This window comes from Advenella mandrilli, from assembly GCF_016595155.1.
In the GTDB taxonomy this organism is placed as follows: domain Bacteria; phylum Pseudomonadota; class Gammaproteobacteria; order Burkholderiales; family Burkholderiaceae_B; genus Advenella; species Advenella mandrilli.
This window is the reverse complement of the sequence record NZ_JAENGP010000001.1, coordinates 230,687-345,770: the sequence shown is the minus strand read 5'-3', so window position 1 is coordinate 345,770 and position 115,084 is coordinate 230,687. Positions and strand designations below refer to the sequence as shown.

The window sequence follows — 115,084 nt, the reverse complement described above, 5'->3', positions numbered from 1 at the left end:
ACCAGCTTTCGCTGGTGCGGCCTCTTACATTCCAAGCGCCCACACTTATCGGCTGTTATATTGTTAAAGAGCATACAACATGACCCAACGGTCATGAGGCTGACATAAATCTGCTTTACAGTAGATCCTGTCGCATTCAGCTCAACCCGGCTTAAAACCCGAAGGCTTACCACACCAGACTGACTTGACTGCGTTGCTGTGTCAGCAGCAGAGAAACGAGATTATGAAGCATTGGGCTTTGTTTGTCAAGAACTTTTTTAAAAGATTTTAAAACCGTTCTTTTTAAACCACCTGACCAATTTTATAAAACCAACTGAACCAGACTACCTGCCTCACGTTGCCCGCATCTAAACCTAAATCATTTAAACCCGGACTTCGTTTCTTTTCGCTGCTTGGCGTTTTGGGGTAAACCCGTGATGCCGTTGCTGCGAAAGAATGAACTATAGCATGATGATTTCATTTTCTGCAAGCTTTTAGCTATTTTTAAACCAAGCAAAAACTAAAAAAACCTTAGCCTATTGATTTAATTGAAGATATTGAAAATAATTATTTGTTGTGTTTTTACACCACATCCATTGAGCTGCTGTTTTTCCATGCATGATCAACTTATTCATTAGACCTGCTGCCAGGTGATGGGCGACTGCCTGGCACTTGGACCGATCGCACCGCAACATCACAAAAACAACGGTGTGCCAATTTACAACAGACCTGTCTTCATTTATGCCCCCTCTTGCATGCCTTTCAATTTCACTCACTGGCCCGTAACCACTACATTAGTATTGGCAGCGCATACCCAACAAGCAATAATTCAACAAACACTAAATCCATAAGCAATAAGTAACGAGCAATAAGCAAAAAGGACAAGCAATTAAAATAACTGTTGTCCTTTTTACTTGCCCCAAACCACCAGGTGATGCTTCTAACTTCTACGATTACCGTTCATCAAGGATAAAAACTCTTTCCTTAGATCTGAGTCTTTTAAAAATGAACCGCGCATGACACTATTAATCATTTTTGAACCCATGTCTTTGACTCCGCGCCACTGCATGCAGAAGTGATCGGCCTCCATAACAACTGCCAAACCATCGGGATTCATTTTTTTAACCAGTAAATCGGCAATTTGCGTAATGGCCTCTTCCTGGATTTGTGGTCGCTCCATGACCCAGGCTATAAGTCGGGCATATTTGGACAAACCAATTAAGTTTGATTGCTCATTGGGCATGATACCCACCCACACTTTCCCCATGATGGGACACAAATGGTGTGAACAAGCGCTGCGGACCTGGATAGGGCCAACAATAATCAATTCACTTAATTTTTCAACATTGGGAAATTCGGTCGTGGCAGGCATAGGCCGATAACGGCCAGAGAACACTTCCTTGATAAACATTTTGGCAACCCGCTTTGCCGTTTCATTCGTGTTGTGATCTTTTTCTGTATCTATAACCAGGCTTTTCAGCACATCTTTAATTTTTTCCTGCACTTCCTGCTGTAACAGATCCAGCTCTCCGGGATTAATAAATTCGGCAATATTGTCATTGGCATGATAGCGGGCACCTGCAAGCTCAATACGTTTGCGAATATGATTGGAAATATAACTTGAATCTTGTGAGTCACTCACCGCAAAATCCTTTCTTTATGGGTTACACCGTATTCTGAATGTTAGTTTTTAACATACTTCAACTTGGGCATGTTCTCATGATAAGCTCATATAGAATATATGACCTCCAATAATACGCCAGACCACGAGAATACAAGCATGAGCGAACAAATATTAATCAACGTCACGCCTTTTGAAACCCGCGTCGCATTAATAGAACTGGGTGCCGCCCAGGAAATACATATAGAACGCACCAGCCAAAGAGGCAAAGTTGGTAATATTTATCTGGGCAAAGTCGTGCGTGTTTTGCCAGGAATGCAAAGTGCCTTTATTGATATTGGGCTGGATAAAGCCGCCTTTATTCATATTGCCGATCTTCGCGAAAACCGCTCATTGCGCAACACAGGTATTGCCTACACACAAATTGAAAAGCTGCTGTTTGAAGGACAAAGTTTAATGGTCCAGGTCATCAAAGATCCGTTGGGCACCAAGGGAGCACGCCTGTCAAACCAGATCAGTATTGCAGGACGCATGCTGGTATACCTGCCTCATGAACAGCATATTGGCATCTCACAAAAAATAGAATCGGAAGATGAGCGAAACACGCTTAAAGAGCGGGTCGTTTCCCTGATGAATCCCAATGAAAAGGGTGGGTTTATTGTCCGCACACAAGCTGAAGGCGCCACCGATGAGGAAATAAAGAAAGATCAGGAGTATCTTAACCTGCGTTGGTCCATGATCAAAGATGCCGTACAAAAGCAATCAGCGCCAGCCCTGCTTTATGAAGACCTGACGCTAGCCCAGCGGGTACTTCGTGATATGGTTGGCCCTGACACAAGATCCATTGAGATAGATTCGCGCAGCACCACACAGGCCCTGCTGGAATGGGCATCTATTTACACACCCGCAATAACAGGAAAAATAAAGCATTATGCGGGTGAACGCCCGCTCTTTGAAACCGCGTACGTTGATGATGAAATAAACAATGCCCTGTCACGCCGCGTTAATCTTAAGTCTGGCGGGTACCTGATCATAGATCAGACCGAAGCCCTGACCAGCATAGATGTAAACACGGGTGGATTTATTGGTGGACGTAATTTCAACGACACCATTTTCAAGACCAACCTTGAAGCCGCCGTTGCCATTGCCCGTCAATTACGCCTACGTAACTTGGGCGGCATTATTATTATCGATTTCATCGATATGGATAATAAAGAGCATCAGGACGCTATTTTGGCCGAGCTGCAAAAGGCGCTTGATAAAGACCGCACCAAAACAACCCTGAATGGCTTCTCCCAGTTAGGACTGGTTGAAATGACCCGCAAGCGTACACGGGACTCTTTGGCACACCAGTTATGCGAACCCTGCCCCACCTGCGAAGCCAAGGGTTCGGTACAAACGTCCCGCACGGTTTGCTACAACATTCTCAGGGAAATCCTGCGTGAGGCAAAACAGTTCAACCCCAAGGAGTTCCGCTTAATTGCCGCACAAAGCATTATTGACCTGTTTCTTGAAGAAGAAAGCCATTATTTGGCCACACTGGGTGATTTTATTGGCAAGCCCATTACCCTTGAGGTTGACAATACATACACGCAGGAAATGTATGACATTGTCCTGATGTAAACCGCTTAGCCGTGCCCGGGCTTGACCCGGGACTGCATCTTGATAATCCTGTCTTCAAGATGTGCAGAGGTCTGCAACGCAATCAAGGGGGTTTTCGAATTTTCATTTTCCTCCAGACGCAAAATAATGCTCTGGCCGTCAAATGTTTCCGGATCTGCCTCGATATCAATATATTTTTGCAACAGTTCATCGATGGACTGTTGCGCTTGCGCCAGGTAATAGTCTAGCGTATCTTCAGTTGCATTTTTGAAAGCATTTTCGATGGTTTTAGACAAGTCCCAGGTAAAAAACATTAAGGCGTTAGGGCCCTTTACCGAGGGGTGCTCATAACCCCATGAAGAAATCTCATGCTGTGCTTTTTCTGTCATTTATCTACCGTAAATAAAATATAAAATAATTGCCTGTAACGTATGAAAGTATAAAACAATGCATTTCAATTAATCTTCACGAAACTGCATTTGATATAAAGAGGCATACAAACCACCTTTTTTCAAAAGTTCGTCATGATTACCTGACTCAATAATCCGCCCTTGATCAAGCACAATAATACAATCGGCATTTTGTACTGTTGACAAACGGTGGGCGATCACAAAAGTGGTTCGCCCTTCCATGAGCAAATCAAGCGAAGCCTGTACCTGTCGTTCAGACTCGTTATCCAACGCCGAAGTGGCTTCATCAAGAATAAGAATGGGCGCATTTTTAATTAATGCCCTGGCAATAGCCAGGCGTTGCCGTTGCCCACCAGAAAGCCAAGCTCCATTTTCACCGATATTTGTTTGCAAACCGTTAGGTAGCGACTCGACAAACTCCGTCAGGTTGGCCGCCTTGATTGCCTCATTTATTTGCGATTCAGTGGCATCGCGATGTGAGCCGTAAGCCACGTTCTGTGCAATGGAACCATCAAAAAGCACCACATTCTGGCTGACCAGCGATAAATTGGCCCGCAAGCTTTTGAGGGTAACCTCATTGATATCGTAACCATTGATCGTGATGCGGCCAGAGCCGGGCTCGACAAAACGGGGAATCATGTTTGCCAGGGTGGTTTTCCCGCTTCCAGAACGACCTACAAAAGCAATGGTTTCACCCGATTTAACCTTTAAGGAAATATTAGACAAGGTATCGCGAGCTGCGTCAGGAAAACGAAAACACACATCGTTGAATTCAACCACGGCATCATTATTGATTTTCAGTTCTTGCTTGCCCAGATCATTTTCTTTTTCACCATCAATCAGCGAAAAAACACTTTCGGCAGCAATAAGCATTTTTTGCGCCTTGGAAGCCACATTGGTTAGTCGTTTGATGGGATCCAAAATTTGTGCCAAAGCCGTCACAAATGCAACAAAAGCACCGACTGTCAAGGTGCCGGCATTGCCCTGATATAAAGCGGTTGCTATCACCGCAGAAACCGCAAAAGAAATGCAGAGTTGCGTTAATGGTGTCATGGCAGCGTCGGCTGACGCCTTTCGCATGGCAAACTTCCTTAAAGCTGCATTGACCACTGAGAAACGGGACTGCTCGTATTCATAGCCATCAAACAATTTGACGACCCGCTGACCTTCAATACCCTCTTTCACCACATGCGTCAACTGGGCATTCATATTGATTGTTTGGCGGTTAATCCGGCGCAGGCGCTTGGTGAAATAGCGGGCAACCATAATGGAAAAAGGGAGAATCAGGAAAATAATCAGACTGAGTTGCCAGGACAAATACAACAGCATGCCTAACAGGGCAAGCACCACAAAAGTTTCACGCACAATAATCGTGAACACTTCTGTTGCATAATCCGTCACATCACCGGCATCAATTGTAAAACGGTTCATCAATCGCCCTGAGTCACCCTTCTGAAACTCGGTATCCGGCAAAGTGAGCAATCGTTCATACATATCGGATCGCATCCCAAGCAATACATTGTTGGCGATCCAGGCCAGAAGGTAGCTGCTAAGGAAGTTACAAATTCCACGCACCAGAAAAAGACTGATAATGGCAAGCGGCATCATCCAGATAAAATACGATTTTGCACCTGTAAACCCCTCATCCAGCAAAGGCTTCATAATATACGCCATGGCCGGTTGTGTTGCCGCCCCGAAGGCCACGAAAACCATAGCAACAGCGAGTGCTTTCCAATACACGCCCACCCGCTTGTAAATTTTCTTCCAGAGCTCTGGATTTACGGCATGGGCACCTTCCCGATGCTTTTGTTCGAATAAACTCAAGGAATACTCTCTTGTTAATCTGTCAAGCTTGGGATTTTAACGGTTTCAACATAAACATGCAGAAAAGTTTATGTTTTTGGCCAATCAGGATAAAATCCGTCAAATGAAAAATATATCTAGAATTTACCTGCGGCTGCCAAACTGGATAGGCGATGTCTGCATGAGCCTGCCAAGCCTGTATGCCGCCATGAACACAGGTTGTGAAGTGATTGTATGCGCCAAACCCTGGGCTGAAGGCCTGCTCAAGGGCATTGTGGGTATCCAGTTCCTGAGCCTGAGCGGCCAATGGCACGAAGACAGGAAAATCATCAAGTCGCACAAAAAAAACAATCCGGTAAAAGGTAAATCGGTGGGGCTTTTATTGCCCGACTCACTCACCAGTGCTTTAACGTTCAAACTGGCCGGCCTGTCTTCGGCCGGTTATAAAGACGATGGCCGCTCACTTTTACTAAAGTGGCCCTTTAACAAACCGTCCAACAACCTGCACGCGGTTGAATCATGGTATTACCTGACCCATAATGCTTTGCATAAATGGCATTTCAAGTCTGCCCCCGCCCCTGAAACTACACTTGCTTTGCCACTGAATGCCAGTGATACGCAAAAAGCCGATATCCTGCTACAGGAACATCGACTGAATGCGGGAAAATTTATCCTGATTGCCCCCACCGCAACGGGTAAACACAAAGGCAAAGACAAGGTCTGGCCCAAGTTTAAAGAATATACCCGCCATATGCAGACACAGGGATATACGATTGTGATGTGTCCGCCCCCCAATGAACGGGAAGCTGCCTTCAGAAATGCCCCTGATGCCCTATGCCTTCCTGCCGTTGGCCTGGGCGTATTTGTTGCCCTAATCAGCAAGGCAGGTCTGGTTGTCTGCAATGACTCGGGCGTTTCCCATCTTGCCTCATTAACCAGAGCGCCCCAGATCACCCTGATTGGTGTTACCGACCCAAAACGTACGGGCCCATGGTCCCAAACAGCCCATATATGTGGCAGCCTGGACAACTGGCCTAACCTGGAAGCAATCACCAAGCTGAGCACTTCCATACTCACCCCATCTTGAAGCAAGTATGAAAAGCTATCTCATTTCATTAATTATCCCACTGAATTTATGCGTTTTTCTCGTCATTTCCGGTACGCTACTGGTTTTTTTGAAACGAAGAAAAACAGGCGTACTACTGTGCTTTAGTGGATTATTTTGGCTTTTACTCTGGTCCCTGCCCATTACCTCACTGATTTTGGGGGGAATGCTTGAAAATCGTTACCCGCATCGAAACCTGGACTCGATTCCCGCTGCGCAGGCAATTGTTGTCCTGGGTGGAAACACGGCCAATAACCGGGAAAACTGGTTTGAGGAACTTAGCAATAATCCCTCCACCCATTCCCGAGTTGATACGGCCAGCGACCTGTATCATGCCCAAAAGGCACCTAAGATTATTGTATCGGGCGGAGCGCTTGCCGGAGAAATTAGCGAGGCCAAAGGCATGGCGGCAAAACTGGCTGCTAAAGGGGTGCCCAAATCTGCCATTATGCTTGAAAACGACAGCAAAACCACTTACGAAAATGCAGAGTTTACGGCTAATGAATTAATTCGCAATGAGATAAAATCAATTATTCTGGTCACTTCTGCTCTTCATACCCCCAGATCCATGGCGGTCTTTGACAGACTGGACCTGGAAGTAACCCCTGCTCCCAATCCCCCCCAAATTACCATTCCCGATGACCCCGGTTTCATTGTATTTTTACCTAATGCCAGGGCACTTCATGCCAGCCGGTCAATTATCAAGGAATACCTGGGGCTGGTGGTTTACTGGCTGCGCGGCTGGATATAACGGCTCGCCTTGCCCTCCCGCTCTGCCAACCAGATACGGTAAGCCGATTCCGTATCAAGGGCCAGTTTTTCAGTTGAAAACCCACCTTCATCATAAAGCCACAGGTGACCTGCCTGACTCATTTCTTGTCTTAATCCAGCATCAGAAATCAGGCGCTCCAGGGCATTTTCAAGAGCTGTCCTGTCTTTACTGGGCACTAAAATTCCGGTTTCTCCGTCCTTGAACATTTCAGATACTCCCCCCACATCAGTCCCAATAACGGGCAACCCACTCATTTGCGCTTCAACGTAAACCGTACCTGAAGCCTCCTGTTCTGTGGCTAAAGCAAAAATATCACTACCGGCCAATAAGTTGGGCACATCTTTACGATATCCCATTAAATGAACCCGGTCTTCAACATTTTTTTCTTTGATAAAGGCTGTCACCTGTTCATACGTAGGTGAACCCGCCCCGACCAGCACCAAATGTAAATCGGAATATTTTTCAAATAATGGCAACATGGTATTAATGAGAAAAACATGACCTTTTTTCTGGCGCATAACAGCAACACAAATCACGACAACCGCTGTTGCAGGCAAATTCAGCTCCTGACGCAAAGTGGATTGTTTGACAGGCGCCGGCGTAGCAACTGGTGAATAAATTGTTTTTACCTTATATTCGGGCACTCCTTTTTCCAAAACCATGCTTTTAACATGATTGCTAACCGTGGAAACACGATGTGGAAGCCAGGTATAAGACAATAAGGAACCAATGGGTGCCGCCAAATGGCGGGTTCGCACAATAAGCGGTGTTCTGGCCAGTCGCGCGCCCAATGCCGCAATCAGGGTATCTTTCCGGCTATGAGTATTCAACACATCAAATTTGCCCTGTTTCAGGATTTTCCTGAATGCCATGACACCCCTGATAAAATTACCCAGCCCTCCCATTGGCACCGTATGCACGGTAAAACCCAGGTCTCTCATGCGCTCAACCAGCTGGGCTTCCGGACGACAGGCCAATTCAATATGGTGCCCCCGTTCACGCATAGCCAGCATTTCCTTGAGAATGCGGTGTTCTTGCCCGCCAAATGAAACAGCTGCTTCAGCGTGCAGGATTCTTAATGGTTGATCTGTTACCGGTTTTGTATTACTCATTCGTAAATGACCTCGAATTCACCATATTGTTTTGTAGTTTCAATTTTTTCAAACAGCGTATCAGCCATGCGCACCCGCCATTCTTCGCCCAGAACAACTTCACAACGAAAGCCCTTGGGAGATTGCAAATTTAACTGAACCCGTACGCCAGGCACGCCATTTTCAGGCTCGGCCCGATAAGGATTAAGCAAGGCCTTGAGCGACGTCACACTAACTTCTTTGTTAAGGCTGATTTGCAGGCTTCGGGCTTTTTCCTCACGGGCCAGTTGCAGGTCATAAAGGTTTTCCACCGATATACGCAATACACCCGTGAATTTATTGGTCTTAACCTTGATCTGTGCAATCAATAACTGGTCGGTTTTAAGTCGATGCCGGTGCGTTTCATAGACAGAAGACGGACAGAGCACTTCAATTTGCGCCGTTCCGTCATCAACCAGAAGGAAATAAAGACGGTTTTCTCCGGATTTGGTTTCCTGTTTAAGGGTAAAGCTTCGAATGCCAATAAGCACCCCCGCTATCCACTGCAAATCACGCGACTCTTGCAATTTGGCCAAAGTACCCGGAATAAATCGGCGCACTTCATCACGCCATACCTCAAACAGGTGATGGCTAAAGAAAAAACCCAGGGCATTTTTTTCTTCAATCAGCTGGGCATGCAGGGACCATGGCTTGACCTTGCCCATTTCATGCTGAACAATTGTGCTGGAATCATCGCCAAACAATGACACTTGGTTAGCGCTTTTTTCGGCTTGGTCTGCCGCATCAATCGCATGAGCCAACGCACCCAGCAACGCCGAACGGTTGGCATCAATGGTATCGAATGCCCCGGCACGAATCAGCGCTTCCATGGTGCGCCGGTTGACGCTATGCCGGTCTACCCGCTTACAAAAATCATATAAATCCACGAAGGGTCCGCCTTCTTCACGGGTACGCAAAATTTCTTCAACTGCCCCCTGACCTGTACCCTTGACGGCACCCAGACCATAACGAATGGTTCTGGGCGGCTCTCCCCTTGCCGCGTATTCGTCAATCACAGGCTCAAAGCGGAAAACAGACTGGTTGACATCGGGCGGCAAAACAGTCAGTCCATTATCAACCGCATCACGCCAGAAAATCTGCACCTTGTCGGTATCATCCATATCCGATGAAATGGTGGCTGAAATAAACTCAGCCGGATGATAGGCCTTTAGCCAGGCAGTCTGGTAGGCAATCAGTGCATAAGCCGCCGAGTGACTCTTGTTGAATCCATAGCCGGCAAATTTTTCCATCAGGTCAAACAGCGTAACCGCCAGTTCACCGTCATAGCCCTTTTCAATGGCCCCTTTTTCAAACAACTCCCGGTGTTTGGCCATTTCTTCGGGCTTTTTCTTACCCATCGCCCGACGCAGCAAATCGGCGCCCCCCAGACTGTAACCACCAATAATCTGGGAGATCAGCATCACCTGTTCCTGATAGACGATCACGCCATAGGTGCTGTTTAAGGTGGACTCAAGATCGGGGTGGAAATAATCCACCGTTGCCCGTCCGTGCTTACGATTCACGAAGTCATCCACCATGCCCGACTCTAGTGGTCCAGGCCGATACAGGGCCAGCATCGCAATAATGTCTTCAAACGTACTGGGCAGCAGTTTCTTCAACAGTTCTTTCATGCCCCGGGATTCCAGCTGAAACACCGCGGTGGTGTTTCCTTCACAAAGAATCCGGTAAGCTTCGGGATCATCCAGCGGCAATGCCATCACGTCAAAGTCGCGCTGACTCTCGTTGAAGCGGCGCACATACCGTACCGCCCAGTCCAGAATCGTCAGGTTGCGCAGGCCCAGAAAGTCAAATTTGACCAGGCCAACATCTTCAACGTCTCCCTTGTCATACTGCGACACCACACTGGCGTCATGACCAGGCTGGCAATAAAGCGGGCAAAAATCCGTTAATTTACCCGGTGCAATCAGTACGCCACCGGCGTGCATACCAATGTTTCGCGTCAAACCCTCAAGCGGTCTGGCCAGGTCAACCAGCGCTTTTACTTCTTCATCGGTCTCATAACGACGCCTGAATTCCGGCTCTTCGGCCAGTGTTTTCTCAAGGGACCACGGGTTGGCCGGGTTGAACGGAATGAGTTTGGACAAACCGTCACACAGGGAATAGGGTAATTCAAGTACCCGCCCCACATCACGCACGACCGCCTTGGCGCCCAGCGTACCAAACGTGGCAATCTGGCTGACGGCCTCGCGACCATATTTATCTTTTACGTACTCAATGACTTTTTCGCGATTATCCTGGCAGAAGTCAATATCGAAGTCGGGCATGGAAACCCGTTCGGGGTTAAGGAACCGTTCGAACAGCAAGTCATAGCGAATAGGATCAAGGTCGGTAATCCCCAACGAATACGCGACCAGGGAACCCGCACCCGAACCACGGCCAGGACCTACCGGAACGCCATTGCTTTTACCCCAGTTGATAAAGTCCTGAACAATCAGAAAATAACCCGGGAATCCCATCTGGATAATCGTTTTACATTCCCATTGAAGTCGTTCAAGATAGGTGGGATACTGCTTTTCCCTTTCTGTTTTATCAGGATATAACAACGCCATCCGCTGGGCCAGCCCTTCTTCAGCCAGCTGAACCAGATAATCATCAAGGGTAATGCCGTCAGGCGTAGGAAATATGGGCAATTGCGGCTGACCCAGCACCAGGGTCAGGTTACAACGCTTGGCAATTTCAACTGCATTTTCAAGTGCGGTTGGAATATCCTGGAACTTACGTGCCATTTCTGCTGAACTGGGCATGTACTGCTCTTCGGTAAAACGCCTGACCCGTTTCTGATTGCCCAACAACTCTCCGTCAGAAATACAAACCCGGGCCTCATGAACCCGGTAATCTTCTTTCTTCAGAAACTGGATGGGATGCGTGGCCACTACCGGTAAATTGCACTCTGCGGCCAGCTTGACAGCATCTTGCACATAAGCTTCATCGGCCTCGAAGCCGGCCCGCTGCAACTCAATATAAAAGGCGTCAGGAAACAGCCCAGACCATTCTTTGGCCAAAGAACTGGCCAATTCCTGGTTGCCAACCTCAAGCGCCTGGCCAATATCACCCTGGCGACCGCCAGAAAGCATGATCAGGCCCGCCCCCATTTCACGAAGCCATTCTTTCCTGATTTCTGCCCTGCCCTTGTATTGGTTGTTAATCCAGGCCTGGGATAGCAATTCGCACAGATTATTGTAGCCCTGGTGGTTTTTAACCAGCAGCAAACAGCGGTACGGTTTTTCACGATCCTGATCATTGCTTAACCACACATCACTGCCGGCAATCGGCTTGATACCTTTGCCACGTGCACTTTTATAAAGTTTGACGAAACCAAAAAGATTGCCTAAATCGGTCACCGCCAGTGCCGGCTGGCCGAACTTGGCCGCCTGGCCAATCAGGTCATCAAGGCGGGCAATGCCATCGACCACCGAGAACTCGGAGTGGGCACGCAAATGGACAAATAATGGGGGAGTATTTTCTGAAGTCATGGACAGAATTGTATCAACGAATAATGGTTTCCCACGCCTTTTGCAAGCGCTTGACCGATACAGGCATGGGGGTTCTGAGTTCCTGGGCAAAAAGGGCGACACGCAGCTCTTGCAACAGCCACTGAAAGTCGTCAAGGCGTTCATCAGGGGCGCCTTTGAGCGAATTTCGCATTCGCTGGTAATTAACCAGCAAAGGCGCCATATCCGCCATCATCCGGGTATCACGCGCAGGATCATTGCGCAATTTATCTATTCTTGCCGAACTGGCTTTAAGATAGCGGGGGAAATGCACCAATTGTGCATAGGGATTTTTTTTCAGGAAACCCTTGCTCATCAGCAGTCCCAGGTTAGCCACCATATCTTCATAAGCCTGCTTGTGCGATTTAATTGGTGGAAGCTTTTTTTGCACCACAGCCCACTCTGCCAGAATCGTGCCGGCAAGACGGGCAATTTCCTGGATTAACAGGCCCAGACGCCCTTTGGCATCCTGTTTCCTTTGCTCAAATGCCCCCGCATCTTCAGGTAAAGGACTAAGCAGACAAGCTTGCATCAGGGCGCAGTCAACAATCTGGTCACGCAAATCTTCCTGTGAGCCCAGGGGCATATAAATCATGCTCATGCGCGTCAAGTCGGTAATATTCTTGCTGAGGAATTTAAGCTGGTCTTTCAGAGCAATACGAAAAAGCCGCAACAACCCGGCCTGATGCTTCTGACGGGCCGTTTCAAGGTCGTCAAACACATCCAGGTCACAGGACTGCCCATTATCCACCAACGCCGGATAACCAATGAATGACTGGTTTTTCTTTTTGATTTCCAGCAATTCGGGCAATTGGCCAAAATTCCATTCGGTAATGTTTTCACTGGCCAGCACCTGGGCAACATCGCGGTCTTTGCTGGCCAGCCGCTGGAAAGTTTCCTGCGCCTGCATGCCATGTTCGGCCTTAAGCTGATTAAGGTTACGGCCAGCCGACAGCATTCGCCCGTGTTCATCAATTACCTTGAAGTTCATGAACAAATGCACGGGCAATGTTTCAATCTTGAAATCTTCTTCTTTTACCCGAACCTTGCACTCGGCCCAGATATCTTCCGCAATGGCGCTTGTGAGGGCCATGCCCGGGTTGGCCAGCCGTTCAAACCAGCGCTGGTGAAAACCGGTGGCATAATCGGGCAGCGGAACGCAGTGACGGCGCAGTTTTTGTGGCAATGACTTAAGTAACAAATGCACCTTTTCTTTAAGCATGCCCGGCACCAGCCACTGGCAACGTGTGCTGTCGATCTGGTTAAGGGCATACACGGGAATCGTCATGGTCACCCCGTCACGCGGTGAACCCGGTTCAAAATGATAATCAAGGGACAGGTCAATGCCATCCCATACGCATTTTTTGGGAAATACATCGGTGGTCACGCCGGTTGCTTCATGGCGCATCAAATCATCCCGGTTCAAAACCAACGCCTGTTGGTTAGCCACCGGCAAGTCTTTATACCAGCTTTCAAGTGTGGCGGTCTGGTATATATCTTCGGGAATAAGCTTGTTATAAAAAGCAAAAATCAGCCCGTCATCAACCAGAATATCGGGCCTGCGCGACTTATGCTCCAGTTTTTCAATTTCCCGTATCAAACGGTTGTTACGCACAATAAACGGTAATTTTGACTCAATCCCGCCAGCCACCAGGGCATCACGAATAAAGATTTCCCGTGACTCGGCCGGCGCTATCCGACCATAATGCACCTTGCGTCCATGATAAATTTGTAAGCCGTACAAACTGGCCCTTTCATTGGCCTGTACTTGTCCCAGCTTTGCGTTCCATGCAGGATCAGACCATTGTTTTTTCAATAAATGACTGCCAATGGATTCTATCCAGCGCGGATCAATTTGAGCAATGCATCGCGCAAACAGCCGCGACGTTTCAACCAATTCTGCCGCCACGATCCACTTGCCCGCTTTTTTAACCAGCGCCGAACCCGGATGGATAAAAAAACGAATTTCGCGCGCGCCCTGGTAATGCGGGGATTCATCGCTTTTGCAACCCAGATTGCCCAGCAAGCCGGTTAGCAATCCCTTGTGAATCTGCTCAAACGTGGCATCGGTCTGGTTAAGCCGCCACCCCTGCTCCCGAACCAGGCTGTGCAACTGGGTATGCACATCATGCCATTCACGCAAGCGCAAAGGTGACAGAAAAGAAGTCCTGAGTTTTTCAACCAGTTTTCTTTGGGAAACTTTGTGCGCAACCGCCTCGTTATACCAGTTCCAAAGCTTCAGGTAAGACATGAACTCGGATTTCTCATCCTTGAATTTGGCATGCGCCTGGTCACTGGCTTCTTTGGCGTTAAAAGGACGCTCTCTAGGGTCTTGAATGGATAGCGCCGAAGCAATCACCAGTATTTCACCTAGACACTGGTGCTCCCGGGCGGCCAGAATCATGCGGGCAAGCCGCGGATCAACCGGCAACTTGGCCAGGCTATGGCCGACAGGTGTCAGTTTGTTGGCGTCATCAATCGCCCCCAGCTCTTGCAAAAGGTGATAACCATCGGCAATGGCTTTGCCACTTGGCTTGTCGACAAAGGGGAACTGCTCAATCTCTTTAAGGCGCAATGCTTTCATGCGCAAAATGACCGAAGCCAGGGAAGAACGCAGGATTTCCGGATCGGTAAACGGCGTTCGCAGCTTAAAATCATCTTCATCATAAAGACGGATACAAACACCCGGTCCAAGACGTCCACACCGTCCTGCCCGCTGGTTGGCCGAGGCCTGACTGACCGGCTCGATTTGTAACTGTTCAACCTTGTTACGCCATGAATAGCGCTTGACCCTGGCCAGGCCACTATCAATCACAAAACGGATGCCCGGCACCGTTAGCGAGGTTTCAGCCACATTGGTGGCCAGAATTACCCGGCGCTGGTTAGTGGAAGGATGAAAAATACGTTCCTGGTCTGCCTGCGACATGCGGGCAAACAAAGGCAGCACCATCGTGCCAGCCGGATGCTGCTTGCGCAGGGACTCGGCAGCTTCGCGGATTTCCCTTTCTCCGGGCAAGAAAACCAATATATCACCTGGCCCATGCTGCGCACACTCATCAACGGCATCAACAATGCCATCAATCAGGTCTTTTTCTTCATCCTGGGCCAAGCGACTGGATTCAGGCTGCGCCCCAGGACTTTGCTCATCCTCAAAAAACCGGATGGGGCGGTAACGCACTTCGACCGGATACAAACGGCCCGAGACTTCGATGACCGGTGCCTTTTGCCCGTTTTTACCGGCAAAATGCGTGGCAAAACGATCAGCATCAATAGTGGCCGAGGTAATGATTAATTTCAGGTCTTTGCGCCGGGACAGCAACTGCTTTAAAAACCCAAGCAAAAAGTCAATATTCAGGCTGCGCTCATGGGCTTCGTCGATAATGATCGTATCGTATCGCCTGAGCAAGGGATCGCGCTGTGATTCAGCCAGCAAAATACCATCGGTCATTAGCTTGATGGCAGCACCAGGACCGGTTTTGTCGCTAAAACGAATCTGGTACCCCACCCATTCACCGATGGGTGTATTCAGTTCCTGGGCGATACGCTTGGCCACTGACGTGGCGGCCAGCCTGCGCGGCTGGGTATGGCCAATCATGCCTTTCAGGCCACGCCCCAGTTCAAGACAGATTTTTGGTAACTGGGTTGTTTTGCCCGAACCGGTCTCACCACATACAATAATTACCTGATGGGCTTGAAGCGCCTTGGCAATTTCCGACCTTTTCGCACTGACAGGAAGCTCTTCAGGGTAAGTAATGAAAGGTGGCAATCGCACAGGCGCCTGTTCATCTGGCGTTTGTTTTGTGCCACTATGATTCGAAACAACATTTTTATGCATAAATAATTTATCTTTAAGTCTAGCCCACATTATAATTTTGCCTTGACTTTTTATTATCAAAACTGGGCCATATTTCATTTTTAGTCACACAGGATTGTAACTTAACACCATGAGCACAAACGAACCCGCAACCTATTCTGCCCTAGACGCCCCTGAATTTGCCCCGGCACAGTTCGTCCGATGGTTTCGGGAAGTCGCGCCATATGTCCATACCTTACGCGGAAAAACATTTGTTGTCGGCTTTGGTGGAGACTTGGTACAGGCGGGTGCCCTGAATGCCTTAATTCAGGATTTATCACTACTAACAGCCTTGGGTGTTCACCTGGTGCTGGTACACGGCTCGCTTCCCCAGGTTAACGAACAGCTAAAACTGAAAGGTTTTGAGTACCAGTTTGGCCGAGGCATTGAACCCACCAGCCCCGAAGCACTGGAATGTGCCAAGGAAGCGGCTGGTGAAATCCGCCTGGATATCGAAGCCGCTTTCAGCCAGGGCCTGCCCAATACCCCCATGTCCAACGCGCACATCCATATTATTTCAGGAAACTTCGTGACTGCCCAGCCAGTTGGTGTTATTGATGGGGTCGATTACAAACATTCGGGCAAAGTACGTAAATTCAACCTTAATGCCATGAAAAAAATCATTTCTCATGGCGCGGTTTTATTAATGTCACCCATTGGATTCTCGCCCACTGGCGAGGCTTTCAACTTGCCCATGGAAGACCTGGCCACCAATACGGCCGTTGCCCTTCAAGCCGACAAACTGATTTTCATGACCAGGAACAGCATTTTGAAAGACCCCCAGGGCAATGTAATTACAGAAATTGCCCGTGAAGATGCTGACAACCTGATCAGGCAAGGACATCTTGATGAGGACACGGTCACTTTCCTGCAGCATGCTTCAACAGCCGTCAAACGTGGCGTCAAGCGGGCTCACCTGATTCCTTACGAACTTGATGGCAGCGTTTTGCTTGAGTACTTCACCCACGATGGTGTGGGCACCATGGTGGTGGAAGACACGCTGGATGACCTTCGCCCTGCCACCGTTGATGATATTGGTGCAATTGTCAGCCTGATTGAACCCCTGGAAGCCGACGGAACGCTGGTTCCGCGCGGTCTCAACGTAATTGAGCGCGATGTGGAGAAATTCACGATTCTTGAGCATGATGGCATTATTTATGGCTGTGTTTCACTAATTCCTTACCCTGAATCCAAAATGGCCGAAATGGCCTGCCTAATTGTCAATCCTGATTGGCAAGGCAGTGGTGAAGGGGAAATCCTGTTGCGCCATGCAGAAAACAAGGCTCGTGCTTTGGGTGTAAAACGCCTGTTCGTGCTCACCACCCGAACCTCTCACTGGTTTGTCAAACGCGGCTTTGTTCAGGGAACCATCAATGATTTGCCTGCTGAAAAGCAAATGAACTACAATCGATCCAGAAACAGTCTAATTTTTATCAAGAAACTTTAATAAGGTAGCAAAATGGCACGTCTTGTTCAATGTGTAAAACTTAAAAAAGAAGCTGAAGGCCTGGACTATCCTCCGTATCCTGGTGACTTGGGTGTTAAAATCTGGCAATCCATTTCCAAGGAAGCCTGGATCGCCTGGACCGAAATCCAAACCCGTATTGTGAATGAAAACCGCCTTAACCTGGCCGATGCCCGCGCGCGCAAATATCTGCAGCAGCAAATGGAAAGCTATCTGTTTGAAGATGCCAACATTGAAGCCCAGGGCTACGTACCACCGTCAAACTAAGTTTGACAATTGCTTAAGCATAAAAAACAGCCTCTGATGAGGCTGTTTTTTATTTGTCTAATGCGACGCTTAATCTTCGCTTGTATTTGGGGCTTCGCTTGCCTCAGCCTGTGCTACCTTGACAACTTTGGCTTCTTTGGCGGCTTCTTTAGCGGCTTCTACCGCTTCTCTGCCTCCGCGAGCCTGTAACTCGGCATTTTTAACGCCCGTGTGACGAACGTCTTCACCCTGAACCATATAAATCACCCGTTCGGCCATGTTTTTGGCATGATCACCAATACGCTCAAGGGCACGGGCAATAAACAGTAAATCAATACTACCAGAAATGGTACGGGGATCTTCAATCATATAGCTGATCAATTCACGTAAAACACCTTTCCACTCTTTATCGACCAATTTGTCGCTACGCACCACTTCAGCGGCCAGAATGGGATCGCGGCGGGCAAAGGAATCAAGAGAACGATTCAACATGGAAATAACGCTTGCCGCCATATGACGCAATTCAATTACAGGCTCATAACGCTGATTAGTTTCATGAAGGCGACGCGCCATTTTAGCAATTTTCTCGGCTTCATCACCCGAGCGTTCCATATCTGTCAACATTTTGGAGACCGACAATAGCAAACGCAGGTCAACAGCGGTTGGCTGGTTAAGTGCCATCACCTGCGTAATCGACTGGTCAATCTCGACTTCAAGCTGGTTAACTTCCCTTTCACGCTCGAAAATACGTTCCATGACCACAGTATTGCCGGTAGCCAGAACATCGATGCCATCGGCAATCATGGACTCTACCAACCCGCCCATCCGGAGAAAGCGTGAACGAATATCTTCGAGATCTGCCTCAAAACGTTTATTTGTATGTTCAACCATACCTGCACCTGTTTAAAAAGAAGAATGAAATGATTTTAAGAAGGTTTAATGACACAAATATGACACTAAGCCTTCATTGTCCTGATTCCCTGCTGAGTGGCAATCAATGCAACGCTTGCAGGAGAAATGGCAAATAAACCACATGTTACAACACCGGGTACATTATTCATAATGGCCTCCATGTCAGCGGCATCATCAAGACTAAAACCAGCCACATCCAGAATCGGATTTCCATTATCGGTCACAAACCCCGCCCGTAAAACCGGATTGCCACCCAGCGCCTGTATTTTCCGGGCAACCGCATTAACCGCCATGGGAATGACTTCAAGAGGAATGGAAAATTTGCCTAGTCTGTCCACCACTTTAGACTCATCGGCAATACAAACAAACTGTTCGGCCACCGAAGCCACTATTTTTTCCCGGGTCAGGGCCCCGCCCCCGCCCTTGATCATTTGCAGGCGCGCATTGATTTCATCGGCACCATCGACATAAACCGGCATGCCTTGAACTTCATTAAGATCCAGCACGGGAATGCCCAAACCGGCCAGGCGTTGCGCACTTCGCTCAGAGCTTGCCGCCGCCGCCTTGAATTGCGCCTTAAAACCGGCCAGGTGATCAATAAACAAATCGGCCGTTGAACCGGTGCCCACCCCCACGACGACGCCAGAGCCCAGGAATGGGCGGATATACTCAACAGCCGCCTTGGCCACCTGCTGTTTCAACTCATTTTGACTTAACATTTTTTTACCCTTTACTTAAACTGCAGCGCATAATTTTTTTCGGAAAACCCCAGGAAGACCTGGCCATCATGCGTCACCGCAATCGGTCGTTTTATGGCTGAAGGGAATTCGGCCGCGATGGCCAGCCATTGCTCATCAGTGGCTGGGGTTTTTCTGTCGGCAGGCAAATTGCGCCAGGTCATGGAAGCACGGTTAATCAGTTTTTCCCAGCCCCCCACCAAGGGTGCCCATTGCTGCAACCTGGCCGCATCAATCGGGTTGGTACGGTAATCGATGAATTCAACCGCATAATCATTAGCCTGCAACCATTTAATGGCTTTCGTGCAGGTGCTGCAATTTTTAAGACCGTAAATCGATATTGTTTTCATTTCTTGTGGTTCCTGTTTGAAGGCGGTTGGCAATAATAACAAACACGCCTACCAATACAATAAATAGAGTAGCCAGGGCATTGACCTCTGGTTTGATACCCAGCCTGACCCGCGAAAACACTTCGATGGGCAAGGTTGTGTACCCAGGGCCATTTAAAAACGACGCAATAACTACATCATCCAGTGACAGTGTAAACGCCAGCAGCCATGCAGCCACCAAGGCTGGGGCAATCAGTGGCAGGGTGATAGAAAAAAACACTTTCAAGGGCGTGGCCCCCAAGTCCAGGGCCGCTTCTTCAAGTGAACGGTCAAGTTCCCGTACCCGGGAAGCAATAACCACCGACACATAGGCCACGCAAAGCGTAACATGCCCCAGCCAAATGGTAAAAATCCCGTTACTGGCCGGAAACCCGGTGATATTCCTGATCTCAACAATCATGAGCAGAAGGGAAATACCCAGAATCACATCGGGAATCACCAAGGGCGCATTCAGCATACCGATATACAGCCCGATGCCTTTGAAGTGCCCCTTACGTACCAGGACATAACCAGCCCAGGTGCCAATGATCACGGCGGCGGAGGCCGTGAGAACCGCAATTTTAAGGGACAGCCAGGCAGCACTTAGCAATGCCTGGTCCTGGAACAGGCTTTTATACCAGCGTAAAGAAAAGCCCGACCAAGAAGAGGCCAGCGCCGAATCATTGAAAGAAAAAACAATCAGGCTAAGAATCGGAATATACAAAAACAGGAATCCGATGCCCAGAAAAAACCATTTGAAGAAAATACCTTGTTTAAACATTATTTCCTCATTGGACACTGGTTTCTTTAGACTGGCTGTACTGAAATATCGCCAATGGCACCAACAACAGCAAAATCATGGCAATGGCCACTGCCGCTGCAACCGGCCAGTTTGCATCGGTAAAATACTGATCCCACATGACACGTCCAATCATGTAAGTATTGGTGCCTCCCAGCAACTCTGGAATCACATATTCCCCCACCGAAGGGATAAAAACCAGCATCGCACCGGCAATCACCCCGGGTTTGGAAAGCGGAAGGGTAATTTTCAAAAAGGCCTGCCATGGCCTGGCGCCCAAATCGTAGGCAGCATCCAGCAAACGCTGGTCGAGCTTGATCAGGTTGGTATACAGTGGCAGGATAAAAAAAGGCAGGTAAGAATAAACCAGGCCAATATAAACAGCGATATCGGTACGGTAAATTTCAAGTGGTGTACTGATGACTCCTGTCCATAACAAAAAATTGTTCAATAAGCCCTCATTACGCAAAATGCCCACCCAGGCATAAACCCGCAACAATAAAGATGTCCAGAATGGCAAGATAACCGCCAGCATTAACAGGTTGCGCGCTTTAGGTGACGAACGCGCAATATGATACGCCATTGGATAGCCAATCAATAGGCAGCATATCGTTGTGACGGCGGCCATTTTCAGGGAATTCAGGTAGGCACCCACAAAAATACTGTCGGTGAGCAACAGAATATAGCCTTCCAGGTGCAAAGCCAGCCTGACAACCCCATCCTTAATTTCAATTAATGAAGAGTACGGGGGAATGCCAAACGTGGATTCCGCAAAACTGATCTTCAGGACAATGAAAAAAGGCACCAACAGACAAATTACCAACCATAAGTAAGGCGGCAAAATGGCCAGGGCATTTTGTGAAGGCAAAAACCTTTTAAGGGCGGCTATCTTCATGCTGGCAATACCGTACCGCTATCGGGCCCCCAGGTTACATAAACCTCATCATCAACCCCGGGCGCATCTTCCTGGGTAAGCTTGATACTGGGCACACTGGCCTCTATGACCTTGCCCGAATCCAGGCGGATCTGGTACAGGGCGTAACTGCCCATCCAGGCCAAGTGAGTCACCATACCATGCCCCACATTGGTCTCATCGTCGGGCTGCTCACGTAACACCCGAATCTGTTCGGGACGAATAGAAACATAAATGTCCATGCCCAAGGGTTCGCTAACGCCATGATTCACATACATGGGACGCATCAATTCGTCGCTTTCAATCAGGACGTGATCGGGCTCATCGACCACAATTTCACCGGTAAATATATTGGTAGAGCCAATAAAACTGGCCACAAATTGCGAATTGGGGAAGGTATACACATCGTGTGGCGTGCCGCATTGCACAATTTGCCCATCGGTCATGACGGCCAGGCGGTTGGCCATCGTCATGGCTTCTTCCTGATCGTGCGTGACCATGATGCAGGTTACGCCTACCTGATCAAGGATTTTTACCAATTCGATTTGGGTTTTTTGGCGGATTTGTTTGTCCAGGGCCGACATGGGTTCATCAAGCAATAACAGTTTGGGTCGCTTGACCAGGCTGCGGGCCAACGCCACCCGTTGCTGCTGCCCGCCCGAGAGTTGGCCGGGCTTGCGTCTTGAATAAGCCGCCATCTGCACCAGGTCAAGCGCAGCAAAAACCCGGTCATGGATTTCATTACGCGCAATGCCTTCCTGCTTCAGGCCAAATGCCACATTATCTTCAACCGTCATGTGCGGAAACAGCGCGTACGATTGAAACATCATGTTAACCGGGCGTTTGTACGGCGCAATGCCCGCGATATCCACCCCATCAAGCAGGATTTGCCCTGAAGTGGGTTGTTCAAACCCGGCCAGCATCCTTAACAGGGTGGATTTGCCGCAACCCGAACTGCCCAGCAGGGCAAAAATCTCGTTACGGCGCACGGACAGGTTCACCGACTTGACGGCAACGGTATCACCAAAAATCTTGACAACATCAACCAGCTTGACGAACTCTTCAATGTTGTCGACTGCCGCAGGATGGCGTACTTCTGACATGCTTATTTACCGGATTTGAGCTCTGCCCACAAGCGTGTTTGCAAGCGGGCAATATTCATGGGCTGGGCCTTAATGACAAAAAGGGTTTTGGCCACCTCTTCGCCTGGGTAAATCATGGGATTGTCGGCAATATCCTTATTCACGAAATTGCGTGCCTCTTTATTGGCATTGGGATAAAACATGACATTGGTAATCGCAGCATGCACTTCGGGCGTTTCAATATAATTAATAAATGCCATGGCATTTTCGGGATGCGGTGCATCTTTGGGAATGGCCATGGTGTCAAACCAGGCCGGTGCCCCACCCTGCGGGATGAAATAATCAATCTCAAAAACCTTACCGGCTTCTTTGGCACGACTAGCCGCAATCATGACATCCCCCGAAAAACCATACACCATACACAGGTCACCGGAAGCCAGTTCATCAATAAACCCCGATGAACTGAACTGACGGATGTAAGGACGGATTTTTTTCAGGACCTCAAGGGCCTCACGATAATCTTCGGGCTTGCTGCTGTTCGGGTCTTTGCCCATGTAATGCAAAACGGCCGGAAACACCTGGGCCGCTTCATCTAGCATGGAAATACCACAAGACTGGAATTTTTGTGCGATCTCGGGCTTAAACAGGTTATCCCAATTGGCCAAGTCGGCATTTTCACCTAAAATTTCTTTGGCCTTGGTCACGTTATAACCCAGGCCATTGGTACCGTAACCCCATGGCACCAGGTATTCATTGTCCGGGTCAACCTGGGCCACCAGATCCATAATGGCCGGATCAAGATTTTTCAAATTGGGGATTTTGGATTTATCCAGTTTCTGAAACAGGCCGCCCTGGACTTGGCGTGCCGCGTAATGGGTGGAAGGCACCACCACGTCATAGCCCGAGTTGCCGGTTAACAGTTTTGCCTGCAGGATATCGTTAGTGTCATAAGTGTCGTAACGTACCTTGATACCCGTTTGTTTTTCAAAACCGGGAATTGTGTCAGGAGCCGTGTACTCGGCCCAGTTGTAAACGTTCAGCACCTTTTCTTCTGCTGCCAGGGCAACACCCGACACAGACAAGGACAATGCAGCAACGGCCAATTTACGAACGAATTGCATTTTCATATCGCACTCGACTCCTAAACAGTGTAAAAAAGAGAATCATAAATCATTTAATAAAAAAATGATTTTTTTCATTGGTTTTTTGTGTAAAACCGATGCAAGTCTTCCCAAAATACCAAACCTTGCTGGGGCAATACTTTTTCCAGGGATCGTTTCAGCCGGTTCAGGTTATCGTCACATAATGAAGCAGTCATGACAAGTTGCCGGCCCTTGTCAAAATCAATCAGCCATGCCTTGTTATCGGTATCCACAAGAATATTGAACGCGTTTAAATCGGCATGCCATACATTGGCGCGGTGCATCAGAAAAATACTGTGTGCACAGGCCTGCGCCAAGGCGCTGATATCAGCAGTGGCGGGCATATCTTGCAATACACTGGCCAGCGGTTTGGTATTAGGTAGCGTTTGGGTAATTAAGGCAGCCCGGTAAAAACACCAGGAACGTTCATAACTGGCGGCAACCACCTTGGGTACGGGCAAGCCCTGTGCATGCATGTATTGCAACAGCCTGAATTCAGCAAATGAACGGGTGTTTTCAGCCCCGTTCCAGACATAATGCGACTTGTTAAAACGGGCCACCAGCCCGCCACGACGATATTGGCGTAAAACCCCATAACCCCATTGATCATGGACGAACCAGGCCGCATTACGTCCCCCCGCACTAACCGGTTGGACCCGGTCTGCATAAAAACCAGGCTTAAACACGCGCAAATCTGGCGCAATCGCAAAAGCGGGATCATAAAGCATGCCACTGTTGCCAGCCTTAACCCGTACCACCTGACCAAGCGTGTCAGTCATCCCGGTTTTTCATCCAGTCTGCCACCCCATAGAAAGACTGCAACATGGGATCCATAATGGATTCAGGAATATTCTGGTCCATCATGGCCCTGCCTATACAAATCACCCACTGGTCACGCTCGACTGAACCAATGGAAAAAGGCATATGCCTGGCTTTAAGACGCGGGTGTCCAAACTGTGAAATATACCGGTCGGGCCCGCCCAGGTAACCGCTCAGGAACAAGAACAGTTTTTCCCGCGCATTATCAAGCGACTCACCATGTGTATCGCGCAGTTCCTTGAACTCAGGCTCCAGATCCATCAAGTCATAAAACCGTTCCACCAAGTCTTTAAGACCCTGCTCACCACCAATCTGCTCATAAAAACTGACTGTACGATCCAGGGGTTCTACCATAGGTTGCACGCGTATCATTTAATCCATACTCCGTAAAACTTGTAAAGGAGGTGTTGTTTTAACACCTTTAAGTGCCATTTTACCCCCTAATGAGGAAGCGGCAACCCCAACGGCCACCCCAACCAGCCAGGGCCAGTAACTTAAGCTAATGGTAAAGTCAAAAACATAATAAGCCAGCAGGCCCGCAATTAACACGGCAGCCGTGGCCGCCAGTAAGCCTGCAAACAGGCCAACAATAAACAATTCCAGCCGCTGGGCCTGATCAAGCTGCCCCGATGTCGCCCCCAGCGAACGCAATACCGCTGCTTCATAAATACGTTCATCATAAGTGGATAAAAAGGCGGCTATCAGCACTACCACGCCGGCCAGAAAAGTGAAGACAAACAACAGTTGCACGGCCAGGCTTACTTGTGAAAGCACCGACTCGAGCTGGGCCAATATACCCGAGACATCAAACACCGTAATATTGGGGAATTGACTAACCAGCTCCTGGGTAAACAGCGGCAGATTTTCGGGCAGGTGAAATGAGGTAATCCAGGTCGCGGGTTTATTCTCAAGCAATGGGGCCGACAAAATCGCAAAGAAATTAACCTGCATGGAATCCCATTTCACCGTTCTAAGGCTAGTGATTTTAGCTTCCACCAATTGCCCGGCCACATCAAAGACCAGGCGATCATTTAATTTAAGCCCCAGGGTTTCGGCCAGATCCAGCTCAAAAGACACTTCGGGCATTGCCTGGTCAAGCCATTTTCCCTGGGTAACCGTATTGCTTTGCGGCAGCTCGTCAAAGTAAGACAGGTTGAATTCTCGCTGCACCAGACGGCGTGTTCTTTCTTCGCGATAATCAGCGGGTGTGATTTCCTTGCCATTGATTTGCACCAGGCGGCCACGCACCATGGGCTCCAGTTCAGGTGTTGACAATCCCTGGTGCTCAAAAAACGCCTGTACCGGCTGACGCTGATCAGCCTGAATATTAATCAGGAAACGATTGGGCGCATTCTCGGGCAAGGTGTTGCGCCAGCCAGCCAGCAGATCGGTACGGATCAGGCCAAGCAAAAGAATAATCATTAGGCCCAGAGCCAGCGAACAAACCTGGACAATTGTCATTTGTTTGCGGCTAACCATGCCGGCCAGCGCAAAGCGCAATACCGGTTTATGCATAAGGCGCTTGCGCAACACGCCCACTAGCCATACCAGGCACCAGGCTGACAACGCAAAGCTGCCCAAAGCCACCAGGAAGCCGGCCCCCACGATTAGGGCCAGTATGAAGCTTTTGGCAAACCACCAGAGCAAAGTCATAAACACCAGCCCGCCCAGCAGGTAAGCCCCTGTTTTACCTGCCGACAACAACTGCAAATCCTGACGGATGACTTTAAGTGGTGGCACCTTGCTTAGCTGCAACAACGGGGGTACCGAAAAGCCGATTAACAGGACAACCCCGACAATACCAGCCTGTAAAGCGGGCAACAGGGATGCCGCCGGTAACTCGGTTTGCAACAGGGGCATCAGAAAATAAAGCAGGAAGTAATGGAACAAATAACCCATCGCACTCCCGGCCAGAGAAGCAAATACAGCCACCAGCAAAAATTCAAGCAGCAAAATTTGCCGAACCTGACTGCCTGAGGCCCCAATCGTTCTCATGACCGCGACCCCATCCTGATGCCGTTTGGTAAAGCGACGTGAACCCAGGGCAATGGCGACGCAAGCAATCAGGACCGTTAACAGGGCCACCAGGGCAAAAAACTGCTGGGCCCTGTCCAGAGACTGGCGTACCTCTGGCCGCACGGATTCAGTCCCGCGTATTTGCTGTCCCTTGCTAATGGCCGTTTCCAGCCATTGACGGTAGTTGGCCACGGCATTGCCACTGCCAGCCAGCAGTAATGCATATTTAATCCGGCTACCCGGTGCAATCAGCCCGGTCGCCTCTAAATCAGCGGCATTCAACATAAGCCGTGGCGCTATGTTCACAAACTGCAAGCCCTTGTCGGGTTCGCTTTCGATGATCTTTTCAACCTTGAACGTTTTATTGCCCAACTGGACGGTCTGCCCGGGCAACACCTCTAGTTGCAGCAATAATTGGGCATCGGCCCACACCGTTCCGGTCTCGGGCGCTGCCCGCACGCTTTCATAGGATGTATCATGCCCGGCCTTAAGTTTCAGGGCCCCCCGCAAAGGATAAGCGTCACTCACGGCCTTAACCGAAGCCAATCGGGTTTTATCGGTCGCTGCCACCATAGAGGGAAATTGCCAAGTTTTCGCCATTAACAAACCATCTTGCCGGGCACGTTCCAGCAGCGTTTGCTGGATCGGCTCATCGGACTCCAGCAACAGGTCTGCGGCCAGCATTTGTCCGGTATCGCGTTCAAGGGCCCGTGATACCCTGTCAGACAGGAAGCCCACGCTACTGACGGCAACAATGGCGATAATCAGTGCAAGAAACAGCAACTTGAGCTCGCCGGATTTCCAGTCACGCTTGAAGGATACCCAGGCAAGCCGCCCATTTAACATACGTATCATTGCCAATCTTCCAATCATTTATTTGGCCATTAATAATGCCACGGTTAGAAAAAGAACCAGTGAAAAAATTCTTTTCAGATGAACTTCGGGCAAGCGGTACGCCAGCTTTACCCCATGCCTGACCACAAACATGCCACCCACCGCCATGCTTGCTCCTATTATCCAGTGGGTATTGCCACTCCAGGCATAAGTGCCCAGCGCCACACAGCTGCCCGGCACAATCATGGCCAGAGCCATGCCCTGGGCGGTCGTTTGTCTGAAACCATAATACAGGGTCATGACCGGCACGATAATTAAAGAACCACCCACACCAAAAATACCGCCAATCAGACCCGAACCCAATCCCAGCCAGACAGAGGTGGACAGTTTCAGTTTTGTAGCAGTCCCAGGTTGGGAAATCGACTGTTTCCTGACTTTCCCGGGAAGGGTCTGCCACAAATACAACGAAGCAATCAGGGCAAGAAAAAGGGCAAACAAACGGCGCAACAGGACAGGATCAATATCCTGGGCCATGATTGCCGCCAGATTGGTGGCAATCATATTAATCACAACGGCAACCCCGACGCTCTTGAAATCAATGCGGGCGCTTTGGTTATAGCTTCTGACCGATAACAGCACATTGCTGACAATCATGACCAGCGCCGTTCCCTGGGCCAATTGCTGGGGCATGTCAAACAGGAGCACCAGCATGGGAATGGCAATCAACCCTCCTCCAATACCCACCATGGCCCCAACAAAACCAATACTGGCTCCCAGCAGCAAATACAAAGGAATACTCAGCAACCCATCCACCCGTGACTCCTTTGTCTGATTTTATTTTATAAACTGCAAGACTTCTTCAAGACGGGAAACCGGCCAGATTTCCAGCCCTTCTATTTCCTGCTTGGGTGCATTATGTTTGGGTATTAGCGCAATACTGAAGCCCAGTTTAGCCGCTTCCTTGAGCCTTTCCTGGCCTCGGGTGGCGGGACGCACTTCGCCAGCCAGCCCCACCTCACCAAAAACCAGCAAACCTTGTGGCAAAGGCTTGTTTCTTAAAGAAGAAATAATTGCCAGCAATACGGCCAGATCAGAGGCGGTTTCGGTAATGCGCACCCCCCCTACCGCATTAACAAAAACATCCTGGTCAAAGGTGGCCACCTGGGCATGCCGGTTAAGCACTGCCAACAGCATGGCCAGCCTGCCGCCATCAAGTCCCAGTGACAAACGACGCGGGTTGGGCACATGAGCGGTATCCACCAGCGCCTGAATTTCCACCAGCAAAGGGCGACTTCCTTCCTGGGTAGCCATCACGCATGTGCCGGGCACATTGGCAGCATGTTGGGAAAGGAACAGGGCCGAAGGATTATTAACCCCCTTAAGCCCTTTATCAGTCATGGCGAACACCCCCAGCTCGTTGACGGCACCAAACCGGTTTTTAAAAGCCCGGATCAGGCGATAGGAAGAATGATGCTCACCCTCAAAATACAACACCGTATCAACAATATGTTCAAGTACCCGGGGGCCTGCCAACGTACCGTCTTTGGTCACATGCCCGATCATGACAATAGAAACGCCGGTTTGCTTGGCCAGACGGGTAAGCTGTGCGGCACACTCACGCACCTGCGACACCGAACCCGGAGCGGCACTTAGCGCACCCGAAAACAAAGTTTGAATGGAATCAATCACGGCCACCTGCGGTTTTTCTTCCTGCAAGGCCCGTTGAATGGTTTCCAGCTGGATTTCAGCCAGCAACTTGACATTGCTGGCATCAAGATCCAATCGTTGCGCCCTTAACGCCACCTGTTCTGCAGACTCTTCACCGGTTACGTACAGCACAGGCACTGCCTGTGAAAGCATTGCCAGCGCCTGTAACAACAGGGTAGACTTACCAATCCCCGGGTCTCCGCCAATAAGGACCACCGACCCCGGCACCAGACCACCACCCAGCACCCGGTCAAATTCCGCCAGGCCGGTAGGTTGTCGGGGCGTTTCGCGTACTTCGATGTCAGCCAGTATCCGTACCGGTGCCGATGAGGCCAGATGAGAAAAACGGTTTATACCCGCCACCGCAGCGGGTTGTTCAATGGTTTCCTGCAAGGTATTCCAGGCGTCACAATGTGTACACTTGCCCTGCCATTTATTACTGATTCCACCACACTCCTGGCAGACATACACTGTTTTTGCTTTTGCCATTACCTTGGTCTTTTCCTTTCTGGTTTAGTTATATTACGGTTTATTTGAAACGGACTGGCCTTTACCACTACAGGCTTTTTCCACCGTCAATTTGCAGCACCTGCCCGGTAATAAAAGCGGCATCGTGGGACAGCAGAAATTGAACCGCCGCCGCAATTTCTTCAGGACGCGCCAAGCGCTTAAGGGGGATATCGGCCAGCAGTTCCTTTTCTTTTTCACTGCCCACCGGATAGTTTTCACGTAAAAGCTGTGTTTCTACCGGACCGGGTGAAATGGCATTCACCGTAATGCCATAGTCGGCCAATTCCAACGCCCAGGTTTTGGTACAGGCCACCAGGGCCGATTTAGCCGCCGCATAACTGGTTTTGCCCGCTGAGCCATGGCTGGCAATACTGGCAATATTAATAATCCGCCCTTCCTGACGTTGCTTCATGGCATCGGAGAAAGCCTGAACCACCTGAACCGCCGAGCGAACATTAAGGTCGTAAACCTGGTAAAACGAAGCCAATGAGATCTCACCCAAGGCTTCAGGCAACACAACACCCACGTTATTGACAATGGCATCAACCGGATATTTTTCACGGATCATGCGCAAGACGTCTTCGGTCTGGCCGGCGTCATTCAAATCACATTGATACAAAAAACCCGGGAAATCTATTTCATCCACATGACGGGCCAAACCAATAACATGGGCACCCGCATCGCTCAGGCGTCTTGAAATGGCCCAGCCGATCCCTTTGGTTGCCCCAGTTACCAGGACACATTTATTCTTCATCCGGTTTTCCTTATATTTACATTCCGGTCTATTTTACATAGATTCATGGCAAGCCTATTCTTCAATATCAACAGGCACCCGTTTTGCCAGTGCACACATGAGTTCATAGGAAATGGTGCCAGCATGGCTGGCCACCTCATCGATGTGCGGGCCATTTTGTCCCCATAAGTTTACCCAGTCACCCTCTTGTGCCCGGGGAACGGGATCAAGGTCTACCGTTAGCATATCCATGGATACACGGCCAATAATTTTTGTGCGCACACCATTGACCATAACGGGTGTTCCGGTTGGGGCATGCCGCGGATAACCGTCGGCATAGCCGCAGGCCACCACCCCCACACGGGTATGATGAGCTGCCGTAAAGGTGGCGCCATACCCAACCGACTCTCCCTTTTCTATGTGCTGCACCGAAAGCAGTTTTGCCCTTAAGGACATGGCTGATTGCAAGCCAAATGCAGCCGCTGTTTCGGTGGCCGTATCGAAAGGCGAGGCCCCATACAGGCAAACCCCCGGCCTTACCCAATTGTCACGCTCATTGAAAGCCAGTGACGGATACCGCAAGGTGGCGGCTGAATTACACAAACTAAGTGCTCCGGGCAAGCCGTGGGTAGCCTGATTCATGAGGCGCACCGGTTCATCGACGCCACCTGGCTGGCCATCGGCACTTGAAAAGTGCGACATGAAACCAATGTTACCTACCCTTCCCTGCTTTTGCAGGGCCCGTAAATCCTGAAACCGCGCAGCGCAATCGGCGGGGCGAAACCCCAAACGATTCATGCCCGTATTGAGCTTGAGAAAAACATCCAGCGGCTTGCCAGCTGGCATCTTTTCAAGCATTTTGATTTGTTCGATATGGTGGACACTGGTCGTGATATTGTTTTCCTGCAAATAGGGCAAATCGGCTTGTTCAAAAAAACCTTCAAGCATCAATATTTTTTTATCCCAGCCCTGTTCCCGGCAACGAATCGCATCGTTCAGGTCAATGAGTGCCAGTCCGTCTGCCTGGGCAAACCCCCGGATGCCGTTTTCAAGCCCGTGCCCATATGCATTTGCCTTGATAACCGCCCAAATAAAGGGCAGCCTTAGCGGGTTTCCCGTTTTGTCCTGACAACGCTGGTGGGCTAACTCAAGATGGTTGCGCACCACCTGTAAATTATATGAAAGTGCCGGCAAAGATATTGTTGCACGGATTGGGCGAGGCATTTACGTTACTCCAGTTTAAAAATACAGCAACCAGCCTTAAATTATAATCACTCCTGCGGCTTATAATCATCCCAATGCAATTATTTTACGAGTCCCTGCATGTCTGTTGAACATTATGAGAATTTTCCGGTTGCCTCTATCCTTATCCCGGCCGCGTTAAGACCCGCCATTCATGCGGTTTACGCTTTTGCCCGCAGCGCCGATGATATTGCCGATGAAGGTGATTTACACCCCGCCCTGCGACTGGAAAAACTTCAAGCTTACAGGACTGCGTTAGGAAAAATACAACAACAGCCCACGAACCCCGGCGATTTTGGCTCCCAGGCATTAAATAGCGTGTTTATCCCCCTGGGAAAAATTATCCAGCAATATCATTTGCCACTCTGCGCCTTCCAGGATTTGCTAACTGCCTTTGAGTCGGATGTCCATTTCGCGCCCTTTCCAAATCGTAAGGCGCTGCTTGAATATTGTCGCTTTTCAGCCAACCCGGTGGGACGGTTAATGCTGCATATTTACCAGGCAGCCACTGAAGAAAACATTGTCTTATCCAATCACATCTGTACGGCCCTGCAACTGATCAATTTCTGGCAGGATGTGGCCCTTGACCTGAAAAAAAACCGGGTTTATCTGCCTCAGGACAGCCTGCAACAGCATCATATCAATGTACAAAACCAGTCCACTCAAAAGATAACCCCTGAGTGGATCGGATTAATGCAGGAACAAATCGAATTTACCCGTACAATGATGCTTGCCGGCGCACCCCTGACCAAAAACCTGCGTGGACGCCTGGCCTGGGAAATGCGCATGATAATTCAGGGTGGATTGCGCATTCTGGAAAAAATTGAAAATGTCCACTATGATGTTTTCAACCAGCGCCCGGTATTACACAAACCTGATTGGGCCATTATTTCATGGCGTGCTTTAACTCATTCTTAACATCATGACACCAGACGAATACTGCCAGGATAAAACCAACAAAAGCGGATCCAGTTTTTATTACTCTTTCCTGTATCTGCAACCTGACCCCAGACGTGCTATTACGGCCATCTATGCTTTTTGCCGTGAAGTTGATGATGTTGTCGATGAATGCTCCGATCCTTCATTGGCCCGCGTCAAGCTGGGCTGGTGGCGCAATGAAATTGGCAATCTTTACCAACAAAAACCCGAACATCCCGTTACCAAGGCGCTGGCACCCCATATTGAACCTTTCAAACTGGCACAGGAACACTTCCTGGCTATTATTGATGGCATGGAAATGGACCTTGACCAAAGCCGTTACCTGGACTGGGCAGGTCTGAAAAAATATTGCTGGCATGTTGCCAGTGCCGTGGGCCTGTTGTCGGCCCGGGTTTTTGGCTTTCACAACCCCCAAACCCTGCAGTATGCAGAAAAACTGGGACTGGCCTTGCAAATGACCAATATTATCCGTGATATTGGTGATGATGCCCGCCGTGGACGCATTTATCTTCCCATTGAAGACCTGCAAACCTTTGACGTTAAAGCGGCCGATATCCTGAACAGCCATTACAACGACAATTTCAAAAAGCTGATGGCCTTTCAAACCAATCGCGCTCGCCAGCTTTATCAAGAAGCCTTTACCCTGTTGCCAGAAGAAGACCGTCGTTCACAACGGCCTGGCATTATGATGGCAGCCATTTACCATGCCCTGTTACAGGAAATTGAGCATGAAAAATGGAATATCCTGGATCAACGCATCAGCCTGACCCCGATCCGAAAATTTTTTATTGCCTGGAAAGTCTGGATAAACGGCGGCAGGAAATTTACCCGTACCATTCGTAATGCCACCCCCTGATACCCCTGATCAAAAACGCGTCGCCATTATTGGTGCAGGGTGGGCTGGCCTGGCTGCCGCCCACACCCTGCAGCAAAAAAATTTCAAGGTCCATGTATTTGAACAATCGCACACCCTGGGTGGACGCGCGCGTAAAGTGCACTCCCGTAAACTGGGCAGAACAATTGATAATGGCCAACACCTGCTTATTGGTGCTTATGTAGATACCCTGCGGCTTATGCAAGAACTGGGCCTAAATGAAAAAAAACATTTTCTAAGACAAGCCCTTGATATCTCAAGCCTGAACCAGGATTTCAGGCTAAGCATCCAGTCAACCTTACCGGCACCCTTGAATTTCCTGTATGCCCTGTTACGGGCAAAAGGCCTGACCTTTTCAAACAAATACAAATTAATACGTGCACTGGCAAGCCTGAAAAAGCAAAAATGGCAGATACCCCAGGCACAAACTGTTGCCCATTGGCTAAAACAACAAAACCAGACACCGTTTCTTTGCCAGTTTTTTTGGGAGCCACTTTGCATCGCCACCCTGAATACAGGCACCAACAAAGCCAGCATGCAACTGTTTGCCATTGTGTTACAGCAAAGTACCGATGCCGGCAAACAGGCATCCGATTTCCTCATTCCACGGGTTGATCTAAGCACCTTATGGGCAGAAAAATTAAGTCATGACATTGCAATTACTTACGGCAAAAGCATACAGTCCATACAAATGACGTCTGCGGGTTACCAAATAAATGGTCTTGATGTTGATGCCGTTATTCTAGCCACGCCTGCCAGACAATGCGCCAGAATCATGGCCTCCTTGCCCGGTAGTGAAAACCAGCCAGGCCTCATGAAGGCACTGCAACAGTTCAACTTCAATCCAATCATGACGATTACCCTTGAACTGGAAAAAAACTGGCACTTGCCCTTGCCGCTGTATTTGCTTAAAACCGAAAATCCGCAACAAGACCCGGGGCAATGGCTGTTCATGCGCTCCCGATTCATGAACGATGCGCACAGCTATCGACCCGAAATCACCATTGTGATCAGCCTGGCCAATGAGTGGCTGGCCAAAGACAAACAGGAAATCATTCAGCGAGTGATTGAACAGCTTGAAAGACAGGCACCAGAAAAAATCCCCCTGCCAGCCGTAACCGCGTGGGACATTATTACCGAAAAAAGGGCAACTTTCAGTGCTGAACCAGGCCTGCAGCGCTTGCCAAACAACACTGCCTGGCCAGGTTTATACCTGGCCGGTGACTGGACCGACACAGGCTTTCCCGGGGTGCTTGAAGGCGCTGTCAAAAGTGGACAACTTGCCGCCCGGCTTTTGACAAAACACCTTATTTCATGAAATTGACGATTTTTTCCAGCGACTCGTCAGATGGCAATCCGCCGGACTTGAGGATATCAGCCAGGGAATATTTGGCAAAACAAGCCATAAATGCCTCCAGCGCTTCTTGCATAATACCGGTTAAGCCACAGTAGGCACCAATATTACAGGTATTTTCAGTGCTAAAACACTCCACCAGATGAAAATCGGGCTCAACCGTTTTAATCACTTCAGCCAGGCAGATTTCTTCCGGCTTCTTGGCCAGTTTCATGCCGCCGCCTTTCCCCCTGACCGTCTCAATCCATGCCAACTGGCCAAGCTGATGGGTGATTTTCATTAAATGCGGCTCTGAAATATGATAGGCCTTGGCAATTTCCTTGATGGTACAAAGCCGCTCAGGATGCACCGCTAAATACAAAAGCATCCTGAAAGCATAGTCTGTTCTAACCGTCAGCCTCATTTTTTCTCCATGGGTTTGATCAGGCCACCCTTATCAAAAGCCTGATCAGCACGAGGCCGCGTAAGAATGGGTACAAACTGCCAAAGATAAAAAGCAAATGCCAGTATCCAGGCAAGACCTGACAAATGCAGCAGGGACTGGGTATAAACAGATGGGTACAAGGCCGCCAGACGGCTGACGGTAGCCACCAGCACCAGCACATAACTGCCTACCATTAAACGGCTGGCCTTTAATGGATGACCGGTATGCCCCAAGGCAGTACGGGTAAGCATTCCAATAATCATAAGAGAGAACCCGCCCATGCCAATGACGTGAATATACGTGGCCGGACGGACCATGATGGAAGGACGGATACCGGCAAAATAAAGTGCGCCCAATACCAGTCCCAGGCCCAGAAAAAAATAAGCCAGGTATAACACCCAAAGCAGGGGCTCGCCCAGAACTTTGGCAGGCTTCCATTGGATAACCTGGACAATAGCAATCACACCGGCAATCCCGATAAACAGCGCCATTACTTCAGGCAGGGAGACCAGACCAAAGAAGATGGCAAGACCGCAGGCAATTAACTGGTACAAACCGGAACGGGTATGCATGGGAATTTGTAAACCCTGGATTTTACGGGTAGCAAAAAATGGCACTACTCGGCGGGCAATTAACAGTGCAATCAGCACCATAAACAAAATGCCAATTTCAAAAAAGGACAGTAAGAGATCAAACTTGCCCTGATAATAGGTAAGCAGGAACACCAGATCCATAATGCCCAGGCCCAGCACTGCCCATGGCAAAGCATAATTGCGTTTGCTTTTGGCTTTCAGGATAACCCTGAACAGGCAAATGGCCGACACCAGATAAAAAGAAAACTCATACAGCACGCCCGTCAAAAACATGCTGTCGCCCGGGATCAGAAAGGCAATCCGGGCCATTAGCCAGGTAAGGCTTAAGATGGCCAGTGGCACGCCCTTGATCGGATTGGAACCCGTCCAGGTTGCACTGGCCGTAAGCAGAAAGGCAACGGCAATCGTGCCAACAAACGCCCACAGCATTTCATGGGCATGCCACCATACCCCATTTAAAGCCCCTGTCAGGAAGTGTGGCATGTAAACCCACAGCAGAATAGAAATTAGCGCCCAGGCTGCACCGGCAATATATAACGGCCGAAACCCCAATGACAGAAAGGCCGTCATCCGGGTTTCGGGTTTTTGCTTTTTGCTTGGCGGAGAAATGGAAATAAGCGTACTCATGTGTTGACCCCTGTTTAGCTTTATCGTTACTTTATAAGATATACATTATATACATCTTATAAAGCAAAAGCTATTCTTACCATAGAAATAATCAATAAATGCTTACTTGAATAGCTGAACCAGCCACACACCCAAGGCGGTTAACAGCAAGGTGCTTGCCAGACTGATACCCATATAGGCACCCGCCCACAACCATTGACCCTTCAGTAAAAATTGCAGGGTTTCTGCCGAAAAAGTAGAAAAAGTGGTTAACCCACCCAGAAATCCGGTAACCAGAAACAGCCTTACCCATAAAGGGGTATGCTCGTTAATCGAGAAAAAGCCAATTAACAGGCCAATAAGCAAACCACCCAGACAATTGGCCAGCAAGGTACCCCACGGCCAGGACTCCTGGTTAAAGGCAATGCCCAACAACCAGCGTAAAACAGCGCCAAGGGCTGCGCCGATGGCTACAGCAAAAAAATTACCGGGTGCAAACAGGGTCATGACTTAGCAAGGTGATGAATGAACGGTATTAATGAAGGTGCCGTTTGCTGACAAGCATGTAGGCAGCCACCGCATGAACAAGGGCACCGAAGTGCCCCTGAAATATGACTTACAACTGTACGTGTTCCTGAATGTATGAACGAACCTGTTCAACATTGCAGTCCATGACGGTTACTTTCTGCGGCAAGTCGGCCAGTCCTTTCAGATGTTCGGGAACCGGTGCCGGCTGGCCAATGGCCTCTTGGATGGTTTCATTAAACTTGGCAGGCAGTGCCGTTTCCAGGACCAGCATGGGGATGCCCTCTTCCTGATACTGGCGGGCCACTTTCACGGCATCGGCCGTATGAGGGTCAATTAGTACACCCTCCTGCTCATAAACCGTTTTAATGGTTTGCAAACGATCGGCATGAGAGCTTTGCCCTCCCACAAAACCGAATTTTTCTTCAAATAAAGGTTTAAGCTCGCTTAAGTCAAATGAACCATTATGCGCCAGGGATTCCCACAAGCCTTTCACCTTGCCGGCATCCTGATCAACCAGATCATAAACAAAACGCTCGAAATTGGAGGCTTTGGAAATATCCATGGATGGGCTGGACGTGGCAAAGGTTTGTTCGGCGGAACGGGGCTTGTATACACCCGTACGGAAAAACTCTTCGAGGACGTTGTTTTCGTTGGTCGCCAGCACCAGCCGACGCACCGGCAAGCCCATGCTACGGGCAATATGTCCCGACAGGATATTGCCGAAATTACCAGAAGGAACCGCAAAGGAAACCTGCTGGTCTTCATGGCTGGTGGCACGCAGCCAGGCCCAGAAATAATAAACCACCTGCGCAGAAATGCGGGCCCAGTTAATGGAGTTGACCGCTCCGATACGGTACTTTTCTTTAAAATCAAGGTCTGAGGCCAGTACCTTGACAATATCCTGGCAATCATCAAAGACACCATGCACCGACAGGTTATGAATGTTTTCATCTTGCAAGGAATACATTTGCGCACGCTGGAAATCACTCATGCGGCCATAGGGCGATAACATGAAGACCCCGACCCCTTTCTTGCCACGCAAGGCATATTCAGCCGCCGAACCGGTATCACCGGAAGTGGCACCCAGGATATTGATGGTGGTGTTTTTGCGCGCCAGGACATATTCAAACACTTGCCCCAGGAACTGCATGGCCATGTCCTTGAAGGCCAGCGTGGGCCCTTCGGAAAGGCCTACCAGCGTAAGACCATTACCAAGCGGCTTAAGCGGCACAATGGCTTCGCTGTTAAACACCTGGCTGTTATATGCTGCGTGGGTAAGTTTGGACAAATCCTCTTCAGGAATATCGGTGATAAACAGTTTCAGTACCTGGGTAGCCAGGTCTGCATAAGAAAGGCTACGCCAGGAAGCCAGCATTTCGCGACTTACCTGGGGAAGACTTTCGGGCATGGCCAGGCCACCGTCACGTGCCAGACCCTCTAGCAGGATTTCAGAAAAGGGAATGGCTGCCATCCCGCCACGGGTAGAAATATATCTCATGATAAATTTTCCATACGAATACGAGTTACAGAAGAGTGGACAAAGCCAAGGTTTTCAATTTGTCGGATGGCATCAACCACATCTCCTTCGCGTGCTTCGTGCGTAAGGATAATAATGGCGGCACTACCCTCTCCTTTTTGCTCTTGAACCATAGCGTTGATGGAGATGGACTTGTCTGCCAGGATACGGGTTAAGTCGGCCAGCACACCAGGACGGTCTTCAACGTTAAACCGCAAATAGTAGGAAGTCCTGATTTCGGAGATGGGAAGAATATCAAAATCGGCCAAGGCATTGGGTTGGAAAGCCAAATGCGGCACCCGGTTTTCGGGGTCAGACGTATGCATGCGGGTTACATCAACCAGATCGGCCACCACTGCAGAAGCGGTTGGCTCGGCACCTGCACCGGCGCCGTAATACATGGTTTCACCAATCGCATCACCCTTGACCAGCACTGCATTCATGGCGCCTTCCACATTGGCAATTAGTTTGCTGGCGGGCACCAATGTTGGATGTACCCGCAACTCGATGCCATTGGAACGACGTTTGGCAATCCCCAGCAACTTGATGCGATAGCCAAGACGCTCGGCATGGCCAATGTCTTCCTGTTTAAGCGTGGTAATACCTTCTGTATAAGCCTTGTCAAACTGAACGCGAATACCAAATGCCAAAGACGCCAATAAAGTGAGCTTGTGCGCGGCATCTACCCCTTCCACATCAAAGGTAGGGTCGGCTTCGGCATAACCCAGCCGTTGCGCCTCGGACAGGACGGTTTCAAAGGGCAAACCACGGTGGCGCATTTCGCTAAGGATGAAGTTGGTGGTACCATTAATAATACCGGCCACCCACTGGATACGGTTGGCGGTTAACCCTTCACGAATAGCCTTGACAATGGGAATACCCCCAGCCACGGCCGCCTCAAAGGCAACCATAACGCCCTTTTTACTGGCGGCGGCAAAAATCTCGTTGCCGTGCATGGCCAGCAAGGCCTTGTTGGCCGTTACAACGTGTTTGCCATTGGCAATGGCCTGCATGACCAGTTCACGTGCCTGGGTTTCACCGCCAATCAGCTCAACCACAATATCAATATTGGGATCGGAAACCAGCCCCATCAGATCATCATCAACCGGCAAAGCTTCGCCAAACACGGCTTTTGCCTTGGACGGCGTACGGGTTGCTACACGCACGATGTCAATGTTGCGACCCGCACGGCGGGCAATTTCTTCGGCGTTACGGGTTAATACCGAATAGGTGCCGCCACCCACAACCCCAAACCCTAGCAACCCCACCTTAATTGGCTTTAAACTCATTTGAGATACCCATCCTTCCTGAACATTTCCTTGATACCGCGTACTGCCTGGCGAATGCGCTGCTCATTTTCGATAAGCGCAAAACGAACGTAATTATCACCATATTCGCCAAAACCGACACCGGGAGAAACCGCCACCTTGGCTTCGGCCAGCACTTTTTTAGAAAACTCCAGTGAGCCCATATGTTTATAGGGTTCGGGGATCTCGGCCCAGATATACATGGATGCTTTGGGGACCTCAACCATCCAGCCCGCTTCGTGCAAACCTTTGCATAGAACATCACGACGTTTCTGGTACTGGGCAACCACTTCCTTGACACAATCCTGAGGTCCCTCAAGGGCTGCGATGGCACCTACCTGGATGGGCGTGAAAGTACCGTAATCGTGATAGCTTTTCATGCGGGCCAAGGCAGTGACAATTTCTTCGTTGCCCACCATGAAACCAATACGCCAACCAGCCATGTTATAGCTTTTACTCATGGTGAAGAACTCTACCGCCACATCTTTGGCACCAGGCACCTGCATGATAGAAGGTGCGACATAGCCGTCAAAAGTGATGTCGGCATAAGCCAGATCGTGCACCACGATGATATCGTGCTCTTTGGCCAGTTTTACCACACGCTCAAAAAATGGCAGATCTACGCATTGCGCAGTTGGATTGCTGGGAAAGCCCAGAATCATCATTTTTGGCTTGGGAATAGACTCACGCACCGCCTTTTCAATTTCTTCGAAAAAATCAATACCCGGTGTCATGGGCACAGAGCGGATATTGGCGCCAGCAATGACCGCACCATAAATATGGATGGGGTAACTGGGGTTTGGTACAAGGACGGTATCGCCACGGTCAAGGGTAGCCAGCATTAAGTGCGCCAGGCCCTCTTTGGAACCAATGGTGACAATGGCTTCTTTATCGGGGTCAAAGGAAATTTGATAACGATGCAGGTACCAGTCTGTAATGGCCTTGCGCAAACGTGGAATACCCTTGGAAACGGAATAACCATGTGTATTTGGCCGTTCGGCGGCCTCGACCATTTTTTTGACAATATGTCCCGGCGTAGGATTATCCGGGTTGCCCATGGACATATCAATAATATCTTCGCCACGCCGACGCGCCGCCATCTTCAGCTCTCCGGTAATATTGAAAATATACGGAGGAAGTCGCTCTATACGTGGAAAATGCCTCATGGCCAACACCTTTTAAACAGAAATAAATAAAACGCGATAAAACCTATTAATCTAGCGCATATAAACAGCATGATCAAATAGTTTTACGCGGTTTCGTAAAAATTTGTATAAAAACATCTTTTTTCTATTTTAATGCAGGATTGGATCGATAATCTCATAACAGGCATTCAATTGATATCATGCCCTTAACATCATCACAAACATGAAATATAGATAGAATATGATTAGTATGTATAAGGAGAAAAAGTGCAATTACAGAAAGAAGAACGTTCTGCGTTAAATACCGTTACCCGCTATGGCGAAAATTATATTGATGTCAATGATATCCGCTACGAAAATGCCATCTGTTTCAAACCGGAAGGCCCAATCACATCATGGCCGGTTAAAAAAATCGCTGACATTAACACCCAATTGCTGGAACTGGCTGCCGGTGTAACAGCCAGGCCGGCCAGCGCCCTTGATTTTCTTGAAGATAACCCAGGTACCTCTTACGACAATGCGCCGGATATCCTGCTTATTGGCACCGGAGAAAAACAAGTGTTTATTCCCCCACAAATCCTGGCCCCACTCTTAAGCGCCAGAATTGGCATCGAGTGCATGGACTCGCAGGCCGCTGCACGCACTTATAATGTGTTAATGTCCGAAGGACGCAATGTTGCCGTTGCACTGATGTTAAACGAAGAAAAAGGAAATGATTGAATGAGCGATCTACCCGTAGTTGGAGAACAAACACCGGCCTTCACGGCGGAAAGCCATCTGGGGCCCATCGACCTTGATACACTAAAGGGTAAAAATGTTGTCCTGTACTTTTATCCCAAAGACAACACACCCGGATGCACGGTAGAAGCACAGGACTTTCGTGACCGATATGAACAGTTTCAGAGTCTGAATACGGAAATCATTGGCGTTTCACGTGATTCCCTGAAAACACACACGAATTTCAGCAACAAACATGAATTGCCATTCCCCCTGATTGCCGACCCCGAAGAGCAGTTATGCAAGCAGTTTGGCGTCATGAAACTGAAGAACATGTATGGCAAACAGGTCAGAGGAATTGAACGCAGCACATTCCTGATTAACAGCCAGGGAATTCTGGTACAGGAGTGGCGCGGCCTGAGAGTGCCCGGTCATGCAGACAAAGTACTTGAAGCCGTCAAGGAAATTGCATAAAACCAATCCAACCCATTAACTACATGCCAGTGCATGCAGGTAAACCCGGAATAAGAGTATAACGAATGCCACTACCCAAGTTGCCAACAAAACCCGCCGACATCATTGATGCTGGTACGATAGCCACGCCAACAACAAGCAGCCCGGCAGCACGTTCGCGCCCCAAAACAGCCGTCGCTGACACCCCGGCAACAACAAGCAAGGTCGCGGCAAAGGCGGTTCAACCGGCAAAAGCGCCCCTTCAACACTCCAGCGCCACAAAAACCGCAAGCAAAACCGCAGCAAAAACGGTTGCAAGCAAAAGCCCGCCACCACCTGCCGTAAAATCAGCGACAAAAACGGCCGCTGTAAAAGCCCCTTCCGTCGCCAAAAAAACAGCTAACAACACAAAAGCCACGGCCGACACCGAAACAAAAAAACTGTTTGTACTGGATACCAACGTGCTGTTGCACGACCCCTCTTCGCTATTCCGGTTTCAGGAACACGATATTTTCCTGCCCATGATGACACTTGAAGAGCTGGATCATCACAAAAAAGGCATGACTGAAGTGGCCCGCAATGCCCGGCAGGTCAGCCGCTCCCTGGATGCCCTGGCCGCAGAAACCGACGATATCCTTTATGGCATGCAGCTCAATGCCCTGGGCAACAAAGATGCAACTGGCCTGCTGCTGTTCCAGACCTCAAGCATGGAAAGCAACTTGGGTATCAGCCTGCCCACTGGCAAAGCCGACAACATGATTTTAAGCGTTGTCCGAACCTTGCAAAAACAACATTCAAACCGTCAGGTCATTCTGGTTTCCAAAGACATCAATATGCGTCTGAAGGCCCGCGCATTGGGCATGGAAGCCGAAGACTACCTGAACGACCACTCTCTTGAAGATTCCGACCTGCTGTATGACGGCATCATGCAATTGCCCGCTAATTTCTGGACCCGGCACGGCAAAGATGTGGAATCCTGGATGCAAGGGGGCATTACCTACTACAAAATAAAAGGACCACTGTGCCCTGAATTCATTATTAATGAATTTGTTTATCTTGAAGGCGATACCCCTTTATATGCACAAGTCAAAGAGGTTAACGGTAAAACCGCCATACTGGCCACGCTGCGTGATTACACGCACAAAAAAAACAACGTCTGGGGTATCACGGCACGTAACCGCGAACAAAATTTCGCGCTTAACCTGCTTATGAATCCCGACTGTGATTTTGTGTCTCTTCTGGGCCAGGCAGGCACTGGCAAAACGCTTCTTGCGTTAGCTTCGGGGCTTACCCAGGTACTGGAAACCAAACGCTATACTGAAATCATCATGACCCGGGTAACGGTTCCCGTAGGTGAAGATATTGGTTTTTTACCCGGTACCGAAGAGGAAAAAATGCAGCCCTGGATGGGCGCGCTTGAAGATAATCTGGAATTCCTGAATTCGGGCATCCGCTCTGAGGCAGGCGACTGGGATCGCAGCGCCAGCAAAGAAGTCATCAAATCACATATCAAGGTCAAATCACTTAATTTCATGCGTGGACGTACCTTCCTGAACAAGTTCGTCATTATTGATGAAGCGCAAAACCTGACCCCCAAGCAAATGAAAACCCTGATCACCCGTGCGGGCCCGGGTACCAAAATTGTTTGTCTGGGTAATATTGCGCAAATTGACACCCCCTATTTAACCGAGGGCAGTTCAGGCCTGACCTATGTCGTTGACCGCTTCAAGGGATGGTCTCACTCGGGGCATATCACCCTGCAAAAAGGTGAACGCTCACGCCTGGCTGACTATGCCAGCGAGGCTTTATAAGAAAAATGGCAATTCAGCCCTGATGGTGAACTTTTCACGCTTTATTGAAAACCGGTTCACCACTTATTGATATTTGCCACAGCGATCAACCCCCTGCCTCCCCTTTCGGGTAGCTGGGGGTTTTTCATTTGAAACAGATCATACCTGGGCCAGCGTGATTGGCCAGACTAGTCTGAAACAAAACTGTCGCCAGAGCCCATGTAGTTAAGGAACTTGGTGCTTTCACCCGCAAAGGTCATTTTCACGGTACCAATCGGGCCATTACGCTGTTTGCCAATAATAATTTCAGCCGCCCCTTTATCCTGGGTTTCCGGATGATAAACCTCGTCACGGTAAATAAACAGAATCAAGTCGGCATCCTGCTCAATCGCACCCGACTCGCGCAGGTCACTCATGATGGGCCGCTTGTTGGTACGTTGCTCAAGACTTCGGTTAAGCTGGGACAAGGCAATAACCGGACAATTCAACTCACGTGCCAACCCCTTCAATGAACGGCTGATTTCAGAAATTTCAGCGGTCCTGTTTTCATTCTTGCCACCACTGCCGCTACCCGACATCAGCTGCAGGTAGTCAATAATAATCACGCCCAGCTGACCACATTTACGGGTAAGCCGGCGTGCACGCGCCCGCAGGTCAATTGGATTTAAGCCAGGCGTTTCATCAATGAAAATTTGCGCATTTTGCATTAGCTGCATGGCATGGGTAATTTTGGGCCAGTCTTCATCTAGCAGGCGACCGGTACGCATGCGTTGCTGATCAAGGCGCCCTACCGATCCCAACATACGTTGAGCAAGCTGAACGGCCCCCATTTCCATTGAGAAAACCGCCACTGGCAAGCCCTGGTCAATCGCCACGTGCTCGCCAATATTCATGGAAAATGAGGTTTTACCCATGGATGGGCGGCCCGCCACAATAATAAGATCACCCGGGTGCATGCCCGATGTTTTTCGGTCAAGGTCCACAAAACCGGTAGGCACACCGGTCACATCCGAAGCATTGTCCCTGTGTGCCAGTTCATCAATCCGATCCACCACCTCAATCAGCAACTTGCTCATTTCATGGAAATCATTCTCGTTGCGCGTACCTTCTTGGGCGATCTTGAAAATCCGGGCTTCTGCCTCATCCAGTAACTGACGCGCTTCCTTACCTTTAGGATTCAGGGCTTCGGAGGCGATTTCATCGGCAATACTAACCAACTTTCGCAACATGGCACGCTCACGGACAATTTCCGCATAGCGTCGAATATTGGCAGCAGAAGGCGTATTTTGTGCCAGGGCATTAAGATAAGAAAGCCCCCCGATTTCCTCTGCCTTGCCTTCGGTTTCCAGTGACTCGTAAATAGTGACGACGTCTGCCGGCCTGTCCAGGTGAATAATTTTACTGACATGGCGCCAAATGACACGGTGATCATGGCGATAGAAATCATCTTCACTCAGGATATCCGAAATATGCTCAAGTGCCGAGTTATCCAGTAACAAACCACCCAAGACCGACTGCTCGGCCTCTATCGAGTGAGGGGGCAGGCGAAGTGATTCAATTTGAGGGTCGACTACATTCATGCTAATTCAAATAAGGGAGGTGTTTAATGAGGCGCGCAACCATCACGCGTAAAGAAATAGAAAGGGCAAAACCAAGGATAGTTTTATCCAGTGCAATCTATAAGTATATACGTAAAAAAGCCGGCTATTGCCGGCTTTCACAAGTTTAATAGTTTTAAAAAACTTGCTTATTAAGCCATTTCACCTTGAACAGCAACGGTGATTTCAGCATTAACGTCTGCGTGCAGGTGAACCTGCGCGGGGAACTCGCCAACCGCTTTAATGGCACCGTCTGGCAAACGAACCTGTTGTTTTTCAACAGAGTCAAAGCCGGCAGCAACCAGGGCAGCAGCAATATCCATATTGGTAACAGAACCAAACAGACGGCCATCTACACCTGCCTTCTGATTGATTGTAACAACGTAACCGTTCAGTTTTTCAGCAACAGTCTGCGAAGCAGCCAGTTTTTCAGCCTGGATTTTTTCCAGTTCTGCACGACGTGCCTCAAACTCTTTCAACGCGGTTTCTGTAGCGCGGCGGGCTTTTTTCTGAGGGATCAGGAAATTGCGTGCGTAACCATCACGAACACGAACAACCTCACCCAGGTCACCCAAATTGCCGATTTTTTCTAGCAAAATAACTTGCATGATTAATAATCCTTAATTATTTGTGGTTGTCAGTGTATGGAAGCAAAGCCAGGAAACGGGCACGCTTGATGGCAGTATCAAGTTGGCGCTGGTAGTTTGCTTTTGTACCTGTTAAACGGGCAGGAATGATTTTACCTGTTTCCGTGATGAAGTCACGTAGGGTGTCAACATCTTTGTAATCGACTTCTTCAACACCTGCTGCTGTGAAGCGGCAGAATTTGCGACGTTTGAACAATGGATTTTGCTGCGTGAATTTGCTGCGTTTGTCCTTGCCTTTTTTCATGAAAGCCATGATTTTTGCCTTTATTCGTGTGTGAGGCCTGCGCCTCGAATTCATAAAAGAGCTTTATGCCCTGAACTTTAAGTATTTCAGACCGTTGCGTGAACCCTTGCAACACCTTTTGACGGAAACTGAACGTTTTGGATATGCAAAATAACACGTCCCGAGTTTTTACGGGCCTGGGCCAGAAAGCCCTTGACGCGTATTTCGCTTCCCATGGCGACCTTGGATAAGACCATAGCGGTTTCTCCAAGTGCCCTTGCATGAATGATGAAATCAATCATGCGCGGATGCGAAGCCTCGATAATTTCCGACTGATGTTCAAGCACAAGATCCAGTGCCGGCAAGCCTGCTGGCGTATGCCGCAAAGGTTTTACTTCCAGTATCCTGGCCTGCAGTTGAGTCTGGTTCACAAGCTATAACTACGCTGATTACCCTTCGCTACTTTGCTCTGCAGATGGCTCTGCAGTTGCTTTACGCGCTTCTTCACGCTCTACAGATTTCATCATGATTGATGCTTCTGAGTGAGCTTTGCTGGCTTTGATAACCAGATTGCGTAAAACCGCATCGTTATAGCGGAAAGAGTGTTCCAGCTCGTCAAGCGTTTCCTGGTTGCACTCGATGTTCATGCACACGTAATGGGCTTTAACCAGTTTTTGAATTGGGTATGCCAATTGACGACGACCCCAGTCTTCCAGACGGTGGACAACACCATTGTTGCCGGTTACCAAGGTTTGATAACGTTCGATCATTGCAGGGACCTGTTCACTTTGGTCCGGGTGCACGATAAACACTACTTCGTAGTGACGCATAATAACTCCTTAAGGATATCTTGCCATTAAGTAATGGCAACTGACAGCCCGCTTGCCTTTTTGCCCAGTTCAATCCCGCCGCTTAACAGCAAAATCAAACCAACCACAAAAGATAAGTCGAGCAAGAAACCGCTAAATATAACATAATTATGTTAATCAAACAAAATTATCTTAAAAACTTTTTTTGTTTCTACAGACTTGGCAGAGCACTTCGTATTTTGTCGCAAGTTTGCGACAAAATACGGGCACTACCCTTCTATCACCGCATAAGCGGAATGATTATGGATAGATTCAAAGTTCTCGGCTTCAATCTTATAACGCCTGAGTTGCGGTATTTTCCGGATATTTGCCGCCACATCACGAATAAGGTCTTCGACAAACTTGGGATTATCGTAAGAATACTCGGTGACATATTTTTCATCGGGACGCTTTAACAACCCCCACAACTCGCATGATGCCTGCTGCTCTACCGTTTTAATGACCGATTCCATGGTGTAGTGGCTATCAGCAACCAGTTGCACGGTAATGTGTGAGCGCTGGTTGTGCGCGCCATAGGCGGAAATCGCTTTTGAGCACGGGCACAGACTCATTACGGGCACCACCACATTGAACTCGAATTCAACCTCGGTGCCACGGGCAACCGCAAACCAGGTAACCTGGTAGTCCATCAGACTTTCAACGCCTGAAACCGGTGCGCTCTTGTTAATAAAATACGGAAAAGAAACCGTGAGATCCCCTTTCTCAGCATGTAGCAAAGGCAGCATTTCACTGACCATTTCCTTGAAAAGCTCAATGGTCATGGCTTGTGAACGATAACGTTCAAGCAGGGCCACAAAACGGGACATATGAGTCCCTTTTTCATGTTCAGGCAAAAACACGGTTAGCGTCCATTCAGCAATCGTGGGCTGTACCGAACCATCGGCAGCCTGTATCAGCATGGGGTGTTTGACACGCCTGATTCCTACACGCTCAATGGGTATATGACGCAAGTCCTGTGAACTTTGCACGTCGGGCATCAACTCGACCGAGCCAATTATGGAATTCATATATTAAAAACCTAAGTAATATTCAAAACAGATTTAAAACGTGCATGGATAGCCGCCTCGATTCCCTCTGAATCAAGACCCACACTTTTCAAGAGTGCAGCCTGTTCACCATGATCAATAAAACGATCGGGCAAGCCAAGCTGCAAAATGGGTTTGCCAAGCCCACACGCGCTTATGATTTCAGCAACAGCGCTACCGGCGCCGCCCATTACACTACCTTCTTCCAGCGTTACCAACACCTCATGTGACATCGCCACCTGTTTGACCAGTTCGGCATCGATTGGTTTCACAAACCGCATATCAACCAGCGTCGCATTCAGTTTTTCAGCCACCGGCAAGGCCGCATGCAGCAAAGGACCAAAAGCCAAAATAGCCAGACGAGAACCTTCGCGGCGCACCACTCCCTTGCCCACTTCTAGCGGATCCAGGGTATCACTAACCGTTGCCCCCACGCCTGCCCCCCTGGGATAACGCACGGACGCTGGCCCTTTATAGTGGTAACAGGTATTCAGTAACAGGCGTGCCTCGTTTTCGTCCGATGGAACGGCCACCACCATATTGGGGATGCAGCGTAAAAATGCAATATCGTAGTTACCGGCATGGGTGGCACCATCGGCCCCCACCAGCCCTGCCCGGTCAAGGGCAAAGGTAACATCAAGATTTTGCAGGGCAACATCGTGAATGAGCTGATCATACCCCCTTTGCAGGAAAGTTGAGTAAATAGCCAGGACCGGTTTAAGGCCTTCACAGGCAATACCGGCGGCAAAAGTAACCGAGTGCTGCTCGGCAATACCCACATCAAAATATCGCGCCGGAAAACGCTTTTCAAATTCAACCATGCCACTGCCTTCTCGCATGGCAGGCGTAATACCGACCAGTTTTTCGTCTTGCGCAGCCATATCGCACAGCCAATGCCCGAAAACCTGGGTAAACGTTTGCTTGCCGGGCTTGGCCGGCTTCAGGATACCCACTTCAGGGTCAAATTTGCCGGGCCCGTGATACAGGATGGGGTCGGCTTCGGCCAGCTTGTAACCCTGCCCTTTTTTGGTTACCACATGCAGAAATTGCAGGCCGCCCATTTGACGCAGGTTTTGCAGGGTGGGTACCAAGGCGTCCAGATCATGACCATCGATGGGACCCACATAATTAAAACCGAACTCTTCAAACCAGGTGGCCGAACCCAAGATGCCTTTGGCATGCCCTTTTACTTTACGGGCCATTTCCATGACGGGCGAAGGGAACTGCCCCAACACTGCCTTACCCACACTGCGCGCTTCCTGATAGAAAGTACCCGACAACAGCCTGGCCAGATACTTGTTAAGCGCCCCAACCGGCGGAGAAATAGACATATCGTTGTCGTTCAGGATCACCAGCAGATTAATACCTGGGGTGACGCCTGCATTGTTCAGGGCTTCGTAGGCCATACCCGCCGTCATGGAGCCATCACCGATAACGGCAATGTGCTGGCGTTCTATTTGCAAATTGCGCGAAGCCACTGCCATGCCCAAGGCAGCCGAAATAGAGGTGGATGAGTGGGCGGTACCAAAAGCGTCGCACGCTGACTCGCTGCGCTTGGGGAAACCCGAAATACCGCCTTCCTGACGTAAATGCGCCATCCCTTCGCGTCGGCCAGTAAGGATTTTATGCGGATAGGATTGATGCCCCACATCCCAGATAACCCGGTCATGCGGCGTGTTAAACACATAATGAAGAGCAAGCGTAAGCTCTACCGTGCCAAGGTTGGACGACAGGTGACCGCCGGTTTTGGAGACCGAACGAATAATAAAAGACCGAAGTTCATTGGCTGCCTGCTCCAACTCTGAACGGCTTAGTTTTCTGACATCATCGGGAGCGTTGAGCTTTTCTAGAATATTTGACATTGATACGCTTCACATCAATAACTGCGGTGAATAATGAAATCGGCCAACTCTTTGAGTCGAATAGCAGAATCACCTAATGGTTTAATGGCTTCAAGTGCCACTTCATGTAATTTCCGGGCAAAATCCCGGGACTCTTCAAGACCCATGATTGACACATAAGTGGGCTTGTTCTCGTGGGCATCTTTACCTGCTGTTTTACCCAAGCCTTCGGTATCCACCGTGACATCAAGAATATCATCAACAATTTGAAAGGCCAGACCAATGGCAGAGCCATAGGTTTCCAGCGCCTGCCTGGTCTCGGAAGTGGCGCCGGTCACAATAGCCCCTAGCAAAACACTGCCTTCAATAAGCGCCCCTGTTTTCAGGCGATGCATGAACTGCAGCTGTTCAAGGGTAAGGGCCTGGTTGACACTGGCCAGATCAATCGCCTGACCGCCCACCATACCCAGGCTTCCGGCCACCTGGCCAAGCACTTGTACCGCTTGCACCACCAGGGCAGGCGCCACCGGCATTTTCGCAAGCTCGGCAAAAGCCAATGGTTGCAGGGCATCTCCGGCCAGCATAGCGGTGGCTTCACCAAACCGCACATGAACCGTAGGTTGCCCCCTACGCAGGACATCGTCATCCATGCAAGGCAAGTCGTCATGAATCAGGGAATAGGAATGAATAAGCTCGACGGCAGCCGCAGCCCTGTCAAGGGCATGACTGTAGGACTCTATGGCGACACCCTGCTGCAAGGCTGCCTTACCTGCCGCATACACCAGCGTGGCGCGAACTCTTTTTCCTCCGCCCAGCGTGGCATAACGCATGGCCTCGTGCAATTGAGCAGGCACCTCGGTGGCACCGGGAAGCGCCTTTTCAAGCGCCATTCCCACATTATTGACACAGGCTTCCAACCAATCCTGAAAAAGCGTTGAACCGGTACTCATTACTTATTCAACCTCGATTTGTGCCGGGCGCAACAAATTATTCTGAAGTACCTGGACCTGTTGTTCAGCGGCATCCAGACGCTCTTGACATATCCGGGACAGAATCACCCCTCTTTCGTATGCCTGCAAGGATGCCTCAAGGGAAAGCACATCACTTTCCATTGACTGTACAATCTCTTCAAGCTCTTTCAGGGCAGATTCAAAATCCTTTGGTAAATCAAGGACATCCAATTTTTGGGTTGATTCTGACAAGGGGTACTCCAGAAAAATACAAATAATCTGGTATTGTACGAAATCATGGGCTGACAAGGGTCATATTTTAATAGTTTTACGTATTTTTCAATCTGTACCCCATTTTCAAACCATTAACAATAATGATTAACATTGCTTTTTTAATAGCAAGGTATTGAATTTTCAGTACAATTTGGCACCATATTTCATTTAAACAATTTGCCGGCTCAGCTACTCACCAACGGCAACGGGCCGGGAGCGGTCACTGCACCATTCGCTCCAGGATCCGGGGTAAAGGGCAGAACCCGATAAACCTGCCACCTCCATAGCCAGCAGGTTATGGCAGGCGCTAATCCCCGAGCCACATTGGTGGACAATGTTTTCAGGTTTGTGATTGCCAAGCAATTGTGCAAAACCGGATTTGAGTGCGTCAGCCGGAAGAAAAAAGCCATCGCTATCAAGGTTACGGGCAAATGGCCAATTAAGCGCACCGGGAATATGTCCGGCAACCGGATCAATGGTTTCATTTTCACCACGAAAACGGTTTTCAGCCCGCGCGTCAATCACCGTGAAAACAGCTTGATTGAGATTGGCCAGCACTGCATTGGCGTCCACCTTAGGCATGGAAACGTTGTCAGGTTCCCATACAACGGGCGCACGCGGTGCCGGTTTTTCACGTTCAATGTCGCCGCTAATCTGCCCCCAGGCGCTCCAGCCACCGTTAAGCACCCTGACGCTGGTGCAGCCCGCCCACCGCAACATCCACCACACATGAGCGGCAAACATGCTGTCCCTGGCATCGTAAACCACAATATTCGCCTTGGCATTAATACCCAGACTGCCCAGCAACTGGATAAAAGCCTCACGTTCAGGCAAGGGATGGCGGCCATTATTTCCTGTTTTTGGCCCACACAGATCAATCTCATGATCAAGAAAAAGAGCACCCGGAATATGCCCCTCGAGATATTGCTCTCTGCCCAGCTGATGATTGCCCAAATCATGCCTTGCATCCAGCAGGATCAGGGTATCATCATCACTTAATAAATCTTGTAGCGCTAGTGCTGAAATTAACGGCTCCACTTTCTTGCTCCAGATAGTTCAAAAAACCTTCAGATTCATCGGGTACTAAGCCTGTTTTTTTCGGGATCTGGCTGCTTCTGCCAGTTGCATGGTTCTCCAGGCTGACAGCAGTCCGGCCAGAATAATCAGAACCATACCCATCCAGGCTAATATATCGGGGATGTCCCCCCAGAAAACAATGCCCAGTATAGCCGCAAATATAATGGTGCTATATTGCAAGGCGGCCGTCAGAATCGGAGACCCCTGGCCAAAAGCACGGGTAAGGGCAAGTTGCCCAATCAGCCCGCTAACGCCCACACCGAAAAGTGCCAGCCAGGTCGTCAGGACGGGGGTACCATAGCCGTGCGCCTTCAGGCCAAGAAAACCGGTTATCACCACAATCAGGGAAAAATAGAAAACGGTTCTCCAGATAGGTTCACCAATTGCCCCCAGCTCTTTGATCTGCAGCATGGCAACGCCGGCAAATGCCCCCGACATTAGCCCCAGTGAAGCGGCAAACCACTGGTCTTCGGTAATCGTAGGCCGTAATACCAGCAATACCCCCAGAAACCCCAGAATGACAGCCAGCAGGCGAAACGTGTCTTTGGGCCCCTTATGGGTAAAAAACAGAAAGCTGGCAATAAACAACGGAGAGGTATAGTTAAGGCTGGTGCTGGTTGACAGCGGCAAGACAGAATATCCATAGAACCCCATCCACATGGCCGTCACACCAAACAGGTTTCGCAAAAAATGCAATTTGATACTTTTCGGTTTAAGCGACTGGTGACTTAAAACCGCCCACAACACAATCACAATAATGGAAGGCAAGCCACGGGCTATCACAATAAGCGCCAGAGTGGAGCCCGCCTCATAAGACAACTTGATACAAGCGCCCATAATAGCGAACATTAATGCCGCCAGAAGCATCCATAACGATTGCATAGCCTACCTGACCTTGAAAAGGAACATTCTGAAATAATAAAATCATTATTCTATACCCAAGGCCACTTTAAATAATGGGAATTCACCTTATATAATTATTAAACAAATCAACATTGCTGTATTAATCATTTTATTTAAACTATATTATGATGCAGCCGATATCCGTAAACAGTTTAATTTAAAGGTTTTCAACCCCTCATGAAGCGCATTTTTCTATTTCTTATGACCAACCTGGCCGTTATGGTTGTGTTGGGTGTCACGTTAAATATCCTGGGCATCAACCGTTTTATCACCGCCAATGGCCTGGATATGACGCAATTGCTGGCATTTTCCGCGGTTGTCGGCTTTACCGGCTCTATTATCTCCCTGCTCATTAGCAAACGCATGGCAAAATGGAGCACCGGTGCCCGTGTTATTAACCCCACTGCCCCCGCCAACCAAACTGAAGCCTGGCTGGTTGATACCGTTCACCAATTGGCCGACCGCGCGGGTATTGGCCATCCTGAAGTTGCCATTTATGAAGGCGAACCCAATGCTTTTGCAACCGGTGCCTTTAAAAACGATGCCCTGGTTGCCGTTTCCACCGGTTTGCTTAACAGCATGACTGAAGAAGAAGTGGCCGCCGTTCTGGGACATGAAGTGGCGCACGTGGCCAACGGTGACATGGTTACCTTAACGCTAATTCAGGGTGTCGTGAACACCTTTGTGATTTTCCTGTCACGCGTAGTAGGTTATGTGGTTGACCGGGTCATCCTGAAAAACGAACGTGACGTGGGTATTGGTTATTACATTTCCGTGATTGTCTGTGAAATCGCCTTTGGCATTCTGGCCTCTATTATTGTTGCCTGGTTCTCCCGTCAACGCGAATATCGCGCCGATGCTGGTGCTGCCCAGCTCATGGGCTCGGCCGATCCGATGATCCATGCGCTAGCCCGTCTGGGTGGCCTCACACCCGGTGAACTGCCCCAGCAATTGAACGCATCCGGCATCAGTGGCAAAATCAATGTGGCAGCACTGTTCTCTACCCACCCGCCTATCGAGCACCGCATCAATGCATTGCGTGCCCGTGTTGTCCAATAACTATCCTGCACTCACCACAAGCAGCCTGAATTGTCGCTCCAAAGGTTCGCATTTCAGGCAACACAAAAAAACAGCGGTCTGGCATAGATAAACCGGAGCGCTGTTTTGTCATGACACAGGCAAGGCCCAAAGGCCTTTCCCATGATCTATCCTTTAGTGAGCCTGCTCCCAATTTTGGCCCATACCCACTTCGGCCACCAGTGGCACTTTCAGCTCTGCCACCCCACACATGAGTTCAGGCAGCCTGGTCTTGACCAAGTCCACTTCATCTTGCGGCACTTCAAGCACCAATTCGTCATGCACCTGCATGATAATCATGGTTTTCAGGTTTTCTTTTTCAATCCATTCCTGCACGGCCACCATGGCCATTTTAATCAAGTCAGCCGCCGTGCCCTGCATGGGGGCATTAATCGCCGCTCTTTCCGCGGCTGCTTTACGCGGCCCTTTGGCACCCTTGATTTCAGGCAACCATAAACGGCGGCCAAAAACGGTTTCCACATAACCCTGTTCATGTGCCTTGGCGCGGGTAAGGTTCATATAAGTGGCCACGCCGGGATAACGCTCAAAATAACGGTCAATGTAAGATTGCGCTGCATCACGGGTAATCCCCAGGTTACTGGCCAAGCCAAACGCCCCCATACCATAAATCAACCCAAAGTTAATGGCCTTGGCGGCACGACGTTGTTCAGCGGTTACTTCTTCTAGCGGTGTGCCAAATACCTCAGAGGCGGTTGCCCTGTGAATATCCTTGCCTTGGGCAAAAGCCAATTGCAGGCTCGCATCATCCGACACATGCGCCATGACCCGCAACTCAATTTGCGAGTAGTCGGCGGACATGATGACGCCTTCCTTTTCAGGCACAAAAGCAGTCCTGACCTTGCGCCCTTCTTCGGTGCGCACCGGAATATTCTGCAAATTGGGATCGGAAGAAGCCAGACGCCCGGTAATAACGGCAGCCTGCGCATAATTGGTATGCACCCGACCAGTTTTGGGGTTGATCATTTTAGGTAGCTTGTCGGTATAGGTGGATTTCAGCTTGGCCAATCCACGGTATTCCAGCAAGGTAGCCGGCAGCGGGTAATCCTGGGCCAATTTGGTTAGCACCTCTTCGTCGGTGGAAGGCGCTCCTTTGGGGGTTTTACGAATAACCGGCAATTGCATGCGCTCAAACAAAATTTCGGCCAGCTGCTTGGGAGAATTCAGGTTAAACGGCTGGCCGGCCAGTTCATAGGCCTTGTTTTCAAGTTCAAGCAGCTTCTGGCCGATCTCATGACTTTGCTGCTGCAAAGCCTTTTCGTTAATTTTAACGCCGTTGCGCTCAATCTTGGCCAGCACCTCGGAAACCCACAATTCAAGCCGGTAAATCCGGTCAAGTCCCTCTTCAGCAACAACCAAGGGGCGCATTAACCCGGCCAACTGCAAGGTGAAATCAGTATCTTCGCAGGCGTAGAAAGAAGCCTTTTCGATGTCAACTTCATCAAAACCAATCTGACGGGCCCCCTTGCCACATAAATCGGTGTAATCCACCCCTTTTCTGCCCAGATAACGCTGCGCCAGATCTTGCATGCCTACATTGCGGTGGGATTCAAGCACGTAGGCCATCAGCATGGTGTCGTCTTGTATGCCTTTTAGCCCAATACCCTCGTTGGCAAAGACATGCGTGTCATATTTGGCATTTTGCAGCACTTTGGCCGCGCTATCGTCTTCCAGCCAGGGCCTGAGTTTTTCAAGCACCATGGATTTATCCAGCTGCTGGGCCAACATATTTCCTTTGTGGGCCAACGGAATATACCACCCCTGCCCCGGATGGATGGACATGGACGCCCCCACCAGCGAGGCCATCATCGGGTCCAGCGAAGTGGTTTCGGTATCCAGTGCAACCAAAGAAGCTGCACGGATCTGCGCCAGACAATCCTCCAGCAACTCAAGGGAATCCACCGTTATGTAGTCAACCGTTTCAGGTGCGGCAGGAATTTCAGGGGCAACCCTGGCATCCTGCTGTGGCACTGCCTGGGCATCACCCGTCAACTCGCGCAACCAGGTCCGGAAACCATAATGATCAAAGATTTTTTTCAGTGTTTCGGCATCTTGGGGTTTATAGGCCAGATCGGCCATCCCTGTAAAGAAATCGTCAACCTCGCAATCGCGCTTGATCGTAATCAGCTGGCGGGTAAGCCCAAAATTGGGAATAGCCTCGCGCAGATTATTGCCTACCACCCCTTTAATCTTGTCGGCATTTTCAACCAGATTTTCCAAAGAACCGTATTCAGTCAGCCACTTGACGGCGGTTTTCGGCCCCACCTTGGGCACACCCGGCACGTTATCTACCGTATCACCAATCAACATCAAATAATCAATAATCTGTTCGGGCTGTACACCGAACTTGCTTTTCACCCCTTCGATATCCAGGGTTTCATTAGTCATGGTATTAACAAGACTGACATGTTCATTAACCAACTGGGCAATATCCTTGTCCCCGGTGGAAATAATGGTACTGACATCATTTTGGGTGGCAATTTCTGCTAAAGTGGCAATAATGTCATCTGCCTCGACTCCGGGTTTTGCAATCACAGGCCAACCCATGGCGCTGATGGCCTCGTGAATGGGCTCTATTTGCAAGGCCAGATCGTCAGGCATAGGCGGACGATGCCCTTTGTAATCAGGATACAAATCATCACGAAATGTTTTGCCTTTGGCATCAAAAATGCAGGCCACATAATCAGCCTGGTAATCCTGGCTTATTTTGCGCATCATATTGATGACACCATAAATTGCGCCGGTAGGTTCACCCAATGCGTTTCTTAAATCAGGCATTGCATGGAAGGCCCGGTACAAATAGCTAGATCCATCAACAAGTAATAAGGTTTTTTTCATGTCAGTAACAAAAACAACGACGATCCAGGAACAAATCAGGGAAATTTCTGCTGAGTTACAAGATGCCGCCAATCATTTAAAAGATATTTCAGCAGCTGTAAGTATATTCGGAAGTGCCCGTACAAAAACAGATTCTCCGTACTATCATAAAACGATTGAGATCAGTCAAAAACTGGCGCAGGCAGGATTCAACATTATTTCGGGCGGTGGCCCGGGCATTATGGAAGCCGCCAACAAGGGATGTTTTGAAGCGGGTGGCACCAGTATCGGACTGAATATCAAGTTGCCACATGAGCAAACCGACAATCCTTTCCAGTCGCAAAGCATTTACTTCAAATATTTTGCCTCCAGAAAAACCACATTTTTCATGAATAGCTCTGGCTATATTATTTTACCTGGCGGGTTTGGCACCCTTGATGAACTCTTCGAAGCACTTACCCTGATACAAACTGGCAAAGCCCATAAAGCACCCATTATTTTTGTAGGTACCGAATTCTGGAGCGGCCTGCTGCAATGGATAAAAATACAAATGCTGGAAAACCACTATATTTCATCCAGCGATATTAATCTGTTTATTGTTGAAGACGACCCTGCCCGCATCGTTGAACATATCCAGGCACATCACCAGACAAGCCAGGATGAAGAGTTCCAGCTTGGGCTTTGCTAATTGCATGTCAAGGTATTGATTGGATTAAAAGACGCCTGGCCAGGCGTCTTTTAATTTGCAGCACGGGCATTAGTCCCGGCTTCAGGTTGCGGAGGCCTGCACAAGGCATACACCACCGGCACATCTTCCTGCCGGATTTCGCTATCCATCAACTTGCCAGCCAATTCATTGGCACACCTACCTGCCATTTGCTTCAGGCAAATATTTTCGTCCTGATAGCAGGGAAGGATCAGGTGAACATCAGTTCTTTCATATAAAACAGAACCGCTCCCACAAGCCGTCAATAAAGCAAGCATCCCACCGGCAACCAGTGTTTTGATTAATGGCACGACCTATCTCCCATTTTTTCTAAATAGAAAAATTATTTTCAAATCATTTATTAATGACGTTCATTTCAATTTATGTCTTGAAATAAATCAAGCCAAAGCACATTATTACGTGCATATTTACATTCACCCGCTATTATTTACAAAAATTAACTACACGTAACAATAATTAGCGGCGAGCGAGATAAAAATGGTAAGCGACCAAACCCTTCAATCTATTTTCAACCCACATAATCAGGCAGAACAGCAGGCGTTCCTGAAGCAATCATTACATGAGAGCGATTTCGAATATTACTTTTACATTCAAAACCTGCCCTTTCCTTTTAACAACGCCGAATCGCAATTCCTGTGCGCCAGCAACCTGCCTCATTCAGGCCTGAAGAATCTTCAGGATGGAATTACGCTAAAAAACAACCCCCTGGATCACCTCAATCCCGCTTTAACTACCCAAGGTAATACATTCACCTGGAACAGCCACAACCTTTCCAACCATCCCGATCTACTCAGGCTATTTAAAGATTTCCCACAATTATATGGCCTTATTTTGCCACACCAGAATATGTCAGGTAGCAAAAACAGCTCCCTGATCCTGCTAAGGACCAGCCACCCCGTTTCCATGGATGAAATAGAACAACAGTTGTTCAATCTCAAGCATCTGGTTTTTTCAGCCAACTATTTAATCAAACAACGGATTATCAACCATTACCTGAATATCACCCACCCACCACTGCCGCCCAGACAAACCCAAATAAGCCGCTGTATTGTTGCGGGCATGACCAATGCCGAAATTGCCGATCACCTTGCACTCAAGCACAATACGGTCATCTATCACGTCAGGCAAATCCTTAGAAACACCCAGTCTCTGCGACGCACCCCTGCTGCCTTAAAGGCACTGCTGCCCGAACTGCTCAACTAGGATACCCTGCACCATTGAAAGGGCACTCATGCCAACGCCCAACAGGGCATTTATTTCAATTCGGTTTCAAGAGACAAAACAACCTACTCCCCTTTGTAAAGACTTATAATAATACGCTTTACGGGATTTTTCCCAAGCCCATTTTTTACCGCAGAAAGTCATGTTGGAACAATATAACCCACTGGAAGTAGAACAAAACGCTCAACGCAACTGGCAAGATACCGATGCCTATCTGGTCACCGAGCATGCCAAAGACCGCGACGGCAACGACAAACCCAAATTTTATGCCTGCTCCATGCTGCCCTATCCTAGCGGCAAGCTGCATATGGGTCATGTCCGCAACTACACCATCAACGATATGATGGCACGCCAGCTACGCATGCGTGGATTCAACGTGTTAATGCCTATGGGCTGGGACGCTTTCGGGATGCCAGCCGAAAATGCCGCTATCAAGTCAAAAGTCCCCCCTGCAAAATGGACTTACGACAACATTGCCTACATGAAAAAACAAATGCAGGCAATGGGACTGGCCATTGACTGGTCACGCGAAATGTGTGCCTGCGACCCCGATTACTACAAGTGGAACCAATGGTTCTTCCTGAAAATGCTTGAAAAAGGCATTGCCTACCGCAAAACCCAAACCGTCAACTGGGACCCGGTCGACAATACCGTGCTGGCCAACGAGCAGGTAATTGATGGGCGCGGCTGGCGCTCGGGTGCACTGGTTGAAAAACGCGAAATTCCCGGCTACTACCTGCGCATTACCGATTATGCCGAAGAACTGCTGCATGAGGTCAAACACAACCTGCCCGGCTGGCCCGAACGTGTACGCCTGATGCAGGAAAACTGGATTGGCAAAAGCGAAGGTATCCGTTTTTCCTTTACCCATGACATCAAAAACAAAGAAGGCCAACTTATCCAGGATGGCCGCATGTACGTATTCACCACCCGCCCCGATACCATTATGGGCGTTACTTTCTGTGCGGTTGCCCCCGAGCACCCGCTGGCCAGTCATGCAGCACAAAACAACCCGGCCCTGGCAGCCTTTATCGAAGAATGCAAGCAAGGCGGCACCACTGAAGTCGAAATGGCAACCCGTGAAAAAGAAGGGTTGCCAACAGGCCTGTATGTGACTCACCCCATTAGCCATGAACAGGTTGAAATTTGGGTGGGCAACTATGTTCTCATGAGTTACGGTGATGGCGCCGTCATGGGCGTACCGGCACACGATGAACGTGACTTCGCTTTTGCGCTTAAATACCAGTTGCCCATCAAACAGGTCATCTCGGTTCAAGACAAAGCATTCTCTAATGAACAATGGCAGGAATGGTATGCCGACAAACAAAACGGCATTGTCATCCATTCAGGCCAGTTCGATGGCCTTAACTATCAACAGGCCGTAGATGCCGTCGCCAACGCACTTTCCAGCAAGGATCTAGGCGAAAAACAAACCACCTGGCGCCTGCGCGACTGGGGTATTTCCCGCCAGCGTTACTGGGGCACCCCCATTCCCATTATTCACTGCGTCGATTGCGGCCCGGTTCCCGTTCCCGAAAAAGACCTGCCGGTCAAACTGCCCGAAGAACTGATTCCCGATGGCAGCGGTAATCCACTTAACAAACACGAAGCCTTCCTGTCCTGCTCCTGCCCCACATGCGGCAAGCCGGCGCGTCGCGAAACCGACACGATGGATACGTTCATCGACTCTTCCTGGTACTTCATGCGCTACACCTCGCCAGGCAACAACAATGCCATGGTTGATGCCCGCAACGACTACTGGATGCCAATGGATCAATACATTGGTGGCATTGAACACGCCGTGCTCCACTTGCTGTATGCGCGTTTCTGGACCAAGGCTATGCGCGACATTGGCCTGCTCAAGTTTGACGAACCCTTCAAAAAACTGCTGTGCCAGGGTATGGTGCTTAATCATATTTATTCACGCAAAACCGAAAAAGGCGGCATTGAATATTTCTGGCCCGAAGAAGTTGAAAACGTCTACAACGACAAAGGCAGCATTATTGGCGCCCGACTTCTTAAAGACAACTCACCCGTAGACTATGGTGGCATTGGCACCATGTCCAAGTCCAAAAACAACGGGGTAGACCCGCAGGCACTTATCGACACCCTGGGTGCCGATACCGCCCGCCTGTTTGTTATGTTTACCAGCCCCCCCGAGCAAACACTGGAATGGTCCGATTCCGGGGTAGACGGCTCGCACCGTTTCCTTAAGCGTCTGTGGTCCATGGCTTATAATCACAAAGCGACTATTGTCCGTGCGCCTGCCACCGCCCCTGACTGGAACAACGCCCCCAAGGCCGTCAAAGAGCTGCGTCGTACCGCTTACTCCCTGCTCAAACAGGCCAATTACGACTACGAGCGTATTCAATACAACACCGTGGTTTCTGCCAACATGAAACTGCTTAACGCGATTGAAGATGTCGAACTTGAAGCCAGTCCCGAAGCGGATAGCGCCATCAAGGAAGTGGTTGGCATTCTGCTGCGCATGCTTTACCCGGTCGTTCCCCATATTACCTGGCATATCTGGCGTGAACTTGGCTATGCCCAAAATAATGGCGACTTGCTTGATGCCCCATGGCCCGAGCTTGACGAGCAGGCCTTAATTGCCGATGAAATTGAAATGATGCTGCAAATCAATGGAAAATTGCGCGGTTCCGTTAATGTTCCCAACGGTGTCAGCAAAGAGGACATTGAACAATTGGCGTTAGCCCATCAAGCGGTTGAAAAGTTTCTTGAAGGCCGGCCGCCAAAACGGATTATTATTGTTCCTGGCAAGCTGATCAACATTGTAGGATAGGCAACACATGCAGACACAAGCACCCTTCACCACCCTATTTGCCAAACGAACTTACCTTCTGCTGGCAGCCGGTATCTTCCTGTGTCTGCTCATTGCGGGCTGTGGCTTTAAAATGCGCGGCCCAACACCGCTACCCTTTACCACCCTGTATACCAATATCCCGCAAAACTCCGCCTTTGGCTCAAGGGTTTGGCGGGCTATTCAGGCCAACTCTCCCGGTACGACTGTCACTGAAGATGCTGCTCTGGCAGAAGCAAAACTAATGCAGGAAGGCTTTAACCGCTCCCAGCGTGAAGTCTCCCTGGACGCTCAGGGCAAGGTAGAGGAATACGAACTTAACCTGACGCTAACCTTCACCATGACAGACAGCCAGGGTAATGAGCTCATCCCAACTTCACAAATTTCGGCCACCCGCCAACTGCCTTATGATGAAGATGACTCGGCTGCCAAACAGGAAGAAATGGCGCTAATGTATGAGGATATGGAAAAAAGCATCGCTGACCGTCTAATCCGTCGCATTACCGCTCCAGACGTTATCACTTCCTATCTGGAACATAACCCAACGCCGGGTTTTGTTCCTGCGCAGTAATATGGGGCAAACCTTTAACCATGATTCGTTTGCCAGCCATATTATCCAGTCTGGCACCACACTGGATACGCTTTATTGTGTTTGCTCCGATGAGCTTTTGCTACGCAATGAAACTGTTGACAGCCTACGGCAAGCCTGTCGGGATAAAGGTTACAATGAACGCACCAGCCTTATTCTTGACGCCAACGGTAACTGGAATGCCATCCGGGAATGCACTCAAAGCATCTCCCTGTTTGGCGACCTGAAAATTCTGGAAATCACCATTCCCACTGGCAAACCCGGTAAAGTCGGTGCAACGGCACTTATTAATCTTGCCGCACAGATCCAAAAAGGTGAAATTACCGATACTATTATCGTTATCAGCCTGCCCAAACTGGACCGGGCCACGGCCAAAACCAAATGGGCCCAACAGTTGCTGGCAGCCGCCACCGTTGTTAATATTGCCAACATCGACCGCCAGCAATTGCCCGCCTGGATCAAACAGCGCCTGAAACGGCAAAACCAGTCGGTTGATGACGCCACACTTGCCTGGATGACCGACAAGGTGGAAGGCAACCTGTTTGCCGCCCATCAGGAAATCCTCAAGCTGGGCCTGTTATATCCCGAAGGTAAAATCCAGGCGGAAGATATCGAACAAGCCATTCTGGATGTTGCCCGTTACGACGTTTTTTCCCTATCCAGTGCCATGCTTGAAGGCAATGGACAAAGAACGGTCAGAATGATCCAGGGGCTCAAAGCCGAAGGCGAGGCACTGCCACTGGTTCTGGGTGTCATGACCCGGGAAATACGCACCCTGTACACACTGGCAACCGCCCGTCAGCAGGGTGAAAACATTAGCGGGCTCTTCAGGCAATTGTATATTTTTCCGCCACGCGATAAATTAATACGCCAGGCCCTTGAAAGGCTCTCGCTAAAGCAATTAATGGGCATGATTCAGCACGCCCATGACATAGACCGCCTTTTCAAAGGCTACCCCGTTAATGGCCGCATGGACGATGCCTGGGAAGAAATTACCCGACTGGCCTTAAAAGTCGTGAACCCGGCCATTTTATGAATAACAAGGTTGATACTAACGATGACGCAATCTGTCAATGAACTCATGGAACAAATCGGCGCACAGGCCCGTAAAGCATCCACATACATCATGCAAGCCAGCGATGAGCAAAAATCAACCGCTTTGCGCTTCATGGCACAGCGCCTGCTTGAGAATGCCGACTATCTAAAAACCGAAAACGCCAAAGACCTGGAAAATGCCCGTAACAACAATCTGGAACCGGCCCTGCTTGACCGCTTGACCCTTTCCGACAAAGCCATCCATTTAATGGCTACCGGGCTAAACCAGATTGCCGCGATGGCAGACCCGGTAGGCAGCTTAAGTGCCACCCGCGTCCTGCCCAATGGCATTAATATTGCCCAAATGCGCGTACCGCTTGGCGTCATTGGCATTATTTACGAATCACGCCCCAACGTAACCATTGATGCCGCTGCTTTGTGCCTGAAATCGGGCAATGCCACCATCTTGCGTGGTGGCAGCGAAGCCTTTCATTCAAATCTGGCCTTGGGCAATATCATTCGTGAAGGCCTGGCACACGCCGGCTTGCCTGAAACGGTCGTACAGGTCGTCAGCACCACCGACCGTGCGGCGGTCGGCAAACTCATTACCATGACCGAATACGTGGACGTGATTATTCCCCGAGGTGGCAAAAACCTCATCAAGCGCCTTAGCGAAGAAGCCCGGGTTCCCCTGATCAAACACCTGGACGGCAACTGTCATATTTATATTGACCAGTATGCCGACCTCGAAAAAGCCTTTCAGCTTGCCCTGCAAGCAAAAACCTTCCGCTACGGCATTTGTGGTGCCATGGAAACCCTGCTGGTGCATGCCGCCATTGCCCAGGAAGTATTACCCCGCCTGGCGCAAGCCTATGCCGAACATCAGGTAGAACTGCGCGGCTGCGAAAAAACCCGCACCTTCATTCCCGATGCCAAACCGGCTACCGAAGAAGACTGGGATACCGAATATCTGGGACCCATTCTGGCCATCCGCGTAGTAGACAACCTTGAACAGGCCATTGAACATATCGCCCGGCACAGTTCGGGCCATACCGAATCCATCATTACCGAACGCATTCACGAAGCCACCCTGTTCCAAAGACAGGTTGATTCCAGCTCGGTCTATGTCAACCTGCCCACCATTTTTGCCGATGGTTTTGAATATGGCCTGGGCGCGGAAATCGGCATTTCCACCAACCGCTTGCATACCCGTGGCCCCGTCGGCCTCGAAGGTCTGACCACCTATAAATGGGTGCTGAACGGCAACGGCCAACTTCGCAAATAAGAGTAAAGAAATGTTGTATTTATGGCTTAAAACCCTGCATATCGTTTTTGTCACTTCTTGGTTTGCGGGGTTGTTTTACCTGCCACGCATTTATGTCAACATGGCGCAAACCTCCAACCCCGATGCTTATCAGGCCATGCTGGGCATGGCTGCGCGCCTGCTGCGTTTTACCAACAAACTGGCCATCCCCGCTGTCATTTTCGGCCTCTGGATGATGATCCAGTTCAAAATAGGCCTTACCGATGGCTGGATGCACGCCAAACTGCTTCTGGTTGCCGGTGTACTTGGCTATCATTACACCTGCACCCGCATTTACCGGCAATTCGAACAAAACAAAAACACGCGTTCTCATGTTTATTACCGCTGGTTTAACGAGATTCCTGTTTTTTTGTTGTTGTTCATTGTTGCGCTGGTCATTATCAAACCTTTTTAAAAAACAATATACATGTCTGAAGACAACACACCACCCCGCAAAAAGCTCGTATTAAAAAAACCGACCGTAAAAACTGAACAAAATACCGATGCCGAGCCCCAAAAACCGCGTCTGCGTTCGGGTGCGCGCGCCCGAAACATTGCACTGGCTAATTTTGCCGAATCCAGCACGAACGCTGACGACACCATCAAAAAAAAGATTGAATCACGTCCCCTGCCACGCACGGCCGGCTATGGCAAGCATCGTCCCAGCCTTGCCGACCGCTTAAGCCGTGGTGCCGAAACCATCGGCCAATTTCCCGATGCACAAAAAAACACCGGCAAACCGGCTGTGGTCAAGGGTGATTCATCCTACGAGGCTTCAAAACACCCTCGTCAAGAACCACGCAGGCAAAAAACCCAATTCCGGCACACTGAAATATTCCGGGTATTTGCGCCCTGCCCTCAAGGGCTTGAAGATGTCCTGTTTGAGGAAATCAGCGCACTGGGCTTTGAAAACGTAGAAAAAGGACGTGCTGGCTGTGCCTTTAGCAGCGACTGGATGGGCATCATGCGGGCCAACCTGTATTCACGTCTGGCCACCCGTATTCTGGTACAGGTCTCGCACGCCGCTATCATGACCGAAGACGATATTTATGAGCTGGCCTACGATACCCCATGGGAACAATGGTTTGGTGCCGAACACACGCTTAGGGTAGACACTTCTGCTATCAAAAGCCCCATGAAAAGCCTCATGTTCTGCAACCTGAAGGCCAAAGACGGCATTTGCGACCGCCTGCGTGACCGTGAAGGCGAACGTCCCAGCATTGACACCGTCCGACCCGATGCCAAGGTTCACCTGTTTCTGTCCAGCGACAGCGCCACCCTTTACCTGGATACCTCTGGCGAGTCCCTGTTCAAGCGTGGCTGGCGCCTTGACAAAGGTGAAGCCCCACTCAGGGAAAACCTGGCAGCGGGCATTCTGGCCCTTTCAGGCTGGGACCCTTCCATGCCCCTGTATGACCCGTTCTGCGGCAGTGGCACCATTCTTATCGAAGCGGCCTGGATTGCCCAGGGCGTACCGCCCGGTATTTCACGCCCGTTTGGCTTCGAACGCCTGCGCAATTTTGACTACCGTCGCTGGAAAGACCTGAAAGATGATGCGTTAAGCCGCATGGCCCCCAGACTGGAAACGCCGTTATATGGGTCTGATATCAACCCGCACGCCATTGCAGCGGCCAAAGACAACCTGCACCGGGCCCGTCTGTCCGACGCCTCTATTTTCTTTGATGTCAAGGATGCCCGCTTCACCCAGGCTCCGGCCGAACGTGGCTGGCTAATCACCAACCCGCCTTATGGCGAACGCATGGACCCTGAAGACGACACCCTGTGGCGCGAATGGTCTTCCTGCCTGAAAAAAGAGTTTGCCAACTGGAACGTGCATATTATTTCCAGTGACCTTGACCTGCCCAAAAAACTCAGGCTCAAACCCAAACAGCGCATTCCGCTTTTTAACGGCGCGCTTGACTGCCGCCTGTTTGCCTTTGAAATGGTCAGCGACAGCTATCGGAACAAATAATAATGACTTACCCTGCCAGACTGCGAATTTTTGCCTGCATGATGTACGAAGGCGTACTTTTGTTTGGCCTTGTTTTTTTCGCTTCCTATATTTTTGACACCTTGACCCAAAGCCGTCACGGCCTGATGTACCATGCCCCCCGGCAAGCCCTGCTGTTTTTGGTGATTGGTCTTTACTTCATTACTTCATGGAAGCGCAAAGGGCAGACGCTTCCCATGAAAACCTGGAATATTCTGCTTTGCGATAAAAGCGGGAACAAACCCGGAACAGGCCAGTTAATTTTAAGGTACCTGCTGTGCTGGCCCATTCCCCTGCTGGGTGCCGCGGGCATTTACTTTCTTTCCCAATCCCTGGGCTGGGCCTCGATAACCATGTTCATTATTGTGACGCCCTTCCTGAATTTTGTGTATAGCTGGTTGGACCGTGACGGTTTAATGATGCATGATCGTCTGGCCGGTACTCGTTTAATTAACATAGCCGGCAAGCGTATTTAAATGTTAAAATGTGTATATCAGAGTATTTATTTATAGTACTGGTATACGTAACAAACGTTTAACGCTGGCTGTCAGGGTTCTGGCTTGCATCCGGCAATGCCGTCTTGTAACAATACGCTTAATTCACTACAACCGGAAATTTGCCATGCGATCACTGACCCTTTTATTTCGGCCCCTGATCCTCGCTGTTGCCTTGATGCTATGTGTTATTCCCCGCCTTGCACAAGCACAAGCACAAGCACAAACACAAACACAAGATCAAAAACTCTACCTTGAGCTCTGGGCCGAAGCGGAAGCGTTCCGGTCCCTGGCATCAAAAAATTTCCTGGCAGCCCTGAAAAATTCATCTACCCCTGAGGCCAATCTTACCTTTGCCGAATTGGGTGAACTGCTTTGGCTTGATCAGGACAATGCCGATGACTGGTCGATTTTTTTCCGCCACTCACTGGTCAACTTTGTCGCGACTGGCAGTGAGGTTGAGTTTGTTTACTTTCAGCACCCCTGGGCCGATATTACCTTATTGACCCTCTGGTCACGAACACCCAAGGATAATCGCCTGCGCATTGTGGATACCGGCATTCTCCTGAACAGTGTCATCCGTGGCGCCAAAGTTCCGTTCCAGATAGGCCGGGGATGGATGCAAGAAAAAGCTTCGGCACCCGTAGCCATTGGACAAGTAAACGCAAAAACCACCAGCCAGATCGTTGCTGCCGGAATGGGCCAAATCCCAAACCCGCTGGCCTCCTTAAATGTTGAACAGGCAGAAGCCATGGTTGCCGGCGCTGCCCTGCAATGGATGGAGCACCAGACTAGCCTGTTGCCATTATTCGTCGATGAAACCGGTGTGGCCCATGCCATGCGCATTGCCTGGAACAGGCTGTTGCTTGCCGCCCGAAAAGGGCAGTTGGCCGATGTATTGCCGCCCAATACCCCAATCAAAGAACTTAATGCCGTGGATTCTGCACTGTGGGCTTCTTTGGAACCGGTTGCCTATGTTGAAGACGGGAAAAATGCAGTATCAATCTTTGCCTCCTCGCACAACCCCAACATTTATGCGACCCTGGCAATTAGTGATGATAATAATAAAGTAAAAATCACCCATTTTGATTTTTACCGGTTTTCCGATTTTCTGGACAAGGACGCGAAATGAATTATTCGGTTTTAACTGCGTTGGGACTCTCGCTTTGCATCTCTGATATAGCCATGGCACAAAAAACGGCTACCGTTATCATACCTCCCCCCACTCATTTCAATGCAATTCCCACTGCTCAAAGCCAGAATGAACAGCCTTCCCCCCTCTGGGTTGTCGCGCAAGATGAAGCGCCTGCAAATGACAAATTAAGTACCCTGGAAGAGGTCCTGTACGTAACAGGTGAAACGGCCAGCGATGAACCTGTACAGCAAAGCATTAAAATAGCTGAAAATTACGCACTAAATAATCAAATGAAGCTGGATAAAATTCATAAAGATAACACCAAGGAATTTAACAAGCTAAACAAAAGTATACAGACGAAAAGCCGTAAGGCATCAGGTTACGTGACCTCAAAAAAAACACAAACCAAACTGGGTAATCTCAACAAGAAAGCCGAACTGTCCGGCAAACAACAAAGCCAGGCCGCGGCAAAAACAAACTTCCTGTCAAAACTGGGTAAAGTACTTAACGCCCTTGACGTCGTTTCAGTTGCGGCCGAAACTACCGGCTACCTTTCAACCGGTGACACCACAGGCGCTGCCGGTGCCTTAGTGAGAGGAGGCGTCAAGAAAGGGGCTGAAGCAGGCGGTGCACTGGCCGGCTCTTTCATACCCGGTGGTTCAATCGCTGGCGCCTGGGCTGGTGGCCAAGCCTATACAGAATATGTCGAACCCAGGATCAATGAAATCGAAGATGCCGTCCGTGATGAACAAACCCGTCAAAAATACATAAACAAGCCCTGGTACACGCCTCAACCGTATATGGACAGCAATGGCAATATCAAATACTTTGCTGAAAACGAATATATGGACAAGAAAACCGGCACTATCCACACCCGCACCCCGGAAGAACAGAAAGAGTACGAGCATCAACAACGCGTTAACTGGAATAACCAAAATACCTTGCAAAAACTGATAGAAGATTATAAGGATGGAAAAATCAGTGATAAGGAATTGCTCGATCTTTTCGAGAACTACGATCGCCACGATGGCGATACCATCTGGAACCCCGAAGCCGATACAGAACAACAGGACAATACCGGTAACCTCATCGCCCAGATCACACCGGTCCAAGTGACAGCCTTCACGACAATCACTGAAACCATAGGCGAAATAGAAGTCAGCACCACACTAACCTTTTCTTTCTGGAATGTGGGTGCCTATTCACCTCCACACAGCAAAGCCAGCCTCTCCGTGTATTCCTCGCATCCATCCATGGAGAACTTCGTCTGGAATGGAACTTTCTCGGGTGGTCCGAATGGCACACTAAGCATTCACTCCGATGATGGCATCATAACGTTCCAGTTAAACAACGGCACGCATTTAACAGGTGAGGACATGAGCATCCCTATTTCAAACCCCGCCGCTTTTGCAAACTGGCCCAAAGACCTGAGGTAAACCTGTTTAATCTACATAGCCGGGTTGGACAATTAAATGTTAGAATGAACCTTATAGTGGAAAAGTGGGTCAGAAATGGCCCTTTTATTTTCCTTCAGCATCAAAAAAACAGGCCTCTCAAACAGTCATATGACAGATCAATATAATTCACTGTATCAATCATTTGAATGGTTAGTTCCATCACATTTCAATATTGCGGATGCCTGCTGTCATCGCTGGGCCTCCAGTCCGCACGAAGCCCGTCAAGTTGCCATTTATTTCGAAGACCAGGTGGGCCAGCTCACCATGCTGACTTACGGCCAGCTTTCAGAACAAGTCAATAAACTGGCCAACGGTTTCATCCGCATGGGCATACAACCCCAGGATCGTATTGCCATTGCCCTGCAACACTCGGCAGAAAGTGCGGTAACCCAGTTGGCGGCACTTACCGTGGGTGCCATTGCCGTACCGCTAACCGCAACCCTGACCGCGGCCGAATATGCCGAACGCATTCACGATTCACAAGCCAGGGTGGCCATTGTTGACAAGCATTCCATTGCCCCCATGATGTCGGCCATCGACAATCATTCTCCGGTCAAACAGATTATTGGCATTCATACCGAAGATGAGCGTATTATTTCATGGCGTACCTTGCTGGCAAGACAACCTGGTACCTTTACGCCGGTTATTGTGGCTGCCGACTCACCGGCGTTGCTCATCTACCCGCACCCTTCTGAAAATAAACTGCTCAAAGGCACCATGGTGCACCATAGTGCCTTAATTGGCACACTGCCCGGCTTTGTGGCTTCCCAAAACTGGTTTCCCAAAGGCAAGGATATCTTCTGGACTTCCTTTGACTGGAATACGCCCAACGGCCTGCTCAACGCCTTGCTGCCAACGCTTTACTTTGGCCGCTCTATTGTTGGTTGCCCCAGCGGACGCACCATTCCGCGCCTGTTCACCCTGCTGGAACACTACCAAATTACCAACATGCTTGTGTCCAGCCACGAACTGGAGCGCATCAAAAATCACACCGATCCCCTGCTCGAATTCCACATTGCCATCCGTTGCATTACCTGTCCCGACACCGACATCACCCAGGCATTGCGCAACTGGGTCAACGAACGTTTCAATGTCAGCATTAACAGCATTTTTGCACCGCTTGGCTTTGGTTACATCATTGGTGAAAGTCATGAAAAATGGCCATCATTGCACGGCAGTATAGGCAAGCCCTATCCAGGCCATGCCATCGCCATTATCAATGAAGAAGGGGAAGAGGTTGAATCGGGGCAAACAGGTGAAATTGCCATCCATACCACCGATCAATATGACTATCCCGACCCAACCGTTACCCTGTCTTACTGGTCTAATGCACAAATTCATGAAACGCCCAAACTGGGCGAGTGGGTCAGCACCGGAGTTCTGGGCCATGCCGATAACGATGGCTACATCTGGCGTACTCCCCTTGATCCCCTAGACACCACAAACCCTGTCAGTGAATCCATTTCTTGAAAGGAAACCAAATGGCCATTTACCAACTTGAAAACCTGGTACCCAATATTGATCCCAGTGCATTTATCTTTGAGAATGCCACCCTGATTGGTAACGTAACACTAGCCGCCAATGTCAGCATTTGGGCCAATGTTTCAATTCGGGCCGATAATGCCAGCATTACCATCGATGAAAACAGCAACGTCCAGGAAGGCAGTGTCTTGCACGTTGATGAAGGCGTACCGCTTTATATTGCCAAAAATGTAACCGTAGGCCATCAGGCCATGTTACACGGCTGCACCATTGGTGAAGGCTCATTAATTGGCATGCAGGCCATTGTGCTTAACAATGCGGTTATTGGTAAAAACTGTATCATTGGTGCTGGCGCCATTGTGCCCGAAGGAAAAGTGATTCCCGACAACTCACTGGTAATTGGTGTTGCAAAAATTGCCCGCACCCTGACCGATGAAGATCTTGCCGGTGTTCATGCAGGTACCCGCCACTACGTGGAACAAGGCAAACGCTACTCTCAACACCTGAAACGCCTTGATTAATCCGTCTCAGGTCATATTTTTCTTGCTGTCATGAACGATTCCTTAAAAAAATATCTGTTTGAAGACCGCAGTACGCGAGTTCAAACCGTCAATCTTACCCAAACCTGGGCTGAAGCACTGACCCACCAGCACTACCCCCCCATTATCCGAAGACTATTGGGGGAATTAAGCGCGGCTGCCGTCCTGCTCACGTCAAATATCAAATTCGAAGGCTCTTTAATTCTTCAGCTGCAAGGTGATGGCCCGATTAGCCTGATTGTGGTTGAGTGCGACTCGGCACTTCGCCTGCGCGCCACGGTCAAAATGCGGCAGGAATTTGTTTGCCCCGAAAACGGGACCCTGCAAACCCTGCTTAATGCCAACGGTAATGGCCGGTTTGCGGTCATCCTTGACCCAAAAAACAGGGCTGAAGGCATGCAACCCTACCAGGGTATTGTGCCCATGCAGGGCGCTTCAGTGGCACAGGTGCTAGAGCACTACATGAAACATTCGGAACAACTGGATACCCGTTTATGGCTGGCCGCCAACGATGAAAAGGCTTGCGGACTGTTATTGCAGCAATTGCCCGTTTCGGGCGGCGCTCCTGCGGCCACGCAAAGCCACGATGAAACCTGGGAGCGTGCGGTCCAGTTCGCTGAAACCCTTAGCACCGAAGAGCTGCTTTCCATCGATGAAGACACCCTGATCCATCGTTTGTACTGGGAAGAAACCTTAATTGCCTATGAGCCCATTGCTATTTCCTGGTTTTGTCCCTGTACCCGGGAACGGGTTGCCAACATGCTAAAAATGCTGGGTAGCGAAGAAGTGGCCAGCATCCTCAGCGAACAGGAAAAAATTGAAATTTCCTGTGATTTTTGCGGTAAACCCTATATTTTTGATCCGGTAGACTGTGCAAAACTGTTTGTAAACCCAGACAGTTTTGTGGTTAAGGGCAATCAATCCACCCATTAAACACAAACCGGGCTATAGGATAAAATCAGCCATTTGTAAAATTCACAATTTACAGCACTCAAGAGTAAGCACAGACTAGCGTCATGCTTACTCTTTTCTTTTTTTCCTCAACGATAAAAAGCCATCCATCCAGGCATGGTCGCACCCGGCAAAACAAAGGATTTGGTTCGGTAGAATTCTTGCTGATTGCCACCCCCTTATTAATGCTGGGCATGGGTTCACTGGAGGCATCATACTGGTACATCACCCGGCAGGCCAGCAGTCTTGCCCTGCTAGAGGCCGCCCGTGCCGCCGCCACCAACCATGCCAATCCAGACACCATAGAACAGGCCTTTGAAAAAGCGCTGCATCCCCTGTTTGTACCTGCCGGCAATTATCCAGACCCTGCCGCACGCATGCAGGCTTATTTCAATCGCCTCAAGAAAAAAACCGGTCAAGCCCCATGGCGTATTGTGATACAAAGCCCAAGTCAGGCCGATTTTATTGACTTCCAGCGTAAAGACCTGCTCATCGCGCAACAAACCGGTCTGCCCGCCATCGACAATAACTATCAATATGAACAATACCTGCGAACAGGTACGGGCAACTATTCGGGTAATCATATTTTTCAGGCCAATACCTTGCAAATAGAACTTACCTACCCATATCAAGCCCTTATTCCCGGCATAAGCCAATTATTTAAACTACTGGCTGGCAAACAGCAAAATTACGGCAACCAGCTTATGCGCCAGGGCATCCTGCCCATTAAACAAACCCTGTCTATCAGCATGCAGTCCCATCCCGTTTTATGGCCGGCAGAAGCTGGCGGAAAAGTACTTTACAGCCATACCTTATCCGGAAGCGGCATTGGCAGTCAGCAAGTCGGCAACTTGCCAGCATGTACAGGCCTGTGGTGCAGCCCAGGCACCAGCCAAAACACATCAGCAGCAACGCTTCCCGGCACGACCTCACCCAACCCCTCGCAAGCGTCCGTACCCCCCAGCCAACAAGTGCCTGCAAGCAAAGAAACAGGCAACAAAAAGCCGGCAACGCCAGAAGAACCGTTACCGGAAGAGGAAATTTCAGTAGATGGGCAAGACCCGGCCTGTGATATCAACCTTTGCTGCACCTAGCAAAAGCACATAAACCCAGGTTTATGGTGCAGTAGAAGTGGGGGTGACAGCCGGCTTAGAGACTTCGGCTTTTTTGCCGATAGGAAGGGAAACGGTAGGTACCGCCTCGTTGGGAACCAGGATTTGCACCAGGGCCTCACCCTCGTTAATCATGCCCATTTCTATGCGGGCACGATCTTCAAGGGCCTGGGTTCCTGAGTCCAAATCCTGTACTTCGGCTTTCATGGCATTATTGCGAGCCAACAATGCCTTATTTTTTTCATGTTGCTCTTGAATTTGCCCTTTTAATTCTTCCACGCGCAGCCGTCCCGAATCCCCCTTCCAGAGGGGATACTGAATAGCCAGACAAGCCAGTAAAAGCGACAAAAAGAGCAAACGCATGAAATAGACGGACGATTAGCGGTTGCGCAGGTTATAGAATGCATCTACCCCGGGGTAATGAGCCACTTCAGCCAATTCTTCTTCAATGCGAAGCAGCTGGTTGTATTTAGCCATGCGATCAGAGCGTGACAGCGAACCGGTTTTGATTTGCATGGCGCTGGTGGCCACGGCAATATCGGCAATGGTTGAGTCTTCGGTTTCACCTGAACGATGTGAAATTACTGCGGTATAACCGGCACGTTTGGCCATTTCAATGGCGGCAAATGTTTCGGTTAACGTACCAATCTGGTTGATTTTGATCAGGATAGAGTTACCTACACCCTGGTCAATACCCTGTTTCAGGATTTTAGTGTTGGTAACGAACAGGTCATCACCCACTAACTGCACTTTTTTGCCCAGCAAATCGGTCAGGATTTTCCAGCCTTCCCAGTCATTTTCAGACATACCGTCTTCGATGGAAACGATAGGATATTTATCGCACCAGGAAGCCAGCAGATTGGCAAACTCTTGTGACGTTAAGGAAATACCGCCTTCGCCAGCCAAATGGTACTTGCCATCTTTGTAGAACTCGGAGCTGGCGCAGTCAAGGGCCAGGGCAATTTGTGTACCGGCTTCGTAGCCCGCGTCTTCAATGGCTTTCAGGATAAGCTGAATGGCGGCTTCGTGGTTGGCCACATTAGGTGCAAAACCACCTTCGTCACCCACTGCTGTTGACATGCCTTGATCATGAATAATCTTTTTAAGCGCATGAAAAACTTCTGCGCCCATACGCAGGGCTTCACGGAAGCTGCTGGCACCAATTGGCAGAATCATGAATTCTTGCAGATCAAGTGTATTGTTGGCATGAGCGCCACCGTTGATCACGTTCATCATGGGAACGGGCATGCTCATTGGGCCGCTACCGCCAAAGTAACGGTACAAAGACAGGCCGGATTCATCAGCCGCCGCACGGGCAACCGCCATACTGACAGCCAGCAAGGCATTGGCGCCCAGGCGTTCTTTGGACTCGGTGCCGTCAAGATCAATCAGGGTACGGTCAATAAAGGTTTGTTCCTGTGCATCCAGACCAATCAGGGCTTCAGAAATTTCTGTATTAACATTTTCAACGGCTTTTAAAACGCCTTTACCCAAATAACGTGATTTATCGCCGTCACGCAATTCAATGGCCTCACGCTCACCGGTTGATGCCCCAGAGGGAACCGCCGCACGCCCCATGGCGCCGGATTCCAATAAAACATCACATTCAACAGTCGGGTTTCCGCGAGAATCCAAAATTTCACGGCCGATAATATCTACAATAGCACTCATGGTTATGAATTTCCTGCCTGTTCAAGTATTACAAAGGTTTTTGTCATAGGCTAAATTGTACATGACAAAGACGGGCTTGTATTTTATCAAGCGTGGCAATCAACACATGAATTTCATCTTCAGGTAGACCAAGGGTTATTTTGGCCAGAAACACATCACGCCTGACCCAGGTTTCTGTCCTGAAGTTATGCCCTTTTCCGGTCAGCAATACATTGGTTACCCGGTTATCATTCTGGTCCATGGAACGCTTGACCCAACCTTCTGTTTCCATGGTTTTTACATGTCGCGTAAGGGTAGCCGCATCGATATCCAGCGAACTGACCAGTTGTTTTTGTGAAACAGGCTCATCCCCCAACGCCAGCAGAATTCGCCACCTTACCCCCGGGATACCCACTTCGGATTCAAACAGCCTGACCCAGGTCCGGTAAATACGCCCTACCCGCTGCATCATTTCAAGTTCCAAAGCCATTTATTTGCCCTCCTTTTTTCGGACTGTTTTTTTGCCTTTCAAATCTATCAAAGGTAATCGGTATACCCAAACAGCGGCTAACAAGGTTAAGGCAAACACAATCCAGAAGCCCGAATGGATGGATACCGTCAGGGTTTCACGGCCAATATCAATCCAGCTTTGAATATCACCCATCCCCATTTGCCGCGCCTGTTCCTGCAAAGCCAGCTGCTGGGGAGGATTCACCAAAAGCTGGGGGTCATATAAGTCCGGAAATGAGTCATTGGGTATATTGCCGCTTAATTGCCTTGTCATGCCGGTGGCATACAAATAATTAATCAGGGAGCCCACAATGGCAATTCCCAACATGCCACCAATCATCCTGATAGATTGAACCAGGGCAGTGGCAATACCCAGGTTCGACTTGCCCGCCACCTCCTGGGAAAAAATGGTTAAATTAGGCATAATCATGCCAAGCCCCACGCCGCCAAGCACCATATAAGCCATAAAAACATATGATGAACCGCCACGGTTGGAGAAAATCGTCCCCAGGACACAAATCAAAACCAGTATAAAACCGACATATAAAATATGGTTGGGACGGCTTAGCCGGGTAACAACCCGTCCGCTTATAATGCTGCCTACTGTTACGCACACCACCAAAGGCGTGATTAAGATACCTGCCTCATTAGGAGACAGCCCAAAGCCTCCTTGCAGGAAAAGCGGAATGTAAAACAACAGGCTGAACAGGGTAAAACCCAGCAACAACGACAATAAAAACAATACATTCAGGCTTTTCACACGAAAAAGCTCAAGGGGTATCAGCGCATAAGGACAATAAGATTCCCATTTAATCAAAATGACCGTAAACAACACAAACACCAGCCCCAGCATGGCCACTTCCCAACCCATGCCATGCCGCCCCAACATTTCAACAAACAATTGCAGGCTGCCCAATGCCAAGGTAATTAACACGGCTCCAATCCAGTCCAGCCGGATGGTTTGCTTATGCTCATAACGGATAAGCGGCAAGTATTGCCAAACAAACCAAAGCCCCAACAGGCTAATGGGCACATTGACGAAAAAAATAGATCGCCAACCATAATACTCGGTAAGAAAACCACCTAGCGAAGGGCCAATCACGCTGGCAATACCAAATGAAGAACTTAAGAAAACCTGCCATTTCAGCCTGACCGCCGCGACCGGAAACAAGTCAGGAATGCAGGCAAATGCCGTTCCCACCAGCATACCGCCGCCGATACCCTGCAAGGCGCGGGAAAGAATCAGGTACATCATGCTGTCAGCCATGCCACTAAGTATGGACGCAGTGGTAAAAATAATAATTGAGGCAATGACAAATGGCTTGCGACCGTAAAAATCACCCAGACGTCCAAAAATGGGTACAGTAATAACCGAAGCCAGCAAATAAGACGTTCCTACCCAGGCATACAAATCAAAACTGTTCAATTCTGCCGCAATGGTCGGCATGGCCGTACTAACAATAGACTGATCCAGCCCAACCAGAATGGTAACAAAACACAAGCCGATAATAGCCAGGAGTGACTGACGAAACGGCAACCGTCTTCCGGTGCCCGAATCTTCATCATCAACATTAATGGGTTGTGCAGACATGATAGTAACACTTCAAAAATTAATTGATCGTGAAACTATTTTAGTTGAAATTATTTTACTGTCAATTAAATAAGTAAAAATAAACCGTTGCGTTTCCAAGAGTCTCGTAAACGCAACGGAATATTCAAATACTTTTTATACCAGACTTAGAACCGATCTTCTATAAAACCCTGCTGCTTAACGATCGTATCAATATCGACCAGGGATTTTAACAAGGCTTCCATATGGTGCAATGGCACTGCATTAGGGCCGTCTGACAAGGCTTGTGCAGGGTCGGGATGGGTTTCCATGAACAGACCGGAAATACCTGCTGCAACGGCTGCACGCGCCAAGACGGGAACAAACTCGCGCTGCCCGCCAGATGACGTACCCTGCCCGCCCGGAAGCTGTACCGAATGCGTGGCATCAAAAACAACCGGGCAAGCGGTTTGCCGCATAATAGCCAGGGAACGCATGTCTGACACCAGATTATTGTAGCCAAACGAAACGCCCCGTTCGCAAACCATGATGTTGGAGCCATCCCCCCCAGCATTAATGGCCGCTTCGCGCGCCTTGTTAACCACCTGAATCATGTCAGCAGGGGCCAGAAATTGCCCCTTTTTAATATTAACCGGCTTAAGCGTGGCCGCACAGGCCTGGATGAAATCAGTTTGGCGGCACAAAAAAGCGGGGGTTTGCAACACATCTACAACCGCTGCCACCTCTTTGACCTGGGTCTCATCGTGAACATCGGTTAACACCGGTACTTTTAATGCATCACGCACATCAGCCAGGATTTGCAGGCCCTCTTCCATGCCGGGGCCCCGATAGGACTTACCCGAGCTACGATTGGCCTTGTCAAAAGAACTTTTATAAATAAAGGGTATCTGCAGACGGCTGGTGATTTCCTGAAGGGCACCTGCCGTATCGAAGGCCATTTGCCGGGACTCGATAACACAAGGCCCTGCAATCAGAAAAAACGGCTTGTCCAGGCCGACTTCAAATCCGCATAAGTTCATGTTTTATCCTTTGGGGTACGCTGGTACTGGATATCCAGTGCCGCCTTGATATAACTGACAAACAGGGGGTGTTCCGCACGGGGTGTAGAGGTGAACTCGGGGTGGAACTGCACGCCCATGAACCAGGGGTGAGATGGGATTTCCATGATTTCCGGCAAGTTCTCGGTTGGCGTACGGGCACTGATGACCATGCCTGCCTCTTCAAGACGGGGCACATACACATTATTCACTTCATAGCGATGACGGTGACGTTCGTTGACCTCGGGACCGTAAATATCATAAGCACGGGTACCTTCCTTGACGGGGCAGCGTTGTGACCCCTTGCGCATGGTACCACCCAGATCGGAATTTTCACTGCGTGTTTCAAGCTTGCCTTCGCGATCTTGCCATTCGGTAATAAGAGCCACTACCGGGTGAGCGGTGGAAGGATCAAGTTCGGTACTGTTAGCCCCGCCCAGTTGCGCCACATTGCGGGCAAATTCAATCACTGCCAGCTGCATACCCAGACAAATACCCAGATATGGAATGCCGTTTTCACGGGCATATTTAATAGCCTGGATCTTGCCTTCGGTACCCCGTTTGCCAAAACCACCCGGCACCAGAATCGCATCTAGCCCATCAAGGCAGGCAGGACCATTTTTCTCGATGTCTTCGGAATCGATATAGTTGATGACAACCTTCGTTTTGGTATAAATGCCCGCATGCGCCAAGGCTTCGGTCAGGGACTTGTAGGACTCGGTAAGATCAACATATTTACCCACCATACCAATCTGGATTTCATGTTCCGGGTGTTCAAGCAAGTTAACCAGGTTGTCCCATTTGGACAAATTGGCTGCAGGCGCGGTAATACCCAGCGCATCACAAACAATGGAGTCCAGTTTTTGCTTGTGCAGCATTGCCGGAATTTTATAAATGGAATCTTCATCCCATACAGAAATAACCGCATCTAATGGCACGTTGGAAAACAAGGATATTTTGGCACGCTCATCGTCGGGGATGGGACGATCGGCACGGCACAGCAAGGTATTGGGATAAATGCCGATTTCACGCAATTTTTGCACTGAATGCTGGGTAGGTTTGGTTTTAAGCTCGCCGGCAGAAGCAATGAATGGAACCAGTGTAAGATGCACAAAAGCGGCACCCTGACGCCCCAGGCGATGGCTCATTTGACGAGCAGCCTCGAGGAACGGCAAGGATTCAATATCGCCAACCGTACCGCCAATTTCAACAATGGCGACATCGGCGTTACCGTCGTAGGCTTTTTTGGCGCCACGAATAATGAAATCCTGGATTTCATTGGTAATGTGAGGAATGACCTGAACCGTTTTACCCAGATAATCTCCTCGGCGCTCTTTACGCAATACCGATTCGTAGATTTGTCCGGTGGTGAAGTTGTTGGATTTATGCATGCGAGCGGAAATGAAGCGCTCGTAGTGACCCAGGTCAAGGTCGGTTTCGGCACCATCTTCAGTAACAAAAACTTCGCCGTGCTGAAGCGGGCTCATGGTGCCTGGGTCTACGTTAATGTAGGGATCCAGTTTTAACATGGTCACACGCAAACCGCGTGATTCCAGAATGGCGGCTAAAGAAGCTGCTGCGATACCCTTACCTAAAGAAGAGACCACACCACCTGTAACGAATACATACTTAGTCATCGTAAAAAAGCCCTTGGACCGGGCTGTAGCATGAAATGGAAATTATAACTGAGCTGCACTTTTTTTTCTTCCCTTAAATTGACTTTCTACAAAACCGGTTCGGGCAAAACCGGTATTTTTCATCCGTTCATTTATTGTGCCCGATGAATTGTCTTGCTTTTTTATAGTGCTTTCATGCATTGCCCTTCTGTCAAACCACCCACATAATCAAACTTGACTGTTCAACTTTAAATGGCAAATAAAAGAATGCAGACAAAAAGAAAAATCATCGTCCTGACCATTGGCTTTATTATTGCTTTTTTTAGCGCAATTGGCCTGCTTTCGCTTTGGGCCAGTTCCCTGTATTAGGGAATGAAACCCCTGTTGACAAGGCAAACAGGGGCTTTTACCTAACCCCCTGTCATTGACCGCTCATGACAGCCTAAGCACGGAAAACCCCGCCACAGAAGGTGCCCTTCTGCCGTGCGAGGTTTTTAATGCATTATGTTGCTTTATTTATATAAGAGCCGTTTTTATGACGTTGCGGGCAATAAAAACGCCCTACCGGCCATAAAGGACATTATTCGGTTGTTTTACCATCGAAATGTTCTTCAACCTCATCGGCCTTGGTAGGCTGCAACACGCCATCACGGTGCTCTGGAGGACCATAAATTGTGTAAAGTTTCAAGGCAACCGTGCCGGTATTTACCACATTATGCACGGCACCGGCCGGCACAATAATGGCAAAATCATCCTCAACCTGATGCGTGGCGCCATCCAGGTACAAAGTACCTTTACCCTCTTCGATCCGCAAGAACTGGTCGTGGGTTTCGTGCACTTCCTGGCCGATTTCCTCTCCGGGCTGCAGGGTCATCAGTACCAATTGCAGATTTTTGCCCGTGTATAAAACCTTACGGTAATTTTCGTTTTCAACGGTCAGTTTTTCAATATTATCTACAAAGCCTTTCATTCATATCTCCAGTCAAGAGTTTACAGGACTACTGTTAAACGATTATAAGCATGGTTGCAGTTAATTTCTTTAATCAAACATACAGAAACATAAATTAAATCAAATCAACAAGACTTGAAATTGCAAACATGATACTCATATACTAAACAGGTTGTTACAGCGCTGTTCAAATTTATTATTTCCCTAACCAAAATGCTTCTTTATATCATAAAGAAACATTTAACCTGGAGTATGTAAATATCATGAGCAATCTGACACGTTACGAAGATTTAAATGATCTGTTTAACGGTTTTTTCCTGAAACCCGTTGGTTTTCCCAAAAATGCCCCCGCGCTTACCATCAAAACAGACATCTCGGAAAAAGAAGATGCCTTCCTGGTAAAAGCAGAACTGCCTGGTGTCAAGAAAGAAGATATTAAAGTCAAAATTGAAGGTGATACACTCAGCATTAGCGCTGAAGTCAAGCAGGAGTCTGAAAAGAAAGAAGGTGAACGCGTCCTGCACAGTGAACGCTACTATGGTTCGGTCAGCCGCAGCTTCCGTCTTGGCAATGAAATTGACCAAGCTGCGTCCACGGCAAAATACGAAGATGGTGTCCTGAACCTGGAGCTTAAAAAACTCGCCAACAAGCCTTCATCTCACCTGACGGTTGAATAAACCCGGGCAAATTTATGCCAAGCAATAAAAAAGGCTGCCAGTAAAGCAGCCTTTTTTATTGGGAGAAAACCTTGCAGAAAAAACCGCAAAAACAGGATCAGCCAGACCCCAGGCCAGTTCCTCCGGTACGTCCTGACAATGATGAATGCTGTCATAGTGGGTGCGACCCCTGCGTATTTGACCTTTACGAAGAGGAGATGGCGCGTTACCGGGAGGCGCTGAAAAAATGGCAAAAGCGCCAACCCAAACCCCGGCATTGATTTTGCCTAACGGCTTTCCAGAATGGCACCGCCCTCACCTTCCCAATTTTGCTCACTTTCATTAAGCGGTTTTTTTTGGGCGTATTTTTTAATACGGGCATGAACATCCGGATACTTTTCAAAAATGGCACGGGCCTGTTCAGAAAAATCATCGGTTTCATGAAGCCGCCTTACTTCAATCACATCGCCTTCCTGCAAGGGACATAGCAAGGCCCATTCCACCGCCTGGTCTATGGAATTTACTTTAAGCATCCAATAGACACCCAATGTTTCAGTCACCCCCTCATAAGGGGAATGCTGAATAATTTGCTTCCCGCCTTCGTATTTGATCCTGACCCCGGAAGCGGGCGGATGCAGGGCGTTCAATGACAGCAAAACCCCTGCCTTGAACAGCAGATCGTTATACTTCATCATGGACTCCAAAGCCACGTTATCAGATACGATCGACTTGCTCGCCGTGTCATAACCTTTGGGAATCATTAAAATAAGCACTCTCATGACAATACCTCCTAATAAAAGGGGTGATTACATTGATAGGTTTGCTTCAGTTTTAAATGTTATCCACTGTTATTGTTGAAATCCTTGTGAACAACTTTCAAATAAGATTGTACAGCTATTCCAAGCAATTGAAAAACAAGCGTATTTTTATTAACGCGCTATTTTTGACCAATACCCCGAATACCCTTTATACTTTATTGTTTATGCATTGCGGACACCCCCCTGTTTTAGCCTTTAGTTAAAAAAACAACCGCTGCCTGCCTGTAACCCGCCTACTGCAACACACTGAAAAAGAACATCACCTTCATCAAGGCAGCACCATAAAAACGGCCAAAAAACGCTGTTACAATAAACGGATAATCTTTGCACAATTGCAATACCCAAATAAAACAAAACCAAACTGAAGGAAGCGCCATGAACAATGAAATCACCCCCACCCCCTCTCCGGCTACCGACCCTAAAACCTATTCCATAATTATTTATATTTTGATGGCACTGGGCCTGTTTACCGGTGTTTTTGGTTTGGTGGCCATTATCATGGCCTATGTTAAAAAAGACGAGTTCAAAGGCACGGTTTATTATGACCATATGCTTTACCTGATCAAAACCTTCTGGGTAGGCCTGGTGGCAGGCATTATCGGCTTTATCCTAATGATTATTCTTATTGGCTGGATTGTTATCATTGCCGCCTACATCTGGTTTATATACCGCATTACTGTTGGCTTTATCAATCTTCTTGATGGCAAACCGGTTTCCACTACCTCATGGTTTTAAGCCAATAAAAAAAGGACTGAATCCGGCCATTGCCAAGATTCAGTCCCTTGTTGTCGCATCACGCTAAAAACTACAACTCTTTTCTGGCCGAAGCCCTTGCATGGGCTCCACCACCTGCCGTAACACTGGCATCATGATCGCCCGAATGAAGCAGGCCAAGCACAACCTGCCAGCCAACTGAGAAGGCCCCCACAATAAACACCACATCTCCAAAAGTACGGACCCATCGCAAGGTTTCCAAAAAACCCTGCTGAAGGAAGGTATCACTACGTGCATACCACATACCCACCCCCACACTGGCCTCAAACTGGAACAGGCCGACCGGCAGCAGGCTGGTGAAAATCATTAATACCAACCCCGCATTCAGCCACCAAAACCCGGTGCCCATCAATTTATCGCTAAACACCAGGCCCGGTTTAATGTAACGCAGCACCAGCAGCACAAAACCAATGGCCAGGAATCCATAAACACCAAACAGGGCCGCGTGCGCGTGCACTGCTGTCGTGTTCAGGCCTTGCAGGTAGAACAAGGCAATCGGTGTATTAATCATGAAACCAAAAATACCAGCACCCACCATATTCCAGAATGCAACGGCCACAAAACACATCAATGGCCATTTCACTTTTTCCATCCATGGTGCCCGTGCTTTCAGGCTCCAGTGTTCCCATGCCTCATAGCCAAGCAGAATCAAGGGGACGACTTCTAATGCACTAAACGCGGCACCAATCGCCATAATGGGTGTTGTGGTACCCGAGAAATACAGGTGGTGAAAAGTGCCCGGCACGCCCCCCACCATAAACAGGGATGCCGCCGCCAGACTGGCCGTGGTTGCCATACGCTTGGAAACCAGCCCCATGCTGGAAAACACAAAGGCTAAAGCGGTAGTAGCGAACACCTCAAAAATACCCTCTACCCACAGATGCACCACCCACCAGCGCCAGTATTCCATAATAGTAATATTGGTACGCTCGCCATAAAACAGGCCAGTACCATAAAACAGGCCAATCGCAATGGTAGACATGCACAGCAGGGCCAGCAGGTTTTTATCACCGCCCTGCTTCATGGCAGGAATAAAGGCCCTGAGCATTAGCCCCAGCCAGAAAACAATACCAATAAACAAAGCCAGCTGCCAAACCCGGCCAAGGTCCAGATACTCATAGCCCTGGTGACCCAGCCAGAAATTCAGGTGCTCTGGCATAACCTGTTTGATGGCCAGGAAATTACCTATCAACGTGCCTACTACCACCACTATCAAGGCCACAAACAATATATTCACCCCCAGTTTTTGATACGGAGGATCTTTCCCACCGTTAACCAATGGCCCCAGAAACAGGCCAACACTTAAGAATGCCGTGGCAATCCAGAAAATGGCCAGTTGCAAGTGCCAGGTGCGGGTTAATGAATAGGGAAACCACTGTGAAACGTCAATACCATAAAAATGCTGCCCCTCGATGGTATAGTGCGCGGTAAATCCGCCCAGCAGAACCTGCGCGGCAAACAAGGCAACCACGACAAACAAATATTTGCCCAAGGCCTTTTGTGACGGGGTTAGCCCCACCAGCAAAAGCGGGTCATTAACAGGCGCCTGTGGTTCGGGTTCATGGCGGCGTAAAAACGCCCAGCCCATCACCAGAAAACCGGTCCCGGCAATCAGGATAATCACACAGGCCAAAGACCACAGTACATTTTCGGTTGTCGGCTGGTTATCAATCAAAGGCTCGGGTGGCCAGTTATTGGTATACGTTGCCACACTGCCCGGCCTTTCGGTAGAGGCAGCCCAGGATGTCCAGAAAAAGAATTTGGTTAACGCCTGCCTGCGTGCATCATTAGGCAAGGTATTTTCTTTCATGGCGTAGTTGTCGCGCATTTGCCGTAGTGCAGGATCATCCCCATACAGCCTGAAATAATGGTCTGCCGTTTGTTCAATGGCCTGTGCACGCTGCTCGGAGACGGTCATCACACCGGTTTCGGCATTCAGGGTATTGGCCCTGAATTCTTTTTTGGCCGCATAATTCAGGCTTGCCTGGCTATCAAAATCCAACTCATCATAAGACTTGCCGTACTTGTCTAGCGCAGCCAGATCCAGCCAGGCCAGCAATTCCCGGTGCAACCAATCTGCCGTCCAGTCTGGTGCCTGGTAGGCACCATGCCCCCAAATGGAACCAATCTGCATTCCACCGGTACTTTGCCAGGCCGTTTGACCATTCAACACATCGTCTTTGGTCATGACAACCTTACCCGAAGGCGTTACCACCTGATTGGGAATAGGGGGTACATGCTTGTAGACCTCTACACCAGCCAAGCCCAGGATTGCAAATGTTATCGTCAGAACGGCGATTAATGTCCACCATAATGCCTTGTACTCTCTCATGATACTTCCTCCCTCATGCCTACTTGTGAAACCGTGTTTTCACTAACAAACAACTTTGGTACCGAAAATAAACCAATGAAATCACCATTACGTGGTAGAGCCGATTATTGTTTTTTAATACTTATATATTTTTATTATTTACTTGAATAAAAGCGATGGCGCAAAATGCGTCAATCTGTACGTGGCACCCCATATTCGCATTGAACTCCATAGATACGATAAGCGTCAAGCAACATCTGAATTAGCGTTACATTTATTACCGAATTATTAAAATGCTTTCCTTTTGCAAACAGTCAGTCACGCGGTACATAAAGACTTGAAAAACTGGCGGGGCTTTGTGCTACTTCGTAGCGCTGCGTCCAAATTTCGGACACCGAATCATCCATCACCGGGAACTGTCTGGCCAGGCCTGAAACCGCAACATCCTGACCGGCAGTATTCCAGGAAACCACCAACACAAAAGGCGGCTGATCTTTAGTGTACGGCATGTCATCCATGCCATCAGATGACATGCTAGCCCAAAGTTCTTCGATGACCCGAGCCGGCCTGGCAACATCTCCATCACTTTTTCCGGCATAAGCCGGCGGTGCCAGCGGGGCTTGCTGAACCGGCATCCAATCCATGTTAGGGCCTACCGGATCAACCAGGCCAAGACAAGGCTCACCCAGACAATCAGCAGCCTGCGCCTGGGCATCAGGGATCTCTTTGCGGCTGGCATGCAAAAGACCTGCCCTGGTACCCATGACCGGCGCCATGACAAATCGCCAACTAACATTCGGCCCAACACCAAACTCCGCAGGCGCAGCCACCTGTGCTTCGGGCACAAATGCCAACAGCTCGTTGCGACGTGCCGGCCCCACGTTATAGCGTGTGACTTCCACATAGTCCTGCCGTGCCTCCGGAACCTCAGAAGAAGCATTCATGCTGTAAGCAACCCGATAGCGGGCATGCGGCAAGCTGGCTTCTTTAGCATCAAACAGCAATATTGCGCGAGTAATGGGATCCAGGTCCGCATCTGGCAAACTTATCGACGCGCGCCCATTTGGCGCTCCAGGAAAATTTCTTTTTGAATAATAATGATCACCGGTTAAGCTATCGGGATCAACAATGACATAATCCTGAGCCTGGACAAATTCCCGGGCGTTAACGTCAAGCGCTGCCAATGCCTGCTGGTAAACCTGACTGGCTGCCGTTGGCCCTGCTAGCAAGAACAGGCCTGTCACCCCAAGTATCAGACGTGTACTCATGACTGGCTACCTCCGGTTTCTACAGAAACATCCCGGGCCTCAGGCGTACCTGAAGTCCAACGGGCTGCCCTGTCTTTCAACTGGCCGAACTTGCTGGACACCCCTTCCAGACGGGATGTCCAGGTGGGGTCCGGGCTTTGGCCCTCAATGGCTTTAAAATAAGACTGCAACAGGCATGCAATGGCAAAAGGCTCAATGACTGCAGCCTTAATCGACCAGGCAAACAGCAGGGCAAATACAACACTACCTGCCGACCAGGTGCCGGGCATGAAATAAACCAAGGCGGCAGCCGGTGCCAGCAACACCAGAAACACCAGTAGCGACAGCCCGTACATCAGCACGGTAAGCCAAGCCGCATTCCTGAGCATTCCCGGTGCATTCTGTGCGTACAAAACCAGGGCCGTTTGTGCCGACGTCCAGGGATTGCCACTTTCCGTTTTGATGGCATAGGCAAGTATGATTTCATCAATTAAACCCACCGACACCCGAAGAAAGACGCGCACCACCCCCATCACCTGTTGCATGCCCGGGATGGGAAGAATACTGCCCAGCCCTTGCAACAAGCCTGTAATGGCAGTAATGACACCCTTGACAAGCTGGTCTATCACGAACAGCACATTGGCTTGAGCGTAACGGCTTTTCACCACCGAGCCGGCGTACTCAATTTGCGACTTGCCACCCGGTATGGGCTTGCTGTCAAGCAACTGCACCATTGCCGCGATATGGGCAGCCTTAACCATGTACAGAATGTATTCCCTAAGAAAATACATAATTCCCGCCGTTACGCCAAAACCAATGGCTCCTCCCCAGAACGCGGCCGTTGCCTGAAAACCCTCGTCACCCAGCCCGCCAATTCCCCAACCAATGCCCGATCCTATGCCCGTTATCAGGATATACGCCAGCGTAATGCCAAAATACACCGCACAGCGCAATAAAATGAAGGGCATGGTTTGCATCATTAATGTCAAGGATCGCCCAATACTGAAATCCCACATATACTTTCTCCTTAACCTGTTTTTATCAATTGGCCCTGCCAACTAAATCACCATCACGCAGTGTATCTAAAGTTCACTGGAAAGAAACCGTATTAACAGACGGGATGCCCCGGCTCACTCTTGGGCAACACTCGCCGGCAGGGTCAATAACAAAGCAATCAGGTCTGCCTGACGGTTGGTATTTGTTTTCTGAAAAATATTGCGTTTATGAAAAGCCACCGTGGTTAGGGAAATATCGAAAGCTTCAGCAATTTGATCAGGCCGCAACCCCTGGGCGAAGGCCCAGGCAATCCGCGCCTCGGTCGGGGTTAACTTGAACAGGACGTCAAGCGCCTTGACCGGCACCGGTTCATTATTACCGCCTGCGCTAATAAATAATGCCGCTGCACAAGCATCGTCTTCGCTGCCCACACCGTCAAGCGCACAAACGGTCACCAGCAAATCACGCTGGCCATTCAAACGGGGAAAAGACAGGAACTCGGTATATTCCCGTCCATTCAAACCGGCATCAACGGCCGCCCGAATCACAGAAAATAAACCGTCAAAACCCTGTACTCCTTCAGCACTGAATACTCCCCGGGCGACAGAATCGGCACAATCAAACATCAAGCGCTGCGCTGAAATATTGGCAAACTGGGTCCGGCCTTCACGATCAAGAAGAACCACACCTGCCGTTATCAAATTAAACATGCGTGCCAGGCGATGAAAAACCTGGCCATCAAGCTGCTGCCCGGCACCAGCCAGTTCTGCCATCCAGCCCGAATCACCGGACAGCTTGTTGCGCACACGCTGAACCTGCCGAAGGCGTGCCGCAATCGTCGCCAGCATCAAATCAAAATTCACGGGTTTAACCAGATAATCATCGGCACCGGCATATTTGCCTTGCGTAATCTGATCCGAACCATCCTGGGCACTCAGGAAGACAAAAGGGACATCCGCCAAATCGGTCATGGTTTCCCGAATCACGCGTAACAGCGCGTAGCCATCCATCACGGGCATGGCAATATCACACAGGATCAAGTCGGGACGACAGTCTTTAAGTCGCTGCAAGGCATCCTGACCATGCACCGCTTGCACAACCCTATAGCCGGCACCCACAAGTTCATCGGATAATATCTCACGCAAATCCGGTTCATCTTCCACCCACAGAATCGTTGCTTGCGTGCCACCGGTGGCAGTCTCTCTCATGACCCGTTCTCCTTGTCAGACATTCGTTCACTTCGTACCATGTTAACCACCTGCTCACCTTCATGGTTGCCCAGAAAACATAAGATAAAGATCGATCCTTCCCCTGGCTCGGAACTGGCATAAACTTTACCCTGTTGCAACGATGCCAACTCGCTCGCAATATGAAGCCCAATGCCTGTCCCAACGACATCTGTCGCCGTCCGGGCCCTGAAATAACGCTTGAAAACATGCGGCAGGTCATCCTTCGAGATGCCTCGTCCATAATCGCGCACCGCACAGCATACCCACCCTGCTTCACGATAAACGCGTACCGACACTGGCATGGGATCATTGGAGTATTTGATGGCATTGGACAGCAGGTTACCAATAATCTGGATGGTTAATACCGGATCGCAGGCGACTGTCGACGCACCGCCGGTTTCATCCAGAAACTGTATTTCCCGAGCTGACGCAAGCAGTTTTTGCTCGGCCACTGCCTGTTGTGCCAGATGAGCCAGATTGCATGATCTTATGGTTACTTCAAGCTGCTCCATGAAACGATCGGCCTGCAAAATATTTTCAATCAGGTAAGTAAGCCGCTGCACCGCTTCCCTGGCCTTGGCTGCCCGCCGTTTGACCTCGTCGGTGTCCATCCGGTTACCGGCACGAATCAATCTTTGCATGGTGGCATCAATAATCGCCAGGGGCGTACGGAACTGATGTGAGACCATAGACCCAAAACTGCGATACAACTCACTGATTTTACGTTCGTTTTCAAGCTGCTTGCGCAACTCAATCTCGCGCTGCCTGCTACGTTCATTATCCCTGGTTTTTTTCAGTGCCAGCAGCAACTGTATGGATATGAATGCGCTACCGCCCCAGATGCCAATCATCAGAAAAAAAATGGCCAATACCGCATTGCGGTAAGTATCAATCCGGGCCCCGGCCTCTTCCCACTGGGCCACCATGGCCATATTTGAAGCATTAAACAATAAGGCATTGAGTTCATTCAATGCACTACGCAAGTGCTCATAATCCGTCTGCCCTGCCCGGGCAGTACCGATCCGGTTGCCCAGACGCAGGACTGTTTCTGCCTGCCCGGCAATCATGTCCGCCATGCCTATCGCTTGCAACGCCCTTTTCTGCGGGCCATCATTAAGCACACTAATACGGCTTAAAAACATCTGATAGCGATGCGTAATATCATGGGCGGATTCCGGGTCCACAAGACGATGTTGAACCGCATCAGCCAGCATCAGGCTTTCGATATGAGTCTGGTATATGACCCATACCATGTTGTCATTCACATTATTGCGAATAGCCCGCTGAATGTCGGCCAGACGAAACAGCGTAACGGTCAACAAAACCGTCAAGACAACAATCGCCAGTATCGGAAGCACATAACCCAGCACTCTGGAGCGCACAAAGCCCATGCCGTCACCAGATCATTTCACGGTCAGGCGATGCAACTGCCAAACCCATCGATAGTCATAGCGAATATCTTGCAATTGCCGCCAATCATCACGCGGGTAAACAATCCAGAACGGCCCTTTGCCAGAGGAAAGCAAGCGTTCCCCATCCATATGGGTTGCCAGTAAAACGTCATACTCATGAAAGTCAATCATGGGGATGTCGACACTATAGTTGTTAAGTGCCAGGGCGGTTACCACCTTGCCTTCCGCCTGCAACAGACTCAATAAATCGCGCACTAGAAAACCGTCAAACTGCCTGACGCCATCAGTCACCGCGGTTGTTGTCCTCAAGCGATGGCTTGGCAAGCCCTGGAGAATCCCGATATCCAGATGTGCCTGACCCAAAACATTTGCACGATTAATCGCCCCATCCACCACCAGAAGCACCTCTTGGAATGGCAGAGGCAGGCTGGCCGATTTCATGTTGACCGTATCAGAAGCCCGGACTTGCTGCATGAGGCCTGATACGATGATAAGCGGCAACCAGACCGATATTGGAACCCATTGCCGAATCTGTCCCCTAGTACCTTGCATACTTCCCCCTGGACCTGAAAATGCCTCTGGGCCTATACCTGCCCATCTATTATGATTATTATTTTAAACAGGGCTCTGCGATAAGAGCCCTGCCGTTATTGCCTGCACTATATCAAGATTCAATTAAAGAAACAAATGGCAAGAGTCGCTTACGGGTTTGGCTTGACTTCTACCTGCGTACTGGTCAAAACCTCTTTGGTATCACGCATCATATACCTGACCTGGTAAACACCTGGAATTGCCGGAGCATGTACCGACAAGGGACTACCCTGGCTGACACGTGTTGCGGCAAGCGGTGCAGTGTCGGGTGTGGCATCCATGGGTACGACCTCGATGAAATCCTGCCGGTTTCCCGGGCCGCTCCAGGTGACTTCAATAACAGAACCGGCTGCCACGGAAGCGGGTGCAGTAATACTGCCAGCCGTTTCTGCCAGGGTAACCGGCAAACTGGCCAATACCCGTTTTGAGCTGTCCAGCACATAACGCAATTCATACTCACCCACCTCGGCCGGCATTTTGAGCACAAGCGGTGAACCTGAAGAGGTGCGTGCATAATCAAGGTATTTATTGGCGGGGGCGCCTTTAGGAACAACGGTCACGTAGTCTGACTTATTATCCGGCCCTGTCCATGCCACAGTTACTTTGCCGCCCGGCACAGCAGTATTCATCAGTTCCAGTCGCGCCAAAACCGGCGTGATGGTTAGGGGTTGCGATGCCAGCACACGTTTGGAACTGTTCAAAACATAACGGATTTCATAGTTCCCCAAACCATCAGGCACCAAAAGGCTGACGGGGTTTCGGGCGCTCGTGCGGGCGTAATGATTGTATTCTTTATCGGGCGCGCCAGCCTCAACCACTGTGATGTAATCACCCGGGCTATCGGGCCCCGTCCATTGCACCTCTATGGTTCCTCCTGCCCCAATACTTTCAGGGCCAGAAACCGTCGCCTCTACAGACATCAATTCAATCGTTTGCCTGGCCAGCACCTTGCGGTCTTTATTCTGAACATAACGTATTTCATGCGCCCCCAAGGCATCGGGTGCCTGTAACCGTAAAACCTCTCCGCTGGCAGTACGTTGATATACGCCATATTCTGAATCCTTGGCATCGGGCGTGACAATGGTAATGTAATCACCTGAATCGTTCGGTCCACTCCAGGTAACCTCAATAACCGTTCCGGCCCTGGCCACTTCGGGTCCCGAGACAGTTGCCGATGGCAAGCTTGGTGTTGGCAATGGTGCTGGTGGTGCAACGTTGGCAACCGGTGCGGTGTGCACCGCCGCAAGCGCGGCGTTCATTGCCTTGCTTAAATGTGCCGCATTACTGGCTTCAAAGTATTGTCCACCTGTATTGTGCGCCAGACAGGCAACCTGTTCTCCTTGCTGCCTGGTCAGGCCGAATCCCACCACGTGCGTCGTGAAATCAACCCCGCTTTGCTTAAGTTCGGTTCCCAGGGCACAAGGATCGGCCTGACAGGTTTCTTCGCCATCGGTAATCAAGATCACGGTTGCCTTGTCTTCGGTATAGCGTAAAGCATTTGCCGCCTGCTGAACCGCCGCAGACAACGGGGTTTTGCCAAGAAATTTCATATTTTGCACGGCTTGCAATACCGCCGTTTTATTGGCCTGGCCGGGCGGCACCAGCATTTCAATATCGGTGCAGCTGCCTTTTTCGCGATGGCCGTAGGCCATTAAACCCAGCTCCATCGTATCAGGGACGGTTTCAAGCATGTTGCGTAAAGCCTGCTGGGCAATCTCATGCTTGGGTTTGCCATCTATTTGTCCCCACATTGAACCCGAGCCATCAAACACGATGATGGCCCGTTCATTGGCTAGCGTATAAGCACTCGCTGTCAGCATCATTAACAGGGCTACCGGTTTACATATTTTCAACACAAAAACGCTCCAGACAACAGGGTTGATCAGGAGAATGTGCAGGCAAGATAAGCCTGTGAACTGCCACATTCGTTCAACTCAATATTGGCGCTATTCTAATAGTACGCCTGTAATCTGTCACCGTTCGTTTGAATGGGTCTGGCAATAGGCTCACAGCAAGGCATTTCCACGCGGGAGCATGGGAACGAAGATACACGAGAAGAGCTTGAGAGCGAGGAGCACGAGAAGCGCCTGAAAGCGGAGGAAACCACCTTGGGAAATCACTGCCACCCCGTTCAAACGAACGGTGTGTAATTTGCCACTTGACATTAGTATGCGGTAAGTGCAATGTCCGCACATTTCCATCTCTTGATTTAATTTTTTTACAGCAGAGCATCAATGAATTTTTACAACAGAACATCAATGAATATAATCAAACAAATTTCCGCTGCGCTGGTTTTATACTTGGGATTTGCTTATATTGCCCAAGCCAAACCGCTAACGGCCCAGCAGGTTGAACAGTTTATCGTCAGCATGCCTGAACTCACCGCGATAGGTGAAAAACACAATAAAAACAAACACCACAACATCGACCCGTCACAACCTTTAGGCTCAAGCCTGAAACAGATGGATCGACAGGGCCCCGAATATGCCGACCTTACCCAGCTCGCCTCGCGTCACGGTTTTTCCAGTGTAGAGCAATGGGCTGATATTGGCGATCGCACGATAAAGGCCTACTTGATCGCAACAAGCGGCTTGTCCAGGGACGCAGTAGAAGCCGGATACCAACAGGGCATTACCAACATCAACAAAGACCCCGCCCTTAACGCAGCCCAAAAGGAAGCCATTTTGACGCGTATGGCAAAAAGCCATCAGCGCAACATGGATGCCCGACAAGCTTCAGAACAAGATCTACCCGCTGTACGGCCACACATGACCGTGCTTGATAGCCTGTTCGACTAACCCGTCGGTTAAAAGCAAAGCCCCCATTCCAGCATATTTCCATCAACCCAATCCCAGTCTGGCCGCCAGCCCGGTACGCCGGACAATAAATTTCTCCAGCTCAGCCAGCAGGAACAGTAACAACCCGGCAGCCAGCACCTTGCCCCATTCCAGCAGTGACAGGCTGGCAGAATTGAAGATCGTTTGCATGATTGGCAAATAGGTATAGGCCAGTTGCAAAGGGATGCAGGCGGCAACCGCCAACAGGATATAGCGGTTGCCAGTCAGGCCCTCGCGGCTTAACACCGATTTAAGAATAAAGCGGCTGTTGAACAGGTAGAATACTTCACAAACCACCACAATATTAACCGCCATGGTCCGGGCCACCTCAAGGCTGGTGCCCGCATTCAATTCCCACAAAAACACCCCCAGCGCACCAATCATAATAATGACCGACACCATTAAGACACGCCAGATAAAAAAGCCCGAGAGCAAGGCTTCGCCGGGCGGACGGGGCCGCCGGTCCATAATGCCCCGCTCGGCCGGCTCAAACGCCAATGCCAGGCCCAGCGTACCCGATGTGGCCATATTAATCCACAACACCTGGGCCGGTGTTAATGGCAGGGTCAATTCAAACAGGATGGCGGCAATCACCACCAGGACTTCCCCACCGTTGGTGGGAAGCATGAAAAGAATGAATTTTTTCAGGTTATCGTAAACAGCCCGACCTTCACGCACAGCACTGGCAATGGTGGCAAAGTTGTCATCGGCCAGCACCATATCCGACGCCTCTTTGGCGGCTTCGGTGCCTTTCATGCCCATGGCTACACCAACATCGGCACACTTCAGGGCCGGGGCATCATTAACCCCGTCTCCGGTCATGGCCACCACCTGCCCACTTTCTTGCAAGGCCTGCACCAGACGCAGCTTGTGTTCGGGTGCTGCCCTGGCAAAAACATCCACCTCCATGGCCACATTACGCAAGGTCTCGTCATCCATCACTGCCACTTCCGCACCGGTCAGGGCAGGCTTGCCAACGCCAATATTCAGCTTTTCACCAATGGCTCGGGCAGTTTCCACATGATCACCGGTAATCATTTTGACGCGAATACCGGCACGATGGCACTCACGTACAGCCTGTACCGCCTCTTCACGGGGCGGATCCATAATGCCCAGTAATGCGATCATGACAAAATCCGACTCCATATCGTTATGGTCAAGTAAATCACTTTTTGGTGCAGACCGCTTGCATGCCAGTGCCAGCAGGCGCAAGCCCTGGGCTGCCATATCGTTGGACATGCGCCGCCAGTAATCAACATCCAGTTCCTGTTCACCATTACTACCCAGCTGCGTGCGGCACATATCCAGGATACGTTCCGGTGCGCCCTTGACAAAAATCCAGGGTTCTTGCTGGCTGTCACAGTGGTAAGTGGCCATGAAGCGGTGCTGGGATTCAAAGGGAATGGCATCAATCCGGGGCCAGGCATTCTCATTGGGCTCATTCAGGGTAAGGCCCGCTTTTGCCCCCAGTACCAGCAAGGCACCTTCAGTGGGATCGCCCTCTACCCACCACCTGCCCTCTTCATTCAACAAACGGGCATCATTACACAACACACCAGCACGAATGGCCAGAGCCAGTTCGGGGTATTCGGCAGCCGTAATACAGCGCCCGTCAATGCATAATTCACCGCTTGGTTCATAACCCACGCCCTCTACATTGACTCTGTGCTCGGCACATATAATGCGCTGCACAGTCATTTCGTTACGGGTTAAGGTACCAGTCTTGTCAGAACAAATAACGGTTACCGAACCCAGGGCCTCGACGGCCGGCAACAGGCGAACAATCGCGTTGCGCCTGGCCATACGGCGCACGCCCAATGCCAGGGTGACGGTCATAATGGCTGGCAAGCCTTCAGGTATGGCAGAAGCGGTTAACGCCACAACCATCATGAACATGTCCTGGGGACTGTGCCCGCGCCATAACGTGCCCAGAACAAAAGTCAGTGCCGACAAACCCAGAATAAAGAAGGCCAGTTGACGGGCGAAATAATCCACCTTGCGTAGCAGGGGTGTTGCCAGGTTACGAATTTCTGACAGCATCTGGTTGATTTTACCCAGCTCTGTTTGGGCGCCGGTTGCCACCACCACCCCTACCGCCTTGCCATAAATAACCAGCGTGCCCGAATAAGCCATGCCATAACGGTCACCCAAAGGCGTATCGGGCTCGGCAGTTTCTGTATTTTTTTCTACCGGCAGGGATTCGCCAGTCAGGGCAGCCTCTTCAATACGCAGGTCTCGTACATTAATCAGACGTAAGTCAGCAGGCACCCGGTCTCCCGAGACAAGAGCCACCATGTCGCCGGGCACCAGATCGCCAGCGTCAATGTCATGGTGCTGGCCGTCCCGGATGACCGTAGCGTGTGGGGAGAGCATATCGCGGATGGCATCCAGTGCCGATTCCGCCTTGCCTTCCTGGATAAAACCAATAATGGCATTAAGCACCACCGCCATCATCAGCACGCCAGTATCTATCCAGTAACCAAGCGAAGCCGTGATAACCGCAGCACCCATCATGACATACAGCAGAAGGTTATGAAACTGCAGCAGAAAGCGTAGCAGCGGCCCGCGTTTTTTGGGCGGTGCCAAACGGTTGAAACCATATTTCGTTAAGCGCTGCCGGGCCTCTTCTTGTGCCAGGCCGCCTCTGCCAGTTTGCAACATTTGCTCTACCTGGCCGGGTGTTAAGGTATGCCAGTCTGTGGGGGACAACTGTTGGGGTAAGTCTGTGTTTACACGGTCTGTCATTAATGAAGCCTTGTCTGATCGTAGCAACTTAAGGAAGAGTTAGTTACGAATTGAACGAAAATATAAGCAGATTTTACATGGCCGTGATGACACCGTCCAGCCGGGACTTTTGAGTTTTAAGCATTACTGAGAACAGTGAAAGCATATTCCAGACAAAAAAATCCGGCACACCAGGCATGCAATGCATGAACGCCCTGTGTGCCGGATTCCTGTTTAAGCCGAATAACCATCGCCAACACTCACCATTGTCCAATGGCAAGAAAACTTCAATGCCAACTAGAACGGTGTCTGGCTGTTAACACTGTCTAACGGTTCCAGTGCTGAAAAATCCGATCGTGTGGCAATATACTCAGGCCGTGGTGCCAAGCCATACCTGGGCTGCTCAAGCGTATTTTCAACACTGTTATACACCATGAATACGTTTGACCTTGGCCAGGGAGATATATTGCTGCTTGATCCATGCATGGTATTGCAGTCAAAAAACACCACCGAACCGGCCTTGGCTTGCATGGTCTTAATACCGCCCTGCTCTACCAGCAAGCTTAAGGTAAGTGGATCTGGCACCCCATATTGCTGTTTTTTAAGCGACTGTTTGTAATGCTCACCCGGTGTTTCACCAACACATGAAATAAATTGCATCTGTGAGCCCGGCACCAGCATTAGCGGACCATTGCATTCATTATTATCAGTCAGCAACACAGAACAGCTTAACGCACGCATTGTCGGCATGCCGTCTTCCACGTGCCAGGTTTCAAAGTCTGAATGCCAATAAAACTCCTTGCCGGTAAATCCCGGTTTAAGGTTGGCCCGGGATTGGTGGATGTATACTTCCGAACCCAGGATTTGCCTTGCCACATGAATAAGTCGCGGGTCACGGGCAAGGCGGCTAATAGACGCATTCAAGGCATGTACCTTGAAAATGGAACGCACGGCATCACTGCCCGGCTCTGTAATGGCCTCATCCATGCCGGCAATAGATTCATCCTTGCTCATGCGGACAACCTCTTTGAGCAAAGCCGCAACCTCTTCCGGTGTAAAGACATTTTCAATTAACAGAAAGCCATCGCGCTGGTAAGCGTTCAGTTGCCCTGCCGAAAGCGCATTTGCGTAATTGCCGTCATTCCATACCACGGGCTCATTTCTGGCCATAATAGCTGCCGTGCTACTGGTACGTGAAGCATAAAGATCAGTCATAGATGTGGTTATCATTGCATCCTCCCATTAAACGGTATCAGTCACCAATGGGTAAACACCTTCTTCATCATGCACTTCAAGGCCCGTCAGCGGTGGGTTGAAAACGCAGATCACCCGCAAGGGTTCTTTACCGCCACGCAGCCAGTGCTCGTCATGTTGATCCAGTGCATAAACCACCCCTGGGCCCAAGGCGTATTTTTTGCCATCAGCCACGGTTTCAATTTCACCGTCACCTTCAACACACCATACGGCTTCCAAGTGGTTCTGATAGTGAATATGTGTTTCGGTACCCGGAAAAATAACTGTTTCATGAAATGAGAATCCCATGCCGTCTTTTTTCAATAACACACGACGGCTCAACCAGTTTTCGGTAACCACTTCTTCCTTGGTACCAATCACATCTTTCACATTCTTGACAATCATTTCCTTATTCCTCCAAATTTCAATACCTGGGCATTAATACCCTGGTTTTTTAATACTTCCGTTACACTGCGCTCGATAATTTCCAGCCCACGAATCAGAATTTCGTCTTCGATCGTCAAGGCCGGAAGAATTTTCAGCACCTCATCACGCGCACCCGAAGTTTCTATGACCAAACCATGGCCAAACGCTTTTTTGACTACTTTATTAGCCAGTTCAGGTCTGCCTTCGAACACCAACCCCTGGATCAGGCCTCTTCCACGCACGCTTAAATCAGCACCGGGAAAGCTGTGTACGATATTTTCCAGCCAGTCACGTACCAGTCGTTCTTTACGAATGGTATTGCGGGCAAAGTCATCCTTGGCCCAATAGCTGTCAAGCGTTTGCGCTGCCGTAACAAAAGCCAGATTATTGCCCCTGAAAGTACCGCTATGGGCACCAGGTTTCCAGATATCCAGCTCTGGCTTGATAAGCACCAATGACATGGGCAAGCCAAAACCAGACAAAGATTTGGACAGGGTAATAATATCGGGGCGAATACCGGCCGTTTCAAAGCTGAAGAAATTGCCAGTTCTGCCGCAACCCACCTGGATATCATCCACAATTAACAGCATATCGTAACGGCGACAAAGCTTTTCCAGCTCTTTAAGCCAACGCCAGCTGGCAACATTAACGCCTCCTTCTCCCTGCACGGTTTCCACAATAATGGCCGCCGGCAAATCCAGGCCGCTACTGGCGTCATCAAGCATTTTCTCAAGGTAAACAATGGTGTCTACATCGGGACCAAAATAACCGTCAAATGGCATGAAAGTGGTATTGGCCAGGGCAACGCCAGCCGCCCTGCGGAATTTCTCATTCGCAGTTACAGCTAGCGAACCACCGCTAACACCATGAAAACCATGGGTAAATGAAATGATATTGGAGCGTCCTTTAACCTGACGGGCCAGCTTAAGCGCCGCTTCGACGGCATTAGTGCCGGTTGGACCGGTAAATTGCAATTTGTATTCCCAGTTCCTGGGCTTAAGCAAAACGCGATCAACCGTTTCAAGAAATGTTTGTTTGGCGCATGTAGCCATATCCAGACTGTGGACAAGGCCATCGGTTTCCAGATATTCAATCATTTTTTGCTTAAGTACAGGATTGTTGTGACCGTAATTCAAGGTACCGGCACCGCTGAAAAAATCAACGTATTCCCTACCTGTTTCATCAAATAACAACGACCCTTTGGCCTTATTAAATACAACTGGAAACGACCGGATGTAGCCTCGGACCTCCGACTCCATCCGGTCAAATATTTTCAAATCCATGATGTTCTCCTTTTTAATCATGATATGTAAAACACTTACTATGACCGGCCCGCCGCAAACTGCCCGCTGGCCGGTTGATGCAGTATTAAACCAAAAACGGCCCAATACGTATTAATTTCTCGTCTTCATGCGCTTCGGGGCCAAACAGGCTTTTCTCAAACAAGTCGCTTTCATTCACGTTGGCCTTTAGTTTTCGCGCCAGGCTGCCAAACATACTGCGCGAAGCAATATTGTCTGGGCCAACCGTAGTTTCTATAAAGTTCACGTTGGCCAATTCAGGCCGCTGCAAGAGATTTTGCAGCATTTTCCCGCCCAGGCTTTGGCCGCGTGCCCGCTCATGAACAGCTACCTGCCAGACAAATAAAACGTCTTGCCGGGTGGGATGAATGTAGGCAGAAATAAAGCCATCCAGCCCATGCGCGGATTGGGCGACAACACAGGTATTTGAAAAGTGCTCGCACAGGAGCAAATAGGCATACACCGAATTAAGATCAAGTGGCGGGCACTTTGCGATTAGCTGATAAATGGCGTAGCCATCGGTCTTGCATGGGGTCCGCAACAGGGCTGTGTTTTCTCTTGCGAGGCCATCTGGCAAGGCAGATGGGGTTTCAGGGAATGGGGGTGTGGAGTTGGGTGTTCGTGTTGTTGTCAAACCATAATTCCAGATTCAGGATGAGCCCCACCAACGGGGACATCCAGAATGGGTGAGGCGGGTTCTTTGTGAACCTCGGCAGGCTCTGTACCGCTGGCCTCCATTAGTGTCACGATACGTTCAAGCGACAGCGTGATGGTGGCTTGCTCAAGTTCCGGCAACGCATTAAGCGCATCGGCCAGTTTTTTCTGCAATGGAGACGGTGTATTCTTAACCAGTTCAGCACCTGCTTCGGTAGCGGTAATAAACACAGTACGCCTGTCCTGGCGCCCTCTTTCACGTTTGATGAAGCCTTTGTCTTCAAGGCGGTCAAGGATGCCCACAACCGTACTGGGACTGACGTGAATTTCACGACTGATGGCGGTTGCAGTAATGGGGCCTTTGGCCACAACCGCCCGCATGCAAATAAGCTGTGGCGCCGTAATATTGCTATACGACGCCAAATGCCGCGAATGCAAGGCGATAGACCTTGTAATGCGGCGCAACGCATGCAAAATGCGTAAATCGTACTGCAAGCTTGATTCTATTGAATTCATAATGACACGAATGATTAGTGTTAAATTAATTTCTACACGAACTATATTAAAACAAAAATAGCTATCTAGCCAATAGAAAATAACTAATATTTGATAAAAAATGCTAAAAAAGACTACTTTAAAGTCTTAAAATGAGTGATTACTCTCTTAAAACAAAAAAAAAAATAAAAAATAATATGCAAATATGATTTCAATAGAAACCATATTTAAGCGATTAATGAAAAATTTAGTGGGAGAACAGGACGTTGCTCTTAAGCGCCAATTGGATTTAATTTATTATTGATGTTTAAAAGACAAGAGACATTTAACAGACAAGAAAAAAGCCGGCAATCATGATTGAATGATTGCCGGCTTTTTTTAAATTTTGGCTCCCCGAACTGGGATCGAACCAGTGACCTGCGGATTAACAGTCCGTCGCTCTACCGTCTGAGCTATCGGGGAATAAGTTTTCTATTATAACAATAAAAACTATTAAATTGCAAGCCGAAGACAAGCAACATATAACTTTTTAAATTTCTGGAAATTAGTTTTCCAAGAATAAAAAAACCGCAAAAATAAAGCGGATTTTAAATTTGGCTCCCCGAACTGGGATCGAACCAGTGACCTGCGGATTAACAGTCCGTCGCTCTACCGTCTGAGCTATCGGGGATCAAATAAGAATGAAATTATGCAACAATTTTGCCTATGTGACAAGGCCTTCAGGGTTTTTATACAAAAATTTTTATTTTTTGTGGTTTTAAAGTACCAAACTCAACCATAACAGATACGTCACTTGCCTACTATCATGTTAAACGAAAAAATACTCGGCCAATAAACGGGATTTTTATGTTTAAAAACACCCTTATTGATCAGAGTAGTTACCCCCCCACTGTGTACCCCTACTGGATTTTAAGCTGGTTGAACTTTAAATTTTGTAAATATCCAACTCTTCTTTCTTAAGACTATCCTTGTAAGACTTCAGGGACACCACAATTTCATTACTTAACGTTGGATATTTCAAATCAAGATCTTTCAGGGTAGATAGTACTGCGTCAGCCACTGCCAACCTGGCGTAAGCCTTATTGTCTGCCGGAATTACATACCAGGGTGCATGCTCACAAGCCGTATGCTTAATGGTTTCTTCATAGGCATACATGTACTTTTTCCAGAAACTGCGCTCGTAAAGATCATTTTTATCAAACTTCCAGTTTTTCCTGGTGTTTTCTATCCGCTCTATAAATCTTGCTTTTTGTTCTTCCGGAGACAGATGAAGGAAAAACTTAAGGATCTTGGTACCGCTACGGGCCATATGCTTTTCAAAAGCACAAATATCTTCAAAGCGTTCTTCCCAAATGTTTTCGGTAAGCAAATTATTGGGCAGGCTTTGTGCTTTCAACAATTCAGGGTGCACTCTGGCAACCAGGGTTTCTTCATAGTAAGAACGATTGAAAACACCAATATTTCCCCGTTGCGGCAAACATTTAGTGGTGCGCCATAAAAAATCATGCCCCAACTCTTCTATTGACGGACGGGCAAACGCATAAACTTCGCACCCTTGCGGGTTAACGCCTGACAATATGTTTTTGATGGTAGAGTCTTTTCCAGCTGCGTCCATTGCCTGAAAAATCAGTAATAAAGACCACTTATTATCGGCGTACAAAACGTTTTGCAAATCAGAAATTTCCTCAACTATTTCCTTGAGTTCATCTTCGGCATCGTCTTCGTTAATTTTTTCATCAGACGATGTTTTCCAGTCTTTGAGCTGAAATTTACTGCCATTCTCAACGCGATATATTTTTGAAAAATTATTTTTGCCAATATTATTCTTTGCCATTGAAGCGCTCCCTATTAATCATTCTTTTTAACATAAGGAGAGCCTACATGGAAAAATCAAAATCAAAATTGCATCAATTAATGTTTATACTTGCAGGCGCTAGATGCATGCTGTAACGTTGACATAGTTAAATGAAATTATTGATGTTTCTGACCACAAGGAGCAAACTATGACGTCTCATTCCAACCCTAACGATAAACAAGAACCACAAACCGGCAAAGTCAGCAATGACACCAACCAGCAAGGGAAAAAAAACCCCACCCAATTGAATCAGGGCCAACGAACGCCAGAAAGCCGTAGCGACCGGGAAGCCCATATTGGTGGCAGTAACCAAAACCAAGCGCGTCGGGGCTCTACGGGTAGCCAAAATCGCTAAATGACCAAGCAGGCAAAGCAAAAAGCCATAACCGGTTGCCAAACCGCTTATGGCCTGCAGGTTTTGTACTGTTGACTACCATTCAACGGCCATGGATAAATCCATTTAAGCATTTATCCATGGCAGTGCATCCCGTTTTTGCCTCGCATTAGCCTGTCCGGCTCCATTGGAATAGCAGCACTAAAAATAACACACCCGCCAGGATAAACATGAATTTCATCATGCGTGCGCCATTGTCGTTAATCCACTGCATGGCAGCACCAATGGTTCCTGCCCAAAGCCTGTTTATGCGACGACTGAAAAAACGTGCAAGCCAAAACAGCACTAAAAATATAATCAGGAATTTTAAAAAAATGGCCATTTTGTTAGAAAGTATTTATTCACATGTTATTCACTGCTTACACACAGTTTAATCACATTGTTATTCACAATGCACAAAAATACATAACTTATTAACAATAACAGCTGGAATCAATGTGGATAGCTCTTTAATAATTCTGTAAAAGAATCATAACCAATTGATTAATAAATGAATATTATAATTTGCTTAATTTTTAAGCAAAACACAAATATAAAGCAACAACAAGAGAGCCAGCATTGATAAACCGGCAAACAAAAACCCCATTCAGCGATTTTAGTCACCAGCATTGATATGCTTGCTTTCATCACAGTAACTGCTCCCCGCCCCTAATCGCTGACGTGCCCAAGGCGAGGGTTTACACAGTTTTTGCTAAGTTGCTATCAATACGACAAGGCATTGGGACCTTTCATTTTACATTGCACGGTTTTTATGCCGTTACCCTGAAAATAAAATATTAACCCGATAAAATCACCCGACTTTAAGGCCCTGTTGCTGTTTTCCAGCATGATGTGGTTGGTGATGGGAGAAAATGACAATTGACCGCTGGCGGGTATGCGTACTTCAGGCAAGGCCACCATGGTTAGCATGCCTTGTTTCTTGACGTTCTCATGCAATATGGCAACGCCGTAATCTTTACTTTCAACCCCCGTCAAGACAAGTTCCTGCCCGGTATTGTTTTTTAATTCAAAATATCCGGCGGCAGGTAAATTGGAGGGCAACAGCCTTACCCAACACTGCTCTATTTGCACCTTATCCAGTTCAGCATAGGGTTCTTCAAAACCAGTTTGCGGCGGACTGTTATTGGCAGTCTCTGTTTTATTGGCCTCTTCTATTGCCGCCAGCACATGAGCAGGAACCTGGCTAATCCACTCTTCAGCCAACAGGTTTCCTTCATTGTCGTACTTTACCCTTTTAACGCCTTCCATCGTACAAACTTCAATCCAGTCGTACTGGGGTTCCTTGAAATATTCAACTGCCCACCATGCTGTACCAGCAAATAGCGCAAGGGCTGTTATACCTATTAATTTTTTAAGGAAAGCATTCATTGCTACATTTACCATTTCCGGCTTAACAGGAAATGGCCTATTCAAGAATCTCCCGCACCAGAGGGGTGCGGGAATCATAAAAGATAAAACTGATCCGGTTAAAACACCGGATCATCCAACCAGTAAAGCAGGAAATAATTAATGAGCTGGCTTCATGTCATCATGTTTCATGTCACCGTGACCTGCATTTTCATGCTTACTGTCACCGTGATCCATTGCTGCATGCGTGGATGAGTCAGCCTTGGCTGTTAACGATTTAACAGGCGCTTTAACCGCAATATTTTCAACACTTCCATCCTGGTTTTCAATCACCAGCTCCAGCGCCACCTCATTGTTTTCCTTCACCTGCTCATGCAAGTCTATAAACATGATGTGATAGCCACCCGGCTTCAGTTCTACCACTTTGTCTTTGGGTAAATCCAGATTTGGAATTTGACGCATTTTCATGACATCATCTTCCATCACCATTTCATGAATTTCAACCGTTTTGGCAATGTCTGATTTTGCTTCCACCAGTTTTGCATTGGTATCTGAGGTTAATCTCATAAAAGCCCCTGTTGCCTGTTGCCCAGGCACAGTACCCCGCACCCAGGCTTCATTGACCGTCACGGCAGCGTTAGCTGCAACAGAAAACAAAGAAAGACTGGTAACCAGCGCCAGATTGGCCTGTTTAAATGATAATTTCATTACAACTCCTTAAGGGATTGAGTAGACGGATTAGAATAATAATTGCCGAATATCTTCCGCACATTCTTCTGCACTTTGTTGATGCGAAACAGACATCCTTAACTTGCCTTTGGGATCAAATACATAGCTAAGCGCACTATGGTCCATGGTATAGCTGGATCCGGTCGGTACTTTTTTATAGTAAATTCTGAACTCTTTGGCGATTTTTGCTATTTCTTCGGGTGTACCGGTAAGCCCAAGAAAGCCTGGGTCAAAAGCCTGGGTATAAGCAGCCAGCATTTCCGGGATATCACGCTCGGGGTCTATGGTCACGAACACCACCTGCAACCGCTCTGCATCTTTACCTAACAAACTGTTTATTTCTACTGCCCGGGCCAAGGCCGTTGGGCAGACATCGGGGCACTGGGTAAAGCCAAAAAACATCATCAACGCTTTTCCATTGAAATCATTCAAGGTCCAGCGTTTACCGGTGGCGTCTTGCAAATTGAATTCGCGCCCAAAATTCACGCCGGTAATATCGGTGGCATGCACCTTAAGTGATTCTTCTTTACCACAACCCATAAGCACCAGAGGCATTACGCCCAAACCACTTAACACTAACCTGCGCTGTTGATTGATTGACATGGCATGCACTCAAGTTAATAAATGATAAAAATTTGCCTTGAATAAATTGGGAAATGAGCGGAAACAACTTTGTATTACCGGAGAAAAAAGTAAAACGGATATGTTTCTGTCAAATTTATCCAAGGCAGTAGAACACTTACCAACACACATCTTTATGCGCACACCCGGTCTAAAAGTATGCACAAAAAACAATGAGTTGAATAAAGTACCCACAATAATGGGTATTATTTACGGCTTAGATAAATGCAAGAGGAGGCGCCCTGGAGCCAAGCGGTGGGCCTAAGCGGCGTACCTTCGTTACCTGAGAATGTTCGAGAGAGGGGACAAACATTTCGGATAAAGAAACAGTACTGATGCCTTCACTGGAAAGGCCAACCAGCATGCTTAGCGCATTAATGCTGCTGAAAGGACAACTCATCATGCCATCATGAGCGTTGTCCTGGGGATGTTGATCGTTTGATAAGTCAACAGAAACAACAGTGGGGGTACCGGTTGGTGAACAAACGGTAATTTCTATTTTGCCCTGGCTCAAAGCCTGCATATTGGGCATATAGCCAACTGGAATAAGTGAACGAAACGCAAACAGGAACAGGCTCAAGCATATGAATATATACCTGAGCGAGATACCTTGATGCGAAGAAAGCCTGTTCACATTCATATAAGGGCGTTTATGATTGGCTACGATTTATGTAAATGAAAATTATCACACCTGATACTACCACCGTAATACCAAATCGTAAATAAACAAACTGCTGATAAATTATATATATAGGCTTATTCTGATTAATATCAACTACTACCTGCTCAGACACCCTGTTTTCTGATTGAACAAAAAAACAGCATGGTAAACATTTATCCAGTATATGGGATATGGTTTACACGATGCTGTTTTAATTTACTTCAGGTAGTGCCGTTTATCCGGGAGGGCTTCCTTAAGCAAAGTTAAAGACTGCCTGGTTCCCGGGAGCAAACACTAGGAATTATTGCTTTCGCGTGAGGCACGCTTGCGCTCATGCTCAAGCAAGTAACGTTTACGCAAACGGATACTTTTAGGTGTTATTTCAACCAGCTCATCATCATCAATGAACTCTACCGCATACTCAAGATTGAGTTTGATGGGGGGCACTAAACGTACTGCCTCATCTGTACCTGATGCACGGATATTGGTTAATTGCTTGCCCTTGATAGGGTTAACAACCAGGTCATTATCACGACTGTGAATACCAATAACCATACCTTCATACAAAGGCTCGCCAGGCGAAACAAACATACGGCCACGGTCTTGCAGTTTCCATAAAGCATAGGCCACGGCATCACCGTTATCCTGGCTGATCAGAACACCATTTCGGCGTTCACCAACGCTACCTTCACGTACCGGTGCATATTCATCAAAAATATGACTCATGAGACCTGTACCGTGCGTCAGGGACATGAACTCGGTTGAGAAGCCGATAAGACCACGAGCAGGAATACGATACTCCAGACGGGTACGGCCACGGCCATCGGATTGCATGTCTAACAGCTCACCCTTACGACGGCCCAACTCTTCCATCACACTGCCCTGGTGCCCATCTTCAAGATCGATGGTTAACAGTTCCAGTGGTTCACAACGCACGCCGTCAACTTCCTTGTAGACCACACGAGGACGTGAAACAGCCAGCTCATAGCCTTCACGACGCATGTTTTCCAGCAAAATAGTCAGATGCAGTTCACCACGGCCAGATACTTCAAACACCGTATCATCATCGGTATCTTTTACCCGCAGGGCTACGTTGGATTTCAGTTCCAGATTCAAGCGGTCACGAATCTGGCGACTGGTCACGAACTTGCCTTCACGGCCGGCCAAGGGCGATGTATTAACCATAAAGTTCATGGTTAATGTTGGTTCATCAATTTTCAGCATTGGCAGGGCTTCGGGCTTGGAAGGATCACACAAGGTGCAGCCAATACCAATTTCATCAATACCGTTAATCAGGACAATATCACCGGCATCAGCAGAGTCCACCTGAACGCGCTCAAGACCCTGGAATTTAAGAACCTGGTTTACACGACCCTTGGAGGTTTCGCCATCTTCACCAAACTTAACCACGACATCTTGACCCGTACGGATGCGGCCACGATTGACACGGCCCACACCAATTTTGCCCACATAACTGTTGTAGTCAAGTGAGATGATTTGCATTTGCAAGGGAGCTTCTTTGTCATCGTTACGCTGAGGCACATATTTCAAAATAGCGTCAAACAGGGGACGCATGTCACCTTCACGTACATCATCGGTAAGGCCGGCAAAACCAGACAGACCTGAAGCGTAAATAACCGGGAAATCAAGCTGTTCTTCGGTTGCACCGAGTTTGTCAAACAGATCAAAGGTCGTATTAATAACAAAATCAGGACGTGCACCGGGGCGGTCAATTTTATTAACCACAACAATCGGCTTCAGACCCAGGGCAAGGGCTTTCTTGGTCACGAAACGGGTTTGTGGCATAGGACCTTCAACCGCATCAACCAGTAGCAAGACACCATCAACCATCGACAATACGCGCTCTACTTCACCACCAAAGTCGGCGTGTCCGGGCGTATCAATAATATTGATGTGGGTACCTTCATATTCGACAGCACAGTTCTTTGAAAGAATGGTAATGCCACGTTCTTTTTCGATATCGCCGGAGTCCATGACACGCTCAGCAATATGCTGGTTATCACGGAATGTACCCGCCTGATGTAATAACTGGTCAACCATTGTTGTTTTACCATGGTCAACGTGAGCAATAATCGCAACGTTACGGAGCGCTTGGCTCATAGTATTTCCTTTTGAAGTAGTTTTAACGGCACCAGACCGTCAGGTAGTTCATCCAGGGCCATCAGCCTGTCAACCGGTGATTCCATGCCTTGCAAAGCCTCAAGGGCAATTGCATTGTCTAGGGTAAACGGGCCAACAACCGTGCGCCGCAAGGCAATCAGGTGCGCAAAGCAACCCAATGCCCTTCCAATATCCTGGGCGAGTGTGCGTATATAGGTTCCTTTACTGCAGAATACCTCTAGCTCAACCACCTTTGGTTGAACACGCAACACATTTATTTCGTAGATGTTTACAGTACGGGGTTCACGCTCAAGCTCAATTCCCTGGCGTGCATACTCATAAAGCGGACGCCCATTCCGCTTCAAGGCCGAATACATCGGCGGAATTTGTTGTATTTCACCCGAAAAATCGGGTAAAACCTTGCTTAACTGTTCTGCCGTAATACCAGAAAAACCTGCGGCTTCCTGAACTACGGTACCCGTTAAATCACCCGAATCGGTTTCAGAACCCAACTGAAGGGTGGCAATATATTTTTTATCCACATTCAGCATGGGGCCACATATTTTAGTTGCTTTTCCAAAACAGCAGACTAACAAGCCGGTCGCAAATGGATCCAGGGTTCCTGTATGACCGGCTTTTTTTGCATCCATTGCACGTCTGGCTCTTTGCAAGGCATGGTTACTTGATAAATCCACAGGCTTATCAAGCAGCAACACCCCGGTAATATCCAGACCTTTCCTTCGTCCCATTTATTTACCCAAATACCAGGCAGTTATTTTTTGCCTGTTTCTATGTCATCAAGATTGTCTGTTTGCACAGGAAAATCATCCGGACGGATTGCTCGATCTATAAGCTGTGTCATTTCAATACCGCGAGCCATATGTTCATCATGAATGAAGCGCAAAGTGGGTACGGTATGAATATGCAGCATTTTAAACAGTAAAGAATGCAGCCAGCCCGCCTTTTCATTCAGCGCGGTAAACGCTACCTCAGGCTCTGCACCCAAAACCGTAAAATACACTTTGGCATGTGCATAATCTGCACTAAGATCAACCCCGGTTACGGTAATTAAACCCACACGGGACATATCCATTTCACGCTGGATAAGCACTGCCAGATCTTTCTGTATCTGGTCTGCCAGACGTATATTACGGCTGGCAGGCGATTTTGACTTATGTCGATTCATAATAAAATTTACAACGTACGGGCAATTTCTTTGATTTCGAAGATCTCAAGCTGATCGCCCACTTCGATATCGTTATTGCCCTTTAAAGTGATACCGCAATCGAAACCGGCTTTCACTTCTTTGGCATCATCCTTGAAGCGCTTGAGGGAGTCGATGTAACCAGTCCAGATAACCACATGATTACGCAGCAGACGTACTTGAGAATCCCGGCGTACCATACCGTCGGTAACCATACATCCACCCACTTTACCAATGCGTGAAATACTGTAAACCTCGCGAATTTCAACCATACCGATAACTTCTTCACGTTTTTCTGGCGTAAGCATACCGGACATGGCACTTTTAACGTCATCTACCGCATCATAAATAATGTTGTAGTAACGGATGTCGATACCGTTGGATTCGGCCAGTTTTTTCGAACTTTGGTCTGCGCGTACATTAAAGCCAATAATGACCGCATTAGATGCAATGGCCAGGTTAACGTCACTTTCAGAAATACCACCAACAGCGGCATGCACAACCCGTACACGGATCTCATCGGTAGACAGCTTGACCAGCGATTGGACCAACGCCTCTTGTGAACCCTGAACATCAGTTTTAATGATGAGTTCAAGCGTTTGCATACCTTCGCCAATGTTGTCAAACATGGATTCAAGCTTGGCCGCCTGCTGACGTGCCAGTTTAACGTCACGGAATTTACCCTGACGGAACAAGGCAATTTCACGTGCTTTACGTTCATCAACAAGAACCTGTACTTCGTCACCGGCGGCAGGAACTTCAGACAGACCCTGGATTTCAACCGGTACAGATGGCCCTGCTTTTGGAATATTTTTACCTGTTTCATCAAGCATGGCACGTACACGGCCATAACTTGCACCAGCCAGGATGGCATCACCACGTTTCAGGGTGCCACTTTGAACCAGAATGGTAGCTACAGGACCGCGACCCTTGTCAAGGCTGGATTCAATCACCACACCTTTGGCTGGCGCATCAACTGCAGCTGTCAATTCAAGAATTTCAGCCTGCAACAGTACGTTTTCGATAAGATCATCAATACCGAAACCGGTTTTGGCTGATACGGGTATAAATGGCACATCACCACCATACTCTTCGGGCACCACTTCTTCGGCAACCAGTTCCTGTTTCACGCGCTCGGGGTTGGCTTCGGGTTTATCCACCTTGTTAATGGCTACCACCAAAGGCACACCTGCCGCTTTGGCGTGGTGAATGGCTTCACGCGTTTGCGGCATGACACCGTCATCAGCGGCAACCACCAGAATAACGATATCGGTCGCTTGGGCACCTCGTGCACGCATGGCGGTAAATGCCTCGTGTCCGGGGGTATCCAGGAAGGTGGCTACGCCGCCTTCGGTTTTAACACGGTAAGCACCAATGTGCTGGGTAATACCACCTGCTTCACCCCCGGCCACTTTGGCACGGCGAATGTAGTCAAGCAGGGAGGTTTTACCATGGTCAACGTGACCCATTACCGTAACAACCGGCGCACGCGGCACCAATTCAACATCAACGCTTTCGACGCTTTCGTCAAGGAATGCCTCGGGATCGTCAAGTTTGGCGGCAATCGCATGATGCCCCAGCTCTTCAACCACGATCATGGCAGTTTCCTGGTCAAGAATCTGGTTAATAGTAACCATTTGACCCATCTTCATTAACAGCTTGATAACTTCCGCTGCCTTGACCGACATTTTATGAGCCAAATCGCCCACTGAAATGGTTTCGGGCACATGAACGTCACGTGCAATAAACTCGGGTGCTGCCGGCTCTTTGACTTGCTGCTGCTGATTCCTGCGGTTGTTTCTGGAACCACCGCGTCCACCACCTGAACGCCAGCCCTCTTCTTGGGCCTTGGCAGGCGTTGCGGCACGCTTTTCGGCAGGCTTTTTACCACGCGAACCATCATTCCAGTTGCTATCACGCTCTGGCTTTTTAGCCCCTGCAACAGGCGGCTTGACTTCTTTTTTGACCACTTTCTTGCCTGCCTCTGCCGCCTCAGGATTGGTAGGGGCAGCACGCAATACTTTGCGAGGGCGATTAAGCATATCACGCAAGGCGGCTGCTTCAGCCTCGGCCTGGCGACGTGCTTCTTCGCGCGCGGCATTATCTACCGGCGCACGTTTTGGCTCTACAACAGGCTTTTTATGACGGACATTGACATCTTTATTGGCAGCTGATGCAGTAACGGGCGCCTTGGCCCTTGCCACTTCGTTTCTGCCGCCCTGTTTAGCCTGGGCAGGTTTATGATCAGCCGGTCGTGATGACTTGGCATCACGGTGTTCATTAACACGGCCTGACTCTGGAGATTTACTTTTAACCGTTGCCCCCTGAGCTGGTTTCTGATCAGCTTTTACTGAAGCAGACGGCACATTTTTGGATTCAGTATGCACTTCTTTGTTCTCAACCTGTTGAGATGTGATTAATGATTCATCCGGCTTGGCGGATGATGGTTGAACTTGCGGCTGAGGATGACCGTCAGGCTCTGTGGTTTTCACTTCATTTTCTACATTGGCAGCCGCAGCTGACTCTGGTTGCTGCGGCACTGTTTCAACAACGCCTGGCACCGTTTCAGGGGATGCATTGGCAGCTGATTGGGTACTGCCTTGTAATTGTACCGCTTCAGAAGAGTCTTTCGCAGCAGAAGTTTGTGCAATTGATGCATTTTCTTCTTTTTGCTCTGGCACTTTTTGTACCGGAATGTTTTCCTGAGGCGTTTTTACAACTTCTTCAGGCGCTGTTGTTGAGGCAAGCGGTTTGACGGTGTCTGTCCCAGGCTCTTTGCTTTCGGTAATATCCCGTTTAACAAAAACCCGTTTTTTACGAACCTCAACCGGAATGGTACGAGAGCGCCCAGAACTATCCGCCTGACGGATTTCTGACGTTTCACGGCGTGTTACCGTAATTTTTTTACCCTCTTTTGCACCATGCGCGCGGCGAAGGGAATCCAGTAGTTTGGTTTTATCGCTCTCGGTGACATTATCCTCTACAGAATTCACATTTACACCTGCCCCACGAAGCTGTTCAAGCAACACATTGGCAGGTAATTTCAGTTCGACGGCAAACTGGGCAACAGTAATACTGGGCATTAGGCTCTCTCTTCCCTTTCACAACAATTCAATAACATTCAATAGGCAATCTGTTTAAAACTGTAGATATGAAGATTAGTTTTCATCTTCATCAAACCAGTGGGCTCTCGCCTTGATAATTAACTCACCAGACTCTTCTTCTGACAAGCCGGTTATTTCCGATAGTTCATCGGTGGACAACTCGGCAAGATCATCACGCGTATGAACACCACCTTCAGCCAACTTGGCAATAAACTCTGGTGTCAGCCCTTCCAGATCAAGCAGATCCTGGGCAGTTTCAACGCGTTCTTCCTGCACGATGGCTTCTGTCAGCAAAGCAGTACGGGCACGATTACGCAATTCATTGACGGTATCCTCATCGAAACCATCAATTTCAAGCAACTCTTGAATAGGCACATACGCTACTTCTTCAAGACCGGTAAAGCCTTCATCAATAAGAATATCGGCCATTTCCTCATCAACATCGAGTTTTTCAATGAACGTGGCACGCATTTCAGCCCGTTCTTCGTCCTGGCGACTTCTGCTTTCTTCGGGTGTCATGATATTGATTTGCCAACCGGTAAGGTCAGAAGCCAGTCTTACGTTCTGGCCTTTTGAACCAATTGCTTTTGGCAAGTTCTCGGCATCAACCACGACATCCATAGCATGCTTTTCTTCATCGACCAGAATGGATTCAACATTGGCAGGCGCCAAGGCACCAATAACGAACTCGGCCGGGTCATCTGCCCACAACACAATATCAACCTGCTCGCCACCCAGTTCATTACGAACTGCAGTTACACGCGAACCACGCATCCCGACACAAGTTCCGATGGGGTCGATTCTTTTGTCGTAGGCAACCACGGCAATTTTGGCACGCATGCCAGGATCACGGGCGGCAGCCTTGATTTCAAGCAATCCCTGTTCAATCTCGGGCACTTCGTTTTCAAACAATTCACGAATGAACTCGGGTGCGGTACGTGACAGAATAATTTGCTGGTTACGAGCGGCACGATCAACCTTGGCTACCCATGCACGGACACGATCACCGATCCGCAGGTTTTCCTTGGGGATCATTTCGCTACGTGGCAGCCGGGCTTCTATTTTGCCGGTTTCAATAATGGCATCGCCTTTATCAAGCCGTTTTACAGTACCTGCAATAATACTTTCTTCACGATCAAGGAAGTCATTAAGCACCTGTTCGCGCTCGGCATCACGGATTTTTTGCAAGATGGCCTGTTTGGCCGCTTGTGCACCAATTCGCCCAAACTCGACAGGCTCAAGGATTTCCTCGATGTATTCACCTTCCTGGATTCCAGACTGGATCTCTTGGGCTTCACTGAACAGTTCCTGACGGTCAGGTTCTTGCAAACCCGCTTCATCGGGCACGACAAGCCAGCGACGGTAGCCTTCATGCGTACCCGTAGCCCGATCTATCGTTACACGGATATCAGCATCTTCTTTAAAACGTTTTTTCATGGCTGAGGCCAACGCACTCTCTAGCGCACTAAAAACCACTTCACGTGTCACATTTTTTTCACGTGCTAACGCATCAACCAATAGAAGAATTTCGCGACTCATCGCTTTTTACCCTTGAAATCAAGAACCGGATCAAGTTTTGCCTTTTCTACATCATCAAATGCAAAAACAATGACTTGAGTTTCGTTCTTTTTAACATCAAATTCCAGACAGAATTGACCTGTCTGCGTTCCATCCGAAGCTGTTTCCGGCGACAAAACCCCGGTAAAGACTTTGCGACTATCTACAGCTTCACGTAATTTAACTTCCACCCGCTCACCGGCAAACCGGTTAAAATCGGCTAGCGTACGCAAAGGGCGATCTACACCTGGCGAACCGACTTCAAGGCGTTTGTAATCGATATTTTCAACTTCAAACACCCGCGACAATTGACGGGAAACCTGCTCGCAGTCTTCAATCCGCACGCCACCTTCACGATCTATGGTTACGCGCAACAACCCGAACGCGGCACGCTCGATATCAATCAGCTCGACCCCAAGGCCAGCCATCGCTTGTTCAGTAAGAGTATATAAATCAGCCATACAATAAAAAAATGGGCTTTTACAGCCCATTGTTTACAAAAACACCGGTTTGATCCAACACCCCATTAACTTCTGGCTTGCAAACTTTAAGTAGCAAGCCAACCAGTTTACCCGTAAATAACAGTATATTTTACGGGCTTGTGCGGACCCCAAAACCATTGTTTTTATATATTCGTTCCATAAACCAGCTGCAATCTTTTTTCAAAAAAGTAAATTACAGCTAGACAACCTATGATTATATCAAAAAAACCAACAACTTGCTAAG

General features: G+C 49.0%; 103 protein-coding genes and 2 tRNA genes. 32 read left to right on the top strand and 73 right to left on the bottom strand.

Features of this window, described 5'->3' with window-relative positions; translation table 11 throughout:
* Nucleotides 1-919: 919 nt before the first annotated feature.
* Nucleotides 920-1,621, bottom strand: a complete 702-nt coding sequence (gene folE, locus JHL22_RS01590) for a GTP cyclohydrolase I (protein WP_200233114.1) — start codon at nucleotides 1,619-1,621, stop codon at nucleotides 920-922.
* Between the two features lie 138 nt (nucleotides 1,622-1,759).
* On the opposite strand from folE, the gene rng reads away from it, so the two are divergent.
* Nucleotides 1,760-3,223 carry a ribonuclease G gene (rng, locus tag JHL22_RS01585; protein WP_200233113.1) on the top strand — a complete coding sequence of 488 codons (1,464 nt, stop codon included), beginning with the start codon at nucleotides 1,760-1,762 and terminating at the stop codon, nucleotides 3,221-3,223.
* 5 nt (nucleotides 3,224-3,228) lie between these two features.
* Here the strand turns inward: rng and JHL22_RS01580 are convergent, their stop codons facing one another.
* On the bottom strand, nucleotides 3,229-3,591 hold the full coding sequence (locus tag JHL22_RS01580; RefSeq protein ID WP_200233108.1) for a hypothetical protein: 363 nt from the start codon (nucleotides 3,589-3,591) through the stop codon (nucleotides 3,229-3,231).
* Between the two features lie 69 nt (nucleotides 3,592-3,660).
* Nucleotides 3,661-5,436, bottom strand: a complete 1,776-nt coding sequence (gene msbA / locus JHL22_RS01575; protein WP_200233107.1) for a lipid A export permease/ATP-binding protein MsbA — start codon at nucleotides 5,434-5,436, stop codon at nucleotides 3,661-3,663.
* Between the two features lie 103 nt (nucleotides 5,437-5,539).
* Here msbA and JHL22_RS01570 point away from each other — a divergent pair, with 103 nt between their 5' ends.
* Both JHL22_RS01570 and JHL22_RS01565 read left to right on the top strand, forming a co-directional pair.
* Nucleotides 5,540-6,502, top strand: a complete 963-nt coding sequence (locus JHL22_RS01570) for a glycosyltransferase family 9 protein (protein WP_200233104.1) — start codon at nucleotides 5,540-5,542, stop codon at nucleotides 6,500-6,502.
* A 7-nt stretch (nucleotides 6,503-6,509) separates the two neighbouring features.
* Nucleotides 6,510-7,271, top strand: coding sequence for a YdcF family protein (locus JHL22_RS01565; protein WP_200233103.1), 762 nt, complete (start codon nucleotides 6,510-6,512; stop codon nucleotides 7,269-7,271).
* On the opposite strand, the gene JHL22_RS01560 is transcribed toward JHL22_RS01565, so the two are convergent.
* The 3 genes from JHL22_RS01560 to hrpA are packed head-to-tail and all read right to left on the bottom strand — an operon-like array spanning nucleotide 7,247 to nucleotide 15,769.
* Nucleotides 7,247-8,404, bottom strand: a complete 1,158-nt coding sequence (locus tag JHL22_RS01560) for a glycosyltransferase family 4 protein (protein WP_200233102.1) — start codon at nucleotides 8,402-8,404, stop codon at nucleotides 7,247-7,249. The two genes, JHL22_RS01565 and JHL22_RS01560, sit on opposite strands and share 25 nt — an antisense overlap.
* Nucleotides 8,401-11,916: a DNA polymerase III subunit alpha gene (gene dnaE / locus JHL22_RS01555; protein ID WP_200233101.1), complete on the bottom strand. Its 3,516-nt coding sequence runs from the start codon at nucleotides 11,914-11,916 to the stop codon at nucleotides 8,401-8,403. The genes JHL22_RS01560 and dnaE overlap by 4 nt, the downstream gene beginning before the upstream one ends.
* 13 nt (nucleotides 11,917-11,929) lie before the next feature.
* Nucleotides 11,930-15,769, bottom strand: coding sequence for an ATP-dependent RNA helicase HrpA (gene hrpA, locus JHL22_RS01550; RefSeq protein ID WP_200233099.1), 3,840 nt, complete (start codon nucleotides 15,767-15,769; stop codon nucleotides 11,930-11,932).
* Between the two features lie 109 nt (nucleotides 15,770-15,878).
* Here hrpA and argA point away from each other — a divergent pair, with 109 nt between their 5' ends.
* Both argA and JHL22_RS01540 read left to right on the top strand, forming a co-directional pair.
* Nucleotides 15,879-17,234, top strand: a complete 1,356-nt coding sequence (gene argA, locus JHL22_RS01545; protein WP_200233093.1) for an amino-acid N-acetyltransferase — start codon at nucleotides 15,879-15,881, stop codon at nucleotides 17,232-17,234.
* A 12-nt stretch (nucleotides 17,235-17,246) separates the two neighbouring features.
* A complete protein-coding gene (locus tag JHL22_RS01540; protein ID WP_169295026.1) occupies nucleotides 17,247-17,519 on the top strand; it encodes an oxidative damage protection protein in 273 nt (90 codons plus the stop codon).
* A 69-nt stretch (nucleotides 17,520-17,588) separates the two neighbouring features.
* Here JHL22_RS01540 and phoU read toward each other — a convergent pair whose 3' ends face one another.
* From phoU to alr, 14 genes are all read right to left on the bottom strand, one after another.
* Nucleotides 17,589-18,389 (bottom strand): phosphate signaling complex protein PhoU, encoded by an 801-nt coding sequence (gene phoU / locus JHL22_RS01535; protein ID WP_200233091.1) that lies wholly within the window; start codon nucleotides 18,387-18,389, stop codon nucleotides 17,589-17,591.
* Between the two features lie 65 nt (nucleotides 18,390-18,454).
* Nucleotides 18,455-19,129, bottom strand: coding sequence for a ribose-5-phosphate isomerase RpiA (gene rpiA / locus JHL22_RS01530; protein WP_200233090.1), 675 nt, complete (start codon nucleotides 19,127-19,129; stop codon nucleotides 18,455-18,457).
* 11 nt (nucleotides 19,130-19,140) lie between these two features.
* A complete protein-coding gene (locus JHL22_RS01525) occupies nucleotides 19,141-19,497 on the bottom strand; it encodes a Spx/MgsR family RNA polymerase-binding regulatory protein (RefSeq protein WP_200233088.1) in 357 nt (118 codons plus the stop codon).
* Nucleotides 19,469-20,296 carry an ABC transporter permease subunit gene (locus tag JHL22_RS01520; RefSeq protein WP_200233083.1) on the bottom strand — a complete coding sequence of 276 codons (828 nt, stop codon included), beginning with the start codon at nucleotides 20,294-20,296 and terminating at the stop codon, nucleotides 19,469-19,471. Before JHL22_RS01520 ends, JHL22_RS01525 begins: the two co-directional genes overlap by 29 nt.
* A gap of 7 nt (nucleotides 20,297-20,303) precedes the next feature.
* On the bottom strand, nucleotides 20,304-21,209 hold the full coding sequence (locus JHL22_RS01515) for an ABC transporter permease subunit (RefSeq protein WP_200233082.1): 906 nt from the start codon (nucleotides 21,207-21,209) through the stop codon (nucleotides 20,304-20,306).
* Complete coding sequence (locus JHL22_RS01510) at nucleotides 21,206-22,330, bottom strand: ABC transporter ATP-binding protein (protein ID WP_200233081.1); 1,125 nt, start codon at nucleotides 22,328-22,330, stop codon at nucleotides 21,206-21,208. The genes JHL22_RS01515 and JHL22_RS01510 overlap by 4 nt, the downstream gene beginning before the upstream one ends.
* A gap of 2 nt (nucleotides 22,331-22,332) precedes the next feature.
* Nucleotides 22,333-23,436: a polyamine ABC transporter substrate-binding protein gene (locus JHL22_RS01505; protein WP_200233080.1), complete on the bottom strand. Its 1,104-nt coding sequence runs from the start codon at nucleotides 23,434-23,436 to the stop codon at nucleotides 22,333-22,335.
* A 68-nt stretch (nucleotides 23,437-23,504) separates the two neighbouring features.
* Nucleotides 23,505-24,230 carry a 3-deoxy-D-manno-octulosonic acid kinase gene (locus tag JHL22_RS01500; RefSeq protein ID WP_200233074.1) on the bottom strand — a complete coding sequence of 242 codons (726 nt, stop codon included), beginning with the start codon at nucleotides 24,228-24,230 and terminating at the stop codon, nucleotides 23,505-23,507.
* Nucleotides 24,223-24,642: a group II truncated hemoglobin gene (locus JHL22_RS01495; protein WP_200233072.1), complete on the bottom strand. Its 420-nt coding sequence runs from the start codon at nucleotides 24,640-24,642 to the stop codon at nucleotides 24,223-24,225. The genes JHL22_RS01500 and JHL22_RS01495 overlap by 8 nt, the downstream gene beginning before the upstream one ends.
* Complete coding sequence (locus JHL22_RS01490; RefSeq protein ID WP_234041032.1) at nucleotides 24,643-27,141, bottom strand: ABC transporter permease; 2,499 nt, start codon at nucleotides 27,139-27,141, stop codon at nucleotides 24,643-24,645.
* Nucleotides 27,142-27,159: 18 nt separating this feature from the next.
* Entirely contained in the window at nucleotides 27,160-27,933 is a 774-nt protein-coding gene (locus JHL22_RS01485; protein ID WP_200233070.1) for a sulfite exporter TauE/SafE family protein, read from the bottom strand.
* A 21-nt stretch (nucleotides 27,934-27,954) separates the two neighbouring features.
* Nucleotides 27,955-29,316, bottom strand: coding sequence for a DNA repair protein RadA (gene radA / locus JHL22_RS01480; protein WP_200233067.1), 1,362 nt, complete (start codon nucleotides 29,314-29,316; stop codon nucleotides 27,955-27,957).
* A 67-nt stretch (nucleotides 29,317-29,383) separates the two neighbouring features.
* Nucleotides 29,384-30,091 carry an SDR family oxidoreductase gene (locus JHL22_RS01475; RefSeq protein ID WP_200233065.1) on the bottom strand — a complete coding sequence of 236 codons (708 nt, stop codon included), beginning with the start codon at nucleotides 30,089-30,091 and terminating at the stop codon, nucleotides 29,384-29,386.
* Nucleotides 30,092-30,145: 54 nt separating this feature from the next.
* Nucleotides 30,146-31,294 (bottom strand): alanine racemase, encoded by a 1,149-nt coding sequence (alr, locus tag JHL22_RS01470; protein WP_200233063.1) that lies wholly within the window; start codon nucleotides 31,292-31,294, stop codon nucleotides 30,146-30,148.
* A gap of 99 nt (nucleotides 31,295-31,393) precedes the next feature.
* On the opposite strand from alr, the gene hpnC reads away from it, so the two are divergent.
* Genes hpnC through hpnE form a run of 3 tightly spaced genes read left to right on the top strand, consistent with a single transcriptional unit; the run spans nucleotide 31,394 to nucleotide 34,443 of the window.
* Nucleotides 31,394-32,230: a squalene synthase HpnC gene (gene hpnC, locus JHL22_RS01465; RefSeq protein ID WP_200233056.1), complete on the top strand. Its 837-nt coding sequence runs from the start codon at nucleotides 31,394-31,396 to the stop codon at nucleotides 32,228-32,230.
* Between the two features lie 4 nt (nucleotides 32,231-32,234).
* Nucleotides 32,235-33,107, top strand: a complete 873-nt coding sequence (gene hpnD, locus JHL22_RS01460) for a presqualene diphosphate synthase HpnD (protein ID WP_200233051.1) — start codon at nucleotides 32,235-32,237, stop codon at nucleotides 33,105-33,107.
* The gene (gene hpnE / locus JHL22_RS01455; RefSeq protein ID WP_200233046.1) at nucleotides 33,094-34,443 is read left to right on the top strand and encodes a hydroxysqualene dehydroxylase HpnE; all 1,350 of its coding nucleotides are present in this window, start codon (nucleotides 33,094-33,096) and stop codon (nucleotides 34,441-34,443) included. Before hpnD ends, hpnE begins: the two co-directional genes overlap by 14 nt.
* On the opposite strand, the gene JHL22_RS01450 is transcribed toward hpnE, so the two are convergent.
* The 6 genes from JHL22_RS01450 to alaC form a co-directional block, all read right to left on the bottom strand.
* On the bottom strand, nucleotides 34,433-34,882 hold the full coding sequence (locus JHL22_RS01450; protein ID WP_200233040.1) for an RrF2 family transcriptional regulator: 450 nt from the start codon (nucleotides 34,880-34,882) through the stop codon (nucleotides 34,433-34,435). The genes hpnE and JHL22_RS01450 overlap by 11 nt on opposite strands.
* Nucleotides 34,879-36,123: an NnrS family protein gene (locus JHL22_RS01445; protein ID WP_200233039.1), complete on the bottom strand. Its 1,245-nt coding sequence runs from the start codon at nucleotides 36,121-36,123 to the stop codon at nucleotides 34,879-34,881. Before JHL22_RS01445 ends, JHL22_RS01450 begins: the two co-directional genes overlap by 4 nt.
* Before the next feature lie 102 nt (nucleotides 36,124-36,225).
* The gene (gene crcB, locus JHL22_RS01440; RefSeq protein WP_200233038.1) at nucleotides 36,226-36,609 is read right to left on the bottom strand and encodes a fluoride efflux transporter CrcB; all 384 of its coding nucleotides are present in this window, start codon (nucleotides 36,607-36,609) and stop codon (nucleotides 36,226-36,228) included.
* Between the two features lie 109 nt (nucleotides 36,610-36,718).
* Complete coding sequence (gene thrC / locus JHL22_RS01435; RefSeq protein WP_200233034.1) at nucleotides 36,719-38,128, bottom strand: threonine synthase; 1,410 nt, start codon at nucleotides 38,126-38,128, stop codon at nucleotides 36,719-36,721.
* Nucleotides 38,125-39,435, bottom strand: coding sequence for a homoserine dehydrogenase (locus JHL22_RS01430; RefSeq protein WP_200233031.1), 1,311 nt, complete (start codon nucleotides 39,433-39,435; stop codon nucleotides 38,125-38,127). The genes thrC and JHL22_RS01430 overlap by 4 nt, the downstream gene beginning before the upstream one ends.
* Nucleotides 39,432-40,619: an alanine transaminase gene (gene alaC, locus JHL22_RS01425; protein WP_200233028.1), complete on the bottom strand. Its 1,188-nt coding sequence runs from the start codon at nucleotides 40,617-40,619 to the stop codon at nucleotides 39,432-39,434. Before alaC ends, JHL22_RS01430 begins: the two co-directional genes overlap by 4 nt.
* A 246-nt stretch (nucleotides 40,620-40,865) precedes the next feature.
* Between alaC and JHL22_RS01420 the strand changes: the two genes are divergently transcribed.
* The 3 genes from JHL22_RS01420 (at nucleotide 40,866) to JHL22_RS01410 (ending at nucleotide 43,579) form a co-directional block, all read left to right on the top strand.
* Nucleotides 40,866-41,318, top strand: a complete 453-nt coding sequence (locus JHL22_RS01420; protein WP_200233027.1) for an Mth938-like domain-containing protein — start codon at nucleotides 40,866-40,868, stop codon at nucleotides 41,316-41,318.
* Nucleotides 41,319-41,789: a peroxiredoxin gene (locus JHL22_RS01415; protein ID WP_200233026.1), complete on the top strand. Its 471-nt coding sequence runs from the start codon at nucleotides 41,319-41,321 to the stop codon at nucleotides 41,787-41,789.
* Between the two features lie 65 nt (nucleotides 41,790-41,854).
* Nucleotides 41,855-43,579 (top strand): PhoH family protein, encoded by a 1,725-nt coding sequence (locus JHL22_RS01410; protein ID WP_200233024.1) that lies wholly within the window; start codon nucleotides 41,855-41,857, stop codon nucleotides 43,577-43,579.
* A gap of 167 nt (nucleotides 43,580-43,746) precedes the next feature.
* On the opposite strand, the gene JHL22_RS01405 is transcribed toward JHL22_RS01410, so the two are convergent.
* From JHL22_RS01405 to JHL22_RS01355, 11 genes are all read right to left on the bottom strand, one after another.
* On the bottom strand, nucleotides 43,747-45,138 hold the full coding sequence (locus tag JHL22_RS01405; protein ID WP_200233017.1) for a replicative DNA helicase: 1,392 nt from the start codon (nucleotides 45,136-45,138) through the stop codon (nucleotides 43,747-43,749).
* A gap of 170 nt (nucleotides 45,139-45,308) precedes the next feature.
* Complete coding sequence (gene rplI, locus JHL22_RS01400; protein ID WP_200233014.1) at nucleotides 45,309-45,764, bottom strand: 50S ribosomal protein L9; 456 nt, start codon at nucleotides 45,762-45,764, stop codon at nucleotides 45,309-45,311.
* 16 nt (nucleotides 45,765-45,780) lie between these two features.
* A complete protein-coding gene (rpsR, locus tag JHL22_RS01395) occupies nucleotides 45,781-46,056 on the bottom strand; it encodes a 30S ribosomal protein S18 (RefSeq protein WP_169295054.1) in 276 nt (91 codons plus the stop codon).
* A 77-nt stretch (nucleotides 46,057-46,133) separates the two neighbouring features.
* Nucleotides 46,134-46,457: a primosomal replication protein N gene (gene priB, locus JHL22_RS01390; protein ID WP_200233011.1), complete on the bottom strand. Its 324-nt coding sequence runs from the start codon at nucleotides 46,455-46,457 to the stop codon at nucleotides 46,134-46,136.
* An 18-nt stretch (nucleotides 46,458-46,475) separates the two neighbouring features.
* The gene (rpsF, locus tag JHL22_RS01385) at nucleotides 46,476-46,856 is read right to left on the bottom strand and encodes a 30S ribosomal protein S6 (protein ID WP_200233004.1); all 381 of its coding nucleotides are present in this window, start codon (nucleotides 46,854-46,856) and stop codon (nucleotides 46,476-46,478) included.
* A gap of 248 nt (nucleotides 46,857-47,104) precedes the next feature.
* Entirely contained in the window at nucleotides 47,105-47,902 is a 798-nt protein-coding gene (gene folE2, locus JHL22_RS01380; protein ID WP_200233002.1) for a GTP cyclohydrolase FolE2, read from the bottom strand.
* Nucleotides 47,903-47,913: 11 nt separating this feature from the next.
* Nucleotides 47,914-49,782: a 1-deoxy-D-xylulose-5-phosphate synthase gene (dxs, locus tag JHL22_RS01375; protein ID WP_200232999.1), complete on the bottom strand. Its 1,869-nt coding sequence runs from the start codon at nucleotides 49,780-49,782 to the stop codon at nucleotides 47,914-47,916.
* Nucleotides 49,783-49,796: 14 nt separating this feature from the next.
* The gene (locus JHL22_RS01370) at nucleotides 49,797-50,711 is read right to left on the bottom strand and encodes a polyprenyl synthetase family protein (RefSeq protein WP_200232997.1); all 915 of its coding nucleotides are present in this window, start codon (nucleotides 50,709-50,711) and stop codon (nucleotides 49,797-49,799) included.
* Nucleotides 50,712-50,714: 3 nt separating this feature from the next.
* Entirely contained in the window at nucleotides 50,715-50,963 is a 249-nt protein-coding gene (locus JHL22_RS01365; protein ID WP_200232994.1) for an exodeoxyribonuclease VII small subunit, read from the bottom strand.
* A 210-nt stretch (nucleotides 50,964-51,173) separates the two neighbouring features.
* On the bottom strand, nucleotides 51,174-52,022 hold the full coding sequence (locus JHL22_RS16135) for a sulfurtransferase (protein ID WP_200232992.1): 849 nt from the start codon (nucleotides 52,020-52,022) through the stop codon (nucleotides 51,174-51,176).
* A gap of 45 nt (nucleotides 52,023-52,067) precedes the next feature.
* On the bottom strand, nucleotides 52,068-52,943 hold the full coding sequence (locus tag JHL22_RS01355; RefSeq protein WP_200232990.1) for a DMT family transporter: 876 nt from the start codon (nucleotides 52,941-52,943) through the stop codon (nucleotides 52,068-52,070).
* 198 nt (nucleotides 52,944-53,141) lie between these two features.
* Between JHL22_RS01355 and htpX the strand changes: the two genes are divergently transcribed.
* The gene (gene htpX, locus JHL22_RS01350) at nucleotides 53,142-54,023 is read left to right on the top strand and encodes a protease HtpX (protein WP_200232989.1); all 882 of its coding nucleotides are present in this window, start codon (nucleotides 53,142-53,144) and stop codon (nucleotides 54,021-54,023) included.
* 153 nt (nucleotides 54,024-54,176) lie between these two features.
* Here htpX and polA read toward each other — a convergent pair whose 3' ends face one another.
* Complete coding sequence (gene polA / locus JHL22_RS01345; RefSeq protein ID WP_200232988.1) at nucleotides 54,177-56,897, bottom strand: DNA polymerase I; 2,721 nt, start codon at nucleotides 56,895-56,897, stop codon at nucleotides 54,177-54,179.
* On the opposite strand from polA, the gene JHL22_RS01340 reads away from it, so the two are divergent.
* Nucleotides 56,896-57,564 (top strand): LOG family protein, encoded by a 669-nt coding sequence (locus tag JHL22_RS01340; RefSeq protein WP_200232987.1) that lies wholly within the window; start codon nucleotides 56,896-56,898, stop codon nucleotides 57,562-57,564. The two genes, polA and JHL22_RS01340, sit on opposite strands and share 2 nt — an antisense overlap.
* 50 nt (nucleotides 57,565-57,614) lie before the next feature.
* Here JHL22_RS01340 and JHL22_RS01335 read toward each other — a convergent pair whose 3' ends face one another.
* A complete protein-coding gene (locus tag JHL22_RS01335) occupies nucleotides 57,615-57,893 on the bottom strand; it encodes a hypothetical protein (RefSeq protein WP_200232980.1) in 279 nt (92 codons plus the stop codon).
* Between the two features lie 187 nt (nucleotides 57,894-58,080).
* Here JHL22_RS01335 and JHL22_RS01330 point away from each other — a divergent pair, with 187 nt between their 5' ends.
* From JHL22_RS01330 to JHL22_RS01265, 14 genes are all read left to right on the top strand, one after another.
* Nucleotides 58,081-58,806, top strand: a complete 726-nt coding sequence (locus JHL22_RS01330) for a helix-turn-helix domain-containing protein (RefSeq protein ID WP_200232977.1) — start codon at nucleotides 58,081-58,083, stop codon at nucleotides 58,804-58,806.
* Between the two features lie 160 nt (nucleotides 58,807-58,966).
* Nucleotides 58,967-61,624 (top strand): leucine--tRNA ligase, encoded by a 2,658-nt coding sequence (leuS, locus tag JHL22_RS01325; RefSeq protein ID WP_200232974.1) that lies wholly within the window; start codon nucleotides 58,967-58,969, stop codon nucleotides 61,622-61,624.
* Between the two features lie 7 nt (nucleotides 61,625-61,631).
* Complete coding sequence (locus JHL22_RS01320; protein ID WP_200232970.1) at nucleotides 61,632-62,213, top strand: LPS-assembly lipoprotein LptE; 582 nt, start codon at nucleotides 61,632-61,634, stop codon at nucleotides 62,211-62,213.
* A 1-nt stretch (nucleotide 62,214) separates the two neighbouring features.
* Nucleotides 62,215-63,267 (top strand): DNA polymerase III subunit delta, encoded by a 1,053-nt coding sequence (gene holA / locus JHL22_RS01315; RefSeq protein WP_200232967.1) that lies wholly within the window; start codon nucleotides 62,215-62,217, stop codon nucleotides 63,265-63,267.
* A gap of 21 nt (nucleotides 63,268-63,288) precedes the next feature.
* Entirely contained in the window at nucleotides 63,289-64,551 is a 1,263-nt protein-coding gene (locus JHL22_RS01310) for a glutamate-5-semialdehyde dehydrogenase (protein ID WP_200232966.1), read from the top strand.
* Nucleotides 64,552-64,561: 10 nt separating this feature from the next.
* Nucleotides 64,562-64,984: a CopD family protein gene (locus JHL22_RS01305; protein WP_200232965.1), complete on the top strand. Its 423-nt coding sequence runs from the start codon at nucleotides 64,562-64,564 to the stop codon at nucleotides 64,982-64,984.
* 12 nt (nucleotides 64,985-64,996) lie between these two features.
* On the top strand, nucleotides 64,997-66,541 hold the full coding sequence (locus JHL22_RS01300; RefSeq protein ID WP_200232964.1) for a THUMP domain-containing class I SAM-dependent RNA methyltransferase: 1,545 nt from the start codon (nucleotides 64,997-64,999) through the stop codon (nucleotides 66,539-66,541).
* A gap of 2 nt (nucleotides 66,542-66,543) precedes the next feature.
* A complete protein-coding gene (locus JHL22_RS01295) occupies nucleotides 66,544-67,035 on the top strand; it encodes an RDD family protein (protein ID WP_200232963.1) in 492 nt (163 codons plus the stop codon).
* Between the two features lie 145 nt (nucleotides 67,036-67,180).
* Complete coding sequence (locus JHL22_RS01290) at nucleotides 67,181-68,185, top strand: hypothetical protein (RefSeq protein WP_200232962.1); 1,005 nt, start codon at nucleotides 67,181-67,183, stop codon at nucleotides 68,183-68,185.
* Nucleotides 68,182-69,624, top strand: a complete 1,443-nt coding sequence (locus JHL22_RS01285; RefSeq protein ID WP_200232961.1) for a hypothetical protein — start codon at nucleotides 68,182-68,184, stop codon at nucleotides 69,622-69,624. Before JHL22_RS01290 ends, JHL22_RS01285 begins: the two co-directional genes overlap by 4 nt.
* Nucleotides 69,625-69,753: 129 nt before the next feature.
* Nucleotides 69,754-71,115, top strand: coding sequence for an AMP-binding protein (locus tag JHL22_RS01280; RefSeq protein WP_200232959.1), 1,362 nt, complete (start codon nucleotides 69,754-69,756; stop codon nucleotides 71,113-71,115).
* Between the two features lie 11 nt (nucleotides 71,116-71,126).
* Complete coding sequence (locus JHL22_RS01275; RefSeq protein WP_200232955.1) at nucleotides 71,127-71,648, top strand: gamma carbonic anhydrase family protein; 522 nt, start codon at nucleotides 71,127-71,129, stop codon at nucleotides 71,646-71,648.
* 30 nt (nucleotides 71,649-71,678) lie between these two features.
* A complete protein-coding gene (hslO, locus tag JHL22_RS01270) occupies nucleotides 71,679-72,599 on the top strand; it encodes an Hsp33 family molecular chaperone HslO (RefSeq protein ID WP_200232953.1) in 921 nt (306 codons plus the stop codon).
* An 83-nt stretch (nucleotides 72,600-72,682) separates the two neighbouring features.
* A complete protein-coding gene (locus JHL22_RS01265) occupies nucleotides 72,683-73,711 on the top strand; it encodes a TadE family protein (protein WP_200232951.1) in 1,029 nt (342 codons plus the stop codon).
* A gap of 21 nt (nucleotides 73,712-73,732) precedes the next feature.
* Here the strand turns inward: JHL22_RS01265 and ftsB are convergent, their stop codons facing one another.
* From ftsB to JHL22_RS01230, 7 genes are all read right to left on the bottom strand, one after another.
* Nucleotides 73,733-74,092 carry a cell division protein FtsB gene (gene ftsB, locus JHL22_RS01260; RefSeq protein ID WP_200232949.1) on the bottom strand — a complete coding sequence of 120 codons (360 nt, stop codon included), beginning with the start codon at nucleotides 74,090-74,092 and terminating at the stop codon, nucleotides 73,733-73,735.
* 15 nt (nucleotides 74,093-74,107) lie between these two features.
* The gene (gene eno, locus JHL22_RS01255; protein ID WP_200232941.1) at nucleotides 74,108-75,400 is read right to left on the bottom strand and encodes a phosphopyruvate hydratase; all 1,293 of its coding nucleotides are present in this window, start codon (nucleotides 75,398-75,400) and stop codon (nucleotides 74,108-74,110) included.
* 43 nt (nucleotides 75,401-75,443) lie between these two features.
* On the bottom strand, nucleotides 75,444-75,869 hold the full coding sequence (locus JHL22_RS01250) for a MarR family winged helix-turn-helix transcriptional regulator (RefSeq protein ID WP_200232939.1): 426 nt from the start codon (nucleotides 75,867-75,869) through the stop codon (nucleotides 75,444-75,446).
* Nucleotides 75,870-77,480: an MDR family MFS transporter gene (locus JHL22_RS01245; RefSeq protein ID WP_200232938.1), complete on the bottom strand. Its 1,611-nt coding sequence runs from the start codon at nucleotides 77,478-77,480 to the stop codon at nucleotides 75,870-75,872.
* Nucleotides 77,481-77,626: 146 nt separating this feature from the next.
* Complete coding sequence (gene kdsA / locus JHL22_RS01240) at nucleotides 77,627-78,478, bottom strand: 3-deoxy-8-phosphooctulonate synthase (protein ID WP_200232937.1); 852 nt, start codon at nucleotides 78,476-78,478, stop codon at nucleotides 77,627-77,629.
* Nucleotides 78,475-80,133, bottom strand: coding sequence for a CTP synthase (pyrG, locus tag JHL22_RS01235; RefSeq protein ID WP_200232936.1), 1,659 nt, complete (start codon nucleotides 80,131-80,133; stop codon nucleotides 78,475-78,477). The genes kdsA and pyrG overlap by 4 nt, the downstream gene beginning before the upstream one ends.
* Nucleotides 80,134-80,692: 559 nt before the next feature.
* Nucleotides 80,693-81,082: a cupin domain-containing protein gene (locus tag JHL22_RS01230; protein ID WP_169295088.1), complete on the bottom strand. Its 390-nt coding sequence runs from the start codon at nucleotides 81,080-81,082 to the stop codon at nucleotides 80,693-80,695.
* A gap of 242 nt (nucleotides 81,083-81,324) precedes the next feature.
* Between JHL22_RS01230 and JHL22_RS01225 the strand changes: the two genes are divergently transcribed.
* Together JHL22_RS01225 and JHL22_RS01220 are read left to right on the top strand one after the other, a co-directional pair.
* A complete protein-coding gene (locus JHL22_RS01225) occupies nucleotides 81,325-81,738 on the top strand; it encodes an Hsp20/alpha crystallin family protein (RefSeq protein WP_200232934.1) in 414 nt (137 codons plus the stop codon).
* A gap of 71 nt (nucleotides 81,739-81,809) precedes the next feature.
* Nucleotides 81,810-81,998 (top strand): oxidoreductase-like domain-containing protein, encoded by a 189-nt coding sequence (locus tag JHL22_RS01220; protein ID WP_200232932.1) that lies wholly within the window; start codon nucleotides 81,810-81,812, stop codon nucleotides 81,996-81,998.
* Nucleotides 81,999-82,004: 6 nt separating this feature from the next.
* Here the strand turns inward: JHL22_RS01220 and JHL22_RS01215 are convergent, their stop codons facing one another.
* Nucleotides 82,005-82,496: a YciI family protein gene (locus JHL22_RS01215; RefSeq protein ID WP_200232930.1), complete on the bottom strand. Its 492-nt coding sequence runs from the start codon at nucleotides 82,494-82,496 to the stop codon at nucleotides 82,005-82,007.
* 414 nt (nucleotides 82,497-82,910) lie between these two features.
* Here JHL22_RS01215 and JHL22_RS01210 point away from each other — a divergent pair, with 414 nt between their 5' ends.
* On the top strand, nucleotides 82,911-83,270 hold the full coding sequence (locus JHL22_RS01210) for a DUF4870 family protein (RefSeq protein ID WP_200232928.1): 360 nt from the start codon (nucleotides 82,911-82,913) through the stop codon (nucleotides 83,268-83,270).
* Nucleotides 83,271-83,340: 70 nt separating this feature from the next.
* On the opposite strand, the gene JHL22_RS01205 is transcribed toward JHL22_RS01210, so the two are convergent.
* The 7 genes from JHL22_RS01205 to JHL22_RS01175 all read right to left on the bottom strand — a co-directional run bounded on the left by JHL22_RS01205 (nucleotide 83,341) and on the right by JHL22_RS01175 (nucleotide 93,020).
* Complete coding sequence (locus tag JHL22_RS01205) at nucleotides 83,341-85,641, bottom strand: nitric-oxide reductase large subunit (protein WP_200232926.1); 2,301 nt, start codon at nucleotides 85,639-85,641, stop codon at nucleotides 83,341-83,343.
* A 293-nt stretch (nucleotides 85,642-85,934) separates the two neighbouring features.
* The gene (locus tag JHL22_RS01200; protein WP_200232924.1) at nucleotides 85,935-86,888 is read right to left on the bottom strand and encodes a hypothetical protein; all 954 of its coding nucleotides are present in this window, start codon (nucleotides 86,886-86,888) and stop codon (nucleotides 85,935-85,937) included.
* Entirely contained in the window at nucleotides 86,885-87,883 is a 999-nt protein-coding gene (locus JHL22_RS01195; RefSeq protein WP_200232922.1) for a hypothetical protein, read from the bottom strand. Before JHL22_RS01195 ends, JHL22_RS01200 begins: the two co-directional genes overlap by 4 nt.
* A 114-nt stretch (nucleotides 87,884-87,997) precedes the next feature.
* Nucleotides 87,998-89,071 carry a response regulator gene (locus JHL22_RS01190; RefSeq protein WP_200232921.1) on the bottom strand — a complete coding sequence of 358 codons (1,074 nt, stop codon included), beginning with the start codon at nucleotides 89,069-89,071 and terminating at the stop codon, nucleotides 87,998-88,000.
* Nucleotides 89,068-90,483 carry a sensor histidine kinase gene (locus JHL22_RS01185; protein WP_200232920.1) on the bottom strand — a complete coding sequence of 472 codons (1,416 nt, stop codon included), beginning with the start codon at nucleotides 90,481-90,483 and terminating at the stop codon, nucleotides 89,068-89,070. Before JHL22_RS01185 ends, JHL22_RS01190 begins: the two co-directional genes overlap by 4 nt.
* A gap of 12 nt (nucleotides 90,484-90,495) precedes the next feature.
* Nucleotides 90,496-91,056, bottom strand: coding sequence for a putative pterin-binding protein (locus JHL22_RS01180; protein WP_200232918.1), 561 nt, complete (start codon nucleotides 91,054-91,056; stop codon nucleotides 90,496-90,498).
* A gap of 149 nt (nucleotides 91,057-91,205) precedes the next feature.
* Complete coding sequence (locus JHL22_RS01175; protein WP_234041031.1) at nucleotides 91,206-93,020, bottom strand: VWA domain-containing protein; 1,815 nt, start codon at nucleotides 93,018-93,020, stop codon at nucleotides 91,206-91,208.
* A gap of 333 nt (nucleotides 93,021-93,353) precedes the next feature.
* Here JHL22_RS01175 and JHL22_RS01170 point away from each other — a divergent pair, with 333 nt between their 5' ends.
* Nucleotides 93,354-93,893 (top strand): hypothetical protein, encoded by a 540-nt coding sequence (locus JHL22_RS01170; RefSeq protein ID WP_200232914.1) that lies wholly within the window; start codon nucleotides 93,354-93,356, stop codon nucleotides 93,891-93,893.
* Between the two features lie 42 nt (nucleotides 93,894-93,935).
* On the opposite strand, the gene JHL22_RS01165 is transcribed toward JHL22_RS01170, so the two are convergent.
* The 9 genes from JHL22_RS01165 to JHL22_RS01125 form a co-directional block, all read right to left on the bottom strand.
* Nucleotides 93,936-96,677 (bottom strand): cation-transporting P-type ATPase, encoded by a 2,742-nt coding sequence (locus tag JHL22_RS01165; RefSeq protein WP_200232911.1) that lies wholly within the window; start codon nucleotides 96,675-96,677, stop codon nucleotides 93,936-93,938.
* Between the two features lie 276 nt (nucleotides 96,678-96,953).
* On the bottom strand, nucleotides 96,954-97,886 hold the full coding sequence (thpD, locus tag JHL22_RS01160) for an ectoine hydroxylase (RefSeq protein ID WP_200232910.1): 933 nt from the start codon (nucleotides 97,884-97,886) through the stop codon (nucleotides 96,954-96,956).
* A gap of 12 nt (nucleotides 97,887-97,898) precedes the next feature.
* Complete coding sequence (locus tag JHL22_RS01155; RefSeq protein ID WP_169295104.1) at nucleotides 97,899-98,294, bottom strand: ectoine synthase; 396 nt, start codon at nucleotides 98,292-98,294, stop codon at nucleotides 97,899-97,901.
* Entirely contained in the window at nucleotides 98,291-99,598 is a 1,308-nt protein-coding gene (gene ectB / locus JHL22_RS01150) for a diaminobutyrate--2-oxoglutarate transaminase (RefSeq protein WP_200232909.1), read from the bottom strand. The genes JHL22_RS01155 and ectB overlap by 4 nt, the downstream gene beginning before the upstream one ends.
* Nucleotides 99,599-99,683: 85 nt before the next feature.
* Nucleotides 99,684-100,250: a diaminobutyrate acetyltransferase gene (gene ectA, locus JHL22_RS01145; RefSeq protein ID WP_407926751.1), complete on the bottom strand. Its 567-nt coding sequence runs from the start codon at nucleotides 100,248-100,250 to the stop codon at nucleotides 99,684-99,686.
* Complete coding sequence (locus tag JHL22_RS01140; protein ID WP_169295106.1) at nucleotides 100,247-100,786, bottom strand: MarR family winged helix-turn-helix transcriptional regulator; 540 nt, start codon at nucleotides 100,784-100,786, stop codon at nucleotides 100,247-100,249. Before JHL22_RS01140 ends, ectA begins: the two co-directional genes overlap by 4 nt.
* A 365-nt stretch (nucleotides 100,787-101,151) precedes the next feature.
* Nucleotides 101,152-101,227, bottom strand: a tRNA-Asn gene (locus JHL22_RS01135).
* Nucleotides 101,228-101,359: 132 nt separating this feature from the next.
* A tRNA-Asn gene (locus JHL22_RS01130) sits at nucleotides 101,360-101,435 on the bottom strand.
* Nucleotides 101,436-101,690: 255 nt separating this feature from the next.
* Nucleotides 101,691-102,599, bottom strand: a complete 909-nt coding sequence (locus JHL22_RS01125) for a polyphosphate kinase 2 family protein (protein WP_200232907.1) — start codon at nucleotides 102,597-102,599, stop codon at nucleotides 101,691-101,693.
* Between the two features lie 169 nt (nucleotides 102,600-102,768).
* On the opposite strand from JHL22_RS01125, the gene JHL22_RS01120 reads away from it, so the two are divergent.
* Nucleotides 102,769-102,975, top strand: coding sequence for a hypothetical protein (locus tag JHL22_RS01120; RefSeq protein ID WP_200232906.1), 207 nt, complete (start codon nucleotides 102,769-102,771; stop codon nucleotides 102,973-102,975).
* Between the two features lie 741 nt (nucleotides 102,976-103,716).
* On the opposite strand, the gene JHL22_RS01115 is transcribed toward JHL22_RS01120, so the two are convergent.
* The 10 genes from JHL22_RS01115 to rimP form a co-directional block, all read right to left on the bottom strand.
* Nucleotides 103,717-104,382, bottom strand: a complete 666-nt coding sequence (locus JHL22_RS01115; protein ID WP_200232905.1) for a copper chaperone PCu(A)C — start codon at nucleotides 104,380-104,382, stop codon at nucleotides 103,717-103,719.
* 138 nt (nucleotides 104,383-104,520) lie between these two features.
* Complete coding sequence (locus tag JHL22_RS01110; RefSeq protein ID WP_200232904.1) at nucleotides 104,521-105,069, bottom strand: copper chaperone PCu(A)C; 549 nt, start codon at nucleotides 105,067-105,069, stop codon at nucleotides 104,521-104,523.
* Between the two features lie 30 nt (nucleotides 105,070-105,099).
* Nucleotides 105,100-105,693: an SCO family protein gene (locus JHL22_RS01105; protein ID WP_200232903.1), complete on the bottom strand. Its 594-nt coding sequence runs from the start codon at nucleotides 105,691-105,693 to the stop codon at nucleotides 105,100-105,102.
* A 235-nt stretch (nucleotides 105,694-105,928) separates the two neighbouring features.
* Nucleotides 105,929-106,291, bottom strand: a complete 363-nt coding sequence (locus tag JHL22_RS01100) for a hypothetical protein (protein ID WP_200232902.1) — start codon at nucleotides 106,289-106,291, stop codon at nucleotides 105,929-105,931.
* Between the two features lie 375 nt (nucleotides 106,292-106,666).
* Nucleotides 106,667-108,493, bottom strand: coding sequence for a translational GTPase TypA (typA, locus tag JHL22_RS01095; RefSeq protein WP_200232901.1), 1,827 nt, complete (start codon nucleotides 108,491-108,493; stop codon nucleotides 106,667-106,669).
* On the bottom strand, nucleotides 108,490-109,242 hold the full coding sequence (gene truB, locus JHL22_RS01090) for a tRNA pseudouridine(55) synthase TruB (RefSeq protein ID WP_200232897.1): 753 nt from the start codon (nucleotides 109,240-109,242) through the stop codon (nucleotides 108,490-108,492). Before truB ends, typA begins: the two co-directional genes overlap by 4 nt.
* 23 nt (nucleotides 109,243-109,265) lie before the next feature.
* The gene (gene rbfA, locus JHL22_RS01085) at nucleotides 109,266-109,679 is read right to left on the bottom strand and encodes a 30S ribosome-binding factor RbfA (protein WP_200232895.1); all 414 of its coding nucleotides are present in this window, start codon (nucleotides 109,677-109,679) and stop codon (nucleotides 109,266-109,268) included.
* A gap of 8 nt (nucleotides 109,680-109,687) precedes the next feature.
* The gene (infB, locus tag JHL22_RS01080; RefSeq protein WP_200232893.1) at nucleotides 109,688-112,780 is read right to left on the bottom strand and encodes a translation initiation factor IF-2; all 3,093 of its coding nucleotides are present in this window, start codon (nucleotides 112,778-112,780) and stop codon (nucleotides 109,688-109,690) included.
* Between the two features lie 75 nt (nucleotides 112,781-112,855).
* Nucleotides 112,856-114,340, bottom strand: a complete 1,485-nt coding sequence (gene nusA, locus JHL22_RS01075) for a transcription termination factor NusA (protein ID WP_200232891.1) — start codon at nucleotides 114,338-114,340, stop codon at nucleotides 112,856-112,858.
* Nucleotides 114,337-114,819, bottom strand: coding sequence for a ribosome maturation factor RimP (rimP, locus tag JHL22_RS01070; RefSeq protein WP_200232889.1), 483 nt, complete (start codon nucleotides 114,817-114,819; stop codon nucleotides 114,337-114,339). The genes nusA and rimP overlap by 4 nt, the downstream gene beginning before the upstream one ends.
* Nucleotides 114,820-115,084 lie beyond the last annotated feature (265 nt).

Coding starts and splice junctions, on each gene's coding strand:
- JHL22_RS01230 (WP_169295088.1), bottom strand. CDS start 81,082: ATGAAAGGCTTTGTAGATAATATTGAAAAACTGACCGTTGAAAACGAA.
- JHL22_RS01250 (WP_200232939.1), bottom strand. CDS start 75,869: ATGGCTTTGGAACTTGAAATGATGCAGCGGGTAGGGCGTATTTACCGG.
- nusA (WP_200232891.1), bottom strand. CDS start 114,340: ATGAGTCGCGAAATTCTTCTATTGGTTGATGCGTTAGCACGTGAAAAA.
- JHL22_RS01445 (WP_200233039.1), bottom strand. CDS start 36,123: ATGAGTACGCTTATTTCCATTTCTCCGCCAAGCAAAAAGCAAAAACCC.
- JHL22_RS01410 (WP_200233024.1), top strand. CDS start 41,855: ATGCCACTACCCAAGTTGCCAACAAAACCCGCCGACATCATTGATGCT.
- JHL22_RS01370 (WP_200232997.1), bottom strand. CDS start 50,711: ATGAGTACCGGTTCAACGCTTTTTCAGGATTGGTTGGAAGCCTGTGTC.
- hrpA (WP_200233099.1), bottom strand. CDS start 15,769: ATGCATAAAAATGTTGTTTCGAATCATAGTGGCACAAAACAAACGCCA.
- rpsR (WP_169295054.1), bottom strand. CDS start 46,056: ATGGCTTTCATGAAAAAAGGCAAGGACAAACGCAGCAAATTCACGCAG.
- rbfA (WP_200232895.1), bottom strand. CDS start 109,679: ATGAATCGACATAAGTCAAAATCGCCTGCCAGCCGTAATATACGTCTG.
- hpnE (WP_200233046.1), top strand. CDS start 33,094: ATGCCACCCCCTGATACCCCTGATCAAAAACGCGTCGCCATTATTGGT.
- JHL22_RS01415 (WP_200233026.1), top strand. CDS start 41,319: ATGAGCGATCTACCCGTAGTTGGAGAACAAACACCGGCCTTCACGGCG.
- holA (WP_200232967.1), top strand. CDS start 62,215: ATGGGGCAAACCTTTAACCATGATTCGTTTGCCAGCCATATTATCCAG.
- phoU (WP_200233091.1), bottom strand. CDS start 18,389: ATGGTTGAACATACAAATAAACGTTTTGAGGCAGATCTCGAAGATATT.
- JHL22_RS01505 (WP_200233080.1), bottom strand. CDS start 23,436: ATGAAAATGCAATTCGTTCGTAAATTGGCCGTTGCTGCATTGTCCTTG.
- alaC (WP_200233028.1), bottom strand. CDS start 40,619: ATGAGGCATTTTCCACGTATAGAGCGACTTCCTCCGTATATTTTCAAT.
- JHL22_RS01210 (WP_200232928.1), top strand. CDS start 82,911: ATGAACAATGAAATCACCCCCACCCCCTCTCCGGCTACCGACCCTAAA.
- JHL22_RS01280 (WP_200232959.1), top strand. CDS start 69,754: ATGACAGATCAATATAATTCACTGTATCAATCATTTGAATGGTTAGTT.
- JHL22_RS01490 (WP_234041032.1), bottom strand. CDS start 27,141: ATGATACGTATGTTAAATGGGCGGCTTGCCTGGGTATCCTTCAAGCGT.
- JHL22_RS01105 (WP_200232903.1), bottom strand. CDS start 105,693: ATGTCAATCAATCAACAGCGCAGGTTAGTGTTAAGTGGTTTGGGCGTA.
- hslO (WP_200232953.1), top strand. CDS start 71,679: ATGAACGATTCCTTAAAAAAATATCTGTTTGAAGACCGCAGTACGCGA.
- JHL22_RS01185 (WP_200232920.1), bottom strand. CDS start 90,483: ATGGGCTTTGTGCGCTCCAGAGTGCTGGGTTATGTGCTTCCGATACTG.
- JHL22_RS01330 (WP_200232977.1), top strand. CDS start 58,081: ATGGTAAGCGACCAAACCCTTCAATCTATTTTCAACCCACATAATCAG.
- rng (WP_200233113.1), top strand. CDS start 1,760: ATGAGCGAACAAATATTAATCAACGTCACGCCTTTTGAAACCCGCGTC.
- JHL22_RS01125 (WP_200232907.1), bottom strand. CDS start 102,599: ATGGCAAAGAATAATATTGGCAAAAATAATTTTTCAAAAATATATCGC.
- ftsB (WP_200232949.1), bottom strand. CDS start 74,092: ATGCGTTTGCTCTTTTTGTCGCTTTTACTGGCTTGTCTGGCTATTCAG.
- JHL22_RS01180 (WP_200232918.1), bottom strand. CDS start 91,056: ATGCAAGGTACTAGGGGACAGATTCGGCAATGGGTTCCAATATCGGTC.
- JHL22_RS01340 (WP_200232987.1), top strand. CDS start 56,896: ATGTCAGTAACAAAAACAACGACGATCCAGGAACAAATCAGGGAAATT.
- JHL22_RS01275 (WP_200232955.1), top strand. CDS start 71,127: ATGGCCATTTACCAACTTGAAAACCTGGTACCCAATATTGATCCCAGT.
- htpX (WP_200232989.1), top strand. CDS start 53,142: ATGAAGCGCATTTTTCTATTTCTTATGACCAACCTGGCCGTTATGGTT.
- thrC (WP_200233034.1), bottom strand. CDS start 38,128: ATGAGATATATTTCTACCCGTGGCGGGATGGCAGCCATTCCCTTTTCT.
- JHL22_RS01290 (WP_200232962.1), top strand. CDS start 67,181: ATGCGATCACTGACCCTTTTATTTCGGCCCCTGATCCTCGCTGTTGCC.
- JHL22_RS01225 (WP_200232934.1), top strand. CDS start 81,325: ATGAGCAATCTGACACGTTACGAAGATTTAAATGATCTGTTTAACGGT.
- JHL22_RS01285 (WP_200232961.1), top strand. CDS start 68,182: ATGAATTATTCGGTTTTAACTGCGTTGGGACTCTCGCTTTGCATCTCT.
- JHL22_RS01110 (WP_200232904.1), bottom strand. CDS start 105,069: ATGAAATTATCATTTAAACAGGCCAATCTGGCGCTGGTTACCAGTCTT.
- JHL22_RS01570 (WP_200233104.1), top strand. CDS start 5,540: ATGAAAAATATATCTAGAATTTACCTGCGGCTGCCAAACTGGATAGGC.
- argA (WP_200233093.1), top strand. CDS start 15,879: ATGAGCACAAACGAACCCGCAACCTATTCTGCCCTAGACGCCCCTGAA.
- hpnD (WP_200233051.1), top strand. CDS start 32,235: ATGACACCAGACGAATACTGCCAGGATAAAACCAACAAAAGCGGATCC.
- leuS (WP_200232974.1), top strand. CDS start 58,967: ATGTTGGAACAATATAACCCACTGGAAGTAGAACAAAACGCTCAACGC.
- JHL22_RS01355 (WP_200232990.1), bottom strand. CDS start 52,943: ATGCAATCGTTATGGATGCTTCTGGCGGCATTAATGTTCGCTATTATG.
- crcB (WP_200233038.1), bottom strand. CDS start 36,609: ATGACCCTGTTTGCACCCGGTAATTTTTTTGCTGTAGCCATCGGCGCA.
- ectB (WP_200232909.1), bottom strand. CDS start 99,598: ATGGATTTGAAAATATTTGACCGGATGGAGTCGGAGGTCCGAGGCTAC.
- truB (WP_200232897.1), bottom strand. CDS start 109,242: ATGGGACGAAGGAAAGGTCTGGATATTACCGGGGTGTTGCTGCTTGAT.
- JHL22_RS01510 (WP_200233081.1), bottom strand. CDS start 22,330: ATGTCAGAAGTACGCCATCCTGCGGCAGTCGACAACATTGAAGAGTTC.
- JHL22_RS01515 (WP_200233082.1), bottom strand. CDS start 21,209: ATGAAGATAGCCGCCCTTAAAAGGTTTTTGCCTTCACAAAATGCCCTG.
- eno (WP_200232941.1), bottom strand. CDS start 75,400: ATGAGTGCTATTGTAGATATTATCGGCCGTGAAATTTTGGATTCTCGC.
- rimP (WP_200232889.1), bottom strand. CDS start 114,819: ATGGCTGATTTATATACTCTTACTGAACAAGCGATGGCTGGCCTTGGG.
- JHL22_RS01450 (WP_200233040.1), bottom strand. CDS start 34,882: ATGAGGCTGACGGTTAGAACAGACTATGCTTTCAGGATGCTTTTGTAT.
- JHL22_RS01525 (WP_200233088.1), bottom strand. CDS start 19,497: ATGAAAACAATATCGATTTACGGTCTTAAAAATTGCAGCACCTGCACG.
- JHL22_RS01305 (WP_200232965.1), top strand. CDS start 64,562: ATGTTGTATTTATGGCTTAAAACCCTGCATATCGTTTTTGTCACTTCT.
- JHL22_RS01405 (WP_200233017.1), bottom strand. CDS start 45,138: ATGAATGTAGTCGACCCTCAAATTGAATCACTTCGCCTGCCCCCTCAC.
- typA (WP_200232901.1), bottom strand. CDS start 108,493: ATGAGCCAAGCGCTCCGTAACGTTGCGATTATTGCTCACGTTGACCAT.
- JHL22_RS01310 (WP_200232966.1), top strand. CDS start 63,289: ATGACGCAATCTGTCAATGAACTCATGGAACAAATCGGCGCACAGGCC.
- JHL22_RS01565 (WP_200233103.1), top strand. CDS start 6,510: ATGAAAAGCTATCTCATTTCATTAATTATCCCACTGAATTTATGCGTT.
- alr (WP_200233063.1), bottom strand. CDS start 31,294: ATGCCTCGCCCAATCCGTGCAACAATATCTTTGCCGGCACTTTCATAT.
- JHL22_RS01115 (WP_200232905.1), bottom strand. CDS start 104,382: ATGAATGCTTTCCTTAAAAAATTAATAGGTATAACAGCCCTTGCGCTA.
- JHL22_RS01190 (WP_200232921.1), bottom strand. CDS start 89,071: ATGAGAGAGACTGCCACCGGTGGCACGCAAGCAACGATTCTGTGGGTG.
- JHL22_RS01215 (WP_200232930.1), bottom strand. CDS start 82,496: ATGAGAGTGCTTATTTTAATGATTCCCAAAGGTTATGACACGGCGAGC.
- infB (WP_200232893.1), bottom strand. CDS start 112,780: ATGCCCAGTATTACTGTTGCCCAGTTTGCCGTCGAACTGAAATTACCT.
- JHL22_RS01155 (WP_169295104.1), bottom strand. CDS start 98,294: ATGATTGTCAAGAATGTGAAAGATGTGATTGGTACCAAGGAAGAAGTG.
- polA (WP_200232988.1), bottom strand. CDS start 56,897: ATGAAAAAAACCTTATTACTTGTTGATGGATCTAGCTATTTGTACCGG.
- JHL22_RS01140 (WP_169295106.1), bottom strand. CDS start 100,786: ATGAATTCAATAGAATCAAGCTTGCAGTACGATTTACGCATTTTGCAT.
- JHL22_RS01195 (WP_200232922.1), bottom strand. CDS start 87,883: ATGTGGGATTTCAGTATTGGGCGATCCTTGACATTAATGATGCAAACC.
- JHL22_RS01500 (WP_200233074.1), bottom strand. CDS start 24,230: ATGACTGACACGCTTGGTCAGGTGGTACGGGTTAAGGCTGGCAACAGT.
- JHL22_RS01475 (WP_200233065.1), bottom strand. CDS start 30,091: ATGAAGAATAAATGTGTCCTGGTAACTGGGGCAACCAAAGGGATCGGC.
- JHL22_RS01580 (WP_200233108.1), bottom strand. CDS start 3,591: ATGACAGAAAAAGCACAGCATGAGATTTCTTCATGGGGTTATGAGCAC.
- JHL22_RS01295 (WP_200232963.1), top strand. CDS start 66,544: ATGACTTACCCTGCCAGACTGCGAATTTTTGCCTGCATGATGTACGAA.
- thpD (WP_200232910.1), bottom strand. CDS start 97,886: ATGATAACCACATCTATGACTGATCTTTATGCTTCACGTACCAGTAGC.
- radA (WP_200233067.1), bottom strand. CDS start 29,316: ATGGCAAAAGCAAAAACAGTGTATGTCTGCCAGGAGTGTGGTGGAATC.
- rpiA (WP_200233090.1), bottom strand. CDS start 19,129: ATGTTAAGTCAAAATGAGTTGAAACAGCAGGTGGCCAAGGCGGCTGTT.
- JHL22_RS01520 (WP_200233083.1), bottom strand. CDS start 20,296: ATGTTTAAACAAGGTATTTTCTTCAAATGGTTTTTTCTGGGCATCGGA.
- rpsF (WP_200233004.1), bottom strand. CDS start 46,856: ATGCGTCACTACGAAGTAGTGTTTATCGTGCACCCGGACCAAAGTGAA.
- JHL22_RS01165 (WP_200232911.1), bottom strand. CDS start 96,677: ATGACAGACCGTGTAAACACAGACTTACCCCAACAGTTGTCCCCCACA.
- JHL22_RS01245 (WP_200232938.1), bottom strand. CDS start 77,480: ATGTCTGCACAACCCATTAATGTTGATGATGAAGATTCGGGCACCGGA.
- rplI (WP_200233014.1), bottom strand. CDS start 45,764: ATGCAAGTTATTTTGCTAGAAAAAATCGGCAATTTGGGTGACCTGGGT.
- JHL22_RS01205 (WP_200232926.1), bottom strand. CDS start 85,641: ATGAGAGAGTACAAGGCATTATGGTGGACATTAATCGCCGTTCTGACG.
- dxs (WP_200232999.1), bottom strand. CDS start 49,782: ATGTCAAATATTCTAGAAAAGCTCAACGCTCCCGATGATGTCAGAAAA.
- hpnC (WP_200233056.1), top strand. CDS start 31,394: ATGTCTGTTGAACATTATGAGAATTTTCCGGTTGCCTCTATCCTTATC.
- JHL22_RS01175 (WP_234041031.1), bottom strand. CDS start 93,020: ATGTGGCAGTTCACAGGCTTATCTTGCCTGCACATTCTCCTGATCAAC.
- JHL22_RS01495 (WP_200233072.1), bottom strand. CDS start 24,642: ATGATACGCGTGCAACCTATGGTAGAACCCCTGGATCGTACAGTCAGT.
- JHL22_RS01200 (WP_200232924.1), bottom strand. CDS start 86,888: ATGAGTACACGTCTGATACTTGGGGTGACAGGCCTGTTCTTGCTAGCA.
- JHL22_RS01265 (WP_200232951.1), top strand. CDS start 72,683: ATGCTTACTCTTTTCTTTTTTTCCTCAACGATAAAAAGCCATCCATCC.
- JHL22_RS01430 (WP_200233031.1), bottom strand. CDS start 39,435: ATGAGTTTAAAGCCAATTAAGGTGGGGTTGCTAGGGTTTGGGGTTGTG.
- JHL22_RS01320 (WP_200232970.1), top strand. CDS start 61,632: ATGCAGACACAAGCACCCTTCACCACCCTATTTGCCAAACGAACTTAC.
- dnaE (WP_200233101.1), bottom strand. CDS start 11,916: ATGACTTCAGAAAATACTCCCCCATTATTTGTCCATTTGCGTGCCCAC.
- JHL22_RS01120 (WP_200232906.1), top strand. CDS start 102,769: ATGACGTCTCATTCCAACCCTAACGATAAACAAGAACCACAAACCGGC.
- pyrG (WP_200232936.1), bottom strand. CDS start 80,133: ATGACTAAGTATGTATTCGTTACAGGTGGTGTGGTCTCTTCTTTAGGT.
- JHL22_RS01170 (WP_200232914.1), top strand. CDS start 93,354: ATGAATATAATCAAACAAATTTCCGCTGCGCTGGTTTTATACTTGGGA.
- kdsA (WP_200232937.1), bottom strand. CDS start 78,478: ATGAACTTATGCGGATTTGAAGTCGGCCTGGACAAGCCGTTTTTTCTG.
- folE2 (WP_200233002.1), bottom strand. CDS start 47,902: ATGAATTCCATAATTGGCTCGGTCGAGTTGATGCCCGACGTGCAAAGT.
- JHL22_RS01300 (WP_200232964.1), top strand. CDS start 64,997: ATGTCTGAAGACAACACACCACCCCGCAAAAAGCTCGTATTAAAAAAA.
- JHL22_RS01560 (WP_200233102.1), bottom strand. CDS start 8,404: ATGAGTAATACAAAACCGGTAACAGATCAACCATTAAGAATCCTGCAC.
- JHL22_RS01540 (WP_169295026.1), top strand. CDS start 17,247: ATGGCACGTCTTGTTCAATGTGTAAAACTTAAAAAAGAAGCTGAAGGC.